Source organism: Psychrobacter glacincola, assembly GCF_904846075.1.
Classification (GTDB): Bacteria; Pseudomonadota; Gammaproteobacteria; order Pseudomonadales; family Moraxellaceae; genus Psychrobacter; species Psychrobacter glacincola_C.
The window spans coordinates 518,136-633,478 of sequence record NZ_CAJGZH010000002.1 but is presented as its reverse complement, the minus strand read 5'-3'; the positions used below and the strand labels follow the sequence as shown (position 1 = coordinate 633,478).

At 43.2% G+C, this 115,343-nt stretch carries 87 protein-coding genes, 1 tRNA gene, 1 pseudogene and 1 other annotated feature (2 of these 90 cut by a window edge); of the genes and pseudogenes, 41 read left to right on the top strand and 48 right to left on the bottom strand.

The features are described from left to right. Positions 1-1,832: the 5' portion of a TonB-dependent siderophore receptor gene (locus JMW85_RS08760; protein ID WP_227681746.1), read on the bottom strand. It extends 385 nt beyond the left edge of the window; 1,832 of the gene's 2,217 nt are visible here — the first part of the coding sequence; its start codon is at positions 1,830-1,832; its stop codon lies off the left edge, out of view. 351 nt (positions 1,833-2,183) lie between these two features. Between JMW85_RS08760 and JMW85_RS08755 the strand changes: the two genes are divergently transcribed. Further along, a complete protein-coding gene (locus tag JMW85_RS08755; protein ID WP_201581487.1) occupies positions 2,184-3,698 on the top strand; it encodes a PepSY-associated TM helix domain-containing protein in 1,515 nt (504 codons plus the stop codon). A gap of 121 nt (positions 3,699-3,819) precedes the next feature. Here the strand turns inward: JMW85_RS08755 and JMW85_RS08750 are convergent, their stop codons facing one another. The 5 genes from JMW85_RS08750 to JMW85_RS08730 all read right to left on the bottom strand — a co-directional run bounded on the left by JMW85_RS08750 (position 3,820) and on the right by JMW85_RS08730 (position 13,282). After that, entirely contained in the window at positions 3,820-5,532 is a 1,713-nt protein-coding gene (locus JMW85_RS08750; protein ID WP_201581486.1) for a multidrug ABC transporter permease/ATP-binding protein, read from the bottom strand. Positions 5,533-5,644: 112 nt separating this feature from the next. Continuing rightward, positions 5,645-7,933, bottom strand: a complete 2,289-nt coding sequence (locus JMW85_RS08745; protein WP_201581485.1) for a TonB-dependent receptor — start codon at positions 7,931-7,933, stop codon at positions 5,645-5,647. 325 nt (positions 7,934-8,258) lie between these two features. Beyond that, the gene (locus JMW85_RS08740; RefSeq protein WP_201581484.1) at positions 8,259-9,386 is read right to left on the bottom strand and encodes a siderophore-interacting protein; all 1,128 of its coding nucleotides are present in this window, start codon (positions 9,384-9,386) and stop codon (positions 8,259-8,261) included. Positions 9,387-9,733: 347 nt separating this feature from the next. Then, entirely contained in the window at positions 9,734-10,999 is a 1,266-nt protein-coding gene (locus tag JMW85_RS08735) for an HmuY family protein (protein WP_201581483.1), read from the bottom strand. A gap of 102 nt (positions 11,000-11,101) precedes the next feature. Next, entirely contained in the window at positions 11,102-13,282 is a 2,181-nt protein-coding gene (locus JMW85_RS08730; protein ID WP_201581482.1) for a TonB-dependent receptor plug domain-containing protein, read from the bottom strand. Between the two features lie 480 nt (positions 13,283-13,762). Between JMW85_RS08730 and JMW85_RS08725 the strand changes: the two genes are divergently transcribed. The 8 genes from JMW85_RS08725 to JMW85_RS08690 all read left to right on the top strand — a co-directional run bounded on the left by JMW85_RS08725 (position 13,763) and on the right by JMW85_RS08690 (position 23,485). Continuing rightward, the gene (locus JMW85_RS08725; protein WP_201581481.1) at positions 13,763-14,896 is read left to right on the top strand and encodes a ChuX/HutX family heme-like substrate-binding protein; all 1,134 of its coding nucleotides are present in this window, start codon (positions 13,763-13,765) and stop codon (positions 14,894-14,896) included. Positions 14,897-15,046: 150 nt separating this feature from the next. After that, positions 15,047-15,904: a heme/hemin ABC transporter substrate-binding protein gene (locus JMW85_RS08720; protein WP_265090737.1), complete on the top strand. Its 858-nt coding sequence runs from the start codon at positions 15,047-15,049 to the stop codon at positions 15,902-15,904. Between the two features lie 47 nt (positions 15,905-15,951). Further along, positions 15,952-16,938 (top strand): FecCD family ABC transporter permease, encoded by a 987-nt coding sequence (locus JMW85_RS08715; protein WP_201581480.1) that lies wholly within the window; start codon positions 15,952-15,954, stop codon positions 16,936-16,938. Positions 16,939-16,953: 15 nt separating this feature from the next. Next, the gene (locus JMW85_RS08710) at positions 16,954-17,811 is read left to right on the top strand and encodes an ABC transporter ATP-binding protein (protein WP_201581479.1); all 858 of its coding nucleotides are present in this window, start codon (positions 16,954-16,956) and stop codon (positions 17,809-17,811) included. A 332-nt stretch (positions 17,812-18,143) separates the two neighbouring features. Further along, positions 18,144-19,385, top strand: coding sequence for an efflux RND transporter periplasmic adaptor subunit (locus tag JMW85_RS08705; protein ID WP_201581478.1), 1,242 nt, complete (start codon positions 18,144-18,146; stop codon positions 19,383-19,385). A gap of 77 nt (positions 19,386-19,462) precedes the next feature. Beyond that, positions 19,463-20,662 carry an ABC transporter permease gene (locus JMW85_RS08700; RefSeq protein ID WP_201581810.1) on the top strand — a complete coding sequence of 400 codons (1,200 nt, stop codon included), beginning with the start codon at positions 19,463-19,465 and terminating at the stop codon, positions 20,660-20,662. Between the two features lie 88 nt (positions 20,663-20,750). Next, positions 20,751-21,458, top strand: coding sequence for an ABC transporter ATP-binding protein (locus tag JMW85_RS08695; RefSeq protein WP_201581809.1), 708 nt, complete (start codon positions 20,751-20,753; stop codon positions 21,456-21,458). 344 nt (positions 21,459-21,802) lie between these two features. Further along, entirely contained in the window at positions 21,803-23,485 is a 1,683-nt protein-coding gene (locus JMW85_RS08690; protein WP_045446305.1) for an NAD-dependent malic enzyme, read from the top strand. A 711-nt stretch (positions 23,486-24,196) separates the two neighbouring features. Here the strand turns inward: JMW85_RS08690 and JMW85_RS08685 are convergent. The 13 genes from JMW85_RS08685 to JMW85_RS08625 all read right to left on the bottom strand — a co-directional run bounded on the left by JMW85_RS08685 (position 24,197) and on the right by JMW85_RS08625 (position 37,430). Beyond that, positions 24,197-25,561, bottom strand: a complete 1,365-nt coding sequence (locus JMW85_RS08685) for an MFS transporter (RefSeq protein WP_201581477.1) — start codon at positions 25,559-25,561, stop codon at positions 24,197-24,199. 414 nt (positions 25,562-25,975) lie between these two features. Next, the gene (gene pcaD, locus JMW85_RS08680) at positions 25,976-26,755 is read right to left on the bottom strand and encodes a 3-oxoadipate enol-lactonase (RefSeq protein ID WP_201581476.1); all 780 of its coding nucleotides are present in this window, start codon (positions 26,753-26,755) and stop codon (positions 25,976-25,978) included. A 54-nt stretch (positions 26,756-26,809) separates the two neighbouring features. Continuing rightward, positions 26,810-28,033, bottom strand: coding sequence for a 3-oxoadipyl-CoA thiolase (gene pcaF, locus JMW85_RS08675; protein WP_201581808.1), 1,224 nt, complete (start codon positions 28,031-28,033; stop codon positions 26,810-26,812). Between the two features lie 38 nt (positions 28,034-28,071). After that, a complete protein-coding gene (locus JMW85_RS08670; RefSeq protein ID WP_201581475.1) occupies positions 28,072-28,731 on the bottom strand; it encodes a 3-oxoacid CoA-transferase subunit B in 660 nt (219 codons plus the stop codon). A 26-nt stretch (positions 28,732-28,757) separates the two neighbouring features. Then, positions 28,758-29,480: a 3-oxoacid CoA-transferase subunit A gene (locus tag JMW85_RS08665; RefSeq protein ID WP_201581474.1), complete on the bottom strand. Its 723-nt coding sequence runs from the start codon at positions 29,478-29,480 to the stop codon at positions 28,758-28,760. Between the two features lie 112 nt (positions 29,481-29,592). After that, positions 29,593-30,831, bottom strand: a complete 1,239-nt coding sequence (gene benE, locus JMW85_RS08660; RefSeq protein WP_201581473.1) for a benzoate/H(+) symporter BenE — start codon at positions 30,829-30,831, stop codon at positions 29,593-29,595. Between the two features lie 75 nt (positions 30,832-30,906). Continuing rightward, complete coding sequence (locus tag JMW85_RS08655; RefSeq protein ID WP_201581472.1) at positions 30,907-31,686, bottom strand: 1,6-dihydroxycyclohexa-2,4-diene-1-carboxylate dehydrogenase; 780 nt, start codon at positions 31,684-31,686, stop codon at positions 30,907-30,909. A gap of 59 nt (positions 31,687-31,745) precedes the next feature. Further along, entirely contained in the window at positions 31,746-32,762 is a 1,017-nt protein-coding gene (gene benC, locus JMW85_RS08650) for a benzoate 1,2-dioxygenase electron transfer component BenC (RefSeq protein WP_201581471.1), read from the bottom strand. 65 nt (positions 32,763-32,827) lie between these two features. After that, entirely contained in the window at positions 32,828-33,325 is a 498-nt protein-coding gene (gene benB / locus JMW85_RS08645) for a benzoate 1,2-dioxygenase small subunit (protein WP_020443471.1), read from the bottom strand. Positions 33,326-33,387: 62 nt separating this feature from the next. Further along, positions 33,388-34,773 (bottom strand): benzoate 1,2-dioxygenase large subunit, encoded by a 1,386-nt coding sequence (gene benA / locus JMW85_RS08640; protein ID WP_201581470.1) that lies wholly within the window; start codon positions 34,771-34,773, stop codon positions 33,388-33,390. Positions 34,774-34,901: 128 nt separating this feature from the next. Then, entirely contained in the window at positions 34,902-35,825 is a 924-nt protein-coding gene (catA, locus tag JMW85_RS08635; RefSeq protein ID WP_201581469.1) for a catechol 1,2-dioxygenase, read from the bottom strand. Positions 35,826-35,924: 99 nt separating this feature from the next. Continuing rightward, a complete protein-coding gene (catC, locus tag JMW85_RS08630) occupies positions 35,925-36,215 on the bottom strand; it encodes a muconolactone Delta-isomerase (RefSeq protein ID WP_011513602.1) in 291 nt (96 codons plus the stop codon). Positions 36,216-36,299: 84 nt separating this feature from the next. Further along, entirely contained in the window at positions 36,300-37,430 is a 1,131-nt protein-coding gene (locus JMW85_RS08625; RefSeq protein ID WP_201581468.1) for a muconate/chloromuconate family cycloisomerase, read from the bottom strand. Between the two features lie 188 nt (positions 37,431-37,618). On the opposite strand from JMW85_RS08625, the gene JMW85_RS08620 reads away from it, so the two are divergent. Further along, positions 37,619-38,536: a LysR family transcriptional regulator gene (locus tag JMW85_RS08620; RefSeq protein WP_201581467.1), complete on the top strand. Its 918-nt coding sequence runs from the start codon at positions 37,619-37,621 to the stop codon at positions 38,534-38,536. 53 nt (positions 38,537-38,589) lie between these two features. Then, positions 38,590-39,549 carry a maleylacetate reductase gene (locus JMW85_RS08615; protein ID WP_265090736.1) on the top strand — a complete coding sequence of 320 codons (960 nt, stop codon included), beginning with the start codon at positions 38,590-38,592 and terminating at the stop codon, positions 39,547-39,549. A gap of 387 nt (positions 39,550-39,936) precedes the next feature. Here the strand turns inward: JMW85_RS08615 and JMW85_RS08610 are convergent, their stop codons facing one another. Further along, the gene (locus tag JMW85_RS08610) at positions 39,937-40,707 is read right to left on the bottom strand and encodes an IclR family transcriptional regulator (RefSeq protein ID WP_201581466.1); all 771 of its coding nucleotides are present in this window, start codon (positions 40,705-40,707) and stop codon (positions 39,937-39,939) included. Positions 40,708-40,889: 182 nt separating this feature from the next. On the opposite strand from JMW85_RS08610, the gene JMW85_RS08605 reads away from it, so the two are divergent. The 4 genes from JMW85_RS08605 (at position 40,890) to JMW85_RS08590 (ending at position 46,460) form a co-directional block, all read left to right on the top strand. Then, positions 40,890-42,281, top strand: a complete 1,392-nt coding sequence (locus JMW85_RS08605) for a GntP family permease (protein WP_201581465.1) — start codon at positions 40,890-40,892, stop codon at positions 42,279-42,281. Positions 42,282-42,324: 43 nt separating this feature from the next. Next, the gene (locus tag JMW85_RS08600) at positions 42,325-43,515 is read left to right on the top strand and encodes an iron-containing alcohol dehydrogenase (RefSeq protein WP_201581464.1); all 1,191 of its coding nucleotides are present in this window, start codon (positions 42,325-42,327) and stop codon (positions 43,513-43,515) included. Positions 43,516-43,575: 60 nt separating this feature from the next. Then, positions 43,576-45,072, top strand: a complete 1,497-nt coding sequence (locus JMW85_RS08595; RefSeq protein ID WP_201581463.1) for a CoA-acylating methylmalonate-semialdehyde dehydrogenase — start codon at positions 43,576-43,578, stop codon at positions 45,070-45,072. Positions 45,073-45,240: 168 nt separating this feature from the next. Further along, positions 45,241-46,460 (top strand): IS3 family transposase gene (locus JMW85_RS08590; protein WP_201581462.1). Its coding sequence is split into 2 segments (ribosomal slippage): positions 45,241-45,517 and positions 45,517-46,460, totalling 1,221 coding nucleotides; the frame shifts between segments, so codons are not numbered across the junction. Then, positions 45,516-45,632 (top strand) — a sequence feature (AL1L pseudoknot). Its footprint overlaps the gene before it by 117 nt. On the opposite strand, the pseudogene JMW85_RS08585 reads toward JMW85_RS08590, so the two are convergent. The 9 genes and pseudogenes from JMW85_RS08585 to JMW85_RS08550 form a co-directional block, all read right to left on the bottom strand. Beyond that, positions 46,452-47,667: pseudogene (locus JMW85_RS08585) on the bottom strand (IS256 family transposase). The gene JMW85_RS08590 and the pseudogene JMW85_RS08585 sit on opposite strands and share 9 nt — an antisense overlap. Before the next feature lie 142 nt (positions 47,668-47,809). Continuing rightward, complete coding sequence (locus JMW85_RS14265; RefSeq protein WP_227681742.1) at positions 47,810-48,106, bottom strand: hypothetical protein; 297 nt, start codon at positions 48,104-48,106, stop codon at positions 47,810-47,812. A gap of 46 nt (positions 48,107-48,152) precedes the next feature. Continuing rightward, positions 48,153-48,290, bottom strand: a complete 138-nt coding sequence (locus JMW85_RS14260) for a hypothetical protein (RefSeq protein ID WP_227681740.1) — start codon at positions 48,288-48,290, stop codon at positions 48,153-48,155. A 171-nt stretch (positions 48,291-48,461) separates the two neighbouring features. After that, positions 48,462-48,538 (bottom strand) — tRNA-Ile (locus JMW85_RS08575). Positions 48,539-48,812: 274 nt separating this feature from the next. Beyond that, a complete protein-coding gene (locus tag JMW85_RS08570; RefSeq protein ID WP_201581461.1) occupies positions 48,813-50,000 on the bottom strand; it encodes a tRNA nucleotidyltransferase in 1,188 nt (395 codons plus the stop codon). Between the two features lie 210 nt (positions 50,001-50,210). Beyond that, the gene (locus JMW85_RS08565; RefSeq protein ID WP_201581460.1) at positions 50,211-52,532 is read right to left on the bottom strand and encodes an NADP-dependent malic enzyme; all 2,322 of its coding nucleotides are present in this window, start codon (positions 52,530-52,532) and stop codon (positions 50,211-50,213) included. Positions 52,533-52,877: 345 nt separating this feature from the next. Then, positions 52,878-54,350 carry a protein adenylyltransferase SelO gene (locus JMW85_RS08560; protein WP_201581459.1) on the bottom strand — a complete coding sequence of 491 codons (1,473 nt, stop codon included), beginning with the start codon at positions 54,348-54,350 and terminating at the stop codon, positions 52,878-52,880. A gap of 323 nt (positions 54,351-54,673) precedes the next feature. Continuing rightward, positions 54,674-55,852 carry an acyl-CoA desaturase gene (locus tag JMW85_RS08555; RefSeq protein WP_201581807.1) on the bottom strand — a complete coding sequence of 393 codons (1,179 nt, stop codon included), beginning with the start codon at positions 55,850-55,852 and terminating at the stop codon, positions 54,674-54,676. 449 nt (positions 55,853-56,301) lie between these two features. Next, a complete protein-coding gene (locus JMW85_RS08550) occupies positions 56,302-57,030 on the bottom strand; it encodes a glycerophosphodiester phosphodiesterase (protein WP_201581458.1) in 729 nt (242 codons plus the stop codon). A 438-nt stretch (positions 57,031-57,468) separates the two neighbouring features. Here JMW85_RS08550 and JMW85_RS08545 point away from each other — a divergent pair, with 438 nt between their 5' ends. Next, positions 57,469-58,401: a hypothetical protein gene (locus JMW85_RS08545; protein WP_201581457.1), complete on the top strand. Its 933-nt coding sequence runs from the start codon at positions 57,469-57,471 to the stop codon at positions 58,399-58,401. 169 nt (positions 58,402-58,570) lie between these two features. Here JMW85_RS08545 and JMW85_RS08540 read toward each other — a convergent pair whose 3' ends face one another. Further along, entirely contained in the window at positions 58,571-59,167 is a 597-nt protein-coding gene (locus JMW85_RS08540) for a cob(I)yrinic acid a,c-diamide adenosyltransferase (RefSeq protein WP_201581456.1), read from the bottom strand. 217 nt (positions 59,168-59,384) lie between these two features. Here JMW85_RS08540 and cysS point away from each other — a divergent pair, with 217 nt between their 5' ends. The 5 genes from cysS (at position 59,385) to pdxH (ending at position 67,232) form a co-directional block, all read left to right on the top strand. Further along, entirely contained in the window at positions 59,385-60,845 is a 1,461-nt protein-coding gene (gene cysS, locus JMW85_RS08535; protein ID WP_201581455.1) for a cysteine--tRNA ligase, read from the top strand. 239 nt (positions 60,846-61,084) lie between these two features. After that, positions 61,085-63,085, top strand: a complete 2,001-nt coding sequence (locus tag JMW85_RS08530; protein WP_227681738.1) for a mechanosensitive ion channel family protein — start codon at positions 61,085-61,087, stop codon at positions 63,083-63,085. A 402-nt stretch (positions 63,086-63,487) separates the two neighbouring features. After that, entirely contained in the window at positions 63,488-64,960 is a 1,473-nt protein-coding gene (gene guaB, locus JMW85_RS08525) for an IMP dehydrogenase (protein WP_201581454.1), read from the top strand. Between the two features lie 213 nt (positions 64,961-65,173). Then, a complete protein-coding gene (glmM, locus tag JMW85_RS08520) occupies positions 65,174-66,544 on the top strand; it encodes a phosphoglucosamine mutase (RefSeq protein ID WP_201581453.1) in 1,371 nt (456 codons plus the stop codon). Between the two features lie 43 nt (positions 66,545-66,587). Beyond that, complete coding sequence (gene pdxH / locus JMW85_RS08515) at positions 66,588-67,232, top strand: pyridoxamine 5'-phosphate oxidase (protein WP_201581805.1); 645 nt, start codon at positions 66,588-66,590, stop codon at positions 67,230-67,232. Between the two features lie 97 nt (positions 67,233-67,329). On the opposite strand, the gene JMW85_RS08510 is transcribed toward pdxH, so the two are convergent. The 8 genes from JMW85_RS08510 to JMW85_RS08475 all read right to left on the bottom strand — a co-directional run bounded on the left by JMW85_RS08510 (position 67,330) and on the right by JMW85_RS08475 (position 76,190). Beyond that, positions 67,330-67,764 carry a hypothetical protein gene (locus JMW85_RS08510; protein ID WP_045446328.1) on the bottom strand — a complete coding sequence of 145 codons (435 nt, stop codon included), beginning with the start codon at positions 67,762-67,764 and terminating at the stop codon, positions 67,330-67,332. Positions 67,765-67,855: 91 nt separating this feature from the next. After that, the gene (locus JMW85_RS08505; RefSeq protein WP_201581452.1) at positions 67,856-69,151 is read right to left on the bottom strand and encodes an HlyD family secretion protein; all 1,296 of its coding nucleotides are present in this window, start codon (positions 69,149-69,151) and stop codon (positions 67,856-67,858) included. Between the two features lie 107 nt (positions 69,152-69,258). Continuing rightward, positions 69,259-70,875, bottom strand: coding sequence for an MFS transporter (locus JMW85_RS08500; protein WP_201581451.1), 1,617 nt, complete (start codon positions 70,873-70,875; stop codon positions 69,259-69,261). A 503-nt stretch (positions 70,876-71,378) separates the two neighbouring features. Then, entirely contained in the window at positions 71,379-72,008 is a 630-nt protein-coding gene (locus JMW85_RS08495) for a glutathione S-transferase family protein (RefSeq protein ID WP_201553993.1), read from the bottom strand. Positions 72,009-72,055: 47 nt separating this feature from the next. Beyond that, the gene (locus JMW85_RS08490; protein WP_201553991.1) at positions 72,056-72,733 is read right to left on the bottom strand and encodes a type 1 glutamine amidotransferase domain-containing protein; all 678 of its coding nucleotides are present in this window, start codon (positions 72,731-72,733) and stop codon (positions 72,056-72,058) included. A gap of 219 nt (positions 72,734-72,952) precedes the next feature. Then, positions 72,953-74,002: an NADP-dependent oxidoreductase gene (locus JMW85_RS08485; RefSeq protein ID WP_201581450.1), complete on the bottom strand. Its 1,050-nt coding sequence runs from the start codon at positions 74,000-74,002 to the stop codon at positions 72,953-72,955. Between the two features lie 156 nt (positions 74,003-74,158). Next, positions 74,159-75,379 (bottom strand): iron-containing alcohol dehydrogenase, encoded by a 1,221-nt coding sequence (locus JMW85_RS08480; protein ID WP_201581449.1) that lies wholly within the window; start codon positions 75,377-75,379, stop codon positions 74,159-74,161. A gap of 208 nt (positions 75,380-75,587) precedes the next feature. Beyond that, entirely contained in the window at positions 75,588-76,190 is a 603-nt protein-coding gene (locus JMW85_RS08475) for a TetR/AcrR family transcriptional regulator (RefSeq protein WP_055124963.1), read from the bottom strand. A gap of 405 nt (positions 76,191-76,595) precedes the next feature. Here JMW85_RS08475 and JMW85_RS08470 point away from each other — a divergent pair, with 405 nt between their 5' ends. Then, positions 76,596-78,086, top strand: a complete 1,491-nt coding sequence (locus JMW85_RS08470) for an aldehyde dehydrogenase family protein (protein ID WP_201581448.1) — start codon at positions 76,596-76,598, stop codon at positions 78,084-78,086. Positions 78,087-78,180: 94 nt separating this feature from the next. Here the strand turns inward: JMW85_RS08470 and JMW85_RS08465 are convergent, their stop codons facing one another. Further along, positions 78,181-78,411 carry a hypothetical protein gene (locus JMW85_RS08465; protein ID WP_045446342.1) on the bottom strand — a complete coding sequence of 77 codons (231 nt, stop codon included), beginning with the start codon at positions 78,409-78,411 and terminating at the stop codon, positions 78,181-78,183. A gap of 200 nt (positions 78,412-78,611) precedes the next feature. Here JMW85_RS08465 and JMW85_RS08460 point away from each other — a divergent pair, with 200 nt between their 5' ends. The 3 genes from JMW85_RS08460 (at position 78,612) to JMW85_RS08450 (ending at position 82,185) form a co-directional block, all read left to right on the top strand. Further along, the gene (locus tag JMW85_RS08460; RefSeq protein WP_201581447.1) at positions 78,612-80,030 is read left to right on the top strand and encodes a DASH family cryptochrome; all 1,419 of its coding nucleotides are present in this window, start codon (positions 78,612-78,614) and stop codon (positions 80,028-80,030) included. A 198-nt stretch (positions 80,031-80,228) separates the two neighbouring features. Further along, positions 80,229-81,470 (top strand): NnrS family protein, encoded by a 1,242-nt coding sequence (locus tag JMW85_RS08455; protein ID WP_201581446.1) that lies wholly within the window; start codon positions 80,229-80,231, stop codon positions 81,468-81,470. Between the two features lie 205 nt (positions 81,471-81,675). Beyond that, on the top strand, positions 81,676-82,185 hold the full coding sequence (locus tag JMW85_RS08450) for an Rrf2 family transcriptional regulator (protein ID WP_201581445.1): 510 nt from the start codon (positions 81,676-81,678) through the stop codon (positions 82,183-82,185). 94 nt (positions 82,186-82,279) lie between these two features. Here the strand turns inward: JMW85_RS08450 and JMW85_RS08445 are convergent, their stop codons facing one another. Further along, complete coding sequence (locus JMW85_RS08445) at positions 82,280-83,026, bottom strand: hypothetical protein (RefSeq protein ID WP_201581444.1); 747 nt, start codon at positions 83,024-83,026, stop codon at positions 82,280-82,282. 301 nt (positions 83,027-83,327) lie between these two features. Here JMW85_RS08445 and JMW85_RS08440 point away from each other — a divergent pair, with 301 nt between their 5' ends. Then, positions 83,328-84,119, top strand: a complete 792-nt coding sequence (locus JMW85_RS08440; protein WP_227681737.1) for an ankyrin repeat domain-containing protein — start codon at positions 83,328-83,330, stop codon at positions 84,117-84,119. Positions 84,120-84,270: 151 nt separating this feature from the next. On the opposite strand, the gene JMW85_RS08435 is transcribed toward JMW85_RS08440, so the two are convergent. Continuing rightward, positions 84,271-85,263 carry a dienelactone hydrolase family protein gene (locus JMW85_RS08435; protein WP_201581443.1) on the bottom strand — a complete coding sequence of 331 codons (993 nt, stop codon included), beginning with the start codon at positions 85,261-85,263 and terminating at the stop codon, positions 84,271-84,273. Between the two features lie 409 nt (positions 85,264-85,672). Between JMW85_RS08435 and JMW85_RS08430 the strand changes: the two genes are divergently transcribed. The 8 genes from JMW85_RS08430 to mmsB all read left to right on the top strand — a co-directional run bounded on the left by JMW85_RS08430 (position 85,673) and on the right by mmsB (position 97,341). Then, complete coding sequence (locus JMW85_RS08430) at positions 85,673-86,872, top strand: MFS transporter (protein ID WP_201581442.1); 1,200 nt, start codon at positions 85,673-85,675, stop codon at positions 86,870-86,872. A 268-nt stretch (positions 86,873-87,140) separates the two neighbouring features. Further along, on the top strand, positions 87,141-88,811 hold the full coding sequence (locus JMW85_RS08425) for a fatty acid--CoA ligase (protein WP_201581441.1): 1,671 nt from the start codon (positions 87,141-87,143) through the stop codon (positions 88,809-88,811). Positions 88,812-89,018: 207 nt separating this feature from the next. Next, positions 89,019-91,073 (top strand): propionate--CoA ligase, encoded by a 2,055-nt coding sequence (locus JMW85_RS08420; protein ID WP_193008211.1) that lies wholly within the window; start codon positions 89,019-89,021, stop codon positions 91,071-91,073. Between the two features lie 360 nt (positions 91,074-91,433). Continuing rightward, positions 91,434-92,918, top strand: a complete 1,485-nt coding sequence (locus JMW85_RS08415; protein WP_201581440.1) for a CoA-acylating methylmalonate-semialdehyde dehydrogenase — start codon at positions 91,434-91,436, stop codon at positions 92,916-92,918. A gap of 63 nt (positions 92,919-92,981) precedes the next feature. Beyond that, complete coding sequence (locus JMW85_RS08410) at positions 92,982-94,142, top strand: acyl-CoA dehydrogenase family protein (protein ID WP_201581439.1); 1,161 nt, start codon at positions 92,982-92,984, stop codon at positions 94,140-94,142. A gap of 42 nt (positions 94,143-94,184) precedes the next feature. Next, the gene (locus tag JMW85_RS08405) at positions 94,185-94,967 is read left to right on the top strand and encodes an enoyl-CoA hydratase (protein ID WP_201581438.1); all 783 of its coding nucleotides are present in this window, start codon (positions 94,185-94,187) and stop codon (positions 94,965-94,967) included. Between the two features lie 61 nt (positions 94,968-95,028). Further along, positions 95,029-96,273 (top strand): enoyl-CoA hydratase/isomerase family protein, encoded by a 1,245-nt coding sequence (locus JMW85_RS08400; protein ID WP_201581437.1) that lies wholly within the window; start codon positions 95,029-95,031, stop codon positions 96,271-96,273. A 123-nt stretch (positions 96,274-96,396) separates the two neighbouring features. Beyond that, the gene (gene mmsB, locus JMW85_RS08395; protein ID WP_201581436.1) at positions 96,397-97,341 is read left to right on the top strand and encodes a 3-hydroxyisobutyrate dehydrogenase; all 945 of its coding nucleotides are present in this window, start codon (positions 96,397-96,399) and stop codon (positions 97,339-97,341) included. A 75-nt stretch (positions 97,342-97,416) separates the two neighbouring features. Here mmsB and JMW85_RS08390 read toward each other — a convergent pair whose 3' ends face one another. After that, on the bottom strand, positions 97,417-98,175 hold the full coding sequence (locus JMW85_RS08390; protein ID WP_045446365.1) for an IclR family transcriptional regulator: 759 nt from the start codon (positions 98,173-98,175) through the stop codon (positions 97,417-97,419). 628 nt (positions 98,176-98,803) lie between these two features. Between JMW85_RS08390 and JMW85_RS08385 the strand changes: the two genes are divergently transcribed. Further along, a complete protein-coding gene (locus tag JMW85_RS08385; protein WP_201581435.1) occupies positions 98,804-99,724 on the top strand; it encodes a hypothetical protein in 921 nt (306 codons plus the stop codon). A gap of 119 nt (positions 99,725-99,843) precedes the next feature. Here the strand turns inward: JMW85_RS08385 and JMW85_RS08380 are convergent, their stop codons facing one another. The 3 genes from JMW85_RS08380 to JMW85_RS08370 all read right to left on the bottom strand — a co-directional run bounded on the left by JMW85_RS08380 (position 99,844) and on the right by JMW85_RS08370 (position 101,895). Then, positions 99,844-100,644, bottom strand: a complete 801-nt coding sequence (locus JMW85_RS08380) for a 4'-phosphopantetheinyl transferase superfamily protein (protein ID WP_201581434.1) — start codon at positions 100,642-100,644, stop codon at positions 99,844-99,846. A 121-nt stretch (positions 100,645-100,765) separates the two neighbouring features. Next, a complete protein-coding gene (gene pal, locus JMW85_RS08375) occupies positions 100,766-101,284 on the bottom strand; it encodes a peptidoglycan-associated lipoprotein Pal (protein WP_045452798.1) in 519 nt (172 codons plus the stop codon). Between the two features lie 155 nt (positions 101,285-101,439). Continuing rightward, complete coding sequence (locus tag JMW85_RS08370; protein WP_201581433.1) at positions 101,440-101,895, bottom strand: DUF6231 family protein; 456 nt, start codon at positions 101,893-101,895, stop codon at positions 101,440-101,442. Positions 101,896-102,430: 535 nt separating this feature from the next. On the opposite strand from JMW85_RS08370, the gene pepN reads away from it, so the two are divergent. Continuing rightward, positions 102,431-105,031 (top strand): aminopeptidase N, encoded by a 2,601-nt coding sequence (pepN, locus tag JMW85_RS08365; protein ID WP_201581803.1) that lies wholly within the window; start codon positions 102,431-102,433, stop codon positions 105,029-105,031. A 159-nt stretch (positions 105,032-105,190) separates the two neighbouring features. Here the strand turns inward: pepN and JMW85_RS08360 are convergent, their stop codons facing one another. Continuing rightward, entirely contained in the window at positions 105,191-106,273 is a 1,083-nt protein-coding gene (locus JMW85_RS08360; protein ID WP_201581432.1) for a 3-deoxy-7-phosphoheptulonate synthase, read from the bottom strand. A 412-nt stretch (positions 106,274-106,685) separates the two neighbouring features. Here JMW85_RS08360 and lpxB point away from each other — a divergent pair, with 412 nt between their 5' ends. The 3 genes from lpxB to JMW85_RS08345 all read left to right on the top strand — a co-directional run bounded on the left by lpxB (position 106,686) and on the right by JMW85_RS08345 (position 110,717). After that, positions 106,686-107,993 carry a lipid-A-disaccharide synthase gene (gene lpxB, locus JMW85_RS08355; RefSeq protein WP_201581431.1) on the top strand — a complete coding sequence of 436 codons (1,308 nt, stop codon included), beginning with the start codon at positions 106,686-106,688 and terminating at the stop codon, positions 107,991-107,993. A 73-nt stretch (positions 107,994-108,066) separates the two neighbouring features. Continuing rightward, positions 108,067-108,921, top strand: coding sequence for a ribonuclease HII (locus tag JMW85_RS08350; RefSeq protein ID WP_201581430.1), 855 nt, complete (start codon positions 108,067-108,069; stop codon positions 108,919-108,921). Positions 108,922-109,487: 566 nt separating this feature from the next. Continuing rightward, positions 109,488-110,717 carry a CAP domain-containing protein gene (locus JMW85_RS08345; protein ID WP_201581429.1) on the top strand — a complete coding sequence of 410 codons (1,230 nt, stop codon included), beginning with the start codon at positions 109,488-109,490 and terminating at the stop codon, positions 110,715-110,717. A gap of 299 nt (positions 110,718-111,016) precedes the next feature. Here JMW85_RS08345 and JMW85_RS08340 read toward each other — a convergent pair whose 3' ends face one another. Next, positions 111,017-111,682 carry a DUF924 family protein gene (locus tag JMW85_RS08340; RefSeq protein ID WP_201581428.1) on the bottom strand — a complete coding sequence of 222 codons (666 nt, stop codon included), beginning with the start codon at positions 111,680-111,682 and terminating at the stop codon, positions 111,017-111,019. A 90-nt stretch (positions 111,683-111,772) separates the two neighbouring features. Here JMW85_RS08340 and JMW85_RS08335 point away from each other — a divergent pair, with 90 nt between their 5' ends. Together JMW85_RS08335 and JMW85_RS08330 are read left to right on the top strand one after the other, a co-directional pair. After that, positions 111,773-113,011, top strand: coding sequence for a carboxynorspermidine decarboxylase (locus tag JMW85_RS08335; RefSeq protein WP_201581427.1), 1,239 nt, complete (start codon positions 111,773-111,775; stop codon positions 113,009-113,011). Positions 113,012-113,296: 285 nt separating this feature from the next. Continuing rightward, positions 113,297-114,571: a saccharopine dehydrogenase family protein gene (locus JMW85_RS08330; protein WP_201581426.1), complete on the top strand. Its 1,275-nt coding sequence runs from the start codon at positions 113,297-113,299 to the stop codon at positions 114,569-114,571. Positions 114,572-114,677: 106 nt separating this feature from the next. Here the strand turns inward: JMW85_RS08330 and htpX are convergent, their stop codons facing one another. Further along, positions 114,678-115,343, bottom strand: the 3' portion of a protein-coding gene (gene htpX, locus JMW85_RS08325) for a protease HtpX (protein WP_055124936.1). The gene runs 249 nt beyond the window's last position; only the last 666 of its 915 coding nucleotides appear in the window; the start codon falls outside the window, past its right edge; the stop codon is at positions 114,678-114,680.

Genomic DNA, 115,343 nt, shown 5'->3' with positions numbered 1-115,343 from the left:
ACCCAATCATTAAGCATATGGCTGCCTGAGACTTCAAAGCCTTTGGAGGTAATTTCACCCGTTTGTGTTTGACTTCTATAATTGATTTCATCAGCCACCACGACGTTTTTTTGAGTGATATCAAATACTGCTAATGTTCCTTGTGTGGCGCGATTGGCAGAGAGATATTTGACACCAGCCTCTAGCTGATCGGCAGTCGTTGGCTTAAATGGCGCATTGGTAATAAAGTTACTACCGACCACTGGCTGAAACGACTGAGAATAACTAGCATAAGGAGATAGCCCATTATCAAAGTCATAGATAGCTGCGAGACGACCACTGGTTTTCGAGGCATCATTGTCAATGGTTCTATCACTATAGATGGCACCTTCAGAAGCCTTGGTTTGCTTAGTGATACTATCAAAGTTATCATGACGTAAGCCTGCTACTACTATCAAATCTTGCCATTTCATTTCATCTTGTATATAAAAACCAAGCTGGCTTTGTTCAATGTTTTCATTTTGACGATAAGCCTCTAAAGGCAAAGTATCGGCATTAATTTGCGAAAAATCTGGGTTGGATAAGTCAAGATTTGGTGTGCCATCTGCCCCAGCATCATAATAAATGGCAGTACTGTCTGTCTCTTGATACTCAACGCCAAACAGTAGGTTATGTGAAGTATTAGCAGTATCGAATTTATAGGCAAGCTGGTTGTCCGTGGTCCAGTTGCTCATGCTCTCATCGGTGGTGTAGGCCACGCGATTTAGTATCTTATCACTACCACTTACAAACCCGCTGTTGTACATATTACGCTGCTGCGCGTCGGCGTCGGTATAGCGCAGAATGTGTTTAAAGGTGAGCGTATCATTGATGTTCCAGTTCACCGTGACACTCGGCATGAGTACTTCTTTGCTGAAGTGATTCCACTCATCGCCGGCATAGGCGTCACTGCCCAGTTTGCCATAGCTGGCATGGTAGACAGTGCCAACGGCAGGCAGTGGGGTGGAAGGCACCATTTCTGGATCATCCTGATAAAACAGATTGGCAAGAACGGACACATCTTTTGTCGGTTGCCATTGCAGTGACGGATTGATCAGCGTGCGCTCTTCTTCTGTGGTCTGCATCTGCCCATCTTTTTGTCGTTTTAACGCCACCAAACGATAATTGAGCGTGTCTGAGATAGGTCCTGTCGTATCGACCGCCACTTCTTTTAGGTTTTGATTGCCCACTCGCAACTGTACCTCAGTTGCTTGAGTGCTTTTTGGGGTTTTGGCGACTTGATTGACCATGCCACCTGGAGATGCATAGCCATAGAGTGAGGATGCGGGCCCTTTGACTATTTCGACTGCTTCTGTTGCGTAGATATCGACTTGCGGCATCAGATTCCAAGCCCCATCGTAGGGCAGTCTTAATCCATCGTAAAAATTGGAGTAAGTTTTAAAACCGCGAATATTGTATTCATCAAAGATAGACACCGTACCGCGACTCTCAGTGCTCACCCCTGGCTCATAACGTAACGCTGCATTGACGCTGTCTGCTTGACGTTTTTGCAATAGCGCTTGATCGATTCTCGTATAGCTCATGGGCGCATCATTAGGATCTAACGCTGTTTTGGTGCCCGTACTGCGGTAGTTGTCGGCATAGACAGTAATGGTATCCAAGGTGGTCGATGGTGTCACGGTTTCATCATTACCAACATCATTATCGACGTCGTTCTCAACACTGTTTTCGATGTTATTCGGCATTGTCTCAGCATAAGCTGCATGGCTCAAACCCATTGCCAATCCCAGTTGCACCGCGAGAGTTAAACGTTTTTGACGAATGGATGTAGACGTTGAGATAAAACGCATCATATTTCCTTGTAAGTTATCAAATGCCGAAAGCGAAAGAAAAGGAATAATAACATTAATGATTATCATTATCATTAAAAATTTACAAACAAAGCGTCCTTAGTAGATGTCGAGTGAAGTAGCCTCATTTTTAGCCATTAAGATGACTATGATGCAAACATGAAAATTGAGGAAACGCCTTAATATGACGATAATTTTTGACTATAAGCAATGGTGTTTACAAGGCTTTTCTCGTATGATGCAGCCGTCTATTTGGAATCAACTTTTAGATCAACAGGCAGACAGGATTTATTACTACTATTAATAGGTCTAGGTCGTTCATTGAGCAACCAAAGATTGTTAAAGGTCATATTTATGAACAGACATACAAGTCAATCAACCAATACTCAACGCTATTTTACGGTATGGCGTTGGCATTTTTATGCTGGAATGTTTATAGCACCTTTCCTAATTATCCTAGCTTGCAGCGCACTTGGCATGCTGTTGATGTCTAACATCTCAGGTCGTGATGACGATCGCCTCACCATTACCACCCCAGAGTCGGTGATGACAGTAGTAATTACCACACCTATTTCTACGCAAGCTAAAAATGCGTTGAACACTTTACCTAACAGTACACTGGTGAAATATATCGCGCCTCGTGATACGGACACCGTTGCCTTGTTTCAAGTTAAGTCAGCCAGCCATGAGAATATGGTTGCGGTAAATCCTTATACGGCTGATATCGTTAAAAGCACACCGACTAATAGTAGTCTGTACTATACCTTTAATGATATTCATGCTGATTTACTATTGGGCAAAGTCGGTGATTATATCCAAGAAACCACTGCCTCATTAACCATCTTAATGATTCTAACGGGTTGGTATTTGTGGTGGCAAAAACGCAAATCACTAAAAGCCATGCTTATACCCAATGATGCTGTAAATAATAAGAAAAAACGCTCATTCATACGTACCATTCATGCGACATTGGGCAGTTGGATATCTGTGTTGCTACTGTTTTTCTGTATTTCAGGCATGGCGTGGGCAGGCATCTGGGGCGAGCGTATGGTACAGGCATGGAGTCAGTTTCCTGCGGGCAAATGGGGCGTTGCGCCCATACCGCTTTCCATTGATCACAGTCAACATCATGTTGGTATGGATATGAATAACGCTGAAGCCACGCCGCACGTTCATGGAGCAACACCAGCCACAGCACCCACGCATAGTGATGCACTAAATACGGATAGTACCAAAGATGTGCCTTGGGTGCTTGAATTGACACCAATGCCAGCATCTGGCACTGTCGCTGGCAAGGATGGTATCGAGTCCAATATACCGATTATGATTGATACCGTAGATCGATTTGCCCGTGAGATTGGTTTTGTCGGACGTTACCAATTAAATCTGCCACAGGGTAGTACGGGCGTCTGGACGATTAGCCAAGACTCAATGAGCTATGATATGAAAAATCCAATGGCTGATCGTACGGTACATATCGATCGTTATTCGGGCAATATTTTGGCAGATATCCGCTTTGATGATTACAATGCTTTTGGTAAATTTATGGCGGCAGGCATTGCTATTCATATGGGGACGCTTGGATGGTGGAGCGTATTGGTCAATGTCCTATTTTGCTTATCGGTTATTGCTATTTGTGTGAGCGGTTACATGATGTGGTGGCAACGCCGTCCACGTCATGCCAGTGAAAAGGTTGGACTAAATCCACCAGCCCGTGGTCTCAGTTTTTCTATATGGTGGCCGTTTGCCATTCCTTTGTTAGCAGTGGCAATCATATTCCCAACCGCCATCATCGCGATTGTCGCTATCGGATTACTAGATTTCTTAGTCATTTCACGGGTTGGATTTTTACAGAAATTATTATTTTAAAATTAAATAAAATAAGAGAGCCATTCAAAAAGTCATTTTTATCTAAATAAAATCGGGGCAACTTTCTAAAAGATGCCCCGATTTTTTATTGTTCGCCATTAATTTTTTACTAAGCCAGCATTTACGCCAACATAGCAATGGCATCGGCACTGGCACGTTGCCGCTCTTCAGCATTTAACTCAATAAGTCTGCCTTCTTTCATCAGTAATAATCGATCTGCATGCTCAAAGTAACCATCATCATGACTGATGATAAACAGCGTTTTACCCAAGGCTTTGAGTTCAGGTATCAGTGTTTGATAAAACACTCGGCGAAAGGCAGGATCTTGGTCAGCCGCCCATTCATCGAGTAGCAGTATGTCTTTTTGTTCAGCCACGGCAATGAGCATTGCCAAGCGCTTGCGTTGTCCTTGTGATAGCTTGTCTGTCGATAATTGGTTATTAGTCACGCTGACTTTATCTTGTAAGTTCAATTTATGCAGCCATGTATTTACGAGCGCTTCATCGGGTTGCTGTCCCTCTCTACCAATCAGCTGTTTAAAAAGATGCTGATCGCTAAAAATGGCAGAAAAAAGCTGTCGATAATCAGCATTATTCTGTGAATCAACGAGCTGGCTGTCTATTTTTATAGCACCGATGCTAGGGGTAAAAATCCCCGTGATAATCTTGGCAAGCGTAGATTTGCCGCTACCATTCGCCCCGATTAAAAACACCACATCGCCACGTTTTAAGGTGAGGTTAACCGATTTTAGGATATCGCTAGAATTTTCATTTTCTTTGATCACTAGCTCATTTGCATCGGTATCAATACTTGCATAACGATAGCCAATATCATTGAATGATATGGACTGCCAGTTGTTGACCACAATATCCGTGGTAAAGGTTGATTGGTACTCCGCCAATTCCAACGATTGTATTTTATCCAGCGCCACTTGTGCCGTTTGTAAGGTCGGATACGCGCCGACGGCATGGAGGATGGGTGATTGCATGAATAGAATGGTTAAAGAGAAAGTGGTGGCAATACCCATTGGAATAGCAAGATAATTTGACACGGCAAACACCACACCAATGGCTGCGAACATCATAATATTCGACCAATTCACGGCGGATAAATGATAGGTATCCGATTTAATCACTCGATTTTGATAAGACTTGGCATGATTTAAGAAATTATTTTTATAGAGTTTTTCAGCGCGGTGTTGATTAAGCGCCAGCTCTTTGCGACCATCTATAATGGATTGATAGTCCTCATATAAACGATCATTGATCTCTCTGAGATCTCTTAAATGAGTATAGACATGCTTCACTAAAATGGTGCTTATCCAAATCGTCATCGCAATCCAAAACATGACAATCAATAATAATGGCAGCGACAACCAGCCTAAATAAAGGGCGACACCAACCGATAAAATAACGCCTTGCACCAGCTCTGGCATACGCACAAAGGCGACGGTAATTGATTGAATATCTGAGGATAAGCTGGCGAGTAACCGTGCGCTACCCAAATGGTCTATTTGCGGAACTTTGGTGTCGATGATTTGTTTGACCAGCTTGGTTCTAAGCTCGTAGACGAACTGATGCCCTAAACGGGTCAGTGCATATTGTGATACGAAGGTCGTGACTAACAGCAGCACCACCAAAGCTGAAAATTGACCCAAACTTGCCCACGATAAGGTATTAAAAACAGGCTGACTGATAAAGGTGTGATTGATATAGGCAATGATGCCCACACTGACCGCCGCATTTACCAAATTAAGGAAAATAACTTTAAGAAAGGGCAGGCGATAGTGTGCCCAAATCATCTGATATAAAGAAACGGTGGCGTGAGAGGACATAATGGCTCAATAATAGAATGGTTTTTTGCGTATTTTTGATGGCATAAAAGGGAGTAGGTGGTGCCTAATCCCTTTTATCTAAGTCTTATAAACGTGGTTTAATCTGCATGTCTTAAAAGTCGAAAGTCGCTGATACTTTTAGGGCAGTAGGCTCACTGGCATTTAAGTATCCAGCACCCGCATAACCACCCACTGATTGCCAATAGTCTTCACCAGTAATATTAGTAACTACTCCTTTTAGCGTCACGTCTTGTCCAGCGAGCATGGTTTTATAGCGAGCACCTAGATCTAATGTGGTATAACCGTCAACTTTTAAGCTGTTAGCAGCATCGGCATAACGTGCGCCTGTGTGAATGATATCGCCGGTCACCGTTAATCCTTCAACTGCTGCTAAATCATATTCTAGGTTGACGTTGCTTTGTAGCGTGGGCAGTCCGATGACTCGGTTGCCGTCGAACGTCACATCGCCCGTGTTTTTTTGCTCAGCATTTAAGTAAGTAACACCAGCATTGAAGCGCATGTTTTCGCTCGGGCTACCAAATACAGTCAATTCTACCCCTTGATGGCGATTTTCTCCAGCAGCGGTAAACGTATTTGAGTCATTGACATAAGCACGTGGCTCATCGGTGCGGAATACCGCCAAACTACTGCCAATCAGACCATTGTCATACTTAACACCAACCTCAGTTTGCTCACTCACATAAGGGTCTAAATTTTGACCACCATTGGTGACAGCACCACTATTATTAGTCAGAGGTGCGCTTGCGCCTGGCGCTAGGCTTTCGATATAGTTACCATAAACAGACCAGTCCATGCTTGGTTGATAGACAATTCCAACACTTGGTGTCCACTCGCTTTTATCGTAATCAGCCGTTTTAGCCTGAGTGTTAGGATCATAGCTGGTGGTTTTTAAATTCTGATGACGCACGCCTAAAGTGGTTTTTAGTTTGTCATCGAACAATGATATGGTATCGGCTAGCGCAAAGCTTTGGAATTGCTTCTCGTTGGTTAGTTTTGGATCGTCTAAGTTACCACCGAAGATTGCTGTGCTTGTAAAAGGGACCTCAGCGTAGTCAATAGGGCGATATAAATTGGTTGCGGGTTGATTACCAAAATCATAGGCGAACGCCCCTTTTTCTTCTTGGTCATAGCGATCCGCTGCTAGTACCCAATTATGAGCCACGTCACCTGTTTGCCATTTACCACGCAGACCGAGCTCAGCACTTTGTACCAAATCTTTTCTAGAATTATCAAAGCGATAAAACGTACCTGCACCATCAACATTGTTGACGGTTAGATTGGCCAGTGAGTTTTCTTCCTCACCACTTCGCACACCGTAAGCACCATAAGCGGTAATATTATCAGTAAAATCATATTCTCCTCGAATGGTACCAAAGACATCTTCTTCATCTGAATACGTCCAAGGCTGCGCCCAATTCTTTGAGCCGTCTGGTGCTTTTGGTACTCTAGAAACACCAGCAAGTGTGACACTAGGACGAGTTTCTTTAAGCTTATTGTCTTGCCAGCCCAAATCAGCTGATAGTCGATATTGATCGCCTCTATAATCTAATCCTAACGCTGCCAGACCCAGTGTTGAAGATTCATCATCAATCGCGCTGTCGCCATCTTGATAAGCGGCATTAAAGCGAACGCCAAACGCATCATTAGTACCAAAGCGATCACTGACGTCTACGGCAACTTTGCCTTGATCGCCCTGACCATAACCGAGTGTCACCTTACGTAGCGGGTCATTGCCAGCTCGTTTGGGCAGCAGGTTAATCGTACCACCGGCGTTACCACCACTGGGTGCTGCGCCATTGAGCATGGCGGATGCCCCGCGCTGAACCTCAACACGCTCAAACAATTCAGTAGCGATATACTGCCTTGGCAATATGCCGTATAGACCGTTATACATGGTGTCGTCAGAGGTTGTGACAAAGCCGCGCATAAAGTACGCTTCTTGAAAGTTGCCAAAGCCTCTAGCGACACGAACAGTCGGGTCTTTTTTGAGCAGGTCGCCCACACTTTGGGCTTGTTGATTGCCGATATACTCATTGGTATATGAGGTAGTGGAGAACGGCGTATCCATGATATCTTGATTGCCCAAGATTCCGACACGGCTTCCTGTCGCTACTTGACCACCTTCATAGGCATCTGGCAACCCATCGGCTGATGCATCAGCACTACTGGTCACGACAATCTCATCGAGTACCACGCTTGGGATATCAGATTGAGCGTCAGCATTTAAATCTGTTTGTGCCCACGCGGCTTGGCTTGCACCCAGTAGTATTACCGATGTGGACAGACAAGATGAGCACAGTGATTTTAATGACAAGGGATGGCGAGACATATTCAATAGAGTAGGGCGAAATAAAGCAGAGTATAAGCGAGACAGTTGCATGAATATTTCCAGCACATAAGATTAAATACTTATTATAATGATAATCATTTTCATTACAATATATTACTGGATTAAATCTCAATATATTTTTATCGTATTAAGTGTACGTTTTCGTTAGGCAAAGTAGTAAGTCGTCTAAAGTTGGTCAGTCACGCTATGTTGATTAGTCGCGCTATACCAGCAGCAAAGATTGCTAATCGCTCAATTTAGCAGTCAGCACAAGTGGTTGGTAAGTGGCTAAATGCTTTCTGTTTATGACTAAATGTTTGCTACTTATTAAATGCTTGCTGTTTATAAAAAATGCCACTTATAAAAAACATAATGATTATTGCGCACGCCAATAAACTTTAATGACCATATCTTGACGTGATAATCCAAGATTTGCCTTTAGTTGCTGTCGTAATGATTTGATATCCGCTGCTTCCAGTGCGCCCCATACTTTGTCAATTTTGACAGGCAGTCGCGCAAATTGTGTATTTAATAATGCCATTATTTGCTCAGTAATATTAGTTGTTGGGGTATTAACCAGCTGGCACACATTATCTTGCAAAAAATGCGCCTCATGGCGTAGTTGATTACTGAGCGCTAGGGTATGTAGATAACGGATATCGTCTGGATCATTAATGATGGCAATGACGAGGGGCGGCAATGGATTCTGCCAGTTTTCCAATAGATTGGCCACTGTAGGCAAGGAGGTTTCATCACAGATGAGTAAGCACTGACCAGTGCTGAGATGTTCTATTTTCTCTGGATATTCACGTACTGTTTTGATTTGAGTGCCACAGTCAAGCGCGCGCACCCAATTGCCTCCTGCCGTATCGCCATGAGTATAAACGTCTATCCACGCTTGGACGGACGAGCTGCTCGAATCTCGCCATGCTTTTCGCAAGGTATAGTAGCGCTGCAAAGGTTTGTTGCTATCTTTGGGCTGGTGCTTTGTAGCAGATAGACCGTCCGCATCCAGCTCAAACAAATACGCGTAGCCCGGATGAGAGAGTGGCGTACTATCGGGTGCGGTTACCAGCAGTCGATACATATTGGGGCTGGCATAATAGCCATTAATGACCGTAAAACGCTGTTCTTGAAGCTTAATCGTGCGCTTGCCAAGCTTATTGGCAGATGTTTGCAGTAGCGTTATATATTGCTCTTGTAGCGTCATAGAGTCACTAATAGGAACTGTAAAATCGATAAAATATTGACGGCTGAGCTTGCTGCTGTTTGTTAAGGTATCGTAGTCATGATGGGCGGTTGTGACATCCATTAGTATCCCATCAGTATACAGCTCTGTTATCGAGGCGATCTCGTGCTCACTCACTGCTGTGGTAGTAAAGGCATTGATAAACATCGCGAGTTCATCTTGATGCTCTTCATTGACATGACTCATAAACTGGGCTTTGTCAGCCATGTCGAGCGGTGTTTTGTCGAAATCGTACTGAGTAAGTGGTTGAGCCATAAGATGTCATCCAAGCTAAAATTCAAATAATTATTCAGCAAAATTTTTTTTAAAATGATTGACTGCTGATTAAAGGTAAGATGGAACTATAATAGTTAATAAGCATAAAACATTCAAATGTTAATGATTATTAATATCACCTAGATTTTTATTCCTATAATATACCATAGGTTAATTTATTTACAATCATAAAAGGACTGGTGTTATCGAATGACTAATAGCTTTCTTGTAATAATTGGCAGTGGTGACTCTTAAACTGTGTATAAACGTTATCGCCCAACCTATTTTTGTAAGGTTTGATAGCTTACAAAAATGGGTTGGGCGAGCTAAAGTCGAACAGTAGAGTGTTAAGGAGCAGGCTGAATGTCTATTTTAAATTCCCATGAGGTCGCAGTCGTCGCTGAGCTATCAGGGTAATTGATTTTATCCAAACGCACGCGGGCATAGCTATTGCCTTCAGCGGATCTAATGAGCGCGCCTTGAGCGCTGTCAACCGCTTTGGCATTTAGTTGATGGGTCATGCCATTGTAGGTATACCAGCCAAAGTCTAGGTTCGGGAAATTACCCGTATAAGCAGGGTTGAGATCCGAGCCTTTACTATCAATGACCCAGCTTCTGGCACTTATCGGTTTATCGTACACAGCGGTGTTGGTAAGGTCGGTTAAAGTCGCCGCACTACCATCGGTTATAAACTTGCTGACAATGGGCTCACCTTTATCATCATAATACCCTATTGGTGTTTTTGATAAGAAGCCACCAACTTTGCCTTTATGAGTGCCGATAGCAGAATCGCCACCATTTAAAATGACGCTATTACGCTTAAAGCCAATCTGCCAAGTACTGTTTTTATCGGCGCTACTTTGTCCTGTGGTTAGATCAAAATAGACCCAGTTATCATTGTTTGAGGCATCGATAGTTTTCGTCTGTACCTTATTCGGTAGCGCCGTATCAATCCAGCGCAGAGTAGGGTAGCCCGAGGTTCCAGCATTATTATAGTAGTTGGTAATCTGCATGGCATAAATAGGCTGCTGGACGCTGCTGTCTGTCATGGCGCTGCTATTATCTGTGGTGACAAGATAGACACGATTGTTCGGGTAGAGCTGATGGTTGTCTTTTAAATTGTATTCAAACCAAGGCTGTGCATCAAAAATACCGCCACTACGGTCTTCATTGTAGTGCATGGTAATATCACGACTGGTATCAGGATCTTGAGTTGCATTGCTATAACGACTCAGATCTGACCAATCGATTAAACCAAAAACGCCGCCTTTACCTGCGCCAGAATCACCGCTATTTGACCAAAGCTTGACCGAACGCGCTTGGTTATCAAACTTGATATCCCACTTATCCTCAGCACACGAGCTTTCAGCTTTGGCATCAAAGTCATAACAGGTTGCAGTATCAGGCGCTAGATTGGTGACTTGCCAAGTAGCTGTTTCGCTAAAGCTGGCATTGCTCACAGGCGGGGTAATGCCACCATTACTGTTACTGTCATTACTGGTACCATCACCGCCGCCACCGCAACCAGTCATGCTGAGTGCTAAAATACTGCCACTAAACAGTAATGCCAATTTGGTCGGCTTGGTGTGAACTGTTGGGATAATTGGGGTCATATCAGCTTCCTTGAAGGTTGTGGTTTCAGATAGAGGGTACAAAATAAGGGTGAAAATAGCGGTACAAATACACTTGCTTTAGAATGATTGGGAATCAAAGGCTTACCAATGGTAGCTGGCGCCAAGTAACCACTCACGATTATCAATGGGACGGTAGTCACTGGTATCGGTGACATCACGCTGCACATCAAAGATATTATTAATCGCTGCATACAAGCTTAAGTTTGCAGTTGCGTCATAATTGAGCTTGCTATCGAGCGTCCACCAAGACGGTGAATACGCTTGCTCGCTGGTACTAATCAGCTGTTTGGATTCATAATTGAGGCGCGGGATCAGCTGTAATTTGTCATTAATCCGATAATCTAGTGCCAGCATCGCTTTGTGATTGGGTTTATAAGTCAGCTCGGTATCCGTCACATTGTTATGCGTCTTGAGGTAAGCGTAGCTGGCTTGTAGTTTGGCGCGCTCGTCCACTTGCCAGTCAATGCCAATATCGCCGCCATAGGTTTTGGCACTATCGACGTTCATATATTTATAAATGGCGATATTTCCCTCAAAGCTCGCATTGTCTTCATCGGTCTGAATCAGGTCATCTATCTCGTTATAAAAACCATTAACCGTCAAATTCATGGTGTCGCTCAGCTGACCTTGATAGCCGATCTGGTAACTGGTTGAGGTTTCAGGCTGCAAGTCAGGATTGCCCATGACTTTATAACCCAAATTGCTATGGTCAAAGACGTAGTAGCGTTCTTTTAGATTGGGCACGCGATAACCACTGCCAATACTGCTACGAAAGACATGGTCACGACCGCTGGCATCCAAATGGTTGTATTTGAGTGATACTTTTGGCGCTGTATGACCACCAAAGTCTTCATCGTTTTGATAGCGAATACCGCTCAACACTTCCCAGTTATCGCCAATCAGCCAATCATCTTGTAGATACAGCTCACCGACATCACGGCTGACGTCATCGCTGATGAGCTCGCTGACTTGGTTTTTCGTTTGGCTTAACTTGTCTTGCTGAACCTGACCGCCGACTTGGATAAGATGAAGGTGCTTATCGGATAGCAATAGCTCAGGTAGATCGAGCTGGGCTTGTGCCAACGTCGTACTAATCTCTGTATCACGGGCACTAGTAATGGCTTGCTGTGTTTTAGTATTGGATGCACTTTGATATTCCTCATGCAGCGCTTGAGCGGACAATCGATAAGTCTTGCTGCGATCATCGACATGCGGCGCGATATCAGCGCGTGCACCGATACTAAAGCGCTGCTTGGTGATGTGCTCATCTCTTTGCTGTGCCAAATAGCGCGGCGCGACATAGTAATTAAAGCGACTAATATCGTCTTCTTTATATTGGCTGGCTTCTAGCCAATATTGAGAATTTTTGACCAGTCGGCTATCGTTGTGGTCATTGTTATTACCTGATGTGTTGTTACCGTCAGGGCGGTAGCTGAGGCGGGCACTGACTTGTGATTGCTCGCTGGCATCTTTTAATCTGGGCCACGCTTCATGATCTAAGCTCAAACCATCATTGTCCAGATACGAGCCTGATAGACGTGCGTGAAAGCGCTGGTTTTTATCTAACGCCCCTTCCACGCTGGCTTCTACATAGCGCTTATTGGCATCTAGCTTTTTACCAGATGGATTTTGCTGCCCATTGCTGGCAATCTCGGTGGTGATATGTCCTGTTGCCGCGCCAATGGGTTTGGTGATGATATTAATGACGCCGCCCATCGCCGCGCTACCAAACTGCGCTGATGCCGCTCCCTGCACCACTTCTATTTGCTCAATATCCATATTCATATATTGATTCAAGTTTACTGTCGAGCCAGTGCTTGCCGTAATCGGTAAACCGTCAATCAACACCAATACTTGATCACCTGTGAAGCCTTGCATGCTGACTTCGTAACCTGTCTTGCCGTGGACTTCACGTAAGTAGACATTGGGCAACAAGGCCAGCGCTTCTTTCAAAGTATGAGCATGGTTGTCATCGAGCTGCTGGCGACTGAGTACTTGCAGGGCAACTGGCGCATCACTTAAAGCGCGCTCAGAGCGAGTCGCCGTTACCACGATAGGGTCTAAACGTGTGCTCGGCATGGCTGCATCGTTAGTCATATCACCATTCGTCTCTGAGAAAATTGGCGCTGCTTGGACTGAAACTGACGTAAATGCAAACAAGGCTAATGCCACACTTATGGCTAATGGGCTACGACGCAGCGGTGAGGGATGGGTGTTTAGTCCCGTATGAGTCAACGATAAATCAAACGCTAAAATTGACATAAATAAAACAGCCATCGTAAAAAGAGAAAGTAAGAAAGTCACGCTGCTTAAAGACCTTTTGCTACAAAAATAGCGATCTAAAGCGACCTTTTCATAGTATTAATTATTAAAGGTTTGGTTACTTGATTCAATAGATTAAGTAACAAAGCCCAGATATAGTATTTTAAACGATAACAATTATCAAGATGTAAATGATAATTATTATTATTTACAAAGTGAAAAAATGTTGCCATAATGATTTCGTCCGAAGCCTAGAGACAAAATTATAAATGATGAACTAGCAGCGATAATTGCTAACAGCCTGCTTGATAAATACATCCTTGCTGCATCATTGCAAGCACTGTAGTACAGCAGGCATTGGTTTTATCAAATATCAATCATAGTCATCGTCTCTGCTATTTTCTGAAGATATTCATATCTCAATACTACATAGCCAAGATCATTGGCTTTTTTACTGCTATTCATTTTATGGAGACCATCATGAGTCAACCGCTATCGTTAACCAAAAAAAATACTGAGCTGTGGCAACAATACCAAGCATTAAAAGCAAAAACACCGATGCTATTTCCCACAGAAGGAGCGGCTGCGCTAGGCATCAGCGAGTTTGAACTGATGTTAGCCTCGCCTTATAGCCAGTATATGGGTGATCAGTGCAAAGCTGTATTAAAGCAATTTGAGAACTTTGGTGAAATGGAAAGCATTGTCAGAAACGAGCTAGCCGTGCATGAAAAAACCGCGCCATATCATAATCTTAAGCTTGGCGAAAAGATGGGATTGGCACTCAATGTTGGTGGTCTAGATTTGCGATTCTTTATGTGGCAATGGCGGCATATGCTGGCGGTAACGGATACCAGCCGCGCGGATAAGCCCTCTTATAGTATTCAGTTCTATAACGCCCAAGGTGCTGCTATCGACAAAGTCTATCTACGAGAGTTAAGCGCTGAGACTATTGCACGCTGGCAAGCGATGATTCAGGAGCAGCAGCAAACGGTGAATAATGAGACGCTGACGTTAGAGGCACAAGAGCCACGTAATGACTGGCGTTACAAGGCATTAAGTGAAGAGGAGCGTACGCAGTTACAGCAAGGCTGGCAGGCGATGACGGATGTGCATCAGTTTCATTCATTATTAAAAAATCTCGATATCGATCGTGCTAGTAGCTACCGTCAAGCACCAAAGCAGATGACGCAGCAGCTTGATATTAGCGCGGTCGAAGCGGTATTTACGCAGGCCCGTGATGCCAAATGTCCGATTATGATATTTGTTGGTAATAGTGGTCTGGTGCAGATTCAGACAGGAACGGTACAGACACTCAAGCGCATGGGCGATTGGTTTAATATTTTAGATAAAGACCATAATGACTTTACGCTGCATTTAAAAGACAAAGCATTGGCGCAAGTGTGGAGCGTTAAGCGCCCAACCAAAGATGGCATCGTGACTTGTATAGAAGGTTTTGATGGTCACGGCGTCAGTATCTTTAGTGTGTTCGGTCAGCGAATTGAAGGCACGCCTGAGCTTGAAGCATGGCAGCAAATTGTATCAAAGGTCATCGAAGCGCATCCATATGCAGAAGCCTTAGCAGCAGTTGCAATGGCTGAAGAAGAGAGCGTGTAAACCCGTCATAAAAAATCAGTAAATTTTGCGATATTGACACTCACATAACGGATAAGCCATAGCTGTTGTATGAGTTATTTGGGATGCTTAATACACGTTAATGGTTCTGTTAATAGTGTCATTTTTTACGTTAGCAAATTAGGAATGCTTATGTCTTCTGCATTATCAAACACAGTAATCACTCACTCAGTGATAAATAAAAAATTGATGAGTCGGGCTATCAGCACTGCGGCCATTATTGGCGCATTTGCCGTGCCCTCACTTTCTGCCCAAGCTTATGATCGTATTGTCGCGATGAGCCCCGATGTTGCAGACGTCGTGGTGGCACTAGGAGCGACCGATAAATTGGTTGGTAAAGATGCGACTAATCATAATCCAGCGTTAAAGAGCGTGCCAGCCGTGGGTATGCACCGTAATATTACCGCCGAGTCAGTGTTGGCGGTCAAGCCTGATTTAGTGCTCGGCAGTTATATGGTGCAGCCTGCGAGTATTTATCAGCGCTTAAATGGTCTAAAGGTTAAAGCCGTTAATGTCGCGCCCAAAGAAGAGGTAAGCACCTTTGCTAATAGTATTAAATCTATCGGCAGTTACGTTGATAAAAAATCTGAAGGATCGCAGCTTGCGAAGCGTTGGAATACAGGGATGAGTCCAATGGCAAAGACGGGTAAGCGTTATTTATTAAGTTACGATGGTCGTATCGTTGCAGGTAAGGGTACGGTAGGGGATGAGTTGATTCGCCGAGCTGGTGGGATTAACGCTGCAAACGTATCGGGATTAAAACCTATGTCCCGTGAAGGCTGGCTGGCCGCCAAGCCCGATGTGATTATTATTGCCGATCATAATCAGGCAGTGGTTGGCGGGGTCAGTAAATTTAGTAAACGTCCTGAGATTGCAGCAAGTGCCGCAGGCAAGAAGGGCGGCGTACATTTTTGGCCAGCAGATGACTTTCTGCGTTATGGCTTGCATTCGCCTGACGTCTTAAAAAAGTTGAACGCTGTAGCAAAATAGCCTAAGCAAAAATACTTTATCTCATATTCAACAAAATGACATCTCACATGGCAAATACGATTTCTGCTTCTATCTCTACACAAACTGGAAAACACAAACTTAGCATCTATTATGTTGCCGCGACTGTCGCATCTGTGCTGCTAATTTGGTTGGCACTTGGTATTGGCTTTGGTGAATGGTCAATTCCCAATCATCTTGATGACACCATCTGGCAGCTGCGTTATCCGCGTGTGGTGACGGCATTACTGGTTGGTATGGCGTTGTCAGTTAGTGGCGCAGCATTACAGGCTTTATTTGAAAATCCTTTAGCGGACCCAAGTTTAATCGGTACATCAGGTGGCGCGGCGCTTGGTGTTGTTTTGGTTCTGGCGTTGGGGTTTGGTGGCATTGGGATACCGCTTGCGGCGTTTACCGGAAGCGTATTGGTCTGTTTATTTATTCTCGCTTGTCATCGGTTTTTGGGTGGTGGGCAGATGGGCTTGCTGATATTGGGATTTGTCATTAGTGCTTTTTGTGCCGCTGTCGTCAGCCTGATTTTATTCATGTCTGATGACATGGTGCTGCGCTCCGCGACCAATTGGCTGTCAGGCAGTATGGCGGAAGCGGGCTTCGTACCGCTGCGATATTCAATTATTTCTATGGTTTTAGGCTTAGCGATTTTATTGCCATTAGGTCGCCAGTTGGACGGGTTGATGTTAGGTGAGGCAGCCGCTAAGTCCTTGGGTATCAAAGTGGGTATGGTTCGTTGTTTGGTCGTGATTGCCTCGGCATTATTAACAGGGGCAGCGGTGTCTTTAGCAGGCGTCATTGGTTTTATTGGCATGATGGTGCCAAACCTGCTGGCTATTCTGTTTGGCGGCGGACGTATGCGTCTCATGATTTGGTCTGGCTGGCTTGGGGCGATATTATTACTCGTCATTGATGGCGCGGCGCGGCATGTTGCTTATCCAGTGGATGTGCCCGTTGGCATCGTTTTAGCGTTGCTTGGCGGTCCCTTCTTTATTTGGCTGTTTGTGCGTAGTAGCCGCCGTTAATTGGAGAGAGTGTTTATGTTTCATTCGTATTTTACGGCTATATCAAAGACATCACCAGCGAGTCGAGACAGTCGTATAAATAGTAGTGATATCAAGAGTAGTGATGAAGGCGAGCTGTTGTCGATGCAAGATATTCATATCTCGCATGGTCATAAAACATTGTTAAAGATAGACAATCTAACCGTGCCAAGCCAAAAGCTGGTCGCCTTTATCGGACCAAATGGCGCAGGTAAAAGTACGTTGCTGCACACGGTTTTGGGTCAACACACAGGAACCGCCCTCAAAACGGATGGTCACATTACGATTTACGGTCAGCCGATCAACGAGGTCATGAATGATGGTCATATCGCTTGGGTTGGACAACATGAGCGTTTTGAGCTACCGTTAACGGTATTGGATTATGCGCTGTTAGGAGTCTCGCCAAATCTTGCATGGTATCAGCGCCCAAATAGCCATCATGTTGAGCGCGCGCAACGTTTACTACAGGATTTTGAGTTATCAAGTTTGGTCAGTGCCCGCGTGCAAACCTTATCAGGCGGTGAAAAGCAGCGCTTGGCTATCGTAAGGGCGCTAATGCAAGACACTAAAATCATGATGTTTGATGAGCCGACCAATCATCTTGATATTCGCCATCAGCGTTTTTTACTTCATTATTTGCATAATTTGGTACGACAGCAACGCAAAAGTATCTTGGTTGTGTTGCATGATTTGACCCATGCGCATCGCTATACTGATGAAGTGGTGCTATTAAGCGGTGGACAAGTTGTTGCACAAGGAACGCCTAGTGAAGTGATGACACGCTCGCAATTAAGCGATGTTTATGATGTTGATATTAAGGTGCATCAAACTGAAGATGGTTTGGTGTTTATATGATTCTGAGCACTTGAGTTATTATTTTGTCTTTACGATAGGCATTTGATGATTAACTTGGCTTTTAAATCTGTATATATCGCACTGATTTATTCGGCAGTAAAAAACTCTTCATGCTATATAAATAATAGCAAGAAGGGTTTTTTTGCATCTTAACTATTGTAGTGAATAAAATATTTTTAATATAACCATGCAAAATATAACCATACTAACAGGATGATTTTCAGTTAATAAATAATTTTAAACCTAAAAAATTTTGCAGTAAACTCGCATAACGATCGAATTTAGTAGAAACTGTAAACCACTAGGTATTTGTTCTGAACGGGAGAAACTCATTGCGCGCTATTCCTTATAAACTGATTGTTAGCGCACTACTGCTCATCATTGTTGCGGGCTTTTTTGCCTTTCGCTGGTGGCAAGGACCACTATTACCAAGCTATAGAATATCTTCGATGCCTTTGGTGCAGACGGTCGTAGCGACTGGACGGGTCGTTGCCGTATCGAATATTGACATTGGTAGCGAGATATCAGGTGTTGTATTAGAGCGACGGGTAGCAGAAGGCGAACAAGTCGCTGCAGGAGATTTATTGTTGGTACTAAGCTCCGATGACGTTGCAGCCCAAGTGCGGCAAGCAGAAGCCGAGTTGGCGGAATTGATTAGTAGCACTCGTCCACAGGCAGCAGTAGATTTGACCAATGCCGAAGTAGCGTTGGCGCAAGCTGGCCGTAATGTCGAGCGTAGGCGCGAATTGGCTACTATCTCGGCCATCTCTGATGAGGAAATGGAGCAGGCGATTCAAGCCCAAGCTCAAGCACGCAATAACCTTGAAAATGCACGACTGAGAGCGAATGCACTCTCCTCTGGTGGTGTTGAAGAAGATTTATTACGTGCTCGTATCGCAGCATTGCAGGCTCAGCTCAACAAAGCGCAAGTACGTAGCAAAGTATCAGGCACTATTCTAACCCGTAATATTGAGGTAGGCGATTTGGTACAGCCAGGTCAAAGCTTGTTTACTATTGCCCTCGATGGTAAAACTGAAATACGAGTACCGCTTGATGAACGTAATTTATCTCGATTGGCCTTGCAGCAACCGGCTGTCGCTATTGCTGATGCCTATCCGGATCAACCGTTCCCCGTACGTATTAGTTTCATTGCACCAAGTATAGATCCGCAACGCGGTACGGTAGAGGTGAGATTATCCGTCGATCCTGTACCTGATTTTTTGCGTCAAGATATGACGGTATCAGTGAATATCGAAACGGATCAACGCGCAAAAGCCTTAGTCATTCCTAATGATGCACTAGCCAATATTAAAGAAGACAGCGCCGAAGTATTATTATTGCGTGATGGTAAAACACAACGTCAAGTAGTGAAATTAGGGTTACGCGAGCTATCAGCATCAGAGGTGCTCTTAGGACTGAGCGCAGGCGATGAGATTTTGGTTGATGCCACTGTCTCACTGGCTGATGGAAAAAGAGTGAGAACCGCGCTTCAAGCAGCACCTTTTGCCGCTCCTGATGCTGACAAGATAACGACGGTAAGTGATAAGAGCCAAGCAGCGGAGACAGTCAATTGACGGCATTTTTCGATAGACTATGGATTGATGCCAACATTGCCATCAGTTTTTTACGCGAGGGACGCATACAGTCGTTGATGATTACTCTTGGAGTGGCGATAGGTGTTGCCGTTATTATATTTATCACCGCACTCATCCAAGGATTACAGACCAACCTTATTGACAGTACCCTCGGCAGTCAGGCACATATTCGCTTAGTAGCGCCAGACGAAGTCAACCTAATAGCGCCATCTGCTGATGATACGCTGCAACTGATACAAGAAGACAAGCGTCCACAGCGGCTACGTTCTATTAATAATTGGCAGCAAATCACTGACACGCTAGATCAACTGCCCTTATTAACTGCCGTATCGCCAAACGTGTCTGGGCCTGGGTTTGTCCGGCGTGGTGAGGCATTAGAGTCGGTAATACTAGTAGGTACTGACTTGGCGCGTTATCAGAATATAATCCCACTTGATGAATACTTAATCAGTGGTGAGCTGCGAGTGGGCGCAGATAATGTATTGATTGGTAGTGAACTGGCTAAAGATTTGGGAGTAGAGGTCGGCAGCAAATTACGTTTGGACACAGGTCAAGACAGTGGTGATAATGGCAACAATAATCTGAGTAACAACTTTGGTAGCAACCTTAGTAACAACAGCGCTGTAGTCAATATCGCTGGTATATTTGAGCTCGGCGTACGAGAGCTTGATGCGCGCTACGTCTATCTAGACTTAAAACAAGCGCAGTCATTACTCAACCTACCGGGCGGTATCACAGTCATTGATTTGACGGTTGAAGATATCTTTGAGGCGGAGGAAATCGCTGCACAAGTGGGTCGTTTGACCTCATTGCAAGCAGAAAGCTGGATTGAAACCAACGCCCAACTGCTGAGTGGTCTCACGGCTCAAAGTTTATCTAGCAATATGATTGTCGTTTTTGTGGCGATCTCGGTGGCTTTTGGCATTGCCAGTGTGCTGTCAGTCAGTGTGGTTCAGCGTACGCGCGAGATTGGTATCTTACGAGCCATGGGTGCAACTCGTCAGAAAATCCTACGAATATTCTTAATTCAAGGGGCTATATTTGGCTTGCTAGGCTCGATTGTCGGTAGTGGTGTCAGCTATGTATTGGTCTGGTCTTTTAATACTTTTGGGCCCGACATATTTACCATTCCCATATCGATAAACCTGATCTTAGTGACTATGTCGTTAGCAACGCTAACTGGTGTGATAGCAGCCGCTATTCCAGCGCGGCGCGCAGCAGCACTTGATCCAGTGGTGGCTATTCGTTATGTCTAATCATGATTCTAGCGACACTTTTAATAATGACTTTAACAGTGACTTTAAAGATGTTTCTGTCAATCCTTTTAATAAGACGTCAACTCCTATGTCCAGTCAATCTCACGAAGTTCTGCGTTTAGAGGCACTAAAAAAGTCTTATAACATCGGTCAACCTAATGAGATTGAGGTGCTGCACGGTATTGACTTAACCATCAGCAATAACGACTTTGCTGCCCTGATTGGTCCTTCTGGTTCAGGTAAAAGCACTTTGCTAAATGTACTAGGGTTACTAGATCAGCCAACCAGCGGTGAGCTATATCTATTGGGTCAAGCAACCAGCGCTATGAATGATGCTGGTCGCACCGCTTTACGTGGCAGTAGTATTGGCTTTGTCTTTCAATTTCATCATCTGATTCAAGCGTTTAGTGCATTAGACAATATCTTAATGCCGCTAACATTGACAAGGGGTCGTCCAAATAAGCTTGCTATCCAAAAAGCGCGCGAGCTACTGGCAGCGGTTGGTCTGGAGCAGTTCGCTGACAGTAAGCCTAACGAGCTATCAGGTGGTCAGCAACAGCGTGTCGCCATTGCACGCGCCTTGATAACCGAACCGGCATTGCTATTGGCTGATGAACCTACAGGTAATCTGGATACCGTGACGGCTGGAGAAGTGTTTGAGCTGTTCCGCAAAGTCAATCAGGAACGTGATTGCGCGGTATTGTTGGTTACCCATGATCCACGCTTGTCAGCATCTTGTGATCGAACGATTAATTTGGTTGATGGTCGTATTGATAGTGATACGTTGAATAATTGAAAAATATCGTAGTGATAATAAAAGCCATATTGGCGGATTACTTATCTGCTTAACAAAGATTCCTATAAATACCGCCGTCAATACTGAAATCAATAAAGGTAGCGGCTTCGATTGTATGAAATCTCATAGAAAACACCCAATAATCAAAAACCCTTTTTTATAAAAATTTAAGGTAAAAGCTAAATATATCTATATTTCTAGGCCAATGTATCCGTGCCATCACCTTTAGAGCCATGTTCATTCAAAATGATTTTGTTATCTATTGTTAAATACCAGTAGATGCTATGTATAATGCAGCACTAGCATAGCTTTCACTCATATGCCTTTAATAAGAAGATTACATTATGTCAAACAAGCGTCCTTTATATATTCCCGTTGCAGGCCCCGCTCTTTTAGAGACTCCTTTACTAAATAAAGGCAGTGCTTTTTCATCAGAAGAACGTGATAGCTTTAATTTAACTGGGCTATTGCCTCATAACATTGAGACAATTGAAGAGCAATCACTACGCGCTTATCATCAACTGCGCTCATTCACTAATGATATGGATAAGCATATTTACTTGCGTAACATACAAGATACCAATGAAACCTTATTTCACCATCTAATTGAGCAGCATATTGAAGAGGTTATGCCGCTCATTTATACCCCGACGGTTGGTCAAGCATGTGAAAAATTCTCGCAAATTTATCGCCGTAAACGTGGTTTATTTATCTCATATCCTGAGCGCCATAAAATCGATGACATGCTGCAAAATGCTACCAAACAAAATGTGAAGGTAATCGTTGTCACTGACGGCGAACGTATATTAGGTCTAGGGGATCAAGGTATTGGTGGTATGGGTATTCCCATTGGTAAATTGGCTTTGTACACCGCTTGTGGTGGTATTAGCCCAGCTTATTGCCTACCAATTTTGTTGGATGTTGGTACCAATAATCAACAGCTACTTGACGATCCTATGTACATGGGCTGGAGAAACCCACGCATTTCTGGTGATGAATATAATGAGTTTGTCGACTTATTTATTCAAGCCGTTAAACGTCGTTGGCCTGAGGCATTATTACAATTTGAAGATTTTGCCCAAGAGAACGCGACACCATTATTGAATAAATATCGTGACCAATTATGCTGCTTCAATGATGACATTCAGGGCACTGCTGCGGTTTCAGTCGGTACCTTGATTGCCGCGTGCTTAAATAAGGGCCAAAAGCTTAGCCAACAAAAAATAGCATTTTTAGGCGCAGGGTCTGCTGGTTGCGGTATTGCTGAACATATCATTCGCCAAATGCAGCGTGAAGGGTTAACGGAGGCGCAGGCTCGCAGCCAAGTATTTATGGTTGACCGCTATGGCCTGCTTACTGATAACATGACGGAGCTACAAAAATTCCAAGAACCGTTAGTACAAAAAGAATCCGCTATTGAAAGCTGGGATAAAAGTAAGAAACTCGGTTTAGCGCAAGTGGTTAAACAAGCAAAAATAACCGTATTATTCGGCGTCAGTGGACAAAAAGGTCTGTTCACCCAAGAGGTGATCGAATCCTTGTGTGTTAATACTGAACATCCTATTGTATTACCACTTTCAAACCCCACGTCTCGTGTAGAAGCAACACCGCAAGAAGTGACTAATTGGAGCAAGGGTAAGGCAATTGTTGCAACAGGTAGTCCTTTTCCTCATACCACTTTTGAAGGTCAGTCTTTCGAGGTTTCTCAGTGTAATAACAGCTATATTTTCCCCGGGATTGGTCTGGGTGTTTTAGCAGCACGGGCGACGGGTATCAGCGATAATATGCTCATGGCGGCAAGCCAAGCCCTTGCAGATATATCAATGGAATACGAAAAAGCACCTGGTGCCATCCTACCGCCTATTAAAGTCATTAGAGAGATCAGTGAAAAAATAGCGTATGCAGTGGCATTGCAAGCGGCTCAAGATAAGCTAGCACTACCTATCACAGCGGAGAATTTACAACGTCGATTAAAAGCGAATTTTTGGTTACCTGAATATCGTAATTATCGCCGTACTTCTTTCTAATGTTAGAAATTAGATATAACAAATTCTAATATTAGGCACATTATCTAAGTAAAACACTAAATGAAAAAAGGTTGCTAACGCTATATTACATATAGTGTTGGCAACCTTTTTTACTGCTATTAAATTCACTAGTTTAGCAAGTTTACTTTTACTGGTTTTTCAGCACAGCTCAATGATTGTTTTCTATTAAATTCTAGACAATAAAAAACCCTTACAAGTCAATGACTGTAAGGGTTTGAATGTGGTGGACCCAGTAGGACTTGAACCTACGACCAAAGGATTATGAGTCCTTGTTTTTACAACAACAATACACAATGAATGGCGATAAGTAGCTGCAATTATTGGCGTAAAGCCTTTTGCATTGGAGGGTTAGGTTAGAAGATAAGTATATCTATCAACAAGTAGATATGCTTATCAATAAATTTGGAGTATCAAAATAGTATCAAAATGGATAGTTTCAGCAGATATTTTAAAAGTAAGGGTCTATAAATGAAACTTTTAAATGATTGGCAATAAAGGATATATCTTTCATTCAAAGTATAAAAAAAGCTAAGAGCTGGTTACTCTTGTTTTGACATATTCTATTGGTCAACAGACCCTACTCATAAATATGTAGGAGATATTGAAAAAACGTACCCACATCGTGAGTACGCTAAAAACTAATAAGTATAAAACAAGAACATCTGCATGAAAGTAAAGTCTAAATCAGATTTAGGTCGCTATAGGTGTATCTAAAGTGACTGGTTTCTCTTGAATTTTTTTACTATCTACTGCTGCATTTAAGTTTACAAGGAAAATAGCAGCAGCTGCAATTATTCCTGGTATGGCGATAAACAAAAAGTTAGTTTGGTGGCTTAGCTCTAGTGTAAGTAGCGCCCCAGTTAAGATAGGACCTACGATAGCACCAATACGACCGATACCTGATGCCCAACCCATAGCTGTGGTACGTACAGCAGTAGGATAATACTGAGCGACAAAGGTGTAGAGTAATATCTGTGAGCCAATAGTAGTAGCGCCTGCAATCGCTATAAGACTATATAGCACCACTTGCGGGCTATTGTAGCCAAGTAATATCAATGCGGCTGCACCAGCTACAAACATAATGGTTAATACTGGTTTTAGATGGAATCTATCAGCCAGTACACCGCCACCAATAGCGCCAACCATCCCACCAATATTGAGTGCGAATAAGAACAGCATACTAGCACCTAGCGAGTAACCTGCTTGAATCATAAGCTTTGGTAACCAACTGGCGAGAGCATATACCATCAATAAGCACATAAAGAAGGCTACCCAGAACATGATTGTGGTAAAGCCGCGATTTTTTAGGAACAAGGCTTTAATAGAAGCATCGTCACCTTTGGTTGGTTCGTCTAATATCAAAGTAGTTGACGCGGTAACTTTCTCTTGTGGTGCAAGTTTGCAGACGACTTTCTTGGCCTCATCGTGTCTTTTTTCTTTAACCAAATACATCAAAGATTCAGGCAGCATTTTCCAAATAATTGGCAATAGTAAGGTAGGGATGCCGGCGATATAAAACATAATCTCCCAGCCATAATCTACCACCAGAAATGATCCCAACAATGCTGACGCCATTCCGCCTATGGCATAACCACTAAACATAATGGCAACTAGAGTACTGCGGATACGTTTTGGGGCATATTCAGAGGTCAGCGCTACACAGATGGGCATTACACCGCCGATACCAAGACCAGCAATAAAGCGTAAGGCAGCAAACTGCATCGGACCATTGGCGAATGCGCCAGCGAATGTAAAGGTACTAAATAAGGCAACGCAAATCATAATAGTTTTTTTACGGCCGATTTTATCAGACAAGGTACCAAAAATCATTGCACCAAACATCATGCCAAAAAGTGCTGCGCTGGCAAGAAATCCTGCTTGTACTGCGGTCAAAGACCATTCTTCCATGAGTAAGGGTAATGCTACACCATAAATGATGAGATCATAACCATCAAAGATAATAATCAGTAGGCACCAAAACAGCACCTTCCAATGAAAGGGCGCGAATTTGGCTTCATCAATAACTTTATTGATGTTTAAGGTTGGTGATTCCATTCGTATTTCTCCATGGATAATATCCTTATAAGTGTCTAACAAGTTATTGTTTTCTGATGATCAAGTCAAAAACTATCTAAGTATAAATATATACCTATAAGGTATGGTTTTTAGTTTTACAGAGCATGAAAAGATATAGGCACGTGTAGATGACTTACATTAAATCAGTTAAAACCTATCTTAGGCGACCTCTAAGAAGCTAATAAATGTATGTATATTAGCTGTTTAGAGGCAAACTAAAGAAATCTGCACGATTTTTGGTAACAAGTGGTATTTCTTAAAAGACATGCAAGAAAATAGCTCATATATTTAAAAGATATATGAGATTCACCATGCATTATGGAAAAACATCACAAGATTGCCGTTAATGCTGTAACCGGTAGTGATGATATTTAGATAAGTTATATAGCAATATTATTGTTTAAAATACTGTCGCACGAGCTGATTAAACTCTTCAGGTTGCTCAATATTTGAGATATGCGAGGCATTGATAGTAGCGAGCGTAGCATTAGGTATATGATCGACCATATATTCACCATCGGCAACCGTTGTCACTGGGTCTTCAGTACCTGCAACCACCGTAACTGGCACGCGGATATCTTTTAACTGCTCACGAGTATCAGCGACAGATAATGCCTCGCAGCTGCTGGCATAACCCTCGCTACTGCCAGCTGCAAGAGCGCCAGATAATGCTTTAACTACATCAGGATGATTATCGATAAAACTTGAAGTGAACCAACGCGAGGCAGCCGTAGCGGCAATAGGATCCAGACCTTGCTCACGTACTAATTGCGCGCGATCTACCCATGCTGCCTCGTTACCAATCTTTACAGCGGTATTGCATAGCATCAAGTGATGAAAGCGGTCAGGGTGATTGATAGCCAGCCATTGACCAGTCATACCGCCCATAGAGATGCCACAAAAAAATGCTTTATCAATATTCAGATAATCAAGCAAATCAGTGACGTCTTTTCCAAGCTGATCTAAACTATAAGGACCTCTTGGTGCGGAAGACTTACCATGGCCACGAGTGTCATAGCAGATGATAAAATAATCGTTTTGCAAGGCATCGATTTGTGGCTGCCACATATGATAGCTGGTACCTAAAGAGTTGGAAAATATCAGAGCAGGATTGCTGCTATCACCAAAAGTGGCATAGTTTAGGACAATTTCTTGGTTGTCAAATAGGGGCATATTAAGCATCCTTATTTAGGATTAAAGTGTTGAAAGTATATGTAGAGATGAGTATTAATCTTGGTAATTAACCCGCTCAATAATCATGGCGATACCTTGTCCTACGCCGATACACATCGAGCAGATTGCATAACGCTTACCTGTTTTCTCAAGTTGATTAAGTGCCGTTAAAATCAAACGTGCTCCTGAAGCGCCAAGTGGATGACCAAGGGCAATCGCACCGCCATTAGGGTTAACGCGCTCGCTATCGTCAGCTAACCCTAAATCACGCGTACAAGCTAAAGATTGTGCAGCAAAAGCTTCATTAAGCTCAATCACATCCATGTCATCGAGAGAAAGACCCGTTTGCTTAAGCAGCTTTTTCATCGCTGGTGCTGGGGAAAAGCCCATGATACGTGGTTCAACGCCTACTGTGGTGGAAGCCACAATACGTGCCCGCGGCTTCAAATTAAATTCTTTAACGGCTTGCTCTGACGCTATTAAAAAAGCTGCCGCGCCATCATTGATGCCTGATGCATTACCAGCGGTTACGGTGCCATTTTCTTTAACAATGGCGTGCAGTTTGGTGAGTTTCTCAAGCGTGGTATCGGCGCGGGGATGCTCATCGGTATCGACAATGACAGGCTCGCCTTTACGTTGCGGGATAACGACAGGCGTAATCTCACTCTCAAAAAACCCTGACTCTTGGGCTGTAGCAGTACGTTGCTGGCTACGAAGCGCAAAAGTATCTTGATCAACGCGATTGACATTGAATTGCTCGGCGACATTTTCCGCTGTTTGCGGCATGGTCTCTGTACCGTATAGCTTATCCAATTTTGGGTTGATAAAACGCCAGCCCATAGTGGTATCTTCGAGCTTTTGACTACGACCAAACGCTTGATCTGACTTACCCATGACAAATGGCGCACGGCTCATGCTCTCAACGCCACCTGCAATAATTAGATGAGCTTCACCTGCCTTAATCGCACGTGCCGCAATGGCTAAGGCATCCATAGACGAGCCACATAGGCGATTCACTGTGGTAGCTGGCACTTGATAGGGCACACCTGCGAGTAGCGACGACATACGGCCGACATTGCGATTGTCTTCACCGCTCTGATTGGCACAACCGTAAATAACATCATCGACCTGTTCCCAGTCGATTGTGGTATTGCGTTCCATCAAGGCTTTAATGGGAATAGCACCCAAATCATCAGCACGTACAGGGGCGAGACCGCCGCCGTAGCGTCCAAAAGGGGTGCGAATGGCATCAATAATATAAGCGTTGTTTAAACCAATGGTTGAATCAGTCATCGTCCTTGTCCTTTTTATTGTTTTTAATTTGTAGCGTCAATTAGCATCGCACTCGTTAAGCCTTGTAATTCATCAAAGCTTAGGTCGTCAACCATCTCTGTAACGACTAAACCTTTATCAGTGACATCAATGATACAGAGGTCGGTATAGATACGGTCTACGCATTTTTTACCCGTCACCGGATAGCTAAGCTCACTAACAATCTTTGGCTCGCCCTCTTTGGTGATATGATTGGTCATGACAAAGACCTTTTTGGCACCGACGGCTAAGTCCATTGCGCCGCCAACGGCAGGTATTGCATCCTCTGCACCGGTACTCCAGTTGGCTAAGTCGCCATTGGCTGCCACTTGAAACGCGCCCAATACGCAAATGTCGATATGACCACCACGCATCATCGCAAAAGAGTCGCCATGATGGAAGAAGCTACCGCCATCGAGCATGGTGACGTATTCTTTGCCGGCATTAATCAGCTCGGGATCCTCTTCACCTTTAGCAGGTGGTGGTCCAAAAGCTAGTAAGCCATTTTCTGAATGTAAAAATACATCTTTATCATCCGGTAGGTATTGGGCAATTTTGGTCGGTAGTCCGATGCCTAAATTGACATAAGCACCATCTGGAATATCTTGTGCAGCGCGCTCGGCAATTTGATCGCGGGTCAAAACGGTGTAGGAAGTATGGCTCATGATGACGATCCTTATAATTGGCAGTATTAAGCGGTGGCTGTCGTTGCTGTGCTAGCATATTCATCACTAGCAGGTTCAGTACTAGTAGGCTGGATTTGCACCACATGCTGCACAAAAATACCCGGTGTAATAACATACTCAGGATCAAGTTCACCAAGATCCACCGTTTCAGAGACTTGGGCGATAGTAATATCAGCTGCCATTGCCATGATTGGACCAAAGTTGCGTGCAGACTTGCGGTACACCAAGTTGCCCCAGCGATCGCCTTTATTGGCTTTAATTAAGGCAAAATCAGCCTTTATCGGATATTCAAGAACATAGTCTTTACCATCGATATGACGAGTCTCTTTACCTTCTGCGAGTAAAGTGCCAAAGCCTGTTGGCGTATATACTGCGCCGAGTCCCATACCTGCTGCTTGAATACGACAAGCCAAATTACCTTGTGGTACTAGCTCCAGTTCAATCTTGCCAGCATGATAAAGCTCATCAAATACCCAAGAGTCTGATTGACGGGGAAAAGAGCAAATTATCTTACGTACAGCACCTGTTTGTAAGAGTTTGGCAAGGCCATGGTCGCCGTTACCGGCATTATTATTAATGATGACCAAATCTTTTACGCCCAAATTAATAAGCCCGTCAATGAGTTCAGCGGGTTGACCTGCCGTGCCAAAGCCACCAATCATAATGGTGGCGCCATCTTTGATTTGACTAAGTACGTCAGTGATACCTTTATCAGCTTTGTTAATCATGTTTATATCCTATAAAAAGTCATATGAGGTAGTGTCTTTAAAATTAATAAGTGGTACATGGGTTAGACTCATTGCTCTGACACTACTTAAATTTTTTGTAAGAGACTTGCTTTTAATTGGCTTCATTATTAGAGGTCGTTAATGAGATAGATGATGTTGGTAGTAGGCGTTTTTTGGTCAGAATATAGTGAGCAATCATGCCAATAAGAATGCCCCAAAACACAGAGCTTAATCCCAAAAAGCTCATACCCGATGCTGTCGCCAAAAAGGTAATTAACGCTGCATCTCTTTGCTCATCATTTTTCATAGCAATGGTGATATTGGCAGAAATGGCACCGATTAACGCAAGGCCGGCCAGTGCCGCGACAAGCTCTTTTGGAAGCAAGCTAAATACCATCACGATACTGCCAGCAAATAAACCGCCAAATAAATAGAAGATGCCATTAGCGACACCTGCGATATAGCGCTTTTCCTTAAGTTCATGCGCATCTTTGCCAGTACAAAGCGCGGCTGTGATAGCGGCAAGTACGATAGTGATACCACCAACACATGCAACTGCTAAAGAGGCGAGGCTTGTAACACTCACAATAGGCTTGGCTGGCGTGTCATAGCCACTTAGATTTAAAATAGCCATGCCGGGTAAGAATTGACCAGTTAAGCTCACAAGGATGAGTGGTATAGCGAGGTTAAACGTTGAGTTCCACGACCATTCAGGTGCAATAAAATTAGGTATGGTAACGGCTAAATCGAAATGGACAGGGTTCATTTTGCCAAGTAAGACGCTTAAGATAACACCGCATATCAACACCCAGATCATCGTATAGCGCGGCGAAAAGCGTTTGGCTAATAAATAGCAACCGAGCATGCTAAAGACGATAAATGGCATGCTATCAGTGGCTTTAAATAATTCTAAGCCGAACTGAAATAGGATGCCTGCCATCATGCCAGCGGCGATACCGTTAGGAATCCATTTTAATATTTTGTCGAAGTAACCTGTCGCTCCAATAATAAATATGACAATCGCTGAGATGATATAACCGGCAACAGCTTCATTAATACTCATCTGTGGAAATAGGGTAACCAGTAAAGCGGTACCAGGTGCGGACCATGCTGTAATAACCGGTGTTTTATATTTAATAGATAAATAAATACCAGGAATGGCAGCACCAATGGAGACACCCCAAATCCAAGACGCCATCATGGCATCCGATACTTGTGCGGCTTGTGCGGCTTGTGCGGCCTGAAAAAAAATAATCAAAGGACCTGCATAGGAAATAAGAACCGCTAAGAACCCTGCAACCGATGCAGAGAGCGACCAGTCGTTTTTTAAGGTTTGGATTACAGAGGCCATATTGCTTCCTTGCAAATTAGCATTCGTTACGGGGTTGCAAATTAAGATGCATGCTACTGATTGACAGATTTATTATTAGCCTTCGTCGCCACCGCCTACAGGAATGGTATTACCAGTAATATAAGAAGACTCATCGGATGCTAAAAACAAGATGGCATTGACTTGCTCATCTATCGTGCCGTAGCGTTTCATAAAGGTGCGATCAATGGTCTGATCAACCACCGCATTCATCCATGATTTTTCATCATCAGTTAATGGTTTGGTGTTACGTGGAATCTTTCTGGGCGGCGCTTCAGTACCGCCAGTTGCCACGGCATTCACACGGATGCCATCGTTTGCATACTCAAAAGCGAGCGATGCGGTCATGGCGTTCACGCCGCCTTTCGCTGTCGAGTAGGGTATGCGGTTGATACCACGAGTAGCGATAGAGGACACATTAACAATAATGCCTGACTGCTGTTTGACCATGGTTGGTAATACCGCATGACAACACCATAATGTTGGAAATAATGAGCGACTGATTTCCTTTTGGATTTCTGCTTCAGAGAAGCAGGTAAAAGGTTTCATCCATATTGCGCCGCCGACATTGTTGACTAATATATCGATACGCCCATAGCTATCAAGTGCCTTATCAATAGCCTCTTTAGCACCTTGACGGGTTTCAAGGTCAGCTTGAATGGTAACGGCTTGTCCACCATTAGCAATGATTTCAGCCAGCACCTCTTCTACTAATGGAGAAAAGTCTGCCATGACGATTTTTCCGCCCTCACTTGCTAAGCGTAATGCGACTCCGCGCCCGATGCCTTGGGCGGCACCAGTAACGATACATACTTTATTATCAAATCTTTTACTCATGACAGTCTCCTAAAAATCTTGCTCATGCTTTGCTAGTAGAGTAATACGGCTAAGCTATGTTATTGTTCACTGGGCGTGAATTTTTCATAGTAAAAATTGCACGGTTTTAGATTGCTGCTGTCTAACCAGTTACTCACCGCATCCACCATCCCTAACGGACCACACAAGTAGACATCGACGTCACCATCGTTTAGCCACTCATTATCAACATGACCGGTGACATAGCCTTTACGCTCATGCTGGCTGTCTTCAGTGGCCACACAGGTGCGGTAGTCAAACCAAGGGTGGTTTTGTTTGACTTCTTCTAGTTTCTCAACTTCTATCAGATCAAAATCGTTGGTGACGCCGTAGACCATCCTGACAGGATGATGGGCACCAGACACCTCTAAACTTTTTAGCATCGATAAAAAAGGCGCGATACCGGTACCGCCTGCTAGAAATAGAGTTGGGCGGATCAGAGGGCGCAGGTAAAAGCTACCAAATGGACCCTCAAAATTAATCTCTTGACCTATAGTTGCAGTATCAGATAAGAAGGTGCTCATCTTGCCATTAGGAATATTGCGGACGACAAATTCGGCCTGATTGGCACTAGGTATAGAGCTAAATGAATAGGAGCGTGTCTCGTTAGAATCAGGAATACTGACATTGACATACTGGCCTGGCAAAAATACTAGTGCATCTGGATTGTCGACTTCGACGCCAAAGTGAAGGGTAGATTCTGACAGTACATTCAGCTGTTGTAGTTTGCCTTTGAATACAGACTTGCCGACTTTGCAAGCTTCAGAGGAGGTTGGTACTTTGATCACGCAGTCGCTTTCTGGAATCATCTGACAGGTGAGTACATAACCTTCAGCAGCTTCAGCTTCTGTCAGTGCATCTTCGATATACATATCAGGGTGCATGTCGTAGCTGCCAGATTCACAATGGCAACGGCAAGTACCGCAAGCGCCATCAAGGCAATCCACAGGGATATTAAATTTTTGACGATACGCTGCTTCGGCGACGGTTTCGTCGGCTTCACATTTGATGAAGCCTGTGACGCCGTCTTCGAACTGTAGAGCAATATTATATTCCATGAGAAATATCCCTTTTCAACACGTATTAATTAAAAGCTAGTGGCTAAATAATGAGTGAATAATGATTAGACGTGATAGACGTCCATGATTTGATGCACATAGTCGTCTTTTAAGACCACATACTTATCCAAAATTTTTGGTTGGTCTTGAGTCATGTCTATTTTGTACTGAGAGTAACCCCAATAGGTATTGGTCTCGTGATAGCGAAAGGACTTGTTGATCCAGTTGAAACGCACCGTCACAATACCGTCATTGTCTTCGAGTAGTTCAATATTCGATAAATTGTGCGTGGTACGCGTATCAGGAATGGTCGCTGATGAGCGCTCAGTCTCGATGCGGAAGATACGATCTTCAAGACCACGGCGATCCGGATAATAAATCAGCGAGATTTCTCGTTGTGGGTCGCTGATGAGCTGACCATCATCATCCCAACTTGGCATCCAGAAAGGGCAGTCTTCATCGTAATAAGTGAGCCATTCTTCCCATTTTTTCTCATCCAATAAACGCGCTTCACGGTATAGAAACTGTCTAATGTCTTCAATGTTAACCGTTGCATTTTTCATGATTGATATCCTTATTTTTTGTCAGTTCTACAATAAATAGCAGAGTAATAATAAAAAATGTATTAGTCGCTATTAGCACCGTGTAGCTGCTGCTCTTGCTCTAGAGCTTTTTTCATCTCTTCATGCCAGTAGCGATGTTGGACGGTATATAGTCCTTCATCTTCAGTCTTAACACCACTCATTAAAGGTTTGAGGTCAATAGCGGCCGCGCCTTCATCTGCACCTTGAATCCAGTGCTCGGAGCCTCGGCACATATCATTCCATTCAAGCTTGATACCGTTATAACCTTCTTGGCATGAGCGGAACTCTTCTAAGTCATCAGGGGTTGCCATACCAGTAACGTTAAAGAAATCTTCATACTGACGGATACGGCGTGCACGTGACTCATCGCTTTCGCCTTTTGGTGCGATACACCAGATGCTAACTTCAGTTTTGTCAACCGCGATAGGGCGGAGCATACGAATTTGTGAGCCGAACTGATCCATGATGTAGACGTTTGGATATAGGCATAAGTTACGTGAGCGTTCAATCATCCAGTCCGCCATGGCTTCACCGTAGCTGGCGACATACTCATCGCGATAAGCGTAGTTTGGACGGTCTTGTGGGTTTTCCCACTGTGTCCATAACAGCATGTGACCGTTTTCAAAAGAATAAAACCCACCGCCTTGTCGACCCCATTTGCCAGCGTTCATGGCTTTGATATTGTCTTCTTTGACTGCTTCTTGTTCTTTACGACGTGCAGTGGTAGCCGCATAATTCCAATGCACAGCTGATACGTGATAGCCATCAGCACCGTTTTCAGCTTGCAGTTTCCAGTTACCATCAAAAGTATAGGTTGATGTGCCGCGTAGAACTTCTAGACCTTCTGGCGACTGATTGACAATCATGTCAAGAATTTTGGTAGAGCCGCCAAGCCAGTCTTCAATTGACTGAACATCATCATTTAAGCTAGCAAAGATAAAGCCTTTATAATTGGCCATTTTCACTTGTTTTAGGTCGTGTGAACCTTCTTTATTGAAACATTCTGGGTAGCCGGCGTGTCTTGGGTCTTTAACTTTAAGCAGCTTACCTGAGTTGTTAAAGGTCCAACCATGAAACGGGCAAGTGTAAGTGGCTTTATTGCCCTTTTTATGTCGGCAGAGCTGTGCACCACGGTGAGAGCATGAGTTAATCATGCAATGTAGCTCACCCTCTTTATTGCGGGCGAGAATGACGGGCTGACGGCCAATGTATGAGGTGTAGTAGTCGTTGTTATCAGGAACTTGAGACTCATGAGCCAAATACACCCAATTGTTTTCGAAGATGTACTTCATCTCAAGCTCGAACAACTCTTCGTTAGTGAAGGCGCTACGATGCAGGCGATAAATCCCTTTTTCGCTGTTTTCTTCTAAAAAATCATCAATAGTGATGTCTGATCCTTCAGGTACTAGATTGATACGCTCGCTCATGGCTGCCTTCCTTGTATAATGACGGTATAAAATGAGATTAGAAGCTAACGTTTGATACGACAACTGAGGACATATCAAACGTAAGTCGCTAATAGTTATTAATTAATGCTATTTAATATGAGTGCTCATTAACCTTGAGCACGGCGGCGTTCTACTTCGCTGCCTTGTATAGCTTGGTCAATGTCTTTTACTAAATGAAAGTCAAAGTCGATACTTGCGTAAGGCTTATCAAGCGCTTTTTCTTTTAGCTTGTCCGCATCTTCGACCATCGTTACCTCTGGTACCAAACCTTCGCGGCTTGCAAAAGCAAAGTCATCCCATAGGTACTCATCGCCATCGATGTTAATCTGCGTGGTCAGTTTGCGATGACCATCAGCACTGGCAAAGAAATGAATGTGAGCTGGGCGATGACCGTGACGTCCTAGCGCGCCCAATACTTTTTGCGTCATTCCTTCTGGTGGTACCGAGTAACCTAGCGGCACGATGCTGCGGAATGCATAATTTCCGTTTTCATCGGTAATGATGCTACGACGTAAGTTGAAATGAGACTGTGATTCATCAAAGAAAGAGTAGTTACCTAAGCTGTTGGCATGCCACACTTCAACTTTTGCATTTGGAAGAGGCTTTCCATCTTCACCATAAACAGTGCCTTGCATAAATAGCACGGTGCCATTGTCAAGGTCAGTGCCATCATCTAGACGCGCAAAGCCTTTTTCTTCTGGCGCACCAGCGACATAGAGTGGACCTTCAATAGTACGTACAGTACCACCGTCAAGACCGGCTGCTTTTAAATCCTCTTCAATCATTAAATCCATGAAGTGATCAAAACCAAGGCCGGGCGATAATAAACCTGCTTCTTTGCCCAAGTCACCGATAAACTCAACCCCAGACCAATACTCATCGGCGGTAATTTTTAAGTCGTTAATGGTTTGCATAAGGTCTGTGACAATACGTAGAACAATTGCTTGTACACGTGGATTGACTTGCTCAGGGAAGTCGATTTTGCCTTTGATGAATTGAGTGGCTAATGCTTCAATTTGGCTGCGTTCCATGTCTCTCTCCTTGTTGAGGACTGTTTTAATAAAGGGTAACTATATTGAGTACTCTTACTCAGTTTTTATAGAATCTGATATTCGCTTTACTTGCTTGGTTTAGCTGTCATCACTACGAACAGAAGATGGATGACGTAATAACGGTGTCACTTCAACCTTCATGTATGGATAAAGCGGTAGCGACATCATGATGTCGTGTAGCTCTTCATTACTCTCAACATCAAAGATGCTAAAATTAGAATACTGACCTGCTATGCGCCAAATATGACGCCATTTACCTTGCTCTTGCAGTTTTTGTGATAGTGCTTTTTCTGTGGCTTTAAGCTCGTTGACTTTATCGGCGTCCATATCTGTTGGGATTAAGACATCCATTCTGACGTGGTATAACATAATGATTTCCTTATACGTGATGAAAGATAACTTGGCTGACTTTTACAGTGTTTCAGTTTGAGCGTTAGTAGAAAATTAAGTCTTTTATGATTTAGGTAAATTGGTGATGGTTTGTTTGGCATAGTGGTAGATTTTATCGCTGTCTACTTCGATGCCAATACCTGCGCCTGTAGGAACATTTAAACCAAAGTCTTGATAATCAAGAGGCTTTACTAAAACGTCTTCGGTTAATAGTAAAGGACCAAAAAGTTCTGTATCGAAATTTAAACTGGGATAGGTTGAGAATACATGGGCGGATGCGGCCGTACCGATAGGACCTTCTAACATGGTGCCACCATAGAGCTCGATACCTGCTAGATGTGCCATTTGTCCGATTAAGCATGCTGCTTTTAATCCGCCTGCTTGATTTATTTTCACGGCAAAAACATCAGCATAATGATCTGCTGCTAAATGAAAGGCATTCTGAGGATCTTGGACAATTTCATCCGCCATAATGGCTACATCGAAATGTTCGGTTAAGCGTTTTAGGGCGGCTTTATTGCGCATTGAGACAGGTTGTTCTATTAAATCAACGCCGCCAGCTTGCAATAGGCTAATACCTTGCATAGCCTCAAGCTCTGTCCATGCTTGGTTGACATCAACCGTGATACGGCAGTCAGGTAGTGCTTTTTTAATGGCTAATACGTGGGCAACATCAACAACAATCGGATTGCTACCGATTTTTAATTTAAAAATGCGATGGCGCTTTTGCTCAATCATGCGTTTAGCTTCCTTAATATCGGTCGCTGTATTGCCGCTGGCAAGGGTCCAAGCCACTTCGATACGATCACGGACACGACCGCCAATTAGCTCACTTACTGGTAGGTTTAGACGTTTACCTTCAATGTCGAGTAGGGCAGTTTCAATCGCGCACTTTGCAAAGCGGTTGCCATTGATATGAAGATTGAGCAGCTGCATGGCTTTTGCTGTGCTAGTAGGCTGCTCTTTTAATAAAAGAGGCGTAAAGTAGGTATCGATATTAGTCTTGATGCTATGAGGGCTTTCTTCTGCGTAGCTTAGACCGCCAATGGTGGTCGCTTCGCCCCAACCTTCATAGCCATCTTCTGTTTGAATGTGTACCAATACCAAAACTTGTTCGTTCATAACGGTACAAGCAAGCTTATGAGCTCGAATAGTAGGTATCGGTACCAATAAAGTATTGATTGAACGAATCATGACAGTCCCTATTAAGTAAATGGTGCTTCCTTATGCTTAATAAGAACTATAGATGCTAGATAACGACATGTCTAAGACCTATTTAGTCTATTATTAATACCTTTTAGGTATTTTGATAACTAGATTGCACTATGTTATGTTCTTTAGGTATCGATAACCCTGTAAGGTCACTCAAGGAATAACATTCAATGGAATTGAGACATTTACGCTACTTTGTAGCAGTAGCAGAGGAAAAGAGCTTTAATAAGGCAGCAGAGCGTTTGTATATTTCACAACCGCCACTGAGCCGGCAAATAAAGCAGTTGGAAGAAGAAGTCGGGGTGATGCTGATTGATAGAGATAATAGACCTTTGAAACTTACTGAGGCTGGCGAGTTTTTTTATGATCATGCTGTTCAGATACTCGCAAAGTCTGACAAATTAAAATCTATGACAATGCGTAAGGCCAATTTTGATAACTCAATATCTATAGGTTTTGTGTCCTCGATACTCTATGGCATCTTACCGAAAATTATTGCCCGCTTTCGCGCATGCTATCCAAATATAGAGATTAAGCTGCAAGAGCTTAACTCATGGGAGCAAACACAAGCCCTTACAGAGGGTAAAATAGATGTGGGTTTTGGACGGATGTTATTTGAGGACGCTTCTATTAGGCGTATATTATTAAGAGAAGAAAGCTTAGTAGTCGCGGTTCCCAAAGACCATGACTTAGCAAAAGAGCAAAGTAGAGTAGTAAGTCTCATGGATTTAACCAATGAGAAATTGATACTCTATCCCACCGGACCTCGTCCCAGTTTTATTGACTATGTCTTGGAGCTATTTGAATCTCGTAACCTAAAAGCCAATTATTTTACTGAGGTGCGAGAGCTGCATGTTGCTTTAGGATTAGTCGCAGCAGGAGAAGGTTTGACGATCGTGCCTAAAACCTTAGAGCATTTGCGTAGTCAGGAAGTGATTTATATTCCATTTGAAAACGATCTATTAACGTCGCCTATCATCATGAGTGTTAGACACTTTGATAAATCAGAATTGCTAAAAACCTTGTTAGAAGTAACTTATCAGTTTTATGATATAGAAGGGTTTGATTATAAACGTGAGAAGATTTGAGAGACTCTGCACTCATTAAGAATCCTAATATGAACTCATAAAAGGATAATTTTATGCAAGAATTTCATTATAAAGCCTTACCAGTTGACGTTCATTTTGGCGTGGGAAAGTCAAATGAAGTCAAAGATATATTACTTCAGCATAGTTATCATAAGGTATTGGTGATTACGACACCTGGTCAAGAAGAAGCGGGTCGTAAATTGGCAAAAGAACTACAAGAAATCTGTGTAGGCGTGTATCCGCATGCTGTCATGCATGTGCCAGTTGACGTGGCGAATAAAGCAGTAAAATTTGCCAAAGAGAGTGATATTGATTGTTGTCTGGCTTTGGGCGGCGGCTCTACAATTGGACTTGCAAAAATAATTGCTTTGAAAACACATTTACCTATCGTTGCCATACCGACTACCTATGCCGGTAGCGAGATGACAACTATTTATGGTTTGACCAAAAACAATCTAAAAACTACTGGTAAAGACAGTCATGTCCTACCTAAGGTGGTGATTTATGATCCGAAGTTAAACCAAGCATTACCCGCTAAAATCTCAGCTTGCTCAGGTATGAATGCTATGGCGCACGCTGTAGAAGCGTTATATGCTAAGGACAAAAACCCAATCATCAGCCTGATGGCGATTGAATCTATCAAAGCATTAAAGTCTTCCTTGCCTGTGCTTGTCAAAGAGCTCACCAATATTTCAGCCCGCCAAAAAGCAAGCTATGGTGCATGGCTTGCTGGTATTTGTCTTGGTTCGGTTGGTATGGCCATTCACCATAAAATCTGCCATACCCTAGGTGGCACTTTTAACCTACCGCATGCGCAAGCACATGCCATTACGCTTGCGTATTCAGTACATTACAATCGTAACGCTGATATTGAAGCGATGGATAGACTGGCAGAGGCTTTAGACGTCAGCAGCCGTGAAGAAGTTGGCTTGGCAATTTACCGTCTAAACCAGTCTTTAGGTATTGAATTGGCTTTAAAAGATATTGGTTTACCTAGGGTCCCGCTGATGTAGCAAGGATGGTGTGTGACAGCCCTTATTATAATCCTCGTGAATACAATTACGATGAGCTAGAAAAATTGTTAAATAAAGCTTATTTAGGACGGCCTCCTATCTAGCATCAGAGTTCTATAACTTCACTTACTAATCTCAAAAAATAAAGAATATAAAATTCTAAAGATGGGTAGGAAAAGCTTTTAGATGTTTTGTAAATACTAATAGATCAGATAGGACTGAGAACATGTCTGTTATTAACTGTACTTACTATTAATTAAAAAAAGCTGCACACTTAATTGTTATTGATTATGCTTGCTTAAATCGTTAAGAGTGCATTCAAGAAACTAGTTTAAAATCTCTACACCTATAATTATCTAACAGAAATAAACTAAGTCTTTTAGAAGCTTAATCATAGTCCTGATTAAAAGTAACGGATAGCTCGAGAGCAGCTTCTCGCATAATAGGTACATATTCTAAAAGCTCATCCAAAGTTTTTCTTACAGTTGGGCCATGGGTAAATACTGTAGCAAACGTTTTGTTTTCATCATTGGGAATGAGTACAGCACAAGCAACCATGCCAGGAATAAACTCTTCGTCATCTATTCCTACTCTTGTGTCCCGTGTCTTAGCAATAGTCTGCATCAATTGCTTTTTATCTGTCTGCGTATTGGTAGTCAATGCATGTATCGATAATTTATTAATGATACGTTCGCATTTTGCATTGGATAGTTGTGATAAGAATAGCTTCCCACTAGCACTTGCCCAAATCGGTACATGAGTTCCTACTGGCAGATATATTTGAAGTGGCCAGTCAGACAAAACGCGATCTACATAAACTACATCTAGGTCTTTCATAATTGCAATGCCTACGGTTTCTCCTATTTGCGCTGAAAGCTGCTGTAATATTGCAAGTCTTTCAATTTTAAAATGATTATTCTGTAATAGGTCCATCGCTAACTTATAGGTTCTTTTCCCAGAGGTCACCTTCCCAGGCAAGTCCAATTGTACGAATCCAATATTTTGTAGCTGATCTAACAACCTGTACATACTAGGTATAGGTACATCCAATGTATCTGCTAAGTCGCTAACGCTCATTGGTCTTTGCGACCTCGCTAGAATTTCCACAATCTGCAAAACCCGCTCAACACTTGAGCCCTTCTTTTTAATGTTACTCATATCTTTGTAACTCCCTAACCATATGACTTCTAATGTTTCTAATCATTATAACGATAATATTTAATGATTTAAGGCTTGTTATTATAAAAATATTCTGTTAATTTCACATAACGATAAAAATTCTATCGTTATGTGAAATTTTAGAAAATGGATTTTATGTTTATATAGCACAAGGAGTGCATATGATAAGTTTATTACCGATTTTACTATCGCTAGGCCTGCTAATGTATTTAGCTTATCGTGGTCACAGTGTCATTTTATTAGCACCATTATTAGCTATGTTAGCTGTACTTCTGAGTGGTGAGGCTAATACGATGCTAGGCGTCTATACGCAAGTATTTATGAAAGGTCTCGGTGGGTATATCATCAGCTTTTTCCCACTTTTCCTACTAGGTGCTATATTTGGAAAACTGATGGATGACTCAGGGTCCGCACTTAGCATCTCAGAGTCGCTTGTCACTAAACTTGGTAAGAAACAAGCCGTTTTATCAATTGTAATGGCTTGTGCTATTTTGACTTACGGTGGAGTATCGTTATTTGTAGTAGGCTTTGCCGTATATCCCATTGCTGCCGCTCTATTCCGTGAATTAAATATCCCTAAAAGACTTATTCCTGGTGCTATCGCCTTAGGTGCTTTGACCTTCACGATGACTGCTTTACCAGGGACACCGGCAATTCAAAATGCCATTCCTATGCCGTTTTTCAAAACAGATTCTTTTGCAACCCCTGGTCTTGGTGCTATCGGTGGCTTGATTATGCTAGTAGGTGGCATGATTTGGCTTAATTATCGTACTAAAGCGGCTTTAAATGCAGGAGAGGGTTATGGTCAACATCATAATGATAAGTTAGCTGTAGTCGATCGTAGCTCTAAACCTTCATTACTGGTGGCGTTACTACCAATCATATTAGTCATATTAATTAACTTCATTTGCACGAAATGGCTATTACCTAGTATGGACAATAGTTATCTAGCAAGTGAAGAGTTTGGTGCTGTCCCACTAACCAAGGTGCTAGGGATCTGGGCTATTGTTATAGCTTTAGTAGTGTCTTGTGGAGCGATGATTCTGCTTAATTGGAAGCGTTGGAAAAACCTAAAAGAATCGCTCAGTGAGGGTGCACTTGGTTCATTACTTCCTATTTTTAATACAGCCTCTGAAGTTGGTTATGGGTCGGTTATCGCTACTTTAACCGGGTTCATAATTGTCAAAGAATTCTTATTAGGTTTGTCTCCAGGAAATCCTCTGATTTCAGAAGCTGTTTTCGTCAACGTTATGGCAGGTATTACTGGCTCAGCGTCTGGTGGACTAAGTATTGCTCTTAATACAATGGGGGATAACTATCTTCAGTTAGCTTCTCAATTTGGTATCAATCCCGAGTTAATGCATCGTGTAGCTTCGATAGCATCAGGTGGTTTAGATGCTCTTCCTCATAACGGTGCAGTTATAACTCTACTCGTAATTTGTCAGCTCACTCACAGAGAATCTTATAAAGATATTTTTGTGGTAGCTGTTGCAGTACCTGTGCTTGCACTTATAGCAGTAATTACCTTAGGTACATTAATGGGCTCGTTTTAGCACAGTAATAAACAAACAGTGATTAACACAAGGATAGGTAAATATGTCACATAGTATTCTTCTCCCAAGAATCATGGAGGTAGGCCGCGATGCATGTCAAAAGCTACCGACTATATTAGATAGCTTGGGAATAAAAAAGCCTCTCATCATTACGGATGAGATGATGGTTAAATTGGGTTATGTAGATACATTACAAACTATTTTGAAAGAAGTTCAGATTACGGCTGATGTGTTCTCAGATACTATGCCTGAACCTACTGAAAGCTCTATTGAATCAGGAGTGCAGCAGGTACGGAATCAAGAATATGATGGTTTGATTGCCTTAGGTGGTGGTAGTCCTATAGATAGCGCAAAAGCCATTTCAATTTTAGGGAAGTTTGGTGGCGTCATTAATGACTATAAATTTCCTCGTCAAGTAAATGAAGTAGGTTTACCTATTATTGCGATACCTACTACGGCAGGAACAGGGTCAGAGGTGACCAAGTTTACTATTATTACTGATGAAACCAATAACGAGAAGCTGTTGTGCGTTGGTATGGGGTTCATGCCAGTAGCAGCGATTATTGATTATAGTCTGACTATGAGTGTGCCGCCTAGAACCACTGCTGATACTGGTATTGATGCGATGACTCACGCTATAGAGGCTTATGTTAGTCAAAAACGCAATGCTTATAGCGATCAACAAGCTTTAGCTGCATTACGTTTGATTGGGCCTAATCTACAAAAGGCCTATGATGACGGCGAAGATGAGGCTGCTCGTGAAGCCATGATGTTAGGCTCAACGTTAGCTGGTATTGCATTCTGTAATTCATCCGTGGCTCTGGTTCATGGAATGAGCAGACCAATTGGCGCTTTTTTTCATGTGCCACATGGTTTATCCAATGCGATGCTATTGCCAACTATTACTGAATTTGGCATATCAGGCACTCCAGAACGATATGCAGAGTGTGCACGTGCATTAGGAGTGGCGAGCTTTAATGATAATGATGATCAAGCGAATATAAATTTGATTACGTATCTGAAAAATCTCAATATCGAACTCAAAGTTCCTACATTAGAACAATTTGGGGTTCAAAAAACCGATTTTGATGCGCTAATAAATACCATGTGTGAACAAGCATTTTCTTCAGGTTCTCCTAACAACAATCCCCGAATACCCAGTTTAGAAGAAATGGTTCAACTTTATACATTGTTATGGGCAGAAAGTAGCTCAAATGATGTTTCGACAAGCTAATAAAATAAAGCTTACTTTTAATCTACCTATAAACTAAATGCTATAAAAGGAATATATATTATGCAAACTATCGGACATTTTATTAACGGTCAGGCAATTAATGAAGAAAGTCAAACACAACCAATTTACAACCCTTCTACTGGTGAAGTAAGTAAACAGGTTGCTTTAGGTGGTTCTAAAACTATTGATGAGGCAGTTATTGCTGCAAAGGCAGCCTTTCCAGCCTGGCGTAAAACACCACCAATGAAACGCGCTAGAGTCATGTTCAAATTCAAAGAATTATTAGAAAAGAATGCTGATGAAATTTGCAGGCTAATTGGCGAAGAGCATGGAAAAATTTCGCACGATGCCGCCGGTGAATTACAGCGCGGTATCGAAAACGTTGAATATGCTTGTGGTGCACCAGAACTACTAAAAGGCGAACATAGCCGTAATGCCGGTCCAGATATTGATTCTTGGAGTGAGTTTCATCCACTAGGAGTGGTGGCTGGAATTACACCATTTAACTTCCCTGTGATGGTTCCTCTTTGGATGTTTCCTATGGCCATTGTCTGTGGGAATACCTTTATATTAAAGCCATCTGAGCGTGATCCAAGTGCATCAATGTTTATCTCAAAACTTTTGAAAGAGGCGGGGCTACCTGATGGTGTTCTTAACGTCGTTAACGGAGGTAAAGAAGCGGTTGATGCTCTATTATATCATTCAGATGTTGAAGCTGTAAGTTTTGTAGGATCTACTCCAATTGCTGAGTATATCTACACTACAGCTACTGCTCAAGGTAAAAGGTGTCAAGCATTAGGTGGGGCAAAAAACCATGCAATCGTCATGCCTGATGCTGACTTAGATAATGTGGTTACTTCGCTATTAGGGGCTGCATTTGGATCTTCAGGCGAACGTTGTATGGCTTTATCTGTTGCAGTAGCAGTAGGCGATGATATTGCTGACAGAATGGTCGAGGCGTTACAGCCGGCGATACAACAATTAAAATTAGGTGCCTATTCGGACAAAGAAAATGATTTTGGCCCCGTTATTACAGGAGCTCATAAATCTAAAATTTTGGAACACATAAAAAGTGCTGCAAACCAAGGAGCAAACGTAATCATTGATGGTTCTAATGCGGCACCAGCAGGTCATGAGCAAGGGTTTTTTGTGGGTCCTACTTTAATAGACAATGTGACAAAAGAGATGGACAGTTATGATGCAGAAATTTTTGGTCCAGTACTTCAAATTATGCGTGTTAAGACAATGGAAGAGGCAATAGAACTTATAAATGAGCATGAGTATGGTAATGGGACATGTATTTATACCCGAGATGGGGAAGCGGCTCGTTATTTCGTTGACAATATTCAGGTCGGCATGGTCGGTGTAAATATTCCTTTGCCAGTGCCAGTCGCATCGCAAAGCTTTGGAGGTTGGAAGCGCTCATTGTTCGGAGATCTATTTATGTATGGTCCAGACGGTGTAAGATTTTTTACTCGTCGGAAAACTGTTACCCAACGTTGGCCTAGTGCTGCTGTACGAGAAGACAAGCAGTTTTCTATGCCAACTTTAGATTAAATCTGTGTCATATTGCTTATTACAAATAGTGTTTACTTGAATATAACTTCGGTTAGTAATGGTTCTATAGCTTGAAGTTAAAAAAGCCACTTATATTTAAGTGGCTTTTTTCATATACTGAACTGCCCCGGGATTGTCGGAGACTTAATATTCTGAGAGAATACGACAATGAAAAGACAAACCTACACCCCCGAGGTGAAAGAACGCGCCGTTCGCATGCTGATTGAAGCGTCTAGCGATTACCCCTCCACATGGTCAGCTATTCAAGCCATAGTGTCAAAGATTGGCTGTACACCTGAAACCCTGCGATCATGGCATAAGAAGCACATACAACAAACCATTCCTGCCTCAGTACAAGCTCAAAGCCAAGAGCAACGTATTAAAGAGCTTGAACGCGAGAATAAAGAGCTTAAGCAAGCTAATGAAATCATTAGAAAGGCTGCTGCTTTTTTCGCCCAGGCGGAGATCGACCGCACGCCTTAGTAATGGTCGACTTTATTGATGATCATAAAAACAATTACGGGATCGAGCCAATCTGTCGAGTACTACCGATTGCCCCGTCAACTTATTATCGTGCTCAAGACTTAAGCGCCAACCCACACAAGCGTTCACAGCGTCAGTGGCATGACGATTTCTACATCAGTGAAATCAGACGTATCTGGCTGGACAGTAAATGCCGTTATGGTGTGCGTAAGGTTTGGCAGCAGATGCAAGCGGAAGGCATAAAGGTTGCTCGATGTACTGTTGAGCGATTAATGAGACATTATGGCTTACAAGGCGTTTGGCGTGGCAAGGGTAAGATTACTACCAACAGCCGTAATGACCAGCAAAGGGCTGGTGACTTGGTTAATCGTAACTTTAGCGCCCATCGCCCTAACCAGCTCTGGGTTGCAGATTTTACCTATATCAAGACTACAAGCGGTTGTGTATATAGTGCTTTTATCATTGATGTATTTGCACGAGTTATTGTCGGCTGGAAAGTATCTAATCGTATGAACACGGATATGGTGATGGCAGCGTTAAATCAGGCGATAGCAGATAGAAACCATCCCAAAGATGTCATTCATCACAGTGATCGAGGGGTTCAGTATTTATCCATTCGCTACACTTCTAGGATGAAGGATTCTGGCGTTATCGCCTCTGTGGGCACGACTGGCGACTCTTATGACAATGCCTTGGCTGAAACGGTCAATGGGCTGTACAATTCTGAGGTGATTCATTATTTAAAAGAGAGCTGGAATGGCATTAAAGATGTTGAACTAGCAACCCTTGAATGGGTAGATTGGTTTAATAAAACACGACTGCATAGCACGATTGGATATGTGTCACCCTTTGAGTTTGAAAAGCGGAGACCATCCCAAATTCTGTGTAACTGCCATTTAGATTAAATGCTTACTAATACGATCATCAAACATAATCATAAAGCGATTTAAAGCAGACGTCCAGTTACGAATGGGCATAGACCACTTTTTGGATGCCTGCTGAGTTGCTAAATAGACCACTTTAAATGCAGCCTGATCAGAGGGGAACACCTTACGCTTATTCACCGCCGTCCGAATCACACTGTTTAGCGACTCTATCGCATTGGTGGTATAAACCGCTTTTCTGATGTCTTTAGGGTAGCCAAAGAACACCGTTAAGCCCTCCCAGTTATTGCGCCAAGACTTAACCACGTGCGGGTATTTCTCGCCCCACACCTCATCAAAGTGCTCAAGATTGGCCTCTGCCATCTCAAGCGTATCAGCGCCATAGATGGCCTTTAAATCAGCCGCTACGGCCTTCTTATCCGTCCATGGTACAAACTTCATGGAGTAACGCACCATATGCACGATACACAGCTGAACCTGAGCGTTGGGATAAACGGTGTTGATAGCATCGGGGAAGCCCTTTAAGCCGTCGACACAAGCGATTAAGATGTCTTGTACTCCGCGGTCTTGTAGCTCAGTGAGAACGCCCAGCCAGAACTTAGCGCCCTCATTCTCTGATAACCACATACCAAGCAGCTCTTTTTTACCGTTAAGAGCAACACCTAGCGCTAGATAGATAGCCTTGTTGATGATCTCTGCTGTCTTGACGTATCTTCACGACGATGCAGTCCAAATAGACGATAGGATAGATGCTGCTCAGTGGCCTGTTCTGCCATGCGGTGATGTCATCTAAGAGGTTATCCGTGACTCTTGAGACAAGAGAGCTTGATATATCAACGTCGTAGATGTCTTTGATGGTTTCGACAATTTCAGTGGTGGTTTGACCCTTGGCATAAAACATGATTATTTTATCATCAAGGCCACTGATACGGGTTTGATGCTTACGCACTAACGCAGGTTCAAAGTCACCATCACGGTCTCTTGGGGTGGAGATCTCAAGCGCGCCGCTATCACTGCGGACGGTCTTTCTAGTATGTCCGTTGCGCTTGTTTGGCTTATCCGCCTTTTCATGCTTGGGGTAGCCAAGATGGTCTTCCATCTCAGCTTCAAGGGCAGTGTCGATAAACGACTGCATGAGCTGCTTCTGGAAGTCTTTGATATCATCAAAGCTGTTCATGCTGCTGGCCATTTGCTCGGCCAGTTTTTTAATGTCAGATTGAGTAGTCATTGCTTATTCTCCGGTTAGTGGATTATAAGCAGTTACACAAAGTTTGGGAAACTCCCGAAAAGCGGTATTATTATAATTTAATCCTGTCAGACATCGCTGCCTGACTCAAGTAAATCACTCTCCGATATACTCTCGGGGCGGCTCATATCTCTTTATGCTTATCACTTATCATTGACTTAGTAATATCATTTAGAGAAATATTTAACCAGTCTTTTAGTTTATGTAATATTTGACGATCATAAGTGGTAATAGTGCCTTTAGCTAACCCAGTCTTTGTTGATTTAAAGTACTTATAAGCCTCTTTAAGTGTTGGTACATTATTGTTCTTATCTTTCGGGTCTTCCAAGTTCTCATGAAGACCATCGTAAACATGCATACCTTTTTTTATATTTGCCATCATTATGCTGGCTTTCTCACGCGCTTCGGTTAGCGTAATCAAGTGCGTCTCTTCTACTTCATCTCGATATAATTTTCCATTTATACGCTTATGTAATGTATAGCAGTTTAGACAGCTTACCTACACGTAGCGCAAAACCAGTTAGTACATCGTCCATATAGATTTCAGTACCTTTAGCGGTATAGTCTACTGAATCGATAAGTTTTTTGGTAAGTTTAACTTTCATATATCACCCGTGCAGCAGTACATAACTATAGTGTTAGTAGTCATCATACTTTAATTACTACAAGGGTCAAAGTATCAAGATAGTATCAAAAAATTAATTACATCAATGCGTCCGCATAAATTCTAGACAATAAAAAACCCTTACAAGCAAATGCCTGTAAGGGTTTGAATTTGGTGGGCCCAGTAGGACTTGAACCTACGACCAAAGGATTATGAGTCCTCTGCTCTAACCAACTGAGCTATGGGCCCTAACGCTAGACGGACAATGATACCTGAATTTTTTAATTTTTCAAGTAAAAGATAGGTAGTAATCAAGATATTTTTTATGATGCTCTACTTTTCTATCAAATATGACCACCAGACAATGTCAGGCTGCGACCACCATCAACAGTAATAATCTCAGCAGTAATATAATTGGCCTACACGAGGTACAACACACTATGGCCAATCTCGTCAGGTCGACCTATACGCTGCATAGGAATTGAGTCAATGATATCGCGCTGCTGCATCTTTTTAAATTTTCTTAACATTGGTTTCGTACTTGCAAGTGTTCAATTCTGGCTTGTCGTAATGCTGCACCAATCGCAGGGCCTGTTAGCGCTGAGTCAATATCCTGCATACTAATGGCATGAAAGCTATTCAGCGCTAGCATCATCTGACGGTGCTGTGTTGCCAATTGCAACACGTGGCTGGTCACTAATAGCTGCGATAACTTATCAGGCTCTTTATGAGCGCCGCAAGTTTGTATGAGATCAATTTTTTCAGCCGCGCTTAAATGGTGTATTGTGCTTAGCTTTGCGACTTGCTGAGCGAAGAGATTCGAAAATTGAGTGTGTGCCTTTGGTACCTTAGCGGCGTTGCCTATATCATTGATACCTTTTATATTGGCTGCTTTATTTACGTTTTCATTTGTATGTTCTGAGGTAAATAAAAATGAATTAAGGCTACTCATTAATAGCGCCCAACGTTGTGACAAGTTCAATTTCATTTGCCCTGCGAAATATAGCGCCGTCTGTACCGTTTCACGTATCTGAGTATTAGCCCAAGCTTCATGTAGCGGGGCAAAATATTCTATGAGCGCACCAATCTCAAACAGTTGTTGCCAGTATACCTGCGGCGATAGCTGCATGGTTGCACGGCTAGATTCTTGCCAAATGCGCTCTGCACTTAAATGCGCAAGCTCTCCAGAGTCAACCAATTGGCGCATCAACGTCAAAGTTTCATCAGCAATGACAAAACCTAGATCATAATAACGGCTATAGAAGCGAGCGGTCCGAAGCACTCGTAGAGGGTCTTCGCTAAATGCACCTGATACATGACGCAAGGTTTTGCTTTCTATATCAGCCATGCCACCATAATAGTCAATGACGTCACCGTTGATTGGCGTATCATCAGTTAAGCTGGTGACTTCTATGGCCATGGCATTAATCGTCAAGTCTCGACGTTGTAGATCCTCTTTTAAGCTGACGTCAGGACTGGCATGTACGCTAAAGCCTTTATAACCCAAGCCTTCTTTTCGTTCAGTGCGTGCCAGTGCGTATTCTTCATGGCTACGAGGATGCAAAAATACAGGGAAATCTGCACCCACTTGCTGGAACCCTGCATCAAGCATTTCTGCAACAGTTGCACCAACGACGACAAAATCTTTATCTTTAATAGGACGTGCTAACAGTTGATCGCGTACCGCGCCGCCGACAAGGTAAATTTGCATGAATGCCTCTATCTTTTATTTTTATTGAGCAAGTGATGACTGATATTGAATAAGGCTACGTTGCGTCTTAGCCAATGTATAACAATCAAAAAAAAAACCAGCCAACGCTATTTAATAGCATTGACTGGTTTTAGTATAGCAGACAGTCTCTATAAATGAATAACAGAGACCATCTCGATAATACATACTACCTAGGTAGCGCAGGATGAATTACTGATTTTCGCTCGCCAAATCTTGAGCTTCAGTAACGGAAAGAGCGGTCATATTGACGATACCACGTGCAGTTGCTGATGGTGTGAGAATATGTACCGGTTTGCTAGTACCTAATAAAATAGGACCAATAGAGGCGCTACCAGTTGCTGTCTTGAGTAGATTAAAGGCAATATTTGAGGCGTCAAGTGTTGGTAAGATGAGCAGATTTGCAGCACCTTTCAACGGACTTGATGGCATGTTGTTTAAACGAATATGTTCATTCAACGCGGCGTCACCTTGCATCTCACCGTCGAATTCAAAGTCTACATTCATGTCTGTTAGCAGTTCATAGACCTTGCGCATTTTCACAGCACTGGTGCGATTTGAAGCGCCAAAGTTAGAATGAGAAACGAGCGCGACACGCGGTGTAATACCAAAGCGACGTAACTGATCAACCGCTAAGACAGTCATTTCAGCCAATTGTTCAGCCGTTGGATCTTCGTGGATATAAGTATCGGCGATGAAAATATTACGATCTTGCATGAGTACTGCATTCATAGCATAGAAGTCGTTCACACCTTCTTTTTTGCCAATAACGCTTTGTACATATTTTAAGTGCAACTGATAATGGCTAAACGTACCACATACCATACCATCTGCAGCGCCATTTTCGACCAATAGTGAGCCGATCAATGTGGTCTTACGACGAACATCACGACGAGCAAGTTCAATACTCACACCAAGACGTTTGTTCTTCTCGTAGTAACCCTGCCAGTAATCTTTATAACGAGGATCGTCATCAACGTTAACAATTGTAATGTTCACACCATCTTTTAGACGTAACCCTAGTTTTTCGATATTGGCTTCGATGACTGAAGGACGACCAATTAAAATAGGTTGTGCTAGCTTTTCATCAACGACCACTTGCACAGCAAGTAAGATATTATTGTCTTCACCTTCACAGTAAACGATACGTTTTGGATCGGCTTTAGCGCGAGCAAAGATTGGTTTCATCACGAATGCAGAGTTATAGACAAACTCAGACAGGCGCTGACGATAAGCTTGCATATCAGCGATAGGTAAGGTTGCAACGCCTGAGTCCATCGCTGCTTGAGCGACCGCAGACGCGATCTCGATGATTAGGTTTGGCTCTAAAGGCCCTGGAATCAAGTAATCACGACCGAAACTTTGCATTTTTTCAATGTTTCTAGCGCTGGTGGTCGGTGTTGCTTCAACGTGTGCCATCGCAGCGATAGCTCTTACGCAAGCGACTTTCATCTCTTCGTTAACAGTCGTGGCACCAACATCTAATGCGCCGCGGAAGATATAAGGAAAGCATAAAGCGTTGTTTACTTGGTTTGGATAGTCTGAGCGACCCGTTGCCATGATGACATCTGGACGTACGGCGTGCGCCAATTCTGGCATGATCTCAGGCGTTGGGTTAGCAAGTGCAAAGACGATAGGGTCTTTTGCCATACGGCGAACCATATCTTCAGATAACGTACCAGGCATCGATAGACCAAGGAACATATCGACATCATCCATCACTTCGTCGATAGTGGTCGCAGTCGTCTCACGCGCATAGCGCTGTTTGGTTTCGTCAAGATTTTCACGGATAGTCGTAATGATACCGCGTGAATCTGAAACAAAGATATTATTTTTGTTTACACCAAGTGCGCAAATAATATCTAAACAAGAAATGGCGGCGGCACCGGCACCTGAACAGACGATTTTAATCTCTTCGATTTTTTTGCCAGTAATCAATAGCGCGTTGAGCATCGCTGCTGCAACAATGATTGACGTACCATGTTGGTCATCGTGAAATACTGGAATGTTCATGCGCTTACGTAATTCACGCTCAATTTTGAAACATTCTGGTGCTTTGATGTCTTCTAGATTGATGCCACCGAAAGTAGGCTCAAGAGAAGCAACTGCCTCGATGAATTTGTCTGGATCATTTTGTGCAATTTCAATATCAAAAACGTCGATACCTGCGAATTTTTTGAATAGAACCCCTTTACCTTCCATCACAGGCTTCGATGCCAATGGCCCGATATTACCTAGACCCAGTACCGCAGTACCGTTGGTGATAACACCAACCAAGTTGCTACGGGCGGTATATTTAGCCGCTAACGTTGGATCTCTTTGAATCTCAAGACAAGGAACTGCCACACCTGGTGAATAGGCAAGTGCTAAGTCACGTTGGTTGGCCAACTGCTTAATAGGGGTGACAGAGATTTTGCCTGGACGTGGGAACTCATGATAATGTAAGGCAGCTTGTTCAAACTGCTCTTTTTCTGTACTAAGGTTATCCGTATTCAAAGTGGTATCGTCATTCATAATAATTGCCATGGTTAGAATAAATTGGAATAAAGTAAATGGAGATAAAAATAACGTTTTACCCTCAAAAAATCATCTAAGGGCAACGTGACGCTAAACAGTTAATAATTCAAAGTATCAGGATTAGCGATTAAGCATTGAGCCAAAAAAGTAATCTAGTGGAATAGTTATTCTAGCACTATTGCCAATTCACTGCCTAGTCAGCTGCCGTGAACGGCGAGAATAATATAGTAAAATGATATTCATTATTTAGCCAATTAATAATGCCAAAAAATAGGGTTAAATATCAACCCTAATCTTATAATGTTTCAAAATATTACAGAATAGCAGTTTAATAACATATCATTAAGAAGAGCAACTAATCGGCATTTGCGGCGCATGTGGGGTAGGCGGCATCGTATCGAGAAGGGTAGCGATTGCTTGTACCTGATAAGGGTTAGCCAGTAAATCGAATACTCGACTTACTTCTTCGAACTGTCCTTGTTCTGCTGCCGTAATGGCACGCTGCGCCATACTATTACGCAGTACATAAACAGGATTGTTGTGCTGCATATCATCGATAACTTGCTCAAGTGCAAGTGGCAGCTGTTTTATTTGAGCCACATAACGAGTCGACCAATCTTGCCAGATTTGTTTGGCATCATCGCTAAGCTCATTTGTCATGGTTGACAATAGCTGCTCTTCATAATGGTGCTCATTCGGCGCGACCAAACCGAGTAGCGCACGGAAGCTATTGGTATAGTCCAGCAAGTTGTCTTCTAGTAAGGTTAGCCATTCGAAAGCTAAGGTTAAGCTCTCTTTTGCATGCGGCAGCCCAAGCTTGCGGCACAGTCCTTGCTGATAATGTTGCATAAAGGTAGCCTCATAAGGCGCTAGGCAGTCTGCTAACGCCTCACGTGTTACGCCCTCTAAGCGCATAAAATGTGGCAGCCAAGCATTGAGATTCCAGTGACCAATAGCAGGTTGATTCTGATAAGCGTAGCGACCAGTATAATCAGAGTGGTTGTTGATCCAAGCAGGGTTGAAGCGCTCCATAAAACCAAATGGACCAAAGTCTAAGGTGCTACAAGTGATAGAGAGGTTGTCAGTATTCATCACGCCATGAGCAAAGCCAATTAGTTGCCAATCAGCGATCATTCGTGCGGTTCGCTCAACCACCGTGGTTAAAAATGTCAGTATGGGAGCGTCACTATCACGGCACTCTGGATAATAAGTGTCGATCATATAATCGGTGAACTCAGTGAGTAGATCAGGAGCAAAGCTGGCAATCCACTCGATATGACCTAAGCGAATGTGACTATCAGCCACGCGCATCAATGCCGCACCTGCTTCCATGCGCTCACGGCGCACCCTCGTATCGGAGACAACAAATCCCAAAGCATTAGAGGAAGGAACACCTAATTGTGTAAGGGCATGACCACATAAATACTCGCGAATAGTGCTGCGCAAGACAGCGCGACCATCACCCATCCGCGAGTAAGGCGTCAGACCAATACCCTTAAGGTGCAAGTCTTGCAATTGATTATTGTTATCGAGCACTTGTGCCATCAGCAAGCCGCGCCCATCACCCAATTGACCTGCCCATTGCCCAAATTGGTGACCCGCATAAACCATGGCCAATGGCTTAAAATCCGCTGGCACGTATTGACCGCCCAATATCTCAACCCAGTTGGTCATCAGATTTTCATCATCTGTCCAGCCTAACTGCTGCGCAACTTTCATATTGAAGTGTCCAGCACGTGGATTGTCCAGCGGCGTTGGCGGTTGCTCATGATAAAGGCGTGTGTCTAGATTGATATAGGTATTTTGATAGCGCATACAAGCCGTTCCTGCTTTTGAAGTATAAGTAAAGTGTAGGGGCGATAAAAGCACTATAGCATAGCCTTGATATTACATCGTTTCACTCTGTCCATCTCTTGTAATAGCGCACCCAAAAACCATGAGTAATATTGAATGCATTTAGCCTATCAAACAAAGATATTGCTTCCACTTGTCCTTTTTATTTTTATAAATCAATGTTCGACACGATCTATAAAGGATGAGCAAAAAAAACCCTCTATCTGCTACAGATAGAGGGAAGGAGAAGCTTTACAATTATCGTTCATCACAAAAGTAATAAAATACAGTTTAATAATCAGCGATTATGCTGCCTTTTTACTGATACCAATCGAGCGAAACGCGGTTTTTAAATTGCTATTATGCTCAAGAATTTTTTGTTCAATTTTGGCATAGTCATGCTTTAGCTCATCTTCCACTTCATGCATGCGATCGGCATATTCTGTCTTTTTCAGCTCAATCGTTTTGGCTTTGAGTGCTTGCCATTCTTCAACAGTCTGCATAAAGGCATCATATTCAAACTTAATACGATCTTGGAAGCTTCTCATGGCATGAGGAAGATCAAGACCGCCCACTGCTGCTGTATCGATTTGCTGCTGAGCCGCTTTAAATTGCATTTGTACTTCTGCATGCTTGATAGTGGTGTCATCAACGGTACGTAGCTCACTGGTTAAGCCCAGCTTCGATAGGCCAGCAATCAGCCATTTAGTAGGATCATACTGCCACCATTTTACCCCGTTACGATAGTCGTATTGGAAGAAGTGATGGTAGTTATGATAACCCTCACCCCATGTAAAGATAGCTAAGAAGAAGTTATCACGGGCAGTATTGGTATCCGTATAAGGACGCGTGCCAAACATATGACATAGCGAATTAATAAAGAAGGTAAAGTGGTGCGTCAGTACCAGACGTAGTAAGCCTACGATGACCAAAGTACCCCAAACATCACCCAATAACCAACCGATCGCAGCGACCACACCGATGTTTAATGCCGCAACCCATAAACCGTAATATTTATGCTGAATTTGCAGCGTTCTATCTTTGGTTAGGTCAGGGATATTTTTATAGTCAAATTTACCGCTAGGATAATTGCGTAGCATCCAGCCCATATGACTAAAGAAAAAGCCACGCTTTGCTGAGTACGGGTCTTCTAAGCGGTCATCGACATGACGATGATGCGTACGGTGACCAGAAACCCAATCAAACGCTGAACCTTGTACGGCAAAGGTAGAACCTAGCAATAAAAAGTTTTTGACGATTGGATGCGCTTTATAAGCACGATGCGATAGCAGGCGATGATAACCCGCCGTAATACTGATACCTGTCCATACCATAAAGGCACCAAATACGCCCCAAACTGGCGCGCTAACATCATGAGTAAACAAATACCATGGTGTAATGATCGCAGCAGCAATAGGTGTGGCTACTAGAATAGTCGCTGGAATCCAGTTGATCGGCGCTTTTGTAAACTCAAACTCGCGCATATCAATGCTGTCTTCTTTAGTAGCGACATCTTGCTCTCCCGCAGCATGGGCGTAGTTGCGTTTGGCAACAGGCTGCTCATTAAGCGAGCTTGCAGTTTTACTCTCGTCAAAACGTGTCTTAAAACGTGTGGCTTGAGTGCTGGCGGCTTTGATAAGCGTATCACCAGATTTGATAGCGAAACGTAAGCCTTTAAGCGGTAAGCCAAGTGCTTTTTTTGCAATCATATAATATCCCTAGCGGTATTAATTTAAGCCTATATGATACCTTAAAAAATCAATAAAGTGAACAGTTATACACTGTAAAAATATTGCTAAATAACAATAACTTGTATCGATTATGGAATGTATTGACGAAAATAATGGATGACTTATCAGGCATTGAGGAGAAGTGTAAGTAACACCGTAGATATGTAGATGATTTTAAATAAATCAAATAAAGGCGATGCTTATTAACCCAGCAGTAAATGACTTGGATAATCAGTGATGATGACGTCAGCTTGCCACGCGATCAGCTGTTTAATCGTGTCAATATCATTGACCGTCCACGCACTAACTGGCAAGCCATAACGGTGGCTATGTTTAATGACTGCTCGACTAATCAGCGGATAGTGGATACCTAGCTGAATACAGCCAAGTTGCAAGGCGGCATTCGGTGCAGTCATTAAGACTTCAGGTGTGCGAATGAGCAAGCCGCGAGAGATATGCTTTAGTAATGGATGACGTTGTAAGCGAACATGTAGCTCTACATCAAAGCTGGTCAGCACAATGGGTAGTTTGGCAAGTGGACTATCGATGAGGTTGCGTGTCAATGCTTTTACCAATTTAGCATAATCAGTACGGTCATGCGTTTTAATCTCCAGTTCAATATCAGTAAAGCCCTTTAGCAACGGCGCTACCTGCCCTAATGTCATAATTTGATGACCAAACTGCGAATGGCGTTGAATCTCAGTAAGATTCAACTGATCAACACGTGCTTGCTGACCACACATGCGTTGCAGCGTGTCATCATGAAACACGATTAAATGACCATCCGCGCTCAGTTGCACATCAAACTCAACCCCTGTTAGACCCTGAGTGTTGAGACGTTGAGCGTACTTAAAGCCTGAAAAGGTATTTTCTAATGCTTCGCCGCGCGCACCGCGATGACCCAATAAAAGCGTGTTTTCGAAATTTATCATAATTTATATGGTTGGTTAGTGATACGCGCAATCATATAGTGCTAAAACAATAGCGTCTAATAAAATTTGCTCAATAGAGCAATATTACTATGTGGTTCCTTTTATCCAAAAACTTTATAGAGATGAGCTGAGCGAAATCTTAGAATATGTTGAATGTCTGTCAAACATTCAAAAAACCCTAGTTGATCGCGGTAGTCTAAAAGCGTATTTATAACGAATTCATAAGTATGTATTTGTTATGTTTTTGCAACTAAATACAGGTTTTACCTATAATGAGGGGCGTTATTTGTATATCCATGGGCTACACTAATGAACATTTTATTTAAACACCGTATAATAATCTGGTTTTCAAACCTAGGGCAGCTAGGGTTGCGGTTTGAACATCAATCACTGTCCATCAGTGGCGGTACGTATTAGTAAATTGGGAGCAAAAGAAATATGAGCGTAGCAAATAAAAACGTGAGCAAGTGGTATAAAGTGGCTGGTATTGGCATGGTATGTGGTTTAGCGCTTGCTGGCTGTGATCGCTCAGAGAAGGAAGATACCACCGAGACGGCAGAGCTCACAGAGCAAGAGTCTGCATCTACTGAAAATACTGCAGCTACTGCGGTGAGCTGTGATGACCCCATGGTACAAGATCGTCTCAAAACGGCTTTAAAAAACACGCTCAATCAACAAGCACAAACGCTGGCTGCCAACTACGCAAATGATGCAGAGATCAGTCTCGCTAGCGGCGCTATCACTAATAAAACCAACGGCATTGTGATTGATGTACAAAATGCTGCAGTCTTACAAGCAGCCAATGACAATGGTATGACGACTTGTCAGGCAAGTGTGAGCATGACGTTGCCAAGCGAAGATTTGTATCAAGCCAGTCAAGTACAAGCAGCCAACAATTTGCCGAGCCTACAATCACGTTTAGCGCAAAATAACATTCGTATCAACAATAACATGTTGGTTGATGATGCCTTTACCTATGTCGTTAGTACTCAAGGCGGTCAAGTACGCACACGTATTGCTGGGCAGCCAGCATTGATTACTGTGGTCGCCGATGTGATGGCAGGTTCTGTATTTAAATCAGCGATGGATGAGCAGCGCGCCCAACGTAGCACTGAGCGCCGTGCAGCACAAAACGATGACAGTCAGTCAGCACCCGTTCGTCAGCCTCAAGTAGTCAAGCCAGTTGAGCCGATTCGTCCTACTCAGCCTGCCACGCCGCCGACTATTAACAATCCAAGTAGTAATACGGATAGCGGCGCGTCAGCCACTCCTGAGGTTAAAACCCCAGCCACACCAGCTGTACCGAAATCAGTACCTAAAGATGAAAGTATCGATATGGTCATTATTGAAGATGACAGCGCTACTTACTAATTAGTAAGATTTAAGCTGTTTTCGAATAGTATTGTCGTGACTGAATAGTATCGCTTAGTCAATAAAAAGCCCGCAGTGTTAAGGTTGCGGGCTTTTTTATATTTTATTCTAGACCTTAATTCTAGGGTGTTATTTTAGCGTTTTAGTCCACTGAAGTAGTCATGCGCAATTAGTTTTTATCAGCGAATTTTTGTAATACCTGACTGTCCCATAAGACTTCAGAGACTTTGTTGGGATCTGTACAAAAGCGAGCAGCGACAAACAACCAATCCGATAAGCGATTGATAAAGCTCACGGCCGTACTGCGAATCGCTTGTGGTCGCTCTTGCTGTAATAGCACTGCTTGGCGCTCAGCACGGCGACAGACTGTACGCGCAACGTGTAGTTGGCTGACCAATACTGAACCTGTGGGCAAGATAAAATCTTTTAGCGGCGGCAAGGTCGTATTCATCGCATCAATTTGCTGTTCTAACCATGTAATGTGAGTGGCATTGACGCCTTCATATTCTGGCATAGCCAGCTCACCACCGATATTAAACAATAAATGCTGAATGATGACTAACGCTTGAGAAAATTCTTTTTCTATAGATTGCCCTTTATTATGCTGTAACTGAGCACGTACCAGACCAATGTGTGAGTTAAGCTCGTCGATATCACCCATTACGCTAAATAGATTGTCTGCTTTGCTGACGCGGCTGCCGTCTGCCATGCCAGTGCTACCGTCATCTCCAGTACGCGTATATATTTTGCTTAAACGATTGCCCATATCTAAATCCTTAACAGTTTTTATGATTGAATGATGTTAGTTGCGGGCTCATTGTAGTATTTTATGGCTGTTTTCGCTAAGATAATGGGTTAGGTTTTATGTTGCCGCTATTTTTACAGTTATAACGACCATAGTCAGTGCTGTTTAATATCCAAACATTGATTATATTTTTGTTTTTATTTTATCTATTTCATTTATATTAAAAGGCTTTTTGACCATGACCACACCACTTGCCGATGCGATGTCTCAGCTTGCTATTCATGACTCACTGACTGGCGGAAAACGTCAGTTTGTACCACTCAAATCAGGGCAAGTAGGCATGTATGTGTGCGGTATGACCGTTTATGATTATTGTCATATTGGGCATGCGCGGGTGATGGTTGGCTTTGACATGGTAGTGCGCTGGTTGGCTCAGTTAGGCTATGACGTTAATTATGTGCGCAATATCACCGATATTGATGACAAGATCATCGCTCGTGCCGCTGAGAACGGCGAAGAGATTGGTACGTTAACGCAGCGTTTTATTGAAGCCATGCACGAAGATGCAACCGCTCTTGGCTGCGAGATGCCAGACGCTGAGCCGCGCGCGACTGATCATATCGATGATATGCAGCAAATGATTGAGACCTTGGTCACAGGTAATTATGCGTACGCAGGCGACAATGGTGATGTCTACTATGCCGTCGATAATTTTGCAGATTATGGTAAATTATCTAAGCGCAATCTCGATGAGATGCAAGCAGGTTCACGTGTCGATGTCGAAAATGACAAACGCAATCCGTTTGATTTTGTCTTATGGAAGGCAGCAAAACCCAATGAGCCACAATGGGCGTCGCCATGGGGTCAAGGGCGTCCAGGTTGGCATATCGAATGCTCAGCGATGTCGACTAAGTGCTTGGGTAGCACCTTTGATATTCATGGCGGTGGTCATGACTTGCAATTTCCGCATCACGAAAACGAGATAGCGCAGTCTGAAGCCGCGACCGGCTGTGAATACGCGCGTAACTGGATGCATGTCGGTTTCATTAATGTCGATGGCGAAAAAATGTCCAAGTCGTTGGGTAACTTTTTTACTATTCGTGACGTGATGGCAAAATACCTGCCTGAAACGGTGCGCTTTTTCTTATTATCAAGCCATTATCGAAGCCAAGTCAATTTTTCTGACAACGCATTGGATGAAGCACATAATAGCCTAAGCAGATTATATAATGCATTAAAATTGGCCGAACAACAAAAAGGGCAGGCGCTCGTCGTCAGTGATACGCTGATAAATGATGCTTATAGCAGCAGTGCTGGACAAGATTTCATCAAAGCCATGAACGATGATTTTAATAGTTCAACGGCAATTAGTGTACTGTTTGGGCTTGCGCGCGACATTAATAAAGCTATTAAAGCCGAAGACGTAGACACCGCATGGCAATTAGCAGAGCAGCTCAAAACGTTGGCACAGGTACTCAATATTTTACAGCAGCCAGTTCAACAGTTTTTGCAAGCAGTGATTGGTGAACAGGCGGATGATGGGTTAACCGATGACACTATCGATGGTTTAATCATTGAGCGTGCGGATGCCAAAACCAACAAAAACTTTGCTCGTGCTGATGAGATACGGGAGCAGCTAAAAGATGCTGGTATTGAGCTTGAAGACAGCCGCGCTGGCACGACATGGCGCCGCGCTTAAGGCAATCATGTTACAGAACACCCATATAGATAGTCATAAACTAAGTCAGCTTTGAGCTGGCTTTTTTTATAGACTAAACTAGGGTGTATCATCATTTTAAAAATGGTACTAAGAACAAGATAAATGGCAGTCAAACCATAAAGATGAAGCTAAATTGGCTATGCAATATATGTAAGAATAAGCTTTGTAGGCAAACTTCAAGAGATGCAAACATCAAGTGAATTAATGGCTTTTAAAATATGAATATTCTCAAAAAAAGCATTGTTGGCGGTCATCGTATAGCAACTGATACCGACGGTGACTACTATCCTAACGCTCAGCGTTGGAATGTGCGCGCCAGTACCTTGTCATTACTATTGGTTTTTTTCATAGTCAGCATGAGTGCTGTGTTTGCACCCGCTAAGGCCGCAAGCACTAGCGATAGCGAACAAGCTGCGGGTGAGCAGTCCAGCTCGTCATCGAATTCAGTCAGCAAGCCCGATAATCTGGCTGAATATGCTACTCAGAAAATCAATACAATTAAAGACGAAAGCCTCAGCATCTCTGGCGTTGCAGAAGAAATATTTGATCCTACCGAGCGCAATGCAGTAGAGCAAGCGGGTAATTTGCAGGGCGATTCTGGACTGACGGGTGAATACAATGAAAGTTATTATTTGCTAAACAAGCTCAATGTAGGCTTGCCGCCGTTGTCTGAGCTGCCAAATTTGACCACGCCACTAGCGACTTTAGAATTTTTTCAGTCAGCGGTCATGAAGCAACAATACGATTTGGCTGCTTATGCACTTAACATGAATTTAATCGATCAGAAAATTCAGCGTAACCACGCGCTCGAGTTATCAAAACGGTTGGATTTTTTGTTAACGGAAAAAGAGCTTTACGTTTTTGATGATCTGCCAGATCGCCCAGATGGTTTAATCGAGCCGCCGCTTGGCAATACCAGTAGTATTATGGGCATTCCTAGACGTTCGATTCAGCTAGGCTATATTGACTATCGTGAGCGCCGTGTCCCCATTTATTTGCAACGAGTACGGGTTGGTGAGGCTGCGCCTATTTGGGTGTTTTCTGCACAGACAGTTGATAATATCGACAATCTCTATGAGCAATATCATCCAGCGGAATTTGAGCGTTATTTACCTGGGTGGTTAAAACTTAAGATTTTCAGTATCGCACTATGGGAGTTTTTGGCATTAGCACTGTTTTTCTTAGTGACCATGGGAGTAGGATGGTTACTTAGTAAAGGCACGGAAAAAATCATCAGCCGTTATATCGACGATGAAAAATACAGTAATTATGTTGGTAGTACTAATGGCGTGGCAGATTTGGTTAATAAGCTGACCGTGCCGTTGACTTTTACCATCAGTTTTTTGCTCGTCTTTACTTTGGTGTCAGGGGGCTTTCCTTATTTGGATGCAGTAGCTTCATCGACTCGTCCGCTTATCTGGATTGGGCTAGTATTTAGCACCTTATGGCTTGGCATTCGCGTTATTAACTTTTTCGCTAATCGCTATCAAAGCCTACAAATTGAAAATCTGGCTGAAGAGCACTTTGATAAAGAACGCCGTCGCCGTACTTATGTATCGATATTTCGCCGCGTCTTTATTTTTGTCATGATTCTAGGCAGTATTTGGATTGGTCTCAGTGAATTTGCCAATATGGAAGGTCTTGGCAAAACGCTATTGACCTCGGCTGGTATCGCAGGCGTGGTCATCGGAATTGCCGCGCAGCCGATACTGGGTAACATCATTGCTGGGGTACAGGTGGCCGTGACTCAGCCGGTACGAATTGGCGACAGTGTGATAATGGATGGCAACTTTAGTACCGTTGAAGACCTGCGTTATACGTATGCGGTACTCAAAACATGGGATGAACGTCGATTGATCGTGCCGATGCGCGAGCTGATCACCGAAACGGTAGAAAACTGGTCACATACTGAAGTACATCAGACCTGTCCTGTGTTTTTATATGTCGATTATGGCGCAGATATTGACGCCATTCGCCAGCAATTTATATCGGCGGTCAAAGACAATAAGCTTTGGGACAACAAAACTGAGCCTGAAATGTTTGTCGTTGAGGTGACTGCCAACATTATTCACCTGCGCGGCGCTGTTTCAGCGGTAGGTCCCATAGAAGCATGGACACTGGCCTGTGAGATACGTGAGCAGATGCTGAATTATTTATATAGCAAACAAAAAGCTTATCTGCCTGCTGAACGTTTGATATTGAAGGGTAAAGACCAGTAACCGACGATTGAGTATGTTTTCTATGCTTTTAAATAGCTGAGCTTTACAGACGTCGATATCGATAGACAAGCGCTAGCAAAATAAGCTGACAAATATAGCATGCGATTTGTCTGATTATTTGTTATAATATGGCGTTATTTTTAAGGGATAAATGAGCGATTAAGAGTAGGGGCGCGCTATATTTGTGCAAACTTATTAACATCAATCAATTGCAATTTTCGAGTGTCTCTGTTTGTTTAATCACAAACACCGGCTGGCTCATTGCTGATTATCTAAAACTTTGTGATACGAGGTCTTTAATTTTAAGACTTTAGCTTCATAAAGTCATATCGGTGATTTTGGTTGATTGTCTTAATGCCAAAAATATCCCACCCATCAAAATAACCACCACTAGGGGTCTGTATGTTGCGAATTGTCGATGAAGCCTTAACCTTTGATGACGTTTTATTGTTGCCAGCTTATTCTGAAGTCTTGCCAAAAACTGCCGATCTGACTACCCGTTTGACCAAAAATATCACGCTGAATCTACCGCTGATTTCTGCCGCGATGGATACCGTGACCGAATCTGAAATGGCCATTACGATGGCACAGTTAGGCGGTATGGGTATCTTGCACAAGAGCATGGATATCGCCAAGCAAGCCACACAAGTACGCCGCGTCAAAAAATTTGAAGCAGGTACGGTTGTAGATCCGATTACTGTGCATCCAGAGATGACGATTGGTGATCTGCTACAGCTGACGCAAGACAATAATATCTCAGGCGTACCTGTGGTAGAAAGAGGCACTGATAATGTCGTGGGTATTGTGACTCACAGAGATTGGCGCTTTGAAACCAATCTGTCTTTGCCAGTTAGTAAAATCATGACGCCAAAAGATCAGTTGGTGACAGTACATGAAGGTGAAAGCAACGAAAATATTAAACGTCTGCTACATGAGCACCGCATTGAAAAAGTCATCGTTATCGATGATTATTTCCGCTTACGTGGTTTGATTACGGTTAATGATTTTGCAAAAGCTGAAAACAATCCAAATGCTTGTAAAGATGAGCAAGGTCGTCTGCGTGTTGGTGCTGCTGTTGGTACTGGTGCAGATACCCAAGCGCGTGTTGAAGCGTTAATCGCTGCTGACGTCGATATCATCGTGGTTGATACCGCACATGGTCATTCAAAAGGCGTGATTGATAAGGTGTCTTGGATTAAAAAGCACTATCCACACGTACAAGTCATCGGTGGCAATATCGCAACAGGGGATGCTGCACTTGCACTACGTGATGCAGGCGCTGATGCGGTAAAAGTCGGTATTGGCCCTGGCTCTATCTGCACTACGCGTATCATCGCTGGTATCGGTGTGCCGCAAATCTCAGCCATCGATAACGTCGCTAGCGCATTAAAAGACAGTATTCCACTGATTGCTGATGGTGGTATTCGCTATTCAGGTGATATGGCAAAAGCCATTGCCGCTGGTGCTTCGTGCATCATGGTAGGCTCATTGATGGCGGGTACAGAAGAAGCGCCAGGTGAAGTTGAGCTGTTCCAAGGTCGTTACTACAAAGCTTACCGCGGTATGGGTAGCCTTGGTGCCATGTCAGGCTCAAATGGCTCATCAGATCGTTACTTCCAAGATGCTAAAGATGGCGTAGAGAAATTAGTACCAGAAGGTATCGAAGGCCGAGTTCCTTATAAAGGTCCAGTTGCTGGTATTGTTAATCAGTTGGTTGGCGGTTTGCGCTCATCAATGGGTTATACTGGCTCTGCGACCATCGAAGATATGCGTACCAATCCGCAATTCATTAAGGTGACATCGGCGGGTATGAAAGAGTCGCATGTCCATGATGTTCAAATCACCAAAGAAGCACCGAACTATCGTGTGAATTAAAAGGTCTTTTATAATCCTGCATTACGTCAACGATAGCTATTTTGCAGGGCTGCAGTGACCTTAAGATACAAACAGCCAACAATGCCTTGTTATTGTTGGCTGTTTTTTTTGTAAAATACACAAGCGGATTATAATAATAACTACTTAGACTGTTTATACGTTATTGTTTGCGTATTCGTCTGGTTTTCACTCTTAGATTTGGGAGCATACATAATGAGCTACTTTGGCACCGATGGTATTCGCGGAAAATTCGGTGAGTCGCCGATTACCCCTGATTTTATTTTAAAATTGGGCTATGTGACGGGACGTGTGCTGATAGAGAATAATGACAACCCTGCTCGCAAGCCAAGCGTGGTCATCGGTAAGGATACGCGGCTGTCAGGTTATGTGATTGAAGGCGCATTGCAAGCGGGGTTTAATGCCGCTGGTGTTGATGTGCATATGCTTGGACCATTACCCACACCAGCGATTGCGCATTTGACCCGTAGTTTTAATGCAGATGCTGGGGTAGTTATTTCAGCGTCGCACAATCCTTACTATGATAACGGTATCAAACTGTTTTCAGGTGATGGCAAAAAGCTGACTGATGAGATGCAAAACTCTATTAATGACAAGCTAAAAGCGATTATGAGTGCCTCTGAGGCGGACAATAATGTGATCATGCCTATTCTTGATCCAGCACAATTAGGGAAAAATAATCGAATCAATGATGCCAAAGGTCGCTATATCGAATTCTGTAAAGGCAGTTTTCCCTATCAGTACGACTTGAGTCATCTGACTGTCGTCGTAGATTGTGCCAATGGTGCAGGCTATAGCGTGGCACCGAGAGTCATGCGTGAATTGGGTGCCAATGTGATTGCTATTAACAATACGCCTGATGGCGTCAATATCAATGCCGACTGCGGCTCTACCCATCCTGAAGGCTTACAGAAAGCAGTGATTGAGCACGAGGCAGATGTTGGTATCGCACTAGACGGTGATGGCGATCGTATTGTGATGGTTGATGAGGCTGGTAATCTGGTCGACGGCGATGGCATTTTATACGTACTTGCTACCCAAGGTCATACTAAGGCGAAAGGTGTGGTTGGTACGCTCATGAGTAACATGGGCTTAGAGTTGGCACTCAAAGCGGCAGATATTAAATTTACACGTGCAAAAGTAGGCGATCGTTATGTGATGCATGAGCTTGAAGCGAATGGCTGGATACTGGGCGGCGAACCATCGGGTCATATTCTATGTTTAGATAAGAGTCGTACGGGTGATGCAATTATCGCCGGCTTGCAAGTGCTTGCGGTGATGCAAGCCCGCGGTAAAGCGCTCAGTGATTTGACCGAAGGCTTTGAAAAATTGCCACAAAAACTGGTCAATGTACGCTTAAGTAAAATGCAAGATCCGTTTGAACATGAAGAGCTGGTTGCTGCTTTTGCAAAAGCACAGGCTACTTTAGAGGGTCGTGGTCGTCTGCTCATTCGACAGTCAGGTACAGAGCCTATGATACGTGTGATGGTTGAGTCGGATGATGAAATAGAATGTGATGTATTGGCAAATGATTTGGCTGACCATATCAAAGCAGTATTGGGTTAAAGTCATAACATAGTTATATTAAAATAAGGAATATTTTATGAGCATGGATTTTACCGATCAGCGTTTGTCATACGAAAAAGGTGAGCTTGATCAACAGTCCATTCCAGACTCTCCATTTGAGCTACTAAAAGAATGGATGAATGAGGCAATAGCACAAAAGGTGCAAGAGCCTTATGCGATGAGTCTAGCGACGTGCGGTGCTGATAATAAACCTAGCGTGCGCATCGTACTTATGCGTGAGATTACTGAAAATGGTGTGGTGTTTTATACCAACTATGAAAGTGCTAAAGGTCAAGATATTGCCGAAAACCCGAATGCCGAAGCGCTATTCTTTTGGCACGAGCTGGAGCGTCAAGTACGTATTAGTGGCAGTATTGCTAAAATCGATGCTAATAAGTCAGCTGCTTACTTTCAAAAGCGCCCTCACGACAGTCAAGTGGGTGCATGGGTCAGTCAACCGCAAAGTGGCGAGGTTGCTGATCGTGAAGTGATGCAAGCCAAGTTTGATGAGCTGCAAAACCAGTATCCAGAAGGTAGCCAAGTGCCAACACCAGCGTTTTGGGGTGGTTACGAGATTAGCATTCATGAGATTGAGTTTTGGCAAGGTCGTGCCAATCGTATGCATGACCGTATTGTCTATACTAAAGACAATGGTGAAAGCTGGAGTACCAAGCGTTTATTACCTTAAACATATTTGCTGTTTATATTTAGATATAAGCAGAGAGTGATTTCTTAGGTGCTGTTGCTGCTCTAAACAGCAACAGCACCTAATTTTATTAAAAGCTTTATGGTATAAGCTCGAGTACTTGCGACTTTTTTAGCTTTCCTGGGAAGTTTCCTGTAAATATACGGCAATATAAAGTTTTGTCGTTCTCTAAGTATGTTGAAGAATCAAGTTTGATGCTATAGATGTATTGATCTGAAAGTGTGTCAGCAGTAGGTTTGGTGTTTTTAGGAATATTGCCGCTCAAATAATTATTCGAAGAGTAGTCAGGAATGTATTTATCATCATAGATTCGTTTATCGTTGATACAATGTATATAACTCCCTGTATTTCTAGTTGATTCACGTATTGAAAAATTAGCTTCTGATAAAAAAGTTATTTCATAATATGATGATGTCCGTTTAAACTCGACCAATTGAACTTCCGTATTTTTATGATTTTTTATGCACCCTGATAAAATGAGTAAAGCACTTAACCCTATTATCTTATTCCGCATTATCATTCCTTTCATATAGTCAATTTATCATAAACTGACTATAAACATACGCAGCATCAAAAATGATGAATAGTAGCAAGCAAATATTCTTTTACCTTTCGTTTCTTTGAGTATCGACATCGACCGATACCGACATACCGGGGCGCAATTGCGCAAGCTCAGGTTGTCCTTGCTCTAAATCTATTCGTACCGGAATACGCTGAGCGATTTTAATATAATTGCCAGTCGCAGGGTTTGCCGCGCCCGCGCTAAATTCACTGCCAGTCGCTGGCGAGATATTGCTGACCTGACCTCGAAACTTAATGCCGTCTAACGCATCCACATGAATAGTTGCAGGCTCACCGACAGTCATATTTGCCACTTGGGTTTCTTTAAAGTTGGCGATAATCCACACACCTTTTGGCACCACATACATGAGCTGTGTGCCGGCGCTGACATATTGCCCCGCTTTGACGCTGACTTGACTCAGTTGTCCTGATTCAGGGGCAGTAATAATCGTATTGTCTAAATTAATCTGTGCTTGCTTAGCAACTGCTTCTGCATTTTTAATATTGGCATCGAGTGATGAGCGGCTACCACTGGTTTTTTTGCTGGCCTCAAGGGCGACTTGTAAATTGGCTTCTGCTTGCTGCACGCCCGCTTGTGCTTGAGCGAGCTGAGCTTGGGCATGAGCAACTTCAGCTTTGGATACTGCGCCAATCGCATCAAGCCCTTGATAGCGCTTTACATCTTCGCGTGCACTATCAACGCTGACTTTGGCACTATATAAGTCCGCTTTACGTGCTTCGATTTGTGCCTGACTGGTGCCCGTATCTTGCGCATTGCTTGAGCGGTCGGTCATAGCGACTTCGATATTGGCTTGTGCTTGTTCGAGCTGCTGCAAAAAGGCACGGTCGTCTATCTTGACCAATAAATCACCTGCTTGTACATTTTCAAAATCTTGCACTGCCACTTCTGTGACATAGCCAGAAACTTGCGGGCTGATAATCGTTGTTTGACCTTTTACAAAGGCATTATTAGTCTGCTGAACCGTAGGCGTAAAGGGCGGTAGCTTCCATGCATAAAGAATCAAAAGTACGCCAATAATGATTAGTGCAATCAATAAGCCTAGGTTAAAGTAAGATTTCTTTTTAGGCGACCAACCCGTAGCGTCAGGAATAGGCTCTTTTGGCGGCATTGGTGTTTCATCAGCATCAGCAACTGACGTTATTACCGAGTCCTCTTTTTTCGGTACGGTCACAGTATCATCATTTTTCGATTGGTTTAGAGGCATCTCTATTGCTGCTGCATTGGATGATGTCTGATTGTTTTCAGCAGTATTTTGGGTGGCATCTTGAGCGGTGTCTTGATTATGGTCATCAAGATCATTTAACTTGTCTTCGCTCATGATGCGCTCCTAATGAGATTAGTAAACATAGTGGATAACTTTTTAAAATATAGTAATTAGCATAAGAAGAAAAGGTAACAGCAACAAATCGATATGATTATCACCTGTTATTTTTTGCCCATCATTTCTGCCAATGCGGCAAGTTCTTTACCAAGTGGATTGCGTTTATGATAAAGGTAATAAAAATAAATCATCAATAAATATAGCGCAGTGATAGTGGCGCCCACGGCCATCAAAAAGAATAAATCATCATAAGCGGCGACCGTTGCTTGACGTTGCACGCCCTGTAGCATTTGGGTCATCGTAGCAGGATCAGTGTTATTCATTGAACTGACCATATCGGCATAATGCATCTGAGTACGAATGGTGGTAAATGCTTGAATACCTGCCGCGCCTGCCAAACCGCCGATCGTTTGTGAAATACCAAAAATCACCGAAAAGCTAATAATATAGGCAGGTCCGTTAGCAATGGCGCGAAACATACCTTCAAATACCATTGGTCCCATAAAGTAAACGGCAGCAAAAGCGATTATAAACTGACTGAAATAAAACATATAAGGGGCAGAGTTCAGCGACACACCCGTATCTATCCATGCACCAATCGCAATTAATGTAACCGCAAAAATCACGGGTCGGCGCAGATCCGTCGCCTTGGTGGTAAAAATGCTAATCACTAATGCCAGTATGCTAGCCACCAAGATGATGGCATAAAAAACAATCAGCTGGTCATTACCATAACCAAGGTTTGCTAATAATCCTGCGGCGCCCACACTTTGCTCAGACAGCAAAATACGCATGACGGCACCAGTAATCATAAAGGCAATAATGGTGCGACTACGCATCCAGCGCACTTGTAACATAGGGTTTTTGCGGTGCGTCTCAATCCATAAAGCAATCGAGATAGTCACGACGGCAATAATCAGTGGATAGCTAAGCCAAGGCATTGTCCACCATTGAATTCTACCTTGTACTAAAAATACCGATAGGGCGGCAAGACCACTGGCAAAAAAGCCAAAACTCACCAAATCAAGTTTTTCAAAGACCTTTTCCGTGTTGCCCGGTGGTAGCTCAAGAATGTTAATAAGCCCAAAGCAAATCAGCGATAATCCCACTTGAAATAAAAATAAACCTTCAAGCTGACCATCAACGGCTAAATAAGGCGAGATAATCCGTGACAGTGGAATGCCAAACTGCACCAAGCCAAAGCCCAAAATAAGTCCGCTGATACGCCGAGCAGTTGGCATGCCTTGTAGACAATAAAAAATAGACAATACCGTCATCGCACTAGCCACCACACCACTAAAGCCACGGGCGAGCAGTTCTAAATAATAAGGCTCAATGCTAACCCCAATCGTCGTACTGAGTAGATTGCTACTGACCAACCACTGCATACTGGTGGCTGCCAATAAAAAGAACAAAGTGGTTTTGCTAAATAACGACATGCCAAATTGCTGGCGAATTTTGTACAGCAGCACCGTGACACAAGCATTGGTCATATTGTAGGCGACTGATATCCAGCCACCTTCTACGGGCGTTAAACCCATTTCGCCTTGGATTTGAGTGAGATTCGCGACCAATAGACCGTTCTGAAAGCTGGCAGTTAAGCCGATAAAAATACCAATCAGTAAATAAAATACTTTACGGCGCACAGGGTGATCAGGGGTGGCAGGCGAGCCAAGCATGAATGGTCGTTCATGGGGCTTAAACTGGTATTCAGTACTCATGGGTGGATAATCTGCGTAGAGGGATAAAATGGTATATAGCCGTTGTTAAACAAGCATCACGCTCGTCGGATAGTCATGAAGATCAAGACGTTCAAAGTCATTTAATAAAAAGCCATTTAACAGAAAGTCATTTAGTAGGCTGATAAAACCAAAAAAGTATTCTAAACCCTGTTTTGAATATTTTATCATAATTTTTGTTGAGCATTTATCACGCATAACTAACACATTGAAAATCAAGTTAAAAGATAGATGCAGCTGTCTGTCAATGATAGACGATAAGAAACACAGTGCTATAGTTAGAGCACTTTTAAACCGCTACGGTGTTACCCGCCCTAGATGTACTCAGTTTACTATCTGCGGTCGGTCGCCTTGTAGCGATTCTAAAATTCCTTGACTATATGTCACATAGCTACGACTCAGATCATTTTTGCCCATAAAAAACAGCTCTATAAAGAGCTGTTTTTTTATACATTAAATAGTCGATAAACAGTTAGACCATGGTACTAAATAGAGTGATCATAATTCGCCTCTAAACGCATGCTGCGCTGATAGCTATCAAGACTGGCGAGTTGTAAAGCATACTGCTTGATATGCGGATAATCATCTAACGCTTCGCGCTTAGCCAGCATGATTAAGTCAAAAGACAGCATAAAGTCAGCGCCGCTTAGCTTATGACCAACGATAAATGACTTATCTGCAACTTCCTCGTTTAGATAGCTCAACAGTCTGTGTTTTTCTTGACTGATATAACCATCTAAAAAATCGTTATCGACGATACCGGCTTTTTTGGTAAATAGCTCCAGTAATAACGGCAACATGAGCGAGCTTTCAGCAAAGTTAATCCATTGCAGATAATGTCCATAGTCTACGCTATCAGTCGTAGGACGTAAGCGCTCTGGCGCAAATCGCTCAATCAATAACTCAGTGATTGCACCTGATTCAGCATAAAGTTGACCATCCATCTCAATAACCGGAGATTTACCGAGTGGATGTACCGCCTTTAAACTGTCTGGTGCCAAATGAGTATTAGGATCGCGTTGATGACTAATGATCTCATAAGGCACGCCCAGCTCTTCTAAAAGCCATAAAATACGTAATGAGCGAGACTGATTGAGATGATGTAAGCGAATCATGATAGTGGCCTTTTTGCATGGTCTATTATATTAACGTTAAAAAGATATTAACCTTTCAGCTTAGTGATTAAGCGCTTGGCAGCTTCCTCTGATGAAGCTGGGTTTTGTCCAGTAATCAGCAAGCCATCTTCGACCACAAATGATTCCCAATCAGCGGCTTTTTCATAGTTACCACCATTGGCTTTTAGTGCATCTTCTACTAAGAATGGCACGACATCTGTTAGACCAACGGCATCTTCTTCTGAATTGGTAAAGCCAGTCACTGTTTTGCCTTTGACTAAATACTCACCGTCAATTTTGACATTTTTAAGAGCGGCTGGAGAATGACAAACAAAGGCGACAGGTTTGTCTTGTTTGACAAACGTCTCAATCAAATTGATCGAATTTTTATCAACTGCCAAGTCCCATAGTGGACCATGACCGCCTGGATAAAAGACTGAATCAAAATCTTCAGCTTTCATATCAGCGAGTTTTTCAGTATTAGCAAGATGCTTTTGAGCATCGCTGTCTTCTTTAAAACGCTTGGTATCTTTCGTTTGGGTGTCTTCAGTGTCACTGCTCGGATCAAGCGGTGGCTGCCCGCCAGCAGGAGAAGCAAGTGTCACATTGACGCCGGCATCGATAAAAGCATAATAAGGCGCGGCAAATTCTTCTAGCCAAAAGCCCGTTTTTTTACCAGTATCGCCCAACTTATCATGTGAGGTTAGTACCATTAAAATATTCATAATCGTCCTTATTTATTATTGATGTTGTTCTTAAATCATGGGTTGTTAGCAGTCATGCTTAATTAATCATCTGTAATCAATATGAGTATTTGCAATGACTGCTAGCGGTATTCATAGAACAGTATTCATGGTTGAGAGGTCATATTCAGTGGTTGTCTTAGCAAGTTATGTTGTTAAGTCGTTATTTGCGATTCAACCAACTGCTAACCATTGGTTCGGTTATTCAACCTCAGAAACTTTAACCACTGTTTTACCAAAGTTATCGCCATTTAGCATGCGCACAAAGGCATTTGGTGCATCGTCTAAGCCTTCAGCGATATATTCTTTGGTTTTAACATCGCCTGACTCGACCCATTTACTCATGGTTTTTAAGAATTCTGGGAAGTGATCGCCATATTCTTCAAAAATAATGAACCCTTTAATAGTGAGACGACGGCTTAGAATGTTGCCCATTAATACGCCTAGACGATCTTTGCCATCAGGCAGCTCGGTGGCGTTGTATTGCGAGACCAGACCACAGACTGGGATACGTGCATGCGCATTTAATAATGGCATAACGGCATCAAATACTTTGCCACCGACGTTTTCGTAATAGATATCGATGCCATCTGGACACGCCGCTTCTAATTGCTCGGCAAAGTCATCCGCTTTATGGTCAATACAGACATCAAAGCCTAGCTCATTGACAGCAAAGTCACATTTTTCTTTGCCACCAGCCACACCAACGGTACGTAAGCCATATTGGTTGCCAACTTGACCTACTGTTGCACCAACGGGACCCGTTGCAGCAGCGACGACCAAAGTTTCCCCTTTTTGCGGCTTACCGATGTCGGTCAAACCCATGTAACCGGTAAAGCCGGGCATACCTAATACACCTAAACCATAAGATGGATTTGACATGTTCTTGTCAAGCTTTAAGACGCCTTCGCCATCACTGACGCTATAGTCTTGCCAGCCTGAGTTTGAGACCACTAAGTCACCCACAGCAAATTTGTCGATATTGGATTCAACGACTTGGGCAACCGTGCCACCCATCATGACATCACCCACTTCTAGCGGATCAGCATAGCTTTTTGCATCGCTCATACGTCCACGCATGTACGGATCTAAGGATAAGTAAACGGTACGCAGCAGCATTTCATTGTTATTTGGCGATGGGATATCGCTGGTTACCATATCAAAGTTTTCAGCTTTTGGCTCACCTGTTGGACGGCTTGCCAATTTGATTTGACGGTTTGTTTTTTGATTTTGTTGTTTATCAAAGCTCATTATCAGATTCCTTTTCTATTTATTGATTTTAATATTCTATTGATTTTAATATTTACTGGTTTTGATATTTAATGGTGAATGGAGTAGTTACTCAGTGCTGAGCAACTACTATAAATAGCATAACAATATGTGTTTCTTATTACGGTGGTGTTTTTATTAAGCAGCTTTGCTACTAATAGCACGTTGTAGAATACGACGTGACACTTCTAAATCATTGTTGCTGTGCTCGCCTAACTGAACCATGTTGTGCGCCTCAAGCTGCTTGATAATCGGGTCAATAGCTGACGCATCAAGTTCTGCATCTTCTAAACTGACAGGCAAGCCAAGGTCGCGGAAGAAGTTTTCTGTACGGACAATAGCGGCTTCAATGACAGCGTCTTCGTCTTGATGGGTATCATCAAGCGTAATATTCCAGACATTATGCGCATATTGAAGTAATTTCTCTTTTTTGCTTTCTTTTAGCTCACGCATTACTGAGGGTAATAAAATGGTTAGGGTGCGAGCATGATCGATGCTGTGTAACGAGGTTAGCTCATGACCGATCATATGTGTCGTCCAGTCTTGCGGTACGCCTGCACCGATTAGACCATTGAGTGCCATGGTCGCTGTCCACATAATATTCTTACGAGTTTCTAAGTTTTCTGGATCTTGTTTAACGATACGACCTTCATCAATGAGGATTTTCAGCAAGCTCTCAGCAAAGGCATCTTGCACTTTTGCATTGACTGGATACGTTAGGTACTGTTCCATGACATGGACAAAGGCATCAGCCACACCATTCATCACTTGACGCTCAGGTAATGTCAATGTTTTGACTGGATCTAATATTGAGAACTTAGGGAAGGCAAGTGCGTTGCCAAATGGTAGCTTAGCTTGACGTTCACTATAATTGATGACGCCGCCTGAGTTCATCTCAGAGCCAGTGGCTGGAATCGTCAAAACAGCACCCAAATCGATGGCAGAATCAATGTCTCTGCAATAGCTGGTTAATGCGTTCCATGCTTGTTCGCGTGAGACAGTCGTGCCGTCTTCTTCAGTGAGTGACGATACCAATGCCACAAATTTGCTACCATCAATGACTGAGCCGCCACCGACCGCTAGCAAAAAGTCAATATTGTGTTCATTGACCATATCTGCTGCTTTTAAAAGCGTCGTGAATTCTGGATTGGCTTCAATACCACCAAATTCGAATACGGTACGTGTACCGCTCGCAGCCAAGGCTTCTTTTACTTCGTCTAGCGTACCTGTGCGCTGTGCCGAACCGCCACCATAAGTGATAAGCACACGGGCATCAGTCGGTACCAATTCTGATAGTTGTTTGATTTGACCTTCACCAAAGACGATACGTACTGGATTGTAATATTGGAAGTTATTCATAGTATTCCTAAAATTATTAAATATTTGTGTTAGGCGTATGGGGTGCAAAAATCTCAGTGGCAAATTAGCCATTCGTTTTTGCAACTGTGGGCATTGTACATTAAATAGACCAGTCGTCTAGTAATTTTTACAAAACTCTCTTATAACTCAATTTTTTGCTTTAGATATAGGGAAGTATAAATGGCTAAAAAGCGTTTAACGCACGAGATTAGCGTCCCAGTTGAGAAGTAGTCATCTGCCATACTTCTGCAAGCGGCGTATTGGTTTGGCTAATCTTGGCGATTAAACTGGCACCAAGCCAAGCAAAATACCAACGTTTTGCCATGCTCTCGGCCGCGATATTGTCAGGTTGTGGTACAGAGTCATCCGCCCAGCCTGCTTTGATTTGTTCGGCAAGCCAGCTGATGGTCTGCTGGTAACCAGCATTCAGTGCGATGCGCATAGGTTCAGACAGATCTGCAACCTCAGCGCTGAGCTTCACCACCAAGCACTTTTCATGATCACAGCCATTTTGCTGGGTGTCATACCAGCTTTGAAAGTAATCATAAATCTTTTGCTGAGCATTAACTTTTTGACGACCAATGGTGTCTAAGCGTATCTTATAGTCAGTGAAATAATGACTGATGATAGCTTCACCGAACGCTTCCTTTGAGGCAAAATAATGGTAAAAAGAGCCTTTAGGAATACCGGCTGTGTCTAGTATTTGTTTGATACCGACGGCAGTAAAACCTTTTTTGGAAATCAGTTGATAGCCTGTTTCTAACAGATGCGTTTTGGTATCTGGTGGGATTGTGGTTGAGGCCGCAGACATAATGGTAATGTCCTCCTATATTTTTATGAATGTATTTCAGAGATAAGGTATGGCGAATAATGCTACTTAGCGCGCTATTAACAATTATTCATGATACTTTCTATGGGTCGATGCAGATTTTTATTGTTGCTTATAGTTAGTGCTTATTGTAAAGGTTGATATGGTCACGTTACGTTTTTTAAACAATACTTTCTGACAAAATACGCTTATTTATATGAGGTCTATGGTAGCATTAGACCAGTCGTCTAGCAAGTTTCGTTTTGATGTGCTTAATCAAATGCAGCGAGCGCAGGCTATTTAATATAAATAACTGTGTTAAAGGTTATTTTTTATCTGCCTCAATTTGCTACCCATACTGTTTTATTGACAACCAACATAACATCCATAAAATAAATGAGAAGAATTATGTCAACTGATACCGATAATACCAAAGCCAATGCCTATAATGATTTCCACCTCCAGTACATTGCAGGGGAATGGCAAAGCGGTCAAGATGATAGCGTCAATACCAACACCAACCCCTACAATGGCGATACACTTGTAAAGATTCAGCAGGCGACAGAAGCACAGCTTAATGAAGCTTATCAAGCAGCAAGTGCGGCACAAAAAGAGTGGGCGCAGCAGACGCCAGCGACACGAGCAGGTGTGCTATATAAAGTGGTTGAGATTTTAGATCAGCGCCAAGATGAAATCGTCGATTGGCTCATTAAAGAGTCGGGCAGTACCCGTGTTAAAGCCATGGTTGAGTTTGCTGCTACCCGCGCCATTACCCTTGAGGCTGCGACATTCCCCAGTCGTGTACATGGCGAGATTCGTCCATCTAACACCCCTGGCAAAGAAAACTTTGTTTACCGTGAGCCCATCGGTGTCGTCGCTGTCATTAGTCCGTGGAACTTTCCATTACATTTGACCCAACGTTCTATTGCACCAGCCTTAGCACTTGGTAACGCTGTGGTACTCAAGCCTGCGAGTGATACCCCAGTGACTGGTGGTTTGCTGCTAGCAAAAGTATTTGAAGAAGCAGGTTTACCAAAAGGCTTGCTCAATGTGGTTGTTGGCTCAGGCAAAGAGATAGGAGATGCGATCGTTGAACACAAAACCCCAAGCTTTGTATCATTTACTGGCTCTACTTCAGTCGGTAAGCGCATTGGCGAGTTGGCCAATGGCGGCGACTACATTAAACAAGTAGCGCTTGAGTTGGGTGGTAACAGTCCATTTGTGGTACTAAAAGACGCTGATATTGAGCAAGCGGTCAAAGCAGCAGCCTTTGGCAAATTCTTACATCAAGGTCAAATCTGTATTGCTATTAATCGTATTATCGTTGAAGACGAGATTTATGATGACTTTGTTGAGCGTTTCTTGGCACACGTTAAAACGTTAAATGTCGGCGATCCGAGCAAACAAGACACGGCGGTTGGTCCGATTATTAATAAAAAACAAGTCGAATCGTTGAAAGAGAAAATCGCCAACGCGCAGCAAGAAGGCGCAAAAATGATACTAAGTGGTGAGATTAAAGGGCAAGTTGTACCGCCGCACATCTTTACTGAAGTGACGCGCAAAATGGATTTGTCACGTAATGAGGTGTTTGGACCATTGGTCGGTATCATCCGTGCCAAAGATGAAGATGATGCGTTATCGATCGCCAATGACTCAATGTTTGGTCTGTCGAGTGCGGTATTTACAAAAGATATGGCAAAAGGCATGCGCTTTGCTCGTGATATCAGAGCGGGCATGACCCATATTAATGATATTTCAGTCAATGATGAAAGTAACTTACCATTCGGTGGCGAGAAAAACTCAGGTATTGGTCGTTTTAACGGTGAGTGGGTGCTAGAAGAGTTCACTAGAACGCACTGGATATCTATGCAACATGAGCCACGCGAGTATCCGTTTTAAGCGATGTACATTTTCAATGCTCTAAATTAAAGTTTTAATAATAAAAAAGCCTGCAAATCAGCGGGCTTTTTTTATGGGAACGTTGAAAGTGTGATTATTTAAGGTGAAAGCCTAGCAAGCCTTGTATCTCCTCGACAGTCATATGTCTAACGAGCGCCTGATCTTCTACCGACAAGCGATTGGTGTGTTCTTTTATCATAGTATGGATGCTACGAGCGACCTCAGAGGTGCTAGCATAATACATTTGCGGCTCTTCTTTGGTGAGTTTCATCAAAAACTTATCGATGATTTTGCGCTTTTCATGGGAAGCGTGTTCTTGAGTCATGACATTCTCCTAGTTATAAACCATCTAAGCAGTCAGCTCAGTGATAGTCAATGCTTATGGCTAGTATAACGCAGATAACAACGAGGGTAGCGACTTAAGTTGAACGGGTAACACGCTCTATACTGTGTGTCACATTCTAAAATATTATAGTTTAGACTCAGCTTCAAGTGAGCGCGTTTAACTACTTGGGAATCGAGAGTATGTCAAATCACCAATCAGATAACGCATCAAATAAGTCAGTCAAAAAAGCGGTATTGGTCTTATTTCATAACGATTTGCGCATAGAGGGCAATGAAACGTTAATCAAAGCGGCGACATTGGCTAAAAGTAATCAAGGCAACCTGATGCTCATCTATGCTGATTTTTTGGCTGATTGCATTGAAATGAAAGAGAGCCGTCAAGCTTACCACTTTAATGAGATGGGCGCTGCTCGTCAGCAGTTCTTGTCTGAGAGCTTGGCTAATTTGGATCGATCGCTTCAGCGCCTTGGTAATCGATTGCTATATCTGTCGCCAAGCTATTCATCAACAAGCTATTCATCAAAGAGTCATTTGTCAGCAGATAAGGTAGAGTCTGCCTTAAACACCTTTACGCAGTTATGCCAGCTCATTGAGCAGCAACAAGTCACCGATATCTGTGTCAGCCACACCGCAGACTATAATCAAAATAAAGGCTATGCTGCCTTGCAGAGCAAATATCCGCAGATAATATGGCACAGGCAATCAACCCATACGCTATTTGCTGATTTACCGACACAAGACCTGCCCAAAAGCTTTACCCAGTTTCGCAAAAAGGTTGAAGCAAGCCATGATTTATTGAATGCTGACGACGAAGTGGCTGTTTCTCCTACGCCAAAGTCGCTACCGCCAATGCCTGATGCGTTGATAGGTCATAGTAAATACCTTTTTAAAACACAACCATCTGATGAGCAAGCGCTTAGTTTTAAAGGTGGTGAAACAAATGCAATGATTCATTTAACTCACTATTTTGATTCTGCTGCGCCGCGCACTTATAAAACTACACGTAATGCACTGGATGACTGGACGCATTCCACTAAATTCTCGCCTTGGCTAGCAAATGGTTGCTTGTCTGTGAAAATACTATTGAATCGCTTACGTCATTATGAGCATGAGATTATCGCCAATGAGTCAACGTATTGGATATGGTTTGAGCTGCTGTGGCGCGAGTATTTTTATTGGTATGCAATTGAGCATGGTAGCAATCTGTTTTTGTTTAAGGGGATTGGTCATCAATTACCAGCTACTCATTTTGACGATCAGCGTTTGCAGCAATGGCAGAATGGCAGCACGCCATATCCTATCGTCAATGCCTGCATGAATCAGCTAAAGCAAACAGGGTATATGTCTAATCGAGGCAGACAAATCGTTGCTAGCTGCTTTATTCATGAGCTGGGTTTAGACTGGCGTTACGGTGCAACCTATTTTGAGCAACATCTTATCGATTATGATGTCGCGAGTAACTGGGGGAATTGGCAATATCTAGCGGGCGTAGGTGCTGATCCAAGAGGATGTCGGCAATTTAATCTTAGCAAGCAAACCCAACAATACGACCCCAATGGTGAGTTCGTTGATAAATGGCAAGGCGGTCATGTAAGTTAAAGCGGTTTATGAATTTTAGATCATAAATGCTGAATAGCACGTTTTAAACCGCTAACAGTCTTATCAGTGGTTGTTTTTTATGCTAATAGCAAACCGTTATAATGAGTTATAAAATTATCACTATTGTATAACTTATAACATTCATTTAAAATGAATCTTTAAGTTAAACTCTATTCACATGCTTCTAAGAAGACTGCCATGCAATCGATCAACTTACCCAGCAAGCCGCCCAGCTCTCCGCATCCCATTCTGAATCTGAGCTTTCGAATATTTTTTAGTGCTGCCGCGCTATTTGCCGTGATAACGATGCTGCTATGGTCTTTCGTATTTACCGGTCATACAGATATTGACGCACAAGCGCTGAACCCGTTGTACTGGCACGGTCATGAGATGGTCTATGGTTATGCCTTGGCGGTCATTGCAGGATTTCTCCTCACGGCAGTGAAGACGTGGACAGGGGTAATGATGCCGCATGGTTATAAGCTGCTGGCTATCTTTGGCTGTTGGCTGCTGGCACGTTTGAGCTGGGCAGGTTTTGGGCTTGGTATGACGGTTGCGGGTAGCAGTATATCGTTGTTATATGTCGCCGCAGTATTTGACTTATTGTTTATCGCCTCGATGGCATTTGTGATATGTCGAGCGGTATTGCAGGTCAAGCAGTATAAGCAAATGGGTATCTTAGCGAAATTGGCCTTATTGACCGTTGGCAATGGAATCTGCTACTGGGGTATTATCAATGCCGATATGAGTATGACTAAAATAGGTATTTATCTAGGGTTTTATTTAATTATCGGTTTGGTGCTGACCATTGGTCGCCGCGTGGTGCCATTCTTTATTGAACGTGGTCTGAGTCTTGGAACGACGGAAGTCATCAAGTTGCGCAATAGTAAAGTACAGGATATTGCGAGTTTATTGTTTTTCTTAGCGTTTTTTATCAGTGACTTGTTTTATCCTAATCAGTATCTGCTGACTATTACGGCACTTGGCGTAGCAGTGGTTAATATCGTCCGTTTAGTAGGCTGGTATCATCGCGGTATCTGGAAAAAGCCACTGCTTTGGTCATTATATGTTGCATTTTTGGGCATGTGTTTGAGTTTTCTGCTGTATGCGCTGCAACCATGGTTGGGCTATACTCATAGTATTGCGATGCATGGGCTTGCCATTGCAGGCGTTGGTATGATGACCGTGGCGATGATGACGCGGGTATCGCTTGGCCATACGGGACGCAGCATTCATCAGCCGCCCAAGACGGTGAATATCATGTATGCTCTGATGGTGTTGGCATTTGTCAGTCGCGTGCTATTGCCGCTTGCCGATATGAGTCACTATCTATTATGGATCATGATTGCCCAAGGGGCGTGGATTGCTTGCTTTGTGCTATTTTGCATCAGCTATTTGCCGATGCTGGCACGTCCTAGACCTGATGGTATGTTTGATTAGAGCCTGTAGAGCCGTTATGATGCTATCGCCAAAAGAATAGGGGATTTATCCAAGTCTATTGATTGATTGCTGACGTTTTTAAGTAGGTTGTTTTGCAAATATTATAAGGTTTCAAGACCCTCATTTTCAAACTTATAGAGTTACATTGCTAAAATTTAAGCTGATACATACTTGAGAGATTTATATAAAATAGGAGCGCAAATAAATGCGATTGACCAATTATAGCGATTATGCGCTGCGCTCATTGATTTACTTGGCGGTGAGACCAGAGCCGCCATTACTCGCAAATATCAGTAATATTGCCGACAGTTATGGCATTTCTAAAAGTCATTTGACCAAGATTATTCATCAGTTGGGTCAGCTTGGTTATATAGAAAGTGTGCGTGGTAAAAATGGTGGTATACGTTTGGCTCGTGCGCCAAAAGACATCAATTTGGGTGTATTAATTAAACAAATAGAGCCAGACTTTGATTTGGTCGAGTGTTTTGCGACCCCCGCGAATGATAAGAGTAGTGATGGTCGACAGACTGGTTTGCCTATTACGCTTATTGATGAAACGACAAATAACGCTAGAGGCTGTGTCATTAGCCCAGCATGCCAACTAAAAAGTGTGTTCTTTGAAGCGCTGACGGCATTTATTAACGTCCTTGAGCGCTATACCTTGGCAGATATTATCAATAACGAAGATGAGCTAGCGTCTTTATTGTTCCGTTAATAATTTTTGATGTTGACGGATTCATTGCAAAAAAGGGAGCGACCATCTTGGTCACTCCCTTTGTTATGCTTCTAATGTGAGGTTATACGGTCAATTAAGCTTTTTCTAATTTTGGACGGGCTTTATCAATGGCTTTTAATAGCGCCACTTCAAACTCACCTTCATTGAATGTCACTAAATAGGAATGTGCAGCGCAGAAATTACGCACATCGCGCCATTCATGTGCCAAATTGCTTGCCCAATCGCAGTATTGCTTGCCTGCATTGGGCTCATTTTTTAGCGCTTTTTTGGTCGTTGGGTGCAGTATCAGTTCAGGTAATATCGCCTCTAATAACTTCATCGGTGGACTCATAAAGGTATCATCGACGTGCAAGCTTTGACTGGCAGGATGATAGGCTAATAGCGAGCCTGCATGAATCATCTCATTGGGTGAGATATAGTAGATGCCTTGTGACATTGAGAACTTAAGCTCGGGGTAACGCTTGGCGACCGCATCGCTTTCAACCAAGTCATCTGCCCATTTTACTTCAGGTACTTTTTTATGGTGGCGGCTACTGCCATAAAAGGTCGCCTGCGGGAAGTCTTTTGCCATTTGTGCACAGTGCACCGTATGGAATGGGTGGACGTTCAGTACTGCTTCGACATCTTGACCATTATTGGTTAATGCCATCACCTCATCGCGTACGTCACCAGTCAATGAATAGCTATCCAAAAATATAAAATTTCCTGAGTTTAACTGTATAAGTGAGCACTGAGTGCCAATGTTTAGAACACCGCCAATGCGAAAAGATCCGCGTATATTCCAAAATCCTGCCCCTAAATCATGAATTTTATCGGTCATTGAAATTATTCCTTAGTGTTTTTATTCGAGTTTCTTGATGTCTTAGCAATTTTAATAATGAATATTTCTCATCAATAAATGACAATTTATTATAAATGACCTCTTATTATGGTGAGTCATGTACCTAAAGTCTGTTATAAAAAAGATGTTGATTGTTAGGTTCAGTGTATAACGTTAAAGTCTGATATAAGCCTATATTAACCGAGGGTCATTGTCATTCATAGCTTATAATTTATAGATTATTATTTAATGAATCTGTATAATACTTCTCACTATTTAATTTGTATTTGAAGGTTGAGTCATGAGATTTTTTGGAAAAATGAGCGCATCAGCGGTTATGGCAACGATGTTATTAGCAGGTTGCTCAAGCCTAAACAATGATAACAGCGTCACTAAAATGGACACTATCCAAGCTGCTCAAACCGCACCAGTCACACAAGTGGGTTTTCGTTTCAGCACTACTGAGAATTTTGATCTTGCCAATCAAAACAAACTTTCTTGGCGTGTGTTTTATGACAAACCCTCTACAGGTGTAGATGCTACTTGGTTTGACGCCGTAAAACATGGTGATCTAGCCACGGTTAAATACATGGTTAACAATGGTCAAGACTTAGAAGTTAAAGATACAGGTAGCCTTAACCAAACGGCGTTAGGCTGGGCTGCTTTTATCGGCTATAAAGATATGGTCGATTACTTAATCAGTAAAGGCGCTGATATCTATGCTAAAGATGACGGTGATGTGTATAACGTCATGAAATCTGCTGTACTGGGAAAAAATACCAATATTGTCAAAAAAGTACATACGTTATTGAATGAAAAAGCGCCTGTGGACTTAAATGATCAGACGGTAGAAAGTGATGGTGAAACCTTGATTATGGTTGCAGCTAGTAATAATCGCCTTGAAACTGTCCAATATTTATTGGCGCAAGGCGCTAATCCGAATCTAGTGGCAACAACCAAAGACAAAAAAATGGGCTCGTATAATCAAGGTGCCTATTCATATGCGTGTTCGCGAGATTTGGTTGATATGCAAAAGCTATTAGCCGCCAATGGTGCTGTGAATCATCGCACTGGCAAAGCGAGCTGTGAATAATTGCGTTAATGACTTTACAAAAAAGGCTGCCATTTCGGTAGCCTTTTTCTATGCTAAGCGCTCCTAAGTCAGAGAGTGACCAGCGGATTGTTTATAAGTGTCTAGTTTATCAGTACCTAGTTTATAAGTGCTTTTCTCATGAGTGCCTTGTTTATGAGCAGTTTTTATAGTCGTAAGCGGATATACGAGGATTGTTGCCATAGTTGTCGTTACTACATAAAAACTGATTAAAGCGGATATCGCCATTAATATAGCGATGCATCCAAGCAATACCTGGCTTGCTCAGCAATATCTCATTAAAACGATAACTTGGACAAAAATGGCTACCATTCTTTATCTCAATCTTCATTTTTGCGCCTGTAGCTTTATCATAAAAACGACTGCTGTATTTTTTATTTGAGGCGATACGGTCATTTTGGCAAGTAATGAATAAAGCAGGCGTGTTCATTTCGCCATAGTCTTTATCATGATAGGGCGTTTGCGGAATAATCGCTCGAACCGTCTGACGTTTTGTCGCTAGCTGGAGTGCGCCGCCGCCGCCCATTGACCAGCCAATAGCACCCAAGCGCGTACTATCTATCTGAGCGCCTACCGTATTGTCACGAAGCATATGATAAAGCGCGGCACTTAACTGTGCCGCACGGCTCTCTGGGTCATCATAAATGGAGTTGGTATCGATGGTAATAACCACAAATCCCCAAGATGCCAAACGCGGCCCCCACCATTTAATAGAAGATTCGTAGGACACATAACCGGGTATCACTGCGATTCCGCCTAACAGACCACAGCCGCCCGCGTTGGTTGGATAATAAATAGTTCCGCCACCAAAGCCTTTAGCTAACTGACGAGGAACAGCTTTCTTAGCCACCGAAAAAGGCCCCTTATCACGCGTATCTGACAGATTAGCCGCTGTAATAATACTGTCGGCGATACAGTTTGACGGCACGGCTGGTGTTGATACAGGCGATGTTATTGCAATCGCTGACGCTATCGGGGTTGATACTATTTTGGACGATTGCTCTTTAATTGTGAGCTTGTTCGTTGCGGCTACTTCGTCTAACGTAACTGCCGACGCATTTATAGAAAAAACCAGTGCACCTATGGCGACAATCCATTGCGAATAAAAAGGATATTTGGGCATCATAGAGAGTCTGCTATAGGTGAGTTGGATTTTGCCGCAGGTTATATTTTGTGGATATAAGTTTTTGTGAATCGCATTTATATATAATAGATCAAAATAATAGTAGACAGTAATCTGCTTGCTGTCAAAAATATACGTCACCTACGCAGTATACAAAGCAGCAATTTTTAGTGCTCAACAGACCCTAAGCATAAATAAAGCAATACCGATAACACACCGAAACCAGAGTCTGGTATTTGGTGTGCTAAAATCATACATGACGGCTATCCCTAGCATCAGCCATTATTGTCATCATTGTTTTTGTCATTATTTCAGCTATTATCGTCCTATTTCTATTACTCACGCCAGATTATCCGCGTCCAACATAGCCTGTATCCCTGTGAAAAATACCATCAGTAAACCCCAAAATAATATGCCAGAACCTCTATCTACACCAATCAATAATGCAACATCGTGGGTCTTAAAGCTCACCATTGGCTTGATTGGGATGTTTGCTTTTTTGCAGGTCTATTCTATTCAGGCTATTTTGCCAGTATTGATGATGGATATGTCCGCAACTGAGGTGCAGGCGGGCATGATTGTCGGTGCTACCATATTGGCGATTGCTATCATGTCGCCATTCTTGGGCATGCTGTCTGACGCTGTGGGGCGTAAATCCTTTATCGTTGGCGCGTTATTATTTTTAGCGATACCAACTGCTTTAATTGCCCAAAGTCCGAGTATTGGTTGGATGGGCATGTGGCGGTTTATGCAAGGGTTGTCTGTACCGGGCATTACCGTGGTGACGATTGCTTATATCGGTGAAGAGTTTGAGGGACGCGCTGTCACAGAACTGATGTCGTTCTATGTCTCAGGCTCGGTACTTGGCGGCTTTATGGGGCGATTTTTACTTGGGCACTTGCACGAGCTTATCGGCTGGCGTGCAGGCTATTATGTGATGGCAGCGATGACCCTTATTGGTGCGCTGTGGGTCGGCAAAATGCTGCCATCATCACAGCAGTTTGTGGCCAATCCGAATTTTCGTTCCGCGATGCAGACGCTCGGTGAGCATTTAACCAATCGTTATGTGGTGACGGCTTGTCTGCTAGGAGCGTGTGTTTTATTCTCACTCGTGGGTTGTTTTACCTTTATCAATCTACATCTTGCTAAGACGCCATATGAGTTGAGTACGGGTGCGCTTGCCAATATTTTTGCCGTTTATTTGATAGGCGTTGTCATCACGCCATTGTCGACGACCTTGCTACGTCGCTTTGGTTCAGCGCGCACAGTGCGCGTGGCTGTTTTCGTTTCTATGATTGGGGTGCTGTTAACGCTAGTAACGCCGTTATGGGGCATTATTATTGGTCTTGCTATTATGTCCTCAGGTGTCTTTATCACCCAAGCTGCCACCATCAGTTATATCGCCGTCAATGTTAAAAAAGGGCGCTCATTGGCGTCTGGTTTATATTACATGGGGTATTATGCTGGCGGTACGATGGGTGCGTGGTTATGCGGCATGGCTTATGCGCGCGGGCAGTGGTCGCTCACAGTATGGCTGCTCTTATTTGTACAGATTTTGGCATTACTGGTTGCCAGTTTTGGCATGATTAAAACAAAATCACGCGCGGCTTGATGGCCGTTTTTGAGCAATATTCATCAAGCTATTGCAGCTTAGGATGTTTACGTAAGGTCGCTTTACATAGCACCTATTTTTTCTTACTATCGATATAGCCTGTTCAATACACCTTAATAATTCTATTAATAATGTTAGCCGCTATCAATTTTTAAACAGCCAATTTTTTATAAGTAAAAGCTAAAATAACTAGAACTGCGTGCCATCAATTATCCATGATTCACCCGCATAATAACTTATCCGCATGACCAACAAGGACGTCATATCTATGTCAAATATTTACCACAGCGCCCCTTCTGCTTACGATTATCCCTTATTAGTTAAGCAACTATTGAACCGTGCCAAAACGGTGTCGCTAGAGCAAGAAATCGTTTATGCTGATAAAAAACGCCTTACCTATAAAGATTTATTCAATCGTATCAATCGCTTGGCCAATGTCTTAGCAGGTTTAAATCTAGATGCAGGTGATATAGTGGCGGTGATGGATTGGGACAGCCATCGTTATCTGGAGTCGTATTTCGCTGTACCGATGTCAGAGTATATTTTGCAAACCGTTAATATCCGCCTATCGCCAGAAAAAATTCTTTATACCATCAATCATGCTAAGCCAAAAGTGCTGCTGCTTAATTCTGAGTTTGCGCCATTGGTCAAAAGCTATCAGTTTGAAAACTCTAGTATTGAGCATATTATTTGGCTAGATGATGATGGCGTGACATCTGAAGGAGTCTTCGGTGGTAATCAAAACCGCGTAGTAGGTGAGTATGAAGCGTTATTACAAGCTGCTGATAGTGAGTTTGACTTCCCAGATTTTGATGAAAACACCATTGCCACGACGTTTTATACCTCAGGCACGACGGGCGATCCAAAAGGCGTATTCTTTAGCCACCGCCAGCTAGTATTGCATACTCTTACCGAAGCGGCGACATTAGGTATGCTGCCCGACAAGCAAGGCGTCAGCTACGGTGATGTCTATATGCCGATGACGCCGATGTTCCACGTGCATGCGTGGGGCTTTCCATTTACCGCGACCATGGCTGGTCTGAAGCAAGTGTATCCAGGACGCTATGCACCAGATGTGTTAATGGATTTGATTATTAATGAAAAAGTCAGTATTACCCATTGTGTCCCAACGATTTTGCAAATGGTGCTCAAAGAAGCGCAAGATCGCGGTGCTAGCTTTAATGGTTTAAAAATGATCATCGGTGGTTCAAGATTGACTGAAGGCTTGGCAAAAACAGCCATGGCACAAGGCATCGAAGTATATACTGGTTATGGTATGTCAGAGACAGCGCCCCTTATTAGCTTGACAGAATTTAGTCTCGACGAGCCTGAAATGAGTGAAGATGAAGATATCGCTCGCCGTTGTATGACTGGTAAGCCCGTACTGATGGTGGACGCTCAAATATGGAGTACCAATAATGAGTCGGTTGGTACCGGTCAAGACAATACTGGCGAGCTGGTATTACGCGCACCTTGGCTAACGCAAAGCTATCTAAAAAATGACGATGCGGGCAAAGAGCTGTGGGAAAACGGCTATATGCACACCCAAGACATTGCTTATATACGTCCTGATGGTTATATTAGAATTACTGATCGCTTAAAAGATGTCATTAAGTCAGGCGGCGAGTGGATATCGTCATTAGAGATTGAGACGATTTTGTCGTTACATCCAGCGGTCGCTGACGTATCTGTGATTGGGATACGTGACAAACAGTGGGGCGAGCGTCCATTGGCCTTGATTGTGTTAAAACCTAATGCTCAAGACACGAGCGTTGATGATATCAAAGCCATTGCCGAGAAAGCCGTAGAGCGGGGTATTATCCCGAAATATGGTGTGCCAAGTCAGTTTAAGTTCGTCAATGAGCTACCAAAGACTTCTGTTGGTAAACATGACAAAAAAGTGATGCGTGAGATGTATGCTGATCAAACTGAGGTATAGGCTTAAAGTGGCTTAACTATTGAGCAGATAACTGGCTTAATAGTTGACCTTTATTGTTAGCTCTGCTACATTTTAAACCGATACCTACTAAATCGATACGTAGTGTATCGATTTTTTTTCTATTAGAGATAGCTGGCAGGGATAGCCAATCTTTACTATGACATTATTACATCGTATTACCCATCATTTATGCTAAGGACAGCTATTATGAGCGAGCAAACCGCCACTTCAGTGACCAACCAATCGTCAGACCAAGCTCAGACTTCTCAAGCGTTATCTAATACCACTCAAACTTTTGCTGAAATTTATCACTCTTCTATTGAAAATAAAGAGCAGTTTTGGGCAGAGCAAGCAAAGCGTATCTATTGGCATAAAGAGCCTGAACAAATCCTTGATGACAGCAATCTGCCATTTGCGCAGTGGTATGTCGGTGGCGAGACCAATCTTTGCTATAACTGTGTGGATCGCCATCTTGCAGAGCGCGCAGAGCAGGATGCTTTTATCTGGTTATCCTCTGAGATTAACCAAGAGTTAATCGAAACCTTTCCTGCAGTCGTCGATGCGTTTAAAGATTTGGGTAATAACGTTGAGCTTTACACTGACTATACCAAACGTCGTCTGACCTATAATGACCTATATAAAGAAGTCAATTATTTTGCTGATGTGCTACAGCGTCATGGTATTGGCAAGGGCGATCGCGTTGTCATTTACATGCCGATGATTCTAGAAGCCGCTTATGCCATGTTGGCTTGCGCTCGTATCGGTGCGGTACATTCGGTGGTATTTGGTGGTTTTGCGGCTCATAACTTAGCCATTCGTATGGATGATGCCGAAGCAAAAATGGTCATCACGGTGGATGCAGGTTTGCGCGGTGGTAAAGTTATTAATTATAAAAACCTTGTCAATCAAGGGGTCGAGCAAGCAACAGTTAAGCCCGAACATGTATTGGTTATCAATCGTGGCATTTTACCATTTGAGCCAAAAAATATTGATGTTGATTATGCAACCCAGCGCCGTATCAGCTGTGAAGCCAATGCGATTGTCGAGCCAGTTTGGCTTGAGTCAAATACGCCATCGTATCTGCTTTATACTTCTGGTACGACGGGTACGCCAAAAGGCGTGCAACGTGATACAGGTGGTCACGCGGTTGCGTTAACGACGTCGATGGACTATATCTACGATGGCAAGGCGGGCGAGACATTTTGGGCGATATCAGATATCGGCTGGGCGGTTGGGCATTCTTACACCATTTATGCGCCATTGCTGGCGGGCATGACGAGTGTGATGTATGAAGGTCTGCCGCATCGCCCAAATCCCGGTATTTGGTGGCGAATTGTCGAAGCAAACAAGGTCAATATCTTATTCACGGCACCGACGGGTGTCCGTATGCTTAAAAAACAAGATGAGACATGGATGACGCGCTATGATGTCTCCAGCGTCAAATCCTTCTTTTTGGCAGGTGAACCACTGGATGAATCGACAGCCAACTGGCTGACTAAGCATTTAGGTGTGCCAATTTTAGACCATTATTGGCAAACAGAGTCTGGCTGGCCCATTCTAAGTAACACACCCAAATTCAATCATAAGCCGCACAAACAAGGCTCACCCGGTTATCCCATGTATGGTTATGATGCGCATGTCATTAATGAAGAAACAGGCGAACCTTGTAAGGCTGGCGAAAAAGGACTGCTCGCGATTCGTGCACCATTGCCGCCCGGTTGTCTGACCACGGTATGGCGAAATGACGAACGCTTTATTAGCAGCTATTTTGGTCTGTTTGATGGTAAGCAATACTCAACCTCAGACTATGCCGTGACTGATGAGGAGGGTTATTTTTATATTTTAGGACGAACTGACGATGTGATTAACGTCGCCGGTCATCGTATTGGCACGCAAGAAATTGAAGAAGCGATTAGTACGCATCCAGAGATGGCAGAATGTGCGGTTGTGGGTATTCATGATGAATTGAAAGGAGAGTTGCCGATAGCCTTTTGTGTGCTGAGAGATCATGAACAAGTCACGACCACCGAAAATCGTTTCCGTATTGAGCAGCAGGTCATCGGTGCTGTGGTCAAATCCCTTGGTGGTATCGCAAGGCCAGCGGCAATTTATTTTCCGCAAGCGCTACCAAAAACGCGCTCTGGCAAAATCTTACGTCGAGCCATTCGTGCTTTAGCAGAAGGCAACGAAACAGGAGATATGTCAACGCTTGATAATCCAACAGCGATTGAGGCGATTAAGCAGTCTATGAAAGACTACTAATACGATGGCGTATTAATTGAAAAAAGCCATCTAACGTTAATATTGAAAAAAAGCTCATGCACAATCATGGGCTTTTTTGTTTTCAATTTAAGGCGTCTCTTCATTTTTATCACTATTTAGTCGCTTTCGCTCAAACTGAAAATATACCTTACATAAAGTTTTTTTCGTTAACATAAACTCAGATAAAATTTTGACAAAGCGCTTGACCCTAAAAATGGTTTATTGGTATAGTCAATAACGATACGAAATAAATCATTTTATAAATTACGTTTGATCGATAAAAGCTCATCATTTTTTCTCTCTTTTTGAATATTAAGACACCGCTAAAGGGTAGTCTCGCAAACAAGATAAGGATATCTTATGCACCACGTCAAGCAGCTCATCAATGGTCAATTTGTTGATTCTAATACCAGTGAATGGATTGATATCACCGATCCTGCCACGCAAGAAGTCATAGCCAAAGTTCCGCAAACCACAGACGATGAAATCAATCAGGCGGTTGCAGCAGCCAAAGCCGCTTTTCAAACGTGGCGCAAAACACCGATTACCACACGTGCGCGTATCTTTCTAAAATATCAGGCACTGATTCGTGACCATATGGATGAGCTAGCAGAAATCTTGACCGCAGAGCAGGGCAAGACTATTGCTGATGCACGCGGTGATGTATTCCGTGGTTTAGAAGTGGTTGAGCATGCTGCTGGGATTGCAAATCTACAGATTGGCGATTTCGTTGAAAACGTTGCCTCAGGCGTTGATACCTATAGTATTTGGCAGCCACTGGGTGTCTGTGCAGGCATTACGCCGTTTAACTTCCCAGCGATGATTCCACTGTGGATGTTCCCAATGGCGATTGCCACGGGTAATACTTTTATCCTAAAACCTTCTGAGCAAGATCCAATGGTCACGATGCGTTTGGTTGAACTGGCAATAGAAGCGGGCGTACCTGAAGGCGTGCTAAACGTCGTACATGGTGGCAAGGCGACCGTTGATGCGATTTGTGATCATCCTGATATCAAAGCAGTTTCTTTTGTGGGTTCGACCAACGTCGGCAAACACGTTTATGAGCGTGCCAGTCAGTCAGGTAAGCGCGCACAGTGTATGATGGGCGCAAAAAACCATGGCGTTATCTTACCAGATGCTAATAAAGAGCAAACGCTGAATCAACTAGCAGGCGCGGCATTTGGTGCTGCTGGTCAACGTTGTATGGCGCTGTCTGTCGTTGTCCTTGTCGGTGCTGCCGGTGAGTGGATTGATGATATCAAAGCCAAAGCTGAGGGTTTGATCGTCTCAGCTGGTAAGCATGATAAAGATTTGGGCCCCATTATTTCTCCTGCCGCAAAAGCGCGTGTTGAGCATTTGATTGGTACAGGGGTAGAAGAAGGGGCGAGTCTATTGCTTGATGGTCGCGGTATTACGGTTGAGGGCTATGAGAAGGGTAACTTCGTTGGTCCGACTATCTTTGATAACGTCACTGCAGATATGCAAATCTACAAAGAAGAAATCTTTGGACCTGTCCTGTGTATCATGCGTGCCAATAGCTTAGATGAAGCGATTGAGCTGCTCAATGCCAACCCACATGGTAATGGTACTGCTATCTTTACTCAGTCAGGGGCTGCCGCGCATAAGTTCCAACAAGACATCCAAGTCGGTCAAATCGGTATTAACTTGCCGATTCCTGTGCCACTACCGATGTTCTCATTCTCAGGCTCACGTGCCAGTAAGCTTGGTGATTTGGGTCCTTATGGTAAGCAAGCGGTGCAATTTTATACCCAAACCAAGACCGTTACGGCGCGCTGGTTTGATGATGAAGCAAGTCGCGGTGTCAATACGACTATTTCAATTTAACGCTGAATCACCTATATTTGCACTGACGACTTAATACACCCTATTCAGCACAAGGATGACCCCATGGATTTTTCATTAACTGATGACCAAATTGCCTTTCGCCAAACTGCCAGACAGTTTGCCCAAAAAGAGCTAAAGCCTAATGCCGCTGAATGGGATCGCACCTCGCACTTCCCAATTGATGTGATTAAAAAATCAGGCGAGCTTGGATTTTTGGGCTTATATACCAATCCAGAATATGATGGCTTAGGCCTACCGCGTTTAGATTCTGCCATGGTTTTTGAAGAGCTAGCATGGGGTGATACGTCTGTGGCGGCTTATATGAGTATTCATAATATGGCAGGCTGGATGATTGGCGAATTTGGTAGCGATGCGCTGTGCAAAAAATACTTGCCAAATATGGTTAGTGGTGAATGGCTGGGCAGCTATTGTCTAACGGAACCTAATGCCGGTTCTGATGCCGCATCACTGCGTACCAAAGCTGATAAACAAGGCGAGCATTATCTGCTAAACGGCGAAAAAACCTTTATTTCAGGGGCGGGATCAACTGATGTGTTGGTCGTGATGGCACGTACGGGCGCTACAGGCCCAAAAGGGGTTTCTGCATTTGTGGTAGACGCTGACAGTGCTGGTATCGAATACGGCAAAAACGAGCATAAAATGGGCTGGAAAGCACAGCCAACGCGGACGATTAGCTTTAAAGACGTCAAAGTGCCAGTAGAAAACCTCATCGGCGAGGAAGGCCAAGGTTTTCGTATTGCTATGAAAGGCTTAGATGGCGGCCGGATTAATATCGGCATCTGTGCAGTAGGGACAGCGCAAGCGGCGCTTGAGACAGCGACCAATTATGTACAAGAGCGCAGTCAGTTTGGCAGCCCGATTGCTAGCTTACAGTCGGTACAGTTTAAGCTTGCTGATATGCTGACCCAAACCATTACCGCACGGCAAATGCTCTATTTAGCGGCGAATAAAGTCGACAATAAAGATGCGCAAGCCTCTACTTATTGTGCAATGGCAAAGCGTTTATCGACCGATCTTTGTTTTGATGTTGCTAACGAAGCCTTGCAGCTGCATGGTGGCTACGGTTATCTCAATGAATATCCGCTTGAGCGTCATGTGCGAGATTTGCGCGTACATCAGATTTTGGAAGGTACCAATGAGATCATGCGCGTGATTGTCTCGCGTCAGCTTATGCAAGATGATGCATTGAGCCAACTGCGCTAACCTATTTATATGAATAAAATGATTTTATAACAAGGATATTTCATGACGGATTATACCAACTTAAAACTATCAATTAATGGTCATATTGCGACGCTAACCCTAAATAACCCACCTGCTCATACGTGGACGATGGACAGTCTACAGGCGCTTAAGCAACTGGTCACTGACCTCAATGCCAACGACGAGGTATATGCACTAATCGTTCATGGTGATGGAGAGAAGTTCTTTTCAGCAGGCGCTGATTTAAATAATTTTGCCGATGGTGATAAAGGCCGCGCGATCAGTATGGCGATCGCCTTTGGTGAAGCATTTGAGGCACTGTCAGCCTATCGCGGCGTAAGCATCGCTGTCATCAATGGTTATGCGATGGGTGGTGGTCTTGAGTGCGCACTCGCTTGTGATATCCGTATTGCAGAAGACCATGCACAAATGGCATTGCCTGAGACAGGCGTTGGTTTGTTACCGTGTGCCGGTGGTACGCAAAATCTAACGGCTTTGGTAGGCGAGGGTTGGGCAAAGCGTATGATATTGTGCGGCGAGCGCGTCGATGCCCAGATTGCACTACGCATTGGCTTAGTCGAAGAAGTCACTGCAAAAGGTGACGGTTTATTAGCAGCACAAGCACTAGCGCAAAAAGTCGCTAAACAATCACCAGTTGCCGTCAGTTACTCCAAAGCGCTTATTCAAGCAGCAAGACACACACCGCCTGCACAAAACCTTATCCATGAGCGTGAAGCCTTTGTTAAATTATTTGATACCAAAGATCAGCGCGAAGGTGTGCAAGCATTTTTAGAGAAGCGTAAGCCCGTTTGGAAAAATAAATAAACGCCATAAAATCAAACTTAATGATACTATTTTTTTCTTTTAATATTTGTAGGTCACCTTTATGACAACAGCTATAGAAGGCGCAGTAGAAAAAAGCACAGCAGACGCATCGGTATTATTCAGCACCGAGCCGACAGATTGTGGTCACCTGATTGGAGTAATGACGTTAAACACGCCCAAATCTCTTAATGCCCTTAGCGTTGAGATGTGTCAATTGTTATCGCAACAACTAGAGCAGTGGCAATGTGATGAGCAAGTGGTGGCATTGCTATTAAAAGGCGCAGGCGACAAAGCGTTTTGTGCAGGCGGTGATATTCGTAGGTTATATGACAGTATGTCTATTGATGCACCGCTACCGAATCCTTACGCGACAGAATTTTTTGGTCATGAATATCGTCTTTATCGGCAAATGCACTTTTATTCCAAACCACTAATACTCTGGGGTGACGGCATTATTATGGGTGGCGGCATGGGCTTGATGGCAGGTTGTAGTCACCGCTTGGTCACAGAGCGCACGCGCTTTGCCATGCCAGAAGTGACTATTGGGCTGTTCCCTGATGCTTCTGGCAGTTGGTTCTTACAGCGTATGCCAGCTAAGACGGGCTTGTTTTTAGGGTTAACGGGCGCGATGTGTAATGGCAATGATGCGCTATTAGCCAATCTTGCAGAGTATGCCGTCGCCAGTAGTGACTATGATGCCGTCATACAAAGTTTAAAACAGAGTGATTGGCAAGTTGCCGCTAGTAGTATGGATAAATGCGATAACAATAGCGCTCATAGTATCGTTAGCCGTGCACTGGCTGCGCAACCAGTAGCTGAACTGCCTGCTAGTAAGTTGGCAACCTATTGGCAACCTATTGAGCAGTTGATGAACAGCGGCGGACTGGGTGATATCGATGCTTTATTACAAAGTGATGCGGCACTCGAAAAAATAGATACAGAGTTTGCCAATGACAGCTGGACGCAGCGAGCAGTAGATACTTATCGCCATGGCTGTCCAGTTACTGCTGCTTTAACTTATGCGCTTTATTATAAAGTCACTGACTTATCACTAGAGCAAGTTCTGTATTTAGAAGCCAATGTAGCCGTACATTGTGCGGCCAATCCTGACTTTAAAGAAGGCGTACGTGCGCTACTGATTGATAAAGATCGTAATCCACAATGGTCGCGTTCACTAGCAGACTGCCTAAGTAGCGAAGGGCAGGCGTACATACAGCAGCACTTTATGAGTCCTTATGCTAAAGGTGAGCATCCGTTAGGCGATTGGTTGGGTGATGAGGCTTTAGGCAGTCAGTCTGTGCGTTAAAAATTGAATTTATCAATTCAATATAGACATCAAATTAAAATTACACTCAATTAAATAGTTTACAGCTATATGTGTAGCAACGCCTGCGCGCATGATTAATACTAACCATCAAGGAATGATGAGATGAATACAAAGGATGTAAATGCCACCGATAACGATACTACTAAGCCAAATATTGCTTTTATTGGACTTGGTAATATGGGCGCACCAATGGCAGAGAACTTGTTAAAAGCAGGTTACCCGCTCTCGGTTTATGATTTATCGGCAGAAGCAACTGAGCGCTTGCAGCAAGCAGGTGCCAGTGTAGCAGACAGTCCTAAAGATGCTGCTCAAAATGCCCAAGTAGTTATCAGCATGTTACCTGCTGGCAAGCACGTCCATTCTGTCTATTTGGGTGAAGATGGAACCAACGGCCTTTTGGCAGAATTGCCAAAAGGTACTTTGGTCATTGATAGCAGTACGATAGCCGCAGCTGATGCAAGGACGGTAGCAGAGGCGGCAAGTGAGCTTGGCATCGACTTCCTAGATGCGCCAGTCTCAGGCGGTACGGGCGGAGCTATCGCTGGTAGTTTAACCTTTATCGTCGGTGGCAGTGCTGATGCGTTTGCCAAAGCAGAGCCAATACTAGCTGTGATGGGCAAAAACATCTTTCATGCAGGTGAACACGGTGCCGGACAAGTGGCAAAAATCTGTAATAACATGCTGTTAGGTATTTTGATGGCAGGGACGGCAGAAGCAATTAATCTGGGCGTCAAAAACGGTCTAGATCCTAAAGTGCTATCAGATATTATGTTGCAAAGCTCAGGTCGTAACTGGACGCTAGAGGTCTATAATCCTTATCCGCAAGTAATGGAGAATGTCCCATCTAGCAATGGCTATCAAGGCGGGTTTATGAGTAAGCTCATGCAAAAGGATCTTAACCTTGCCATGCAGACCGCTGAAGATACTCAGGTAGAGACACCGATGGGCGCTAAAGCGACTGAGCTTTATGCTGCACATACTGTCGAGAATGGTGATAGAGATTTCTCAAGCATTATGGCGCGACATGACAGCTCAGTATTGACTTAAATTATCAAAGTAGCTATGAAAAAGGTCTGCATTATTATCTTAATGCAGACCTTTTTTTTGCTTATATTGCATCATCTAGCTGGGTAGGTCATAGACAAGCGACTGAATATCTTTCGCTGCTTTTTGCAGTCGTGGGACATGGGTTAAGAGATCATCTAAAGACACTCGTATGGTCGGTGCATGAAGATATAGCGAAGCAAGGTAGCGCGACTTTCTATCCCGTATCGGTACGGCAATTGCCACCATCTCAGAGATAAACTCTTCATTATCGATACCAATACCTGTTTCAGCGATACGATCAAGCTCAGCGTTTAGCGCATCGATATCGGTAATCGTATTTTTGGTAAACTTATCCAATGACAGGTTTTGCAGTATTTTGTCGCGGCTTGTGCGCGGCAACTGACTTAAATATAGCTTGCCAGTCGCTGTACACCACATTGGAGATTTTGCGCCCACTGGCAAATAGATCTGTATTGGCAAGGTCGTATTTGCACGGTTGGTATAGATCATATTCATCTGATAAGGCACACCGATCCCGCAGGTCTCTTTTAGCTCATCAACCAGCTTTTGCAAGATCATTTGTCGCTCATTAAAGAACAATCGCTGCTGCCAAAGCTCAACACCCAAGTTGCGTACCCGCTTGCCCGGTATAATACCGCCGCCAATATCCACAGTCACAAACCCTTCATCGAGCAAATTTTGAATCAATCGATGAATGGTCGGCTTTGGAATATCAAGCTCTTGCGATAGCTCAAGTGGTGAGAGCGGTTTTGAGGCATAGGACACCGCCTCGATAATCTCTAACACACGGGTAATCGACGATACTTTAGGCATATGAGTGGCTCAATAAGAATAAAAAGAATACAGTAGGAAATACAACAAGGCATTAACAGATAAAAGTAAATACGCAGCCTTGCGACAAATTTTCCTATTCTCTAATTTAGCATAATATCAAGCTTAGACAAGATCTAGTTACTTTATATGCCAATACTAAATGCATCCATACTAACGTCACACAGTCATACGACATTGAAATTTATACTAATGCTTTATTTTTCTGAAAAGTTTTCTAAAAGCAATAATTACTACACCAACTCACAAAATACAACAAACTGTAGTAATAAGCTATATAACTGTCATTGAGTTAAATAAATGGGTAGGTCATTATAATGACATATTTTGTAATATCCTTACATGAAGATTAAGCTAACCAATATTCATGTTTGCGCTGTTGAGTTACTTTAAGAGTATTGTGTAACAGAAAGTCGAAGTTTTGCGGATTGGTGTAGTAATTATTACAATATCTATGCAATCTTTACATAACGGCAAATAAAAAGCGCTCCTAGAGGGGTGACTTTTCCGGCCAAAATTGTTTTAATCTGCTCAACAAAATGATCGATTTAAAAAAAGCTAAATTGTCATTTTTTATGGGCGACTTATTCCACACTTTAGGAGAGTATTTATGAGACTTATTAAATTAACAGCAATTTCTGCTGCCGTTTTAGCGTCAACTGCTGCACTAGCTGCTGAACCTGTTATCGTTGTTGATGGTAACGATGCAGTTGTGTATGAAGCTGAGCCTGTTGCTGTTGCATATGAAGCTGAGCCTGTTGCTGTTGCATATGAAGCTGAGCCTGTTGCTTATGCATACAATGCTGACGCTGGTATCGTTCGCAACACTACTGGTGCTGTTGTTGGTGGTACTAAGACTTTCTTCCAAACTGCTATCAACCCAGCTTCTGTTAGCGCTGAAGTTGGTACACTAGGTTATGGTGCTAACATCGGTTGGTCACTAAATGAGAAAACTGAATTACAAGCTGGTTGGGCAGGTGGCGATGTTGCTGACCTATTCGGCGGTGACTTTGACGCAAACGACGTAAACTATGACGTTGATTCTGACTTCAGCAACCCATACCTAGGTGTGCAATTACGTCCTACTGGTAACTGGTTTACAATGGGTGCTGGTATCATCGTACCTGACAACGACATCGACGTAACTGCTAATCCAGATGGCGGCGTATACAAAATTAACGATAGAACGTTTGTTGCTGATGGCGAAAACGGTGTAGGTTCTTTACAAGGTACTATGGAACATCGTAACAAACTAGCACCTTATGGTACTATCGGTTTCCGTCCTAACATCGGTAACAACTGGGGTGTATTCGGCGAAATCGGCGCAGCCTATATGGGTAAAACTAACGCGACTGTAAATGCAGTTGACCCAGAAAGAAATGTGAATATTGATAATGGTGTTACTCCAGGTGGTGTAGATTCAGGCTTAAATGCTGGTCAAGTTGCTAAACTTGCTGAGCGTGAGCTTGAAGATAAAGACTATCTTGAGTGGATGCCAATTGTTAAGCTTGGTGCAACTTACCGTTTCTAATCTAATCACAGTTTAAGTACTGTTATTAGAAGAAGAGCAAGAAAAAACGATCCTTTTTAGGGTCGTTTTTTTTGTCTGTGAAAGGGTAGTTGTTAGAATGAATAACAGGTGTAAATGGTCTAGAAAATAACGATGGTTTGTTGCGCTGACAATACCGCGATACGGTAATCGGACTTAATGTCTGCTATGACCATTAAAGATGAGGGTTCTTTAATAGCATGAATCAAATCAGCAATCAGGTAGGAATAATCTACTCCTAACCCTTGTGCCAGTTTGTATTGATGAATTTTGATAAAACTTTCTTTTATTTGCCACAGTAATTTAGCGATAATCTTACGCTGAAGTGGGGATAATGCTTGTAAAGCAGCCATTTCATGCTCAGAATAAAACCGCTGCGCTACGTGCCATGCTACATGATTGGTTTCAATATCAATACCAATGGGACGGTGACGACTAATGACCACGGTTACTTTACTGTTCAATGATGTATTGATTGTCTGAACGGTATTTTGATTAATATCATGATTCTTGCTGCCTGTATGACTAAAGCATACGTAATATTCACTGCTGCTAAGCCGATACGGGAAATTTGACTCATCCAGAGTATCGCGCAACTTTAGCTCACTCAGTAACTGTTGTAGCAATAATCGAACGCCTTTGCGTTGTAATTGACGTTGACGCTGCGCCATTTCACGTGTTGATAAACTTACTGGTGACAGGCAGTAATGCCAATTAAGCTCGTAAAATTTCTGAAAATCTACTTGCGATATATTGTTCGCGGATGACCACAGTAATTCATCCCACAGTCTTTTAAGGTTGAGGAATGAACGCTCGCTCACTTGTGCCGTGGCGCACCACGTTGCAGGATCGAGCTGGGTATATTGGACATGGGTCAGATTTAAGATAGAGCTTGGCATCATTGATTGCATCTATTGGATTGGTTCGCTTAGTAACATGCAAAAAGCCCAGCGATATATTATTGCTGGGCTTTCAATTATAAAATATATTGAGCTTTATCGACTGTGATTGGTTTTACTGGTGTTAGTAAGACAATTCAGCACGGCGATTTAGTGCATAAGCTTCTTCAGTATTACCAGCGGCAGCAGGGCGCTCTTCACCATAGCTGATGACGCGGATATTGTTTACTGCGACGCCTTGAGTAGCAAGGTAATCACGTGCTGCTGCAGCACGGCGCTCACCTAGTGCCATGTTGTATTCACGGCTACCGCGATCATCAGTATTACCTGCGATAACAACGCTGGCTGCTGGATTTGAGTTTAGCAAGCTGGCATGTTGATTAAGAATGCTCGCTGCTTGTGAAGTAATTTCGCTGCTATCAAAAGCAAAGTAAACAACCGCCTGTAGGTTTTCAGCGCCCATAATAACCGCGCTTGAGTTATCTACGATGACTGCGCCAGTGTATCCAACTTGACCACCTGGGATACCTAGTGGGGCAACCACGACTTCAGAGGTAGCACGTTTGGTCGCACAACCTGTGGTTAGTGCCACAGCGCTTGATAATACAGCGAGGGCTGCGATCTTAGAAAAACTGGTTGACATAATGAGCTCCTAAAATTTTAATTAATTAAAATTGTTTTTTTGAACTGCTTACGATAAAACTTAGGCAATTGCTATCTATCATATACTAAATGTTACTTTATGTAAGTAGTATTACTGTAAATAATGCTAGAATTTACAGATAGATATGAGATCCACTACCAGCGGTGCTTGCCCCAATTTTCAGGATTGGCCCAATAATCCGCATTTAACCAATTTGGCAACTGTTTATAATCATATAAATTGAACTGCCAAAGTCTGGCGGACGCTGATGACTTTACAGATAAAGGCTGCTCTGTTTGCTCAGTAGTATTCATCTCTAAAGATGGCTCATGCAAGATATCAAATGGGGTAAAGCCATAAGCTTTTAAATCTAGGGTGCCATCAAGGGCTATGAGCAGGTGTGCCGCATAAAGATCTCGATAGCGCATGAGCAGCGGAATATACTGCTGCAGCAACTCTGGTGAGAGTGTGGGCAACCAAAAACAGGCGAGCTCATAACGTTCAGGCAATTGTCGTTGATTGAGCTCTAATAGTGTCGATATTTGTGGTGAGCGGGTATTTTTAGCAGTGTCTTTAATGCTAACCGCGCATTTTGGTCTGGGACGACCCACAGCAACTCAGTGTCATTATCAGTAGATTCAATGGTTGTGGATGCGTTCGCTTGTATGGTTAGTGAGGGCAAAAGAGCCTCAACGTAATCTATCAATAATGGTAACGTAATGTCTGAGCGACTGGCAGTTTGCTTTATCATATAATAGGCCGTTTATCGAGTGTTGGTCATCAGTGACCCTATTAAATCATTTTAATCGCGATTATCCAATGGGTGATTGATGCTGATTATGCTGCTCTTTTAATATGTCGACTCTCTCATTCTTTTGATATATCGACTCTCTCATTGCCATCGCATTTTGATAAGTGTCATGGACGATGGACATAATAAAATTGGGACCTGCTCTTGAAATTTGGCAGTTTAGGTCAATGTAGCAAGATACCATTATCATGTTAATGGTCATAAAATTATGCTAATTGATGACTTGCCTTAACCTAAATTATCCCGCTTTTTACCGTATATATTTTTTGCCACAAATAATAATAGGAATACCCATGTCTATTGCTGAAACTGATGCTCAAATCATTAATCCTGATATGCCAGATGTGCCACCGCATGCACCAAGTAAAATTAATTTAAAAGATTACCAGAAACCTAGCTTTGATGTGGAAACGGTTGATTTAGATATTAAACTGTTCGAAAATCATGCACAGGTAGACAGCACTCTGAAGATGGTACGTCAAACAGCAGGAGATCTCGTATTGTTCGGTGAGGAGTTGGAACTGATCGCCATTACGATGAATGGTAAGCCATTGACGGCTGAGGATTATCAACAACAAGCAGGCACGTTGACGATTGCTAATGCACCTGATGAGGTTGTTTTAGAGATTCAAGTACGCATCTGTCCGCAGACTAATACCGCACTTGAAGGGTTCTATATGGCGGGCAGTGGTGATGAGACGATGTTTGTCACTCAGTGCGAGCCTGAAGGTTTTCGTAAGATCACCTTTTATCCAGACCGCCCCGATGTATTGGCGATATTTACCACGCGTCTTGAGGCGGATAAGCGTTATCCAACACTATTGGCCAATGGTAACTTGGTCGAAGCGGGCGAGGTGGCAGATGCCCCAGATCGTCATTATGCGATATGGCATGATCCAACCAATAAGCCAAGCTATCTATTTGCCTGCGTTGTCGCTGATTTAGACGTATTAACGGATTCTTATACCACTAGCGAAGGTCGTGAGGTGTTGCTGGAAATATACGCAAAGTCTGCTGACATTGATAAATGTGATGTCGGTATGCAAGCGTTGAAGGATTCGATGAAATGGGATGAGGTCAATTATGGTCGCGCCTACGATTTAGATCGCTATATGATTGTTGCCGTGAGTCAATTTAATATGGGCGCGATGGAAAACAAAGGTCTAAATATCTTTAACACCGCTTGTGTGTTATCCAGTCCTGAGACCACAACGGACTCGCGTAGCTTTAGTGTGAAAGCCATCATTGCCCATGAGTATTTTCATAACTGGACAGGCAATCGCATCACTTGCCGTGATTGGTTCCAGCTGTGCTTAAAAGAAGGCTTTACTGTTTACCGCGATCAATCCTTCTCAGCGGATCAGCAGTCGAGTGCCGTACAGCGTATCGACGATGTGGCGACCTTGCGTGCTCATCAGTTTGCGGAGGATGCAGGACCACTGGCACACCCGGTACGCCCTGAGAGTTTTGTCGAGATTAATAATTTTTATACGACGACTGTTTATGAGAAAGGCGCTGAAATCGTGCGCATGATTGCCAATACGTTAGGAGCCGAGAATTTTCGTAAAGGCACGGATGAGTATTTCCGTCGTTATGATGGGCAAGCGGTGACGGTTGAGGACTTTTTGTCAGCGCTTAGCATCACTGATAGTAAGATTGAAAGCTTTATCGACTGGTATCGTCAGCCGGGCACACCAATGGTGTCTGGTCATCAACATTATGACCATGCAGCGCAGACACTGACGATTACGTTAAGTCAGCAAACCCGTCATGTCAGTGGCTTTGCTGCGCCAAAACCTTTGCCTATTCCGGTCGCGACTGCGCTATTTGATAAAGACAGTGGTGACATTGTGGCTGAGCGTATGCTGCTACTCGATCAAGCCACGCAAACCTTTACCTTCGAACATATAGCGCGTGAGCCTGTAGTATCCTTGCTACGTGATTTTAGTGCGCCAGTACAGCTCAATTATGATTATCAAGATGCAGATTTGGCATTTTTGCTCAAACATGAAACTAATGGTTTTAACCGCTGGCAAGTGACGCAGATGCTGGTCAATCGTATCTTGCTGCAAGGTCAAGGCGAGAAGAGCAGTCCTGATATCTATCTGCAAGCACTAGCGCAGACATTGCCTGTGCTCGCGGCTGAGGATGCGATGTTGGCTGCCCGCTTGCTTGATATTCCATCAGCGCAAGAGCTGGCGTCTGCTATTCATAAAGATTACGATCCAGCATTGGTGAAAGCGCAGCGCGACGACTTGTATCAGCCGCTTGCAGAGGCGCTAAAAGATCAATGTGCTGAGCTTTATGAGCAGCTACCTATGCAGTCTTATGAAGATAGTGCCGAGGCTCGTGGCACCCGTGCCTTGCGTAATGTGGTGCTCGATATGGCGCTGACCGCAAATGTCGATGGCGCAGATGAATGGGCGCAGCAGCAGTATGATGATGCAAGCTGTATGACGGAGCGTTTCGGTGCGTTGAAAGCGATGGTCAATCATCAACTGCTAAATGCTGATAAGTATTTAGCAGACTTTTATAATCGCTTCCAAAATAATGATTTGGTCATCGATTTATGGTTTAGTGTGCAAGCGTCTGCTGATACTGTGACCGCTGATACTATCCAATCCTTGATTGCTCACGCAGATTTTGATTGGAATACGCCCAATCGTGTACGCTCAGTGGTCAGCGCCTTCACCTCGCAGCCAACGGCTTTATGGATGGCAGAAGGGTTAGAGCTTTATATTGGTGTGATTAAAAAGTTGGATGATGCCAATCCTGTTTTGGCGTCGCGCTTATTGCAAGTGCTAGCGCGTTGGAATACCTTGGCTGAGCCACGTCGTCAAATGGCGCATGAGCGGTTGATTGAGTTGCAAAAGCAGGCCTCTTCTAAGCATGTACTTGAAAGTCTAAACAGTGTTTTAGGTGCGGCAAATGTATAAAGCGTAATATTTTATCAGTTACGTTGAAAAGTTAAACGTGATAATCTAATAAGTTAAAGCGTACAAAAAAGCCCGTCTGACATATCATGTCAGACGGGCTTTTTGCTGAGCAACTTATCAAGATAGAGTGATCTCTATCGTGATGAGGGGCTGTCAATATTAACGGTTAGGCAAAACGTCTTTAACCATATCACGTAGATTATATAGGGCAGTGACCGTACTCTCCCAATCTAAGCAACCGTCAGTGATAGACTTACCATATTCGAGCTGACTTAAGTCAGCGGTCAGTTTTTGATTGCCGCCCTTTAGATGACTCTCAATCATCATGCCGATGATAGATTTATTGCCGTTTTGAATTTGTTCCGCAACGTTTTGGATAACCATCGGCTGTAGATATGGGTCTTTACCTGAGTTGGCATGGCTTGAGTCAATCATAATCTTACTATTGGTTTTGCCTTTTGCCAGCTCGTTTTCCACTTGTGCAACCGCAGTCTCGTCATAGTTGGGCTTGCCGTTACCACCGCGAAGTACCACGTGCGCGTAAGGGTTGCCTTTAGACTTGATGATGGAGACTTTACCATCTGCTGACAGACCTAAGAAGCTATGACCTTCTTTGACGGCTTGCATTGCGTTAACAGCGACTGTCATGCCGCCGTCTGTTCCATTCTTGAAGCCTACTGGGCACGATAAGCCTGAACTCATTTCACGATGCGTTTGGCTCTCAGTGGTACGTGCGCCAATCGCTGACCAGCTGATCAAATCCTGCATGTACTGAGGGGTATTCGGGTCTAGTGCTTCGGTGGCGCAAGGCAGACCTTTTTCATTCAAATCGAGCAGTAGCTTACGGGCAGTACGCAGACCTTTTTCGATATCGAAGCTGTCATTCATATCAGGGTCATTAATCATGCCTTTCCAGCCAACGGTTGTGCGCGGCTTTTCAAAATATACGCGCATCACAACGAACACGCTATCTTCGATTTCTTTTGCTAATACGGCCAAACGATCGGCATATTCGTGAGCGGCTTTGATATCATGAATAGAGCAGGGGCCGATAACCACAAAGAGGCGCTTGTCTTTACCGTCCAAGATGTTTTGGATGGTATTACGACCGTTTAATACGGTTTTATAGGCTGCATCTGATAAAGGTAGCTCAGTTTTTAGCTCAGCGGGAGTGATCAAAGGAATGAACTTTTCAATATTCACGTCGTCAATATCTGCATTATGGGTAACTGATGTTGTCATGGTTATATATCGTCTAGCTGATTTATAGGGAGTTTCATTATGCGGACAAAAGTGTTGGTTGACAAGGGCAGTCGCGCAGTTAATTGACTGATAACTGGAATGAGGAAACCAAAACTTAGTTATACTTGTTCAGCGCCAATCGTAGATGAGCGCTTCAACAAGCAAGATTGTTACTCAATTTATCTGTCCGTGTAGAAAAACGAATTAACCCGTTAAGTAGTCATTTCTAGCTTTTATCAGCTAATTTAGCTATTTGTATCATCGTCACGTATGATGACAATATAAAAGGTATGACGATAAAATAGTGAGTATGGCGAATGCTTAGGTATCACAGAGCTTTCGCGCAGATTTTATGCGTCGTATTTTATAATAATCATTCATTTATTGTATTTTTTAATATCGAGAGCTTGTCATGACAGATTCTGCTACGCCTGATCAATATCATAACTTTATAGACCAAACACAGTCTGAAATTCGAAGTGCTGAATTACAGACTGTGCCATTGGTCATCGGTATCGTCGCAGGTGAGGTGTCAGGGGATAGCTTGGGCGCAGACTTCATGCAGCAGATGAATAATCTACGTGGTGATATTGTGTGGGTCGGCGTCGGTGGTACAAAGATGCAAGCGCAAGGGCTGCAAAGCATTTTTCCGTTGGAGCGTTTGGCGGTGATGGGTTTGGTAGAAGTCATGGCGCAATTGCCTGACTTGCTTAAAGCTCGCCGTGAATTACTGAGTGCATTTAAAGCCGCTGATATTGATTGGTTTATCGGCATTGATGCGCCTGATTTTAATCTTAGAGTGGCTAAAAAATTAAAACCGCAAGGCGTATTCTGCGTGCAGTATGTCAGCCCTTCTATTTGGGCATGGCGTGAGTCACGTATTCACAATATCAAAGCGGCGACCGACCTTGTGTTGTGTTTGTTCCCCTTTGAGCTGTCCGTTTATGAGCGTCATAATCATCCAGCAATATGTGTTGGTCATCCGCTGTTGCGTACGATCGATCAAACATTATTAGAGACACCGATCAATCAGCGCCGTAGTGAGCTGGTTTGGCACAACGATGGCTTGCAGCAGTTTTTTATTGAACGATTTGACGATGTCAGCCAGCTTATTTGTGTGATGCCAGGCTCTCGGCGCGGTGAAATCACGGCTATTTTGCCATTGATGTTAGATGGTATTCAAAAGCTGATATTGCTTGACCCCAAGCTGTGCTTTATCATTCCGACCGTCGATCAGAATCACCAATATATCGTCCAAGATGTTATTGATCAGCGCTCAGAGCAACTACGTGCTGCCATCGTTGTGGTTTATGATGTTAGCCAGCCAGCCTTTAGCCAACAAGCGATGGCAGCCTCAGATATTGTAATGCTAGCATCTGGCACTGCAACGCTAGAGGCGATGCTGTTAGAGCGACCGATGGTGGTGGTTTATCAATTAAATAAGCTCACCTATCAGATTGCCAAACGCTTGGTCAAAGTGCCTTATGTGGCGCTGCCCAATATTTTGGCTAATACTGCAATCGTTCCTGAGCTGATCCAAGAGCAGGCGAGTGGTGACAATATCTGTCGTACGGTCATGCGGCTATTGCAACCGCGTGCCTATGCTGAGCAATTAAAAGATCTCGTCGCCACAAAGTACTTATTACAACAGCAGAGTAATCATGATCCTGCTAATAGTGTGATTGAGCAATGGTTTATCCAAGAGAAACATCGGATTTAAGCCATTATTGATTGCGATCATTTCTTCTTCTATTAATTACAAAGATACCTAATAACAAAGATACCGCGCCCCTATGAGTAACCAGTACCAAACCCACAACTCTGTCACCCCGATTGAAGTAAGTATTGAGCAAATTGATATCAAAGGTCAATATCTACAGCTGGTTGAGCCTATTCGTTTATCGGGTCAGGTATATATTGATGAGCTACTTACTCAGTATCCGATCAAGGTGGAACAAGGCTTACAGCAGTCAACGCTACAAATAGGCGTTGATGAAGCAGGACGTGGGCCGTTGCTCGGTAGCGTCAATGTGGCTGCTGCGATATTGCCTAAAACTTGGTCAGGATTGATTGAGATGCAGCCATTAAAGGACACGCCATTATCTATCTTGACCGACTCCAAGCAGCTGAGTGAAAAGAAGCGTGACCGTCTTTATCCGTTGGTTCAGCAGCATGCTATTGGTTATGTTGTCGCCGAGATCCCAGCAGCAGTCATCGATCAAGTCAATATCTTGCAAGCGACGATGCTCGGTATGCGCTTATGTACCGAAGTGTTGTTAAAAGCCATTGCTCATCCTCTTGTCAACTCCATGAGGCAGGTCGAAGTTTTGTTTGATGGTAATCGCTGCCCTGAATTAAATGAGGCAATGCTCGCAGAACTGGGTATAGAAAAATCGATTGTCGATTGCCAAGCATGGGTAAAGGGCGATGCGCGTCATACCAGCATTGCTGCCGCCAGTATATTGGCTAAAGTCAGCCGTGACAAAGCCATGTATGTGCTTGATGCTGAGCATCCAGAATATGGTATCGCCAAACATAAAGGCTATCCAACACGCGCGCACATGGAGGCAATCGAAAAATACGGCGTATTATCTGCGCATAGACGTAGTTTTGCACCAGTCAGAAAGTCATTAGAGAAAGCCACTTAAGAACAAGTCACTTAAGAGTAAAGCACTTAAAAATAAACGTTGAGCTGAGCGTGCTTCTTTAAAATAGCCTAAGCGGACATAGTCATGACTAAAAATAAGACAGTCTATAATGAACGTATCAGTCTTCAACAAACACCAAGTAAAAATTTATGGAGTGTATTACAATGCCATTACAAATAAATTTAATACTGTGATATTAGGGCGTGTTGAACATTCACAAATGGACACTGCTGATAGCTAAAATTGTTCCAGACAAGGCGCAAGTCGACGATAATGTTAACACCTTATCTAAAATTGCAATGCAGTATGGGGCAATTTTAGTATCAGCCCCGATATTAACAGAAGGGGACAGAACTCTTTTTTGCCGCTTCATTGTTAAAAAGAGACGCTTAGAATAACTAAACTTACTATTTTTAACGTCAAATCGCCTGAAAAATAGTCCCTGTCAGTGCCATGGTCGAATGTTCAACACGCCCTAGCAGCTTAAGTCTACTTAGCTTATGTACCCATACTTAACGCTGGCATTTATTGACTTATATACGCGCTACTATTCTATAGGATAAAAAATGACGCTCAGTACGCTATTAATCAGTACGCCACAGAAAAATCTTGCTGCAGTGCTTTTTTTGACAGTATTTATAACGGCTTGTGGTGGGGGCGGTGGTGGCTCTGATAGCAGCTCTAATACCAATGCGCCAAGTCCGAACCCACCTGCTATCGAGCCAAACGATCAGCCCAATGATAATACAAGCGACAATTCAAGCGATAATGTTGACGACCAACCTGATAGCACTACTGCTACTAATGAGGTAAAGGCTGCATTGATTACCAACAATAAGTTCAGTTTGGCACGTACCAGCTGTGGGCTGAGCGGTTTATCTGTAGATACCGCGCTTGATGATGTTGCCATTAAACATGCAAATTATATTAAATACGTCTTTGCTAATAGCTCACCGACCGCATTCAGCGCGCATTACGAAAATAAGATTGCAGATATTTCGGGCGTTACCAGTAGCAATAATCCATTTTTTGGTGGGCTCAGTTTTACCGATCGCTTATCAAATGCAGACTATCCAAATGTGCGATATGGTGTGACTGAGAATATCGCCCAATCTATCTACTATAGTTCAGCAGGCAATCTTATTCGCTCAGATGTTGTGGCAGGCTCGATGGCAAAGTCCTTGCTGGCAGCACCTTACCATTTGCGTTCATTAATGATGCCTAGTGCAAGCGTGACGGGTGCTGGCGTGGTTGTCTATAAGCCATACAATAAAGAGGCGGCGAATAACCAAGGTTATGTATTGGTCAACCATGCAGCAGCGACCCAAGCGACTAAAGATAATACGGTTAAAGGCGTATTCACTTATCCATGTGAAGGCGTAACGGATACAGTAACCGCGCTATATAATGAGACGCCAGATCCTGTCAAGCATACAGGGCGTGACTTGCGAGTGGATCCTATCGGACAACCTATTTATATCAATATGCCATCTGCTCAAACGATTGATATCAGCAATGTGACATTCCATGATATCCAGCGAAATATCAATGTACCGATTGAGCTGCTAGACTATCGCCAAGATCCCCATAAAAATACGGCAAATGCGCTGCCAGCAAACGAAGCTTTTATATTACCAATCACTGATAATTTAAAAAGCTGCCAGATTGCCAGTAAAAAAGACAAAAACTGTGGTTTACATGGCAACAGTGACTACCGTGTCAGCTTTGATATTTTAGTGGATCATAATACTATCGAGCGTGAGAGCTTTACCTTTACGACAGGGATAGTGAACTAATAATTAAGTGAACTAAGACGTGCTCTTAATCTGAATAAAAATACCAATCTGAACGAAAGTATCTAAAGAGTAAGTAAAATCAAGCAAGGGCTGAACCAGTTATGATTCAGCCCTTGCTTTATTATGATAGTCAATCTATTGCACTATAAAAGAGTTCGGCGTTCCTCTCGCTTGAAATATATATATGCCTATACTTGGTTGCCTTGTACTTCACCCTTATTTTGAGTTGAAGTAACTGTATTACAATAAACCATATTACAATCAATCATATTGCAATCAATCATATAAATATATAAGCGCTAAAACGACGAGTTCGGTTGTTGCAAGAAGGCTTCTTCTTCATCCGTTGACTCACGATCTAAAATGTCATTGCGATGCGGATAGCGACCGAATTGTTCAATGATATCTTTATGACGATGTTCGAAATCCAGCGTATTGTCATCATGTAATTTTTCAAACAATGGTAAGTAGCGCTTATGGATCATCAATGATTCAGAGTGCATAAATGGCATGATGATAAACTTGCGCCATTCAGTCGGTAATGTATCAAAGTGTGGTTGTCCAATAGCCTCTTGTGCCAATGCGATAGCCATACTATCTTGTGCAAAAGCGCCTGCTTGCCCGCGACATAAATTACGCGAAAACTGATCTAAGACAATAATTTCTGCTAGTCTGCCTGCCAAAGCGGTGATTGAGCTATTGCTATCGGTTGGCGCGTTTGCGATACGCCATGTCACGCATTCACCTTGCTTGGCAGCTTGCCAGATGTCACCGAATTTATCTTTTATTTTCTTATCAAAAGTATCATTTTGCGCAAACCAATGTTGCTCATTGTCTTTGTCGAACCAAAACTCCAGTACTGCACGCGCATTAGCATCAAGATGTTCTAAATGAATGTTTTTTGGGTCGAGCTGCGATGAATAAGCTTGGCTAGTAGCAGTGGAATAATCAGTTGATAGTGACATAAGATATTCTAATTGCGGTGGATTTAGTCTACTATAGCGCAAATATTTATATCTGTCATGATGCCAACAGCAGCTATTAGGTAACCTCTTATGAATGCAAAAACTTCGCTAAACACCAACCAATCACCTCTACCTCCCACGCCTTATTATTTGCTCGATGAAGCGGCAATCGTTGCCAATATGCAGATTATCTCGCGGCTGTGTGAGCTATCAGGCGCTAAAGCATTATTGGCGCTCAAATGCTTTGCCACTTGGGGTGTGTTTGATGTTATGCAACCATACTTACATGGCACGACTTCATCTTCATTGAATGAAGTGCGTTTGGGCTACGAGACTTTTGGTAAAGGTAAAGACAGTGATAATAAAAAAGAAACTCATGCGTATAGCGTCGCCTATAGCGCTGATGAGATCGATGAAGTATTGAGCTATGCTGATAAAATTATCTTTAACTCTATCTCACAGTTAAATGCTTTTAAAGGTCAAGCGGCGGCAAAAAATATACCAGTGGGACTGCGCTTAAACCCAAAGACCAGTAATTCATCGTTTATCATCGCTGATCCTGCGCGTCCTTTTAGCCGTTTGGGCGAACATGATAAAAACAAGATTGCAGCGGTACTTGATGACATTACTGGGGTAATGATTCATAACAACTGCGAAAATGACAGCTTTGAAGCCTTTAGTGCCAGCTTGGCAGATATCGAAGACAGATTTGGTGATATTTTAGCGCAGCTTGAGTGGGTGAGTTTGGGCGGTGGTATTCATTTTATAGCGCCTGATTATCCACTAGAAAAACTGGCTGACAGGTTAAAAAGCTTTAGCGAAAAATATGGGGTGCAAGTTTATCTTGAACCGGGTGAGGCAAGTATCCATGGTGCTGGATCATTGGTTACGACCGTCTTAGATACCATGCACAATGAAAAAAATCTCGCTGTAGTAGATTCATCCATTGAAGCGCACATGCTTGATTTGTTAATTTACCGTGAGTCAGCGCCGATAGCGGCTGTTAATAGTGATTTAATGAATATTGCCTCTCTTGATATCGACCCTACCAATATCGCACCCATCAGCGAGAGCGCTAAGTCAGCTGATAATACCATTATCTATGGTCGTTCTTGTTTGGCGGGCGATATCTTTGGTGAGTATGCCTTGCCAAATAACCTAAAAATAGGTGATACCGTAACCTTTGGTAACGCCGCAGGTTATACCATGGTGAAAAAGAACTGGTTCAATGGTGTTAATATGCCGGCGATTGTGATTCGTCGTCTAGATGGCAGTATAGATGTGCAGCGCGAATTTGATTATCAAGATTACAAAGCCAGCTTATCTTAATTTAGTTGTGTCGGCAAATTTATTTAAGTTTTATAAATCAAAGACTTAAGTTTGTTTTTGAATGACTTTAACTCGTCTGTTTTTTATACATTATTTTTACCGATGTCTTCATAAAAATTGTTATAATCGCCACGGGCAAAAGCCAACAATCAAATGGTGCTTTGCCCGACGGGTGCGTGGGTTTTCCTCGGTCTTCCTTTTTAATTCACGCATATCATTCACTCGTTTCTGTTTTGACTCGCCACTATCGATGGTATCGACAGAGACACAAAGGAGGATTGTTCATTGAACACAAACCAACAAGCCAAATCTAGCAAAAAAGACGTACTCATCATCGGAGCCGGCGGTGTCGCTCAAGTGGTCGCGCATAAATGTGCGATGCATAACGATATCCTTGGTGAGATTCATATTGCCTCGCGCACGCAAGATAAATGTGATGCCATCGCCCAAAGCGTGAAAGATAAGAATAGCTTCAAGCAGCCTGCGGTATTACATACCCATCAAGTGGATGCTATGGATACTCAGGCGCTGATACAGCTGATTCAAGAGTCGGGTATCCAGATCGCCATCAATGTCGGTTCGGCATTTATCAATATGACGGTATTGGAAGCTTGTATCGAGACAGGTGTTGCTTATATCGATACCGCCATTCACGAAGATCCACGCAAGATTTGTGAGACGCCGCCATGGTATGACAATTACGAATGGCAGCGCAAACAGCGCTGTGCGGACAATAATGTCACGGCGATTTTAGGGGCAGGATTTGACCCCGGTATGGTCAACGCCTATGCGCGTCTTGGCTATGACATGATGGATGCAGGTTCGGTGACGGATATCGATATCATTGATATCAATGCTGGCAGCCACGGTAAATACTTCGCTACTAACTTCGATCCTGAGATTAACTTCCGTGAATTTACCGGTACGGTCTACTCTTGGCAAGACAGCAAGTGGCAGTCTAATAAAATGTTCGAAGTGAAGCGTACTGACGATTTACCAGTGGTTGGCGTGCAAAACAGTTACTTAAGTGGTCATGATGAAGTGCATTCGTTATCCGCCAATTTAGACGTACCAAATATCCGTTTTTGGATGGGCTTTGGTGAGCATTATATTAATGTATTCACTGTGCTACAAAGTTTGGGTCTACTCTCTGAGCAGCCGGTGATGACTGCTGAAGGGCAAGAAGTAATTCCGTTAAAAGTGGTCAAAGCGGTTCTACCAGACCCAAGCTCTCTTGCGCCAAACTATACGGGCAAGACCTGCATCGGTGACAAGGTCAAAGGTAAAATCAACGGCGTTGATAGCGAGGTATTTATTTACAATATCTCAGATCATAAAGACGCTTATAATGAAGTCGGTAGCCAAGGTATCTCTTATACCGCAGGCGTGCCACCCGTTGCTGCTGCCATACTGATCGCAACTGGTGAGTGGGATGCTGGCAAGATGGTCAACGTCGAAGAGCTGGATGCCAAGCCATTTATCAATCTGCTGAATAAGATTGGTTTGCCAACGCGTATCAAAGATAGCGAAGGCGACAGAGCGTTAGTGTTTGATATTTAATCAGTAAGTTTATCCAACAAAAAAGCCTATCTTTTATAGATAGGCTTTTTTTATGTCTGAGTTTTTACGTTAATTTTACGAGGAGGTAGGGGAGCTGATCCTGTCATTACCCTTCACTAGGATTATAATTTCTCAACGCCGCAATACGGTCATCAAGCGTTGGATGTGAGCGGAAGAGGTTCGCGATACTAAAGCCCGTAGACTGTCCTGATGAAATAGCAAACGCTTTCATGCTCTCAGGCATTTGATCTGGACGCTGCTCAGAAGGACGTAAAGCATCAAGCGCACTTATCATTTTGTCTTTGCTGGCAAGTTTTGCTCCCATCTGATCGGCACGGAATTCGCGTAGACGCGAGAACCACATAACGATGGCAGACGCCAAAAATCCAAGCAAAATATCCATCACAATACTCGTGATGAAGTAACCAATACCTGGGCTATCACTGGTATTTTTAAACACCGTCCGATCGACGAAGCTACCAATAATACGCGCAAAGAACATCACAAAGGCGTTTACCACCCCTTGGATGAGCGCCAGCGTGACCATATCACCGTTTGCCACGTGACCAATTTCATGCGCCAATACCGCTTCTACTTCATCGGGTGTCATGCTTTGCAGTAAGCCAGATGAAACAGCGACCAACGCTTTGTTTTTATTCCAACCTGTGGCAAACGCGTTTGGCTGAGAATTATTAAAAATTCCTACTTCTGGCATGCCAATATTTACCGCTCGCGCTTGTCTAGCGACCGTATCTACCAGCCATTTTTCAGT

Bases quoted from the DNA above. Each gene is read 5' to 3' on its own strand.
- JMW85_RS08455 (WP_201581446.1), top strand. From the start codon at position 80,229: ATGCAATCGATCAACTTACCCAGCAAGCCGCCCAGCTCTCCGCATCCC.
- guaB (WP_201581454.1), top strand. From the start codon at position 63,488: ATGTTGCGAATTGTCGATGAAGCCTTAACCTTTGATGACGTTTTATTG.
- JMW85_RS08560 (WP_201581459.1), bottom strand. From the start codon at position 54,350: ATGCGCTATCAAAATACCTATATCAATCTAGACACACGCCTTTATCAT.
- JMW85_RS08745 (WP_201581485.1), bottom strand. From the start codon at position 7,933: ATGCAACTGTCTCGCTTATACTCTGCTTTATTTCGCCCTACTCTATTG.
- JMW85_RS08550 (WP_201581458.1), bottom strand. From the start codon at position 57,030: ATGATAAATTTCGAAAACACGCTTTTATTGGGTCATCGCGGTGCGCGC.
- pal (WP_045452798.1), bottom strand. From the start codon at position 101,284: ATGTCAACCAGTTTTTCTAAGATCGCAGCCCTCGCTGTATTATCAAGC.
- JMW85_RS08685 (WP_201581477.1), bottom strand. From the start codon at position 25,561: ATGGAATCACCAACCTTAAACATCAATAAAGTTATTGATGAAGCCAAA.
- JMW85_RS08620 (WP_201581467.1), top strand. From the start codon at position 37,619: ATGGAATTGAGACATTTACGCTACTTTGTAGCAGTAGCAGAGGAAAAG.
- JMW85_RS08485 (WP_201581450.1), bottom strand. From the start codon at position 74,002: ATGAGCTTTGATAAACAACAAAATCAAAAAACAAACCGTCAAATCAAA.
- JMW85_RS08605 (WP_201581465.1), top strand. From the start codon at position 40,890: ATGATAAGTTTATTACCGATTTTACTATCGCTAGGCCTGCTAATGTAT.
- JMW85_RS08755 (WP_201581487.1), top strand. From the start codon at position 2,184: ATGAACAGACATACAAGTCAATCAACCAATACTCAACGCTATTTTACG.
- JMW85_RS08465 (WP_045446342.1), bottom strand. From the start codon at position 78,411: ATGACTCAAGAACACGCTTCCCATGAAAAGCGCAAAATCATCGATAAG.
- catC (WP_011513602.1), bottom strand. From the start codon at position 36,215: ATGTTATACCACGTCAGAATGGATGTCTTAATCCCAACAGATATGGAC.
- benE (WP_201581473.1), bottom strand. From the start codon at position 30,831: ATGGCCTCTGTAATCCAAACCTTAAAAAACGACTGGTCGCTCTCTGCA.
- JMW85_RS08430 (WP_201581442.1), top strand. From the start codon at position 85,673: ATGCCAGAACCTCTATCTACACCAATCAATAATGCAACATCGTGGGTC.
- pepN (WP_201581803.1), top strand. From the start codon at position 102,431: ATGCCAGATGTGCCACCGCATGCACCAAGTAAAATTAATTTAAAAGAT.
- glmM (WP_201581453.1), top strand. From the start codon at position 65,174: ATGAGCTACTTTGGCACCGATGGTATTCGCGGAAAATTCGGTGAGTCG.
- JMW85_RS08700 (WP_201581810.1), top strand. From the start codon at position 19,463: ATGATTACTCTTGGAGTGGCGATAGGTGTTGCCGTTATTATATTTATC.
- JMW85_RS08345 (WP_201581429.1), top strand. From the start codon at position 109,488: ATGACGCTCAGTACGCTATTAATCAGTACGCCACAGAAAAATCTTGCT.
- JMW85_RS08385 (WP_201581435.1), top strand. From the start codon at position 98,804: ATGAGACTTATTAAATTAACAGCAATTTCTGCTGCCGTTTTAGCGTCA.
- JMW85_RS08710 (WP_201581479.1), top strand. From the start codon at position 16,954: ATGTTTCATTCGTATTTTACGGCTATATCAAAGACATCACCAGCGAGT.
- JMW85_RS08725 (WP_201581481.1), top strand. From the start codon at position 13,763: ATGAGTCAACCGCTATCGTTAACCAAAAAAAATACTGAGCTGTGGCAA.
- JMW85_RS08445 (WP_201581444.1), bottom strand. From the start codon at position 83,026: ATGACCGATAAAATTCATGATTTAGGGGCAGGATTTTGGAATATACGC.
- JMW85_RS08570 (WP_201581461.1), bottom strand. From the start codon at position 50,000: ATGCAAATTTACCTTGTCGGCGGCGCGGTACGCGATCAACTGTTAGCA.
- pdxH (WP_201581805.1), top strand. From the start codon at position 66,588: ATGGATTTTACCGATCAGCGTTTGTCATACGAAAAAGGTGAGCTTGAT.
- JMW85_RS08435 (WP_201581443.1), bottom strand. From the start codon at position 85,263: ATGATGCCCAAATATCCTTTTTATTCGCAATGGATTGTCGCCATAGGT.
- catA (WP_201581469.1), bottom strand. From the start codon at position 35,825: ATGGAACGCAGCCAAATTGAAGCATTAGCCACTCAATTCATCAAAGGC.
- JMW85_RS08555 (WP_201581807.1), bottom strand. From the start codon at position 55,852: ATGCGCGAGTTTGAGTTTACAAAAGCGCCGATCAACTGGATTCCAGCG.
- JMW85_RS08690 (WP_045446305.1), top strand. From the start codon at position 21,803: ATGTCAAACAAGCGTCCTTTATATATTCCCGTTGCAGGCCCCGCTCTT.
- JMW85_RS08335 (WP_201581427.1), top strand. From the start codon at position 111,773: ATGAATGCAAAAACTTCGCTAAACACCAACCAATCACCTCTACCTCCC.
- JMW85_RS08625 (WP_201581468.1), bottom strand. From the start codon at position 37,430: ATGATTCGTTCAATCAATACTTTATTGGTACCGATACCTACTATTCGA.
- JMW85_RS08425 (WP_201581441.1), top strand. From the start codon at position 87,141: ATGTCAAATATTTACCACAGCGCCCCTTCTGCTTACGATTATCCCTTA.
- JMW85_RS08735 (WP_201581483.1), bottom strand. From the start codon at position 10,999: ATGACCCCAATTATCCCAACAGTTCACACCAAGCCGACCAAATTGGCA.
- pcaD (WP_201581476.1), bottom strand. From the start codon at position 26,755: ATGCCCCTATTTGACAACCAAGAAATTGTCCTAAACTATGCCACTTTT.
- JMW85_RS08490 (WP_201553991.1), bottom strand. From the start codon at position 72,733: ATGAATATTTTAATGGTACTAACCTCACATGATAAGTTGGGCGATACT.
- JMW85_RS08480 (WP_201581449.1), bottom strand. From the start codon at position 75,379: ATGAATAACTTCCAATATTACAATCCAGTACGTATCGTCTTTGGTGAA.
- JMW85_RS08470 (WP_201581448.1), top strand. From the start codon at position 76,596: ATGTCAACTGATACCGATAATACCAAAGCCAATGCCTATAATGATTTC.
- JMW85_RS08505 (WP_201581452.1), bottom strand. From the start codon at position 69,151: ATGAGCGAAGACAAGTTAAATGATCTTGATGACCATAATCAAGACACC.
- JMW85_RS08475 (WP_055124963.1), bottom strand. From the start codon at position 76,190: ATGTCTGCGGCCTCAACCACAATCCCACCAGATACCAAAACGCATCTG.
- JMW85_RS08530 (WP_227681738.1), top strand. From the start codon at position 61,085: ATGAATATTCTCAAAAAAAGCATTGTTGGCGGTCATCGTATAGCAACT.
- JMW85_RS14260 (WP_227681740.1), bottom strand. From the start codon at position 48,290: ATGAAAGTTAAACTTACCAAAAAACTTATCGATTCAGTAGACTATACC.
- cysS (WP_201581455.1), top strand. From the start codon at position 59,385: ATGACCACACCACTTGCCGATGCGATGTCTCAGCTTGCTATTCATGAC.
- JMW85_RS08600 (WP_201581464.1), top strand. From the start codon at position 42,325: ATGTCACATAGTATTCTTCTCCCAAGAATCATGGAGGTAGGCCGCGAT.
- benC (WP_201581471.1), bottom strand. From the start codon at position 32,762: ATGGAATATAATATTGCTCTACAGTTCGAAGACGGCGTCACAGGCTTC.
- lpxB (WP_201581431.1), top strand. From the start codon at position 106,686: ATGACAGATTCTGCTACGCCTGATCAATATCATAACTTTATAGACCAA.
- JMW85_RS08380 (WP_201581434.1), bottom strand. From the start codon at position 100,644: ATGATGCCAAGCTCTATCTTAAATCTGACCCATGTCCAATATACCCAG.
- JMW85_RS08410 (WP_201581439.1), top strand. From the start codon at position 92,982: ATGGATTTTTCATTAACTGATGACCAAATTGCCTTTCGCCAAACTGCC.
- JMW85_RS08695 (WP_201581809.1), top strand. From the start codon at position 20,751: ATGTCCAGTCAATCTCACGAAGTTCTGCGTTTAGAGGCACTAAAAAAG.
- JMW85_RS08500 (WP_201581451.1), bottom strand. From the start codon at position 70,875: ATGAGTACTGAATACCAGTTTAAGCCCCATGAACGACCATTCATGCTT.
- JMW85_RS08415 (WP_201581440.1), top strand. From the start codon at position 91,434: ATGCACCACGTCAAGCAGCTCATCAATGGTCAATTTGTTGATTCTAAT.
- JMW85_RS08715 (WP_201581480.1), top strand. From the start codon at position 15,952: ATGGCAAATACGATTTCTGCTTCTATCTCTACACAAACTGGAAAACAC.
- JMW85_RS08540 (WP_201581456.1), bottom strand. From the start codon at position 59,167: ATGGGCAATCGTTTAAGCAAAATATATACGCGTACTGGAGATGACGGT.
- JMW85_RS08495 (WP_201553993.1), bottom strand. From the start codon at position 72,008: ATGATTCGCTTACATCATCTCAATCAGTCTCGCTCATTACGTATTTTA.
- JMW85_RS08360 (WP_201581432.1), bottom strand. From the start codon at position 106,273: ATGACAACATCAGTTACCCATAATGCAGATATTGACGACGTGAATATT.
- JMW85_RS08450 (WP_201581445.1), top strand. From the start codon at position 81,676: ATGCGATTGACCAATTATAGCGATTATGCGCTGCGCTCATTGATTTAC.
- JMW85_RS08400 (WP_201581437.1), top strand. From the start codon at position 95,029: ATGACAACAGCTATAGAAGGCGCAGTAGAAAAAAGCACAGCAGACGCA.
- JMW85_RS08740 (WP_201581484.1), bottom strand. From the start codon at position 9,386: ATGGCTCAACCACTTACTCAGTACGATTTCGACAAAACACCGCTCGAC.
- JMW85_RS08595 (WP_201581463.1), top strand. From the start codon at position 43,576: ATGCAAACTATCGGACATTTTATTAACGGTCAGGCAATTAATGAAGAA.
- JMW85_RS08730 (WP_201581482.1), bottom strand. From the start codon at position 13,282: ATGTCAATTTTAGCGTTTGATTTATCGTTGACTCATACGGGACTAAAC.
- JMW85_RS08420 (WP_193008211.1), top strand. From the start codon at position 89,019: ATGAGCGAGCAAACCGCCACTTCAGTGACCAACCAATCGTCAGACCAA.
- JMW85_RS08665 (WP_201581474.1), bottom strand. From the start codon at position 29,480: ATGATTAACAAAGCTGATAAAGGTATCACTGACGTACTTAGTCAAATC.
- mmsB (WP_201581436.1), top strand. From the start codon at position 96,397: ATGAATACAAAGGATGTAAATGCCACCGATAACGATACTACTAAGCCA.
- JMW85_RS08510 (WP_045446328.1), bottom strand. From the start codon at position 67,764: ATGCGGAATAAGATAATAGGGTTAAGTGCTTTACTCATTTTATCAGGG.
- JMW85_RS08670 (WP_201581475.1), bottom strand. From the start codon at position 28,731: ATGAGCCATACTTCCTACACCGTTTTGACCCGCGATCAAATTGCCGAG.
- JMW85_RS08340 (WP_201581428.1), bottom strand. From the start codon at position 111,682: ATGTCACTATCAACTGATTATTCCACTGCTACTAGCCAAGCTTATTCA.
- JMW85_RS08565 (WP_201581460.1), bottom strand. From the start codon at position 52,532: ATGAATGACGATACCACTTTGAATACGGATAACCTTAGTACAGAAAAA.
- JMW85_RS08350 (WP_201581430.1), top strand. From the start codon at position 108,067: ATGAGTAACCAGTACCAAACCCACAACTCTGTCACCCCGATTGAAGTA.
- benB (WP_020443471.1), bottom strand. From the start codon at position 33,325: ATGAAAAATGCAACGGTTAACATTGAAGACATTAGACAGTTTCTATAC.
- JMW85_RS08440 (WP_227681737.1), top strand. From the start codon at position 83,328: ATGAGATTTTTTGGAAAAATGAGCGCATCAGCGGTTATGGCAACGATG.
- benA (WP_201581470.1), bottom strand. From the start codon at position 34,773: ATGAGCGAGCGTATCAATCTAGTACCTGAAGGATCAGACATCACTATT.
- JMW85_RS08610 (WP_201581466.1), bottom strand. From the start codon at position 40,707: ATGAGTAACATTAAAAAGAAGGGCTCAAGTGTTGAGCGGGTTTTGCAG.
- JMW85_RS08750 (WP_201581486.1), bottom strand. From the start codon at position 5,532: ATGTCCTCTCACGCCACCGTTTCTTTATATCAGATGATTTGGGCACAC.
- JMW85_RS08405 (WP_201581438.1), top strand. From the start codon at position 94,185: ATGACGGATTATACCAACTTAAAACTATCAATTAATGGTCATATTGCG.
- JMW85_RS08545 (WP_201581457.1), top strand. From the start codon at position 57,469: ATGAGCGTAGCAAATAAAAACGTGAGCAAGTGGTATAAAGTGGCTGGT.
- JMW85_RS08615 (WP_265090736.1), top strand. From the start codon at position 38,590: ATGCAAGAATTTCATTATAAAGCCTTACCAGTTGACGTTCATTTTGGC.
- JMW85_RS08460 (WP_201581447.1), top strand. From the start codon at position 78,612: ATGTCAAATCACCAATCAGATAACGCATCAAATAAGTCAGTCAAAAAA.
- JMW85_RS08655 (WP_201581472.1), bottom strand. From the start codon at position 31,686: ATGAGTAAAAGATTTGATAATAAAGTATGTATCGTTACTGGTGCCGCC.
- JMW85_RS08720 (WP_265090737.1), top strand. From the start codon at position 15,047: ATGTCTTCTGCATTATCAAACACAGTAATCACTCACTCAGTGATAAAT.
- JMW85_RS08390 (WP_045446365.1), bottom strand. From the start codon at position 98,175: ATGCCTAAAGTATCGTCGATTACCCGTGTGTTAGAGATTATCGAGGCG.